This is a genomic window from Streptomyces sp. NPDC107528, assembly GCF_055639295.1.
The window spans coordinates 113,483-225,435 of sequence record NZ_JBVKAV010000004.1; the positions used below are offsets into that span (position 1 = coordinate 113,483).

The window sequence follows — 111,953 nt, forward strand, 5'->3', positions numbered from 1 at the left end:
CGACCCGGCGACGACGGGTTTGATGGCCGAACTCGCCGCCCTGCGCGCGGACCCCGAATACGGCCACCTCACCGACGAGATGCTCGCGACGGTCGGGGTGACGATGTTCGGCGCGGGCGTCATCTCCACCGCGGGCTTCCTGACCATGGCGCTGGTGTCGCTGATCCAGCACCCGGAGCTCCAGGCCGAGCTGATCGCGCACCCCGACAGGATCCCCGCGGCCGTGGACGAACTCCTGCGCATCAACCTGTCCATCGGCGACGGCCTGCCGAGGCTCGCGACCGAGGACGTACAGCTGGGGGATGTGCGGGTGAAGGCGGGCGAGCTGGTCCTCGTCCTCGTCGAGGGAGCCAACTTCGACCCGGCCGCCTTCCCCGACCCGTACACGGTCGACCTCGCCCGCGAGAACAGCACCGCGCACCTCTCGTTCGGCGGCGGCCGGCACTACTGCCCCGCCACCGCCCTCGGCCGCAGACATGCCGAGATCGCACTGGAGACCCTGCTGGAGCGGATGCCGGACCTGCGCCTGGCGGTGCCCATCGAGCAGTTGGTGTGGCGGACCGGCTTCATGAAGCGGATTCCGGAGCGGCTGCCGATCATGTGGTAACAGCGGTTTTGCCCGCATCTCGCCTGTTCACGGGCTCGGCGGCCGGACGTCTTTAAAGTTCAACCACTATGGTTCGCCCTGTGCGCGTACTCCTGGTGGAAGACGACGAGCCGGTCGCCGAGTCGCTCCGGCGCGGACTCCTGCGGTACGGCTTCGAGGTGGCCTGGGTCACCACGGGCAGCGCGGCGCTGAGTCACGACGACCCCTACGACGTCGTACTCCTCGATCTCGGCCTCCCCGACACCGACGGACTCGACGTCTGCAAGGCCCTGCGCCGGCGCGGCGACGTGCCCATCATCGTGATCAGCGCGCGCAGCGACGAGACGGACCGGGTGGTCGGGCTGGAACTCGGCGCGGACGACTACGTGTCCAAGCCGTTCGGGGTCCGCGAGGTCATCGCACGGATAAGGGCGGTGATGCGGCGCGCCCGGCCGCGTCCGTCCGCCGAGACCGGCCCGGACCGCTACGGGCCCCGCCTGACCGTCGACCGCAAGGCCGCCCGGGTCCGCCTGGACGGCACGGAGGTTGCCCTCGCGCCCAAGGAGTACGACCTGTTGGCCTTCCTCACCGAGGAGCCCGGGGCGCTGATGTCGCGCGAGCAGATCATGGAGGCGGTCTGGGACGCGAACTGGTTCGGCCCGACGAAGACGCTGGACGTGCATGTGGCGGCGCTGCGGCGGAAGCTGGCGGGGGCGATCACGATCGAGGCGGTGCGGGGGGTCGGGTTCCGGCTGGAGATCGTCAAGGGTGACGGGGGCGGGAGCGGCGGGGGCGACGGCGCGTCATGATCCGTCAGCTCGTCCGCAGTTACGTCCTGCTCGTCGCGGTCGCCATCGCCCTGTTCACCGTGCCGGTGGCGTTCACGCTCACCGACCAGCTCCGGGACGACACCAAGGCGTCCGTCCTGCGCGAGGCCGACGCCATGGCCCTGCTGCTCGGCAACGACGAGAGCGCGGCGTGCGAGGCCCTGGAGGAGGTGGCCAACGCCTACGAGGACGAGATCCAGGTGACCGCCACCGCGGGCTGCACCGCCGACCTGCCGCGGCCCACGGCGGACGCGGCACTGACCAGGGCCCTGCGATCGGGCGAGTCCTCGGTCGACTGGGGCTCCGACTTCATCTGGGGTGACCACCTGGTCGTCACCGTCCCGGCGCACGAGGGGGCCACGGCCGGCGACCACGACAAGGGCCCGGTCGTCGGCGCCGTACGCATCAAGTACTCGACCGGCGAGATGACCAGCCGCCTGTGGCAGATCTGGGGCTTTCGCGCGGTCCTCGCCGTGCTCGTCCTGGGTGTGGCCGCGGTGATCGGCGTCGTGGTGGCCCGCCGCCTCACCCGTCCCCTGCGCCAACTCAACGACATGGCGAGCAAGTTCAGCGACGGCGATCTCACGGCCCGCTCGCCCGTCACCGGCCCGCAGGAGACACAGACGCTGGCCCGCACCCTCAATCAGGGCGCGGAACGACTGGACACCCTGATCGCCTCGCAGCGCATCTTCGTCGCGGACGCCTCGCACCAACTCAGGACCCCTCTCACGGCGTTGCGGCTGTCGCTGGACAACATCGCGGACGGTGTGGACGACGAGTTCGTCAAGGAGGACGTGGAGCAGGCGACCGCGGAGGTCGTCCGGATGAGCCGCCTGGTGAACGGCCTGCTGGTCCTGGCGCGGGCGGAGGCGAAGGTCACCGCGGCGGAGCCGCTGGCCCTGTGGGACATCGTGCAGGAGAGGCTGGCGGTGTGGAGGCCGGCCGCCGACGAGCGCGGAGTCACGATCGCGCTCAGGGGGAGTGCCGACGGCCGGCTGCTTGTGCTGACCAGCCCCGGTCACATGGAGCAGGTGCTGGACAACGTGCTCTCGAACGCCCTGGAAGTGTCACCGGACGGCGGCACGATCACGGTCCGGGTGGAGCCGCGGGGCGACGAGGTGGTGCTGTCGGTGGACGACGAGGGCCCGGGCATGCCGGACACCGACAAGTCCCGTGCCTTCGACCGCTTCTGGCGTGGCAAGGGCCTGACCGGGCGCACGGGCTCGGGGCTCGGCCTCTCCGTCGTCAAGCAACTGGTGACCGACGACGGCGGGGCGGTGGCCCTGGACGATGCCCCCGGGGGCGGGCTGTCCGTGCGGATCAGCCTTCGGGCATCTTCGAGGAGTGGTGGTTGACGATGAGCCACTCACCGCCGCGCTTCTCGTACGCGTACGTGTAGCGGGCCTTGACGACGCTCGTCTCACCGGTCTCGGGGTCGGTGAGCGTGAACTGGTAGGTGCCGGCGTCGATCACGGAGTTGTTGTCGAGGACGTTGATGTGCGTCTCGATCTTCTTGCCGACGGGCTTGTTGGCGAGGAAGTGCTCGAAGTAGTCGACTATCGCGGCATGGTCGGCGCGGACCTGGTTGGACACGGTGGGCAGCAGGACCGCGTCGCTCGCATACAGGTCCGCGACCTTCTCCGGGTCGCCGGTCCGCAGCGTCCTGTTCCACTGGTCGAACAGGCCGGCTATCTGCTTCTTGCCGGGCTTCCCGTCGCCCCATCCGGGCCCGGCGACCGCGGCACCGGCGGCGACGGTGCCGACGGCTACGACCGCGGTGGCGGTGACAACGGCTACGTGCTGATGGAACGACGAGTCATCGCATCTCCAGGGTCTGGTGGAAGTGACTCCAGACTCGCCCGGCGCCGGTTAGGGCCCGTGCAGCGGACGTACAGGCCCGGGACAACACGTCTCCAACTCACGTTGCGCGCCCGCCCGATCACACAGCGGCGGTCGTCACGCCCTGCGTGCCGTCGACGACGAAGGGGGCTGCACCCCGTCCCGGAGTGCGCTCACACCCCGAACAGCTCCACCCGGCCGTGGTCCAGCTCCGCTCCCACCGTCTCCTCACCGGGCGGTATCACGGTGTAGGTGCGGGCGAGGAAGCGGTGCACGTCCGATGTGGCGAAACCGGAGCGCACGCTGGCGAGCCCGGCGGGGGCGCGCAGCCCTTCGCTCAGCAGCACGCGGGCGAACGTCCAGGTCGTGACCTCGCCGTCGAGGGTGACGTGCATGGCCGGGCTCCGATTCGGGGGCGGCTACGCCGGCCGGGGCGGCCGTTGCGCGTGCCTGTGAGACCGCCCGGGGGCCCGACGCATTACGCCGGTTCAGAAGCCGTGTCCCATAACCCGCGTCACACCCGCCGGAGTACCTACTTCGCCGGGCGCAGCCCCAGCGGCTCCACGATCTCCTGCTCCATCACCTTGCCGGCCTCGAACTCCAGGGTCTCGTCGCCCATGCCCTGGTCGGTGTCCAGGCCGTCCAGCTCCGCCAGGGGCTGGTCCAGGCGGACGTGGGCGAGGACCGAGTGCAGGGCGCGCAGGGTCGCCGAGGCCGTCGAGCCCCAGTTGGAGAAGTAGGAGAACTGCCACCACCACAGGGCCTCGGTGGTGCGGCCGGCGCGGTAGTGGGCCATGCCGTGGCGCAGGTCGGTGATGACGTCGGCCAGGTCGTCGGAGATCCGGGCCGGAACCGGGGCCCTGCGGGGCTCGTAGGGGTCGAAGACCTCCGAGTAGACGTCCACCGGGTCCAGCAGGCGGGCGAGGTTCTCGCGCAGTTCGTCGACGTCGGGCTCCGGGCCCAGGTCGGGCTCGTAGCGCTCCTCGGGGACGATGTCCTCGTGAGCGCCCAGCCGGCCGCCGGCCAGGAGGAGTTGGGAGACCTCCAGGAGCAGGAAGGGCACGGTCGAGCCCGGCTCGTCGCCCTTCGCCACTTCCGTGACGGCGACCAGGAAGCTCTCGATCTGGTCCGAGATCTGGACCGCGAAATCGTCCGGGTTCTGCTCGGTCGCGTGCAGCGTGGCGTCAGACATCTAGGAGTCGTCTCCCCTCGAAGGCGCGGCCGAGGGTGACCTCGTCCGCGTATTCCAGGTCGCCACCCACCGGGAGGCCGCTGGCCAGGCGGGTGACCTTCAGGCCCATGGGCTTGATCATGCGGGCGAGGTACGTGGCCGTGGCCTCGCCTTCCAGATTCGGGTCCGTGGCCAGGATCAGCTCCGTGACCGTCCCGTCGGCCAACCTCGCGAGAAGTTCTCGTATACGCAGGTCGTCCGGACCGACACCCTCGATCGGACTGATCGCGCCGCCGAGGACGTGGTAACGGCCGCGGAACTCGCGGGTCCGCTCGATCGCCACGACGTCCTTCGGCTCCTCGACCACGCAGATCACCGCCGGGTCGCGGCGCGTGTCCCGGCAGATGTTGCACAGCTCTTCCTGCGCGACGTTCCCGCACATCGCGCAGAAGCGGACCTTCGCCTTGACCTCCATCAGGGCCTGCGCGAGGCGCCGTACGTCCGTCGGTTCCGCCTGCAGGATGTGGAAGGCGATCCGCTGCGCGCTCTTGGGACCGACGCCGGGCAGCCGCCCCAGCTCGTCGATGAGGTCCTGGACCACGCCTTCGTACAACGGACTGCCGTCCTTCCTGGGTCCTGCGGTTCCTTACGGTACGTACGGTAGTTGGCGTCGGCCCGTCTTAGAAGGCAAGCCGGACAACACCCGCGGCGTCAGAAGGGCAGGCCGGGGATGCCGCTGCCGCCGCCCAGGCCCTGGGCCAGCGGGCCGAGCTTCTGCTGCTGGAGCGCCTGAGCGTTCTCGTTGGCCGCCTGTACGGCCGCGATGACCAGGTCGGCGAGGGTCTCGGTGTCCTCCGGGTCCACCGCCTTCGGGTCGATCTTGAGCGCCCGAAGTTCGCCGGAGCCCGTCACGGTGGCCTTCACCAGGCCGCCGCCCGCCTGGCCCTCGACCTCCGTCTGCGCCAGTTCCTCCTGCGCCCTCGCCAGGTCCTGCTGCATCTTCTGGGCCTGCTGGAGCAGCTGCTGCATGTTGGGCTGGCCACCACCGGGGATCACGATCAGCTCCTTGCTCTGTACGGCTTTCCCGTTCAGCACGAGCCTACGTGGTCCGGGCAGCCGTCGCCCCGGCACTCTTTCGAGTGAGAGGAACTGGAGTCCTATACCTGATCAAGACCCCCTTCCGGGCGGAAAAGAGGCGAAAGGCATCTCTTCGCCACCCATTGGGCGGTAGGAAGGGTCCGGCGCGTCAGCCTCAGGTGTTGCGTGACGTTCCGTGCGGCGCGGTGGTCGTACCCGGGTCGTACGTGCGGTCACACACCGTGATCAGTAGGGAGTGCCGGGTGGGTCAGCCGGAGATGCAGCCCGACAGGTCGCCACAGGACGGGCGGGGCGGCGAAGGGGCGGCCGGACTGCGGCCGGGCGATCTGACGGGTCGGGCCTTTCCGCTCGGGGACTGGGGAGAGCCGGCGGTGCGGCTGGACGAGCTGTACCGGTGGGTGGAGCGGGGGGCGCTGAACACGGCCGCGTGGTATCTGGCGGACCGGGTGTGGAAGCGGCGGGGGGCGCGGGCGTTGCGGGGCGGGGCGGCGTTCGGGGCGGTCGTGGGGGCCGCGTTGCCGTTGCTCGATCTGACGGAGACGGCGAGCGGGGCGGCTCCCTGGGGGTATCTGGCGCTGCTGCTCGCGGTGGCGTGCGTCGCGGCCGACCGGTTCTTCGGGTTGACGTCCGGGTGGATAAGGGACGTCGCCACGGCCCAGGCGGTGCAGCGGCGGCTGCAGGCGCTGCAGTTCGACTGGGCGACGGAGAGCGTGCGGGAGGTTCTGGGGCCGGCCGAGGGGACGGCGGGTGAGGCTGCCGAGCGGTGCCTGGGGGTGCTGCGGCGGTTCTGCGAGGACGTGACGGAGCTGGTCCGTGCGGAGACGTCCGACTGGATGGTGGAGTTCCGGACAGGGTCCGCGCCGCTGGGCATCCAGTCCGCGCTGGGCGGGGGAACCCGCCACGACACGGGCACGGCCTTGGGCCGGTTCCCCGCCGCCCCGGCGAACGGCACCCGCCCGAACATGCCCCGCCAACGTCCCCCGGAGATCCGGTGACGCGACCCCCACCGAGCAGCACAACGCCGCCGCGGGCACGCCGCCCGGCCGCCGGAGGTCACTCGCACAGACTCATCGCCTGTCGGCACGGCAGATGCCCCTTCTCGCGGATCGCCTGCCGGCTCGTCTCCTCGTCGAGGTAGGCGAGGAAGCCGGCGGCGAGGGTCCCGTTGCGAGGGGTGCCGTAGGTGTAGGCGTATTCGACGTCGCGATACGGATAGGTGCTGCCGTTGGTCTCGATCTCGTCGATGTCGGCCTGTTTGCCGTCCAGCGGGACCGTGGCCACGCCGTCCTTCTCGGCGGCCTCGGCGAGGGCGAGTTCGCTGTAGCCGATGGCGCCGCGCGCCGCCGCGACCTTCTTCAGCACCTCGCCGGTGGAGGCGAGTTCGCAGCGCACGACGACCGAGGGGTTCTCCCGGCAGTCCAGGGAGGTACTCGGCGCACTCTCCCACCGCCCGTCCAGCACCCGCTCCTGGAAGATCTGCCGGGTCCCGGAGTTGTCCCCCCGGCTGACCAGGACGATGGGCAGGTCGACGAGGTCGCGGTACTTCGTCTCCCGCTCCGCCTCGGACATCAGCTGTCCCCAGCGGGTGTACGTCCCCGCGTACAGCTCCCGCACCTGCCGCACCGACAACCCAGCCGCCGCGAACGCGTTCCCTTCGCCTGCGACCAGCGTGTAGGCCGACAGCGCGATCTTCTTCCCCCGCAGCCCCAGCCGCTCCCCCGACGGTCCGTCCGAGAAGGCGATCACAGAACGGGCGCTGTCCTTCGACCGGCGCGCCAGCGCGTCGAGTTCGACGACACCGAGCTCGCTGCCGCGCGCCTCGACCGTGATGTCGGCGCCCTGGCACTTGCCCTCGTAGTCCTTCGCGAGCGTCTCGATCACGGGCGCGAACGCGGTCGAGCCGGTCACCGTCAGCCCGCCCCGTTCGCACTCGATCGGATTGCCGTCCCGGAAGACGACGATCCCGGCGAGCACCAGCACGGACGCCGTGAGCAGGGCGGTGAACACCCGCGCCGGGAGGCTGAAGACGTTCTCCTTCTCGTCCGGGGTCGCACTGCGGTTGGGGTGCACCTCGCCTTCCCGGATCCCGCCGTACAGCCGTATCTCGCGTCCCACGTCACCGCCGGAGAGCAGCACGAGCAGCTTGAAGTAGTCGCCGCGGTTGAGCGGCACCCGCGGGATGCGCAGCCGGTTGCCGTCGTAGCCGAAGCCGCGGTCGGCGCTGAAGTGGTCCATGATGTGGTCGATGTCGGTCGGCTGCGTGACCGAGACACCGCGAATCGTGCGGTCGGTGAACACCGCGGTCAGCCCGTGCCGTTCGGGGCTCGTGTAGTCGTCGCGGTCGATGCTCTGCGAGCCGTCGTTCTCTATGCGCAGCAGGACCAGCGTGGCGTCGACCATGCCCGGCGCCTCGTCGAACAGGCCCAGGCGCCGGTTCTCCCGGCCCGAGCGCACGTCGTCGCCGATCGCGTTGTCCATCTGGACGCGATAGCCGATCCGCTTGCGGCGCGGCACCCGGCGCTCGTACCAGACCATGACACCGGACGCGACGACACCGATGACCGCCGTCCCGATGGCCACGACGTTCTCTGCGCTCAGCCACTCCACGTGGGTGCCCCCGCTACTCCCCGGAGTCGGATGGTGGGGTCACCGTACGCGCGCACAGGGGAACATACGACCGACTCCTGCGGGAGTTCGCGTTTTGTTCAACTACCGCACAGGAAAGGGGCGTTCACCGGAATCACGCCGCCGTTCCTCCTACTGCTTCCGGTACGTCAGTTTCTCGCCGCTGCTCGTGTTCACCCGCTCCAGCCGGCCGTCCGGCAGCAGCGTGATCTCGGTGGCGCCGCCCGGCGAACAGGAGGTGGCGGGCTCGCCGGTCGTCACGGTGGACGGGCCCATCGCCAACGGGCCGTTCCCGACCGGCGCCCGGGTCAGGCCCGCCTCGAACTCGCAGTGGTAGGTGCCGGTTCCGGCGGGACCGTCGGCGACGAGGGAGAGAACCGTGTCGCCGACCTCGCCCTGCCGGATGGTCAGCCGGCGGGTGTTCGCGCCGTCCGCGTTGTCGATCGAGGCCGTCCAGGTGCCCAGGAAGCCGGCCGGGATCACACCGTCCCCCGGCGCCGAGGTGGCCGGGCTCGGGGACGGGCCGGGGGCGGTCGGGTCGTCGCCCCCGGAGCCGGTCGTGTCGGTGGTGACGGTCGGGGAGACGGCCGGATCACCGCCGGTCCGGTCCCCACCGCCGCCGTTCATCAGCCCGTACACCGAACCACCGGCGGCGAGCGCGACGACCAGCGCGATGAGGACGAGGGCCACCGTGGAACGACCGCTGCGGCGGGGCTCCTCGGGGGCGCTGGGAAGGTACGGCAGCGGTACGTCGTACGGCGGGGTGGGGCCGTACGACGAGCCGGGACCGTACGGCGGGTTCGGGCCGTACGAGGGTGTGGCGCCGTACGACGGGGCCGGGCCGTAGGGCGAGTGCGGGCCGGGCTCCGGGTAGCCGTACGCCGGCTGCTGCGGGTGCTGCTGCGGAGAGCCGTAGGCCGGGGCGCCGCCGGGGGCGGCGGCGTCTCCGAAGGCGCCGCCGGGCGGGGCACCCGGCGCCGGCGGCGGGCCGATCCGGGTCGCGGCGGCGGTGGGGAGCTGGTCCGGCGGAGTCGCCCCGGCGGCCGGGGCGTGCTCGGGCGAGGCCGCGGGGGTCGGCTCCCCGGAGCCACCCTCCGCCGTGCCGGAACGCGCGGGCCCTGCCGGACCTCCGGGCCTCGCGGACCCCTCCGCTCCCCCGGCTCCGCCGGCTTCCCCCGGCCCGACCGGATCCTCCGCGTCCAGCAGCCGCACCGCATGCCGCCCCAGCTGCGCCACCAGCGCACTCGGCAGCCACGGATCCCGGGACCGCCCCCCGGAGACGGTGTCCTCGGCCCCCGTACGCTCCAGGATCCGGTCCAGTGTCGGCCGGGCGCCCGGGTCCTTGCGCAGGCAGTCCCGCACCAGCTCGGCGATCCCCTCGGGCACCCCCTCCAGGTCCGGTTCCTCCTGGGCGATGCGGAACATCAGGGCGTGCGCGCCGCTGTCGACGGAGCCGAAGGGCAGCCTGCCGGTCGCGGCGTACGAGAGCACCGAGCCCAGGCAGAACACGTCGCACGCGGGCGTGATCCGGTCCCCGCGCACCTGCTCGGGCGCCATGAAGCCCGGCGAGCCGACGAGCGCGCCGGTGCGGGTGAGCCCGCTCTCGCCGCCCACGGTCTCCAGCGCCCGGGCGATCCCGAAGTCGATCACGCGGGGCCCGTCGATGGTGACCAGCACATTGGACGGTTTCAGATCCCGGTGCACTATCCCCGCGGCATGGATGTCCTTGAGCGCGTGCGCCAGCCCGGCCGTCAGGATCCGCACCGAGCGCTCGGGCAGGGCCCCGTGGTCGCGCCCGACGACTCGCTGCAGGCTGGGCCCGGCGACATACCCGGTGGCGACCCAGGGCACGTCGGCCTCGGTGTCCGCGTCCAGCACCGGCGCGGTCCAGAACCCGCCGACCTGCCGCGCGGCCTGCACCTCCTGCCGGAACCGGGCCCGGAACTCCTCCTGGGCGGCCAGCTCCCGCCGGACGAGTTTCACGGCGACGGTACGGCCGCGGTCGGAGCGGGCGAGGTACACGTCCCCCATGCCGCCCGCTCCCAGCCGCGCCAGCAGCCGATAAGCCCCGATCCGCTGTGGATCACCCGACCCCAGCTTCTCCATCGCTCGCCCCCAACCCCACCCACGCAAGCCCCCGCCTACGCGACGGCCCCACGATAGTGCGGCATACCGGGAGGTGAGAGGGGCGGTGTCTACGGTTCGGTAACAGGAGCGTCGATCCCGTCGAGGACCTTCGACAACCGTTCCAGAACCCGTACGGCCTCGGCGAGCTCCGCGTCCCCGAAGGCGTCGGCCAGCCGGTCCGCGAGGGCGGCGTGCCCGGGGTTGATCCTGGAGATCGCCGCGTGCCCCTCCTCGGTCGGCGCGAGCAGCTTCGCCCGGCGGTGCGCGGGGTTCGGCCGGTATTCGGCCAGCCCCTTCTCCACCAGCAGGTCCGCGATGCGCTGCACGCTCTGCCGGGTGATGCCCATGGCGCGGGCGACGCCGGCGACGGGCAGGGGTTCGCCGAGCACCGCGCCCAGCACCTGCCACCAGGCCGCCGTCAGCCCCGCCGGCCGGGCCAGTTCCTCGGCGACCGCGAGGAACTGGCCATTGAGCCTGAAGACACCGAGCGCGCTGCGGCTCAGCAGATCCTGGCGTTCCTCGCTCACAGCACTCCGGCCTTCTCGAGTACGGCGTACGCCTCGGCGTCGGAGTCGTGGAAGAGGCGGTACCAGGCGTCGACGGCCTCGTCGTCGTACACCTTCAGCAGCCGCAGGATCTCCCGGGCGAAGGCGACGGGTTCGGTCGGGCCGGCGGTGACGAGCCCGCCGTCGGTGACGGCGTCGGACTCGACGTACCGCTCGCCGCCGCCGTAGCCGGTCGCGGCCAGGTAGAAGGAGATCGCGCTGGTGTGGTCCCGGTCGTCGAGCAGCCCCTCGCGCGCCATCCCGGCCGTCGCCCCGCAGATCGCGGCGACGGGCACACCCGCGTCCAGGAACTCCCGCGCCCTGCGGGCGAACGGGGCGAGCTCGTCGCCCGTGTCCCAGAGGTCGGCGCCCGGGAGGATCAGCAGGGCCGCGTCGGACGGCCGTACGTCGTCCAGGGCCAGGTCGGGCTGGATGCGCAGCCCGCCGACGGTCCTGACGGGTTCCAGGGTCGGGCCGACCGTACGGATCTCAAATCCGGCGCGGGCGAGCTGGGCGGTGGCGTGGCCCGGCTCCCAGTCGGCCAGCGTGTTGTAGACGGCGAGGTATACGGGCTTGCTCATGGCTCCTCCTGGAGACCTCGAAGATGACAACATCCTGCCACTTAGACAGCCTGCTGTCAATGACTGATGCCGTTCCATGAAGCGTCGACAACCTGTCGTGGAAACCGACCGACCGCAGACAGGACGCCGATATCGCGCCCGAAGGGCCCACCCGTACGCTCGGCCGCATGACCCCTCAGCCAAATCCCGAGGCCGGCGCCGCCGTGAAGGCCGCGGACCGTGCGCACGTCTTTCACTCCTGGTCCGCTCAGGAACTCATCGACCCGCTCGCCGTCGCCGGTGCGGAGGGGTCGTACTTCTGGGACTACGACGGCAACCGCTACCTCGACTTCACCAGCGGGCTCGTCTACACGAACATCGGCTACCAGCACCCGAAGGTCGTCGCCGCGATACAGGAGCAGGCCGCACACCTGACCACCTTCGCGCCCGCCTTCGCCGTCGAGGCCCGGTCCGAGGCGGCGCGGCTGATCGCCGAGCGGACGCCGGGCGACCTGGACAAGATCTTCTTCACCAACGGCGGCGCGGACGCCGTGGAGCACGCCGTACGGATGGCCCGGCTGCACACCGGGCGGCCGAAGGTGATGTCGGCGTACCGGTCGTACCACGGCGGTACGCAGCAGGCCGTGAACATCACCGGCGACCCGCGCCGTTGGGCCTCCGACAGCGCCGCGGCCGGTGTCGTGCGCTTCTGGGCGCCCTTCCTCTACCGCTCCCGGTTCTACGCCGAGACCGAGGAGCAGGAGTGCGCGCGGGCGCTGGAGCACCTGGAGACGACGATCGCCTTCGAGGGCCCGTCGACCGTCGCCGCGATCATCCTGGAGACGGTTCCCGGGACGGCCGGGATCATGATTCCGCCGGCCGGCTATCTGGCGGGCGTCCGCGAGATCTGCGACAAGTACGGGATCGTCTTCATCCTGGACGAGGTCATGGCGGGGTTCGGGCGGACCGGTGAGTGGTTCGCGGCGGACCTGTTCGACGTCACCCCCGACCTGATGACCTTCGCCAAGGGCGTGAACTCCGGGTACGTGCCGCTGGGCGGCGTGGCCATCTCCGGGGCCATCGCACAGACCTTCGCGAAGCGGCCGTACCCCGGTGGTCTGACCTACTCCGGGCACCCGCTGGCCTGCGCGGCCGCCGTCGCGACGATCAACGTCATGGCCGAGGAGGGCGTCGTCGAGAACGCCGCCCGGCTCGGCTCCGAAGTCGTCGGACCCGCACTGCGTGAGCTGGCCGAACGTCACCCTTCCGTCGGCGAGGTCCGCGGCGTCGGCATGTTCTGGGCGCTCGAACTGGTCAAGAACCGGGAGACCCGCGAGCCGCTGGTGCCCTACAACGCGACGGGTGAGGCCAACGCCCCCATGGCAGCGTTCGGCTCCGCCGCGAAGGCGGGCGGCATCTGGCCCTTCGTGAACATGAACCGCACCCACGTCGTCCCGCCCTGCAACGTGACGGAGGCGGAACTGAAGGAGGGCCTCGCGGCGCTGGACGCTGCGCTGGCTGTGGCGGACGGGTACGTGGAGTAGGCGTCCAAGGGGTTGCCGACCCGTAGGCGGCCTCGCCTCTCGACGCCGGCCCCGGCAGATCCAGCCCGTCCGGCGTTCGAGGACGAGGCCGTTCAGGCCGACGGCGGGGGTCTGGGGGCGGCAGCCCCCAGGGACGGGACGGGTAGGGGCGGCGGGGGCGAAAAGGTCCGGCCGTCACGGGAATCTCACCCGGAAGCCGAACGCGTAAGGTGGCGTGCTCGTAGACATACGTACGCACGCCACCTCATCGCGACGACGGGAGACGCCCTCACCATGCCCGGCACCGGCACCGGCGGCAACGGCTCCGTGACCCGCAGCACCCTGCGGCAGCAGATCGCGGACGCACTGCGCGACGAGGTACTGTCCGGGCGGCTCCAGGCAGGCCGGGAGTTCACGGTCAAGGAGATCGCCGACCAGTACGGCGTCTCCGCGACCCCGGTCCGAGAGGCACTCGTCGACCTCTCCGCGCAGGGCCTCCTGGAGGCCGACCAGCACCGCGGCTTCCGCGTGCACGAGTACTCCGTCGACGACTACCGCGGCATCATCGAGGCCCGCGGCCTGGTCACCGACGGCATGTTCCAGGTCCTGGCCACCGACCAGACGGGCCACCGGGACCCCGACGACCCGCGCGTCCTGGCCGCCGCCGTCGGGGTACGCCGCCGCGCCGAGGAGGCGCAGCGCGCCGCCACGGCAGGCGACCTCACCGTGCTCATCGGCTACGACCTGCGCTTCTGGCGCGAACTCGGCGCCCTCTTCGGGAACCCGTACCTCTCCGACTTCCTGCACCGGCTGCGCGTGCAGTCCTGGGTCTGCGCGGTCCAGCATCTGCGCCGCCTCGACGATCTGCGCGGCCACCTGTGGTCCCGGCACACCGAACTGGTCGACGCCCTGATGCGCCGCGACCTGCCCACGGCCCGCTCGATCATCGCCGACCACGACGCGAACGCTCTCGCCCTGATCGAGCGACTGGCGGCCGGGTGACCCACCAGCGGGAGCTGCGAAAGGCCCTCGACGTGCGTCTGGAGAAGCTGGTGGGCGGTCCGGTGAAGTGGGTGGACGGAGTGTGGGTATGGGACCTGCACGAGCGGGGACTTGCATGACAAGCCCCGGAAGAGCCCGGGGCCCTGAAGAGCCCCACGAAGACCGGCATGAGGGGGTCCGCCCCGGACCCGCACCGATTACCCTTCCCTGACCACCGTGCTACCCACTGTGCTACGCCTTTGCCACGCCGTGTGACCGCTGTGTGAGGAGCCCTCTTTTGGCCTGTGACCTGTGGCTGGTACCGCTCGTCGACGTGTTGTGCCACACCCCCGACAACCCGTTCGCCGAAGAACTCGCGCAATACAACAAGGTGCTGGCCGAGGCCGGGCTGCCGCCGGTGCCGGTGTACCAGTACATGCCGGGCCTGTCCGGCGACGTCGCCCCGGTCGCCGGTTTCGACTACGACGCCCTGCACTTCCTGCGCCGCGCGTATCTGCTCCAGGTCTGCGGCCTCCCGGTGACCCCGGTCGACGACCTGGGCGGCGACTACGAACAGCTCCTGGAGATGTTCGAGTCGACGGCCCAGCAGTCCCACCTGGTCTGGCACTACGACCACGCGGGCGCCTACGTCCCCGTCGACTTCCCGGACCCGCTCGCCAACGACGAACTCCTGGCGGGCGGCGGCCCCCTGGGCTCCTCCCAGGGGCTCCTGCGCGAGCTGGAGTTCGTGGCCCAGGTCATCGGCATCGACCCGGCCAACCCCCCGGCGCCGCCGCAACCCCCGCTCTCCCCCACGTCCTTGGAGGAGCCGGCGGTCGCTGCCCCCTACGACCCGAGCCCCTTCTCCCGCGAACGGCACGTGTGGCTGGGACTGCACGCGGCGGCGACGCGGAGTCTGGCGCAGGGGTCGATGATCGTCTTCAGCTGACCATCAGCTGATCTTCAGCTGGGCGAGACCCTTCTGGACGTCCTCGGCGTTCATCACCGGCGTGTAGTCCACCTTGGCGCCCAGTTCGAAGAACAGCGGATCGGCGATCACCGGCATCTGGGAGGGATCCTCCAGATCGAAGAAGAGGAACATCGTGCGCATCCCGTGCTCGGTGGTGAAGTAGGCGGCCTCCGGCTTGATCTTCTCCATGAGTTCCTGGATCACCTGGGGCAGCTTGCCGGCGCGGATCGCCTGGTTCCCCTTCTCCGTGTCCAGATTCGCCTTGAGCAGCACGCGCATGACACACCCTCGTTCCGGTCGTCGCTGAGTCGTACGACCTCACGCTATGGGCGCCCTGCGCGTCCCGCCCGTTCACTGGTCCATCAGGAGAAAGGGGCGCCCCCGGCGGGGCGCCCCTCTCGGCTCACAGGAACGAGTTGATCTCGATCGTCTCGTCCCGGCCCGGACCCACGCCGATCGCGGAGATCGGGGCGCCGGACATCTCCTCCAGTGCCTTGACGTAGGCCTGGGCGTTCTTCGGGAGGTCGGAGAACGACTTGGCCTTCGAGATGTCCTCGGACCAGCCGGGCAGCATCTCGTAGACCGGCTTGGCGTGGTGGAAGTCGGTCTGGGAGTACGGGAGCTCCTCGACGCGCTTGCCGTCGATCTCGTACGCCACGCAGACCGGGATCTGCTCCCAGCCGGTCAGGACGTCCAGCTTGGTGAGGAAGAAGTCCGTCAGACCGTTCACGCGGGTCGCGTACCGGGCGATCACCGCGTCGAACCAGCCGCAGCGGCGGTCACGGCCGGTCGTCACGCCCCGCTCGCCACCGATGCGGCGCAGCGCCTCGCCGTCCTCGTCGAAGAGCTCGGTCGGGAAGGGACCGGACCCGACGCGCGTCGTGTACGCCTTGAGAATGCCGATGACCCGGCTGATCTTCGTGGGGCCCACGCCGGCACCCGTGCACGCACCACCGGCGGTGGGGTTGGAGGACGTGACGAAGGGATAGGTCCCGTGGTCGATGTCGAGCAGCGTGCCCTGGCCGCCCTCGAAGAGGACCACCTTGTCCTGCTCCAGGGCCTGGTTGAGGACGAGGACCGTGTCGGCGACGTACGGCGCGAGCTTGTCGGCGTAGCCCAGCAGCTCCTCGACCACCTGGTCGACGGCGATCGCGCGCCGGTTGTAGAGCTTGGTGAGGACCTGGTTCTTGACGTCGAGGGCCGCCTCGACCTTCTGGGTCAGGATCGACTCGTCGTAGAGGTCCTGGACCCGGATGCCCACGCGGTTGATCTTGTCCGCGTAGGTCGGGCCGATGCCGCGGCCGGTCGTCCCGATCTTCCGCTTCCCGAGGAAGCGTTCCGTCACCTTGTCCACCGTCACGTTGTACGGCGTGATGATGTGAGCGTTACCGCTGATCAGGAGCTTCGACGTGTCCACGCCGCGCTCGTTCAGCCCGTTCAGCTCGGAGAACAGGACCGACGGGTCGACGACGACGCCGTTTCCGATGACCGGGGTGCACCCCGGGGACAGGATTCCGGAAGGGAGCAGGTGAAGGGCGTACTTCTGATCGCCCACGACTACCGTGTGGCCGGCGTTGTTGCCGCCCTGGTAGCGCACCACATAGTCGACGGAGCCGCCTAGCAGGTCCGTCGCCTTTCCCTTGCCTTCGTCACCCCACTGAGCACCGAGCAGCACAAGTGCGGGCACGCGCGTACACCCCTTCCGGGCGGGGCATGTCCAAGGTCAGGGGTGTACGCGGAGGTCTTCCACCGTGTACACCTCGACCGGACGCGACCGTCGTTGGCCGCGAACCGTCGGACCGGATAGCCCCGGAATAGACGAAGCCCCTGGCGCAATAGCGCAAGGGGCTCTTGCACAAAGATGCTACCCGAGGAAGCGAGGCATGGCCGAGGTGGCGACTTTCGCGACGTCCGATCAGCTGCTGGTGGTGATCGATCCGGTTGCTCGGAGGACGGACGGGGAGTCCGTCAGGATCGCGAAAGACGTGCTCAGCGCGGGTGCGGCCACGAAGGTCTGTCTGCCGGACGATTCCGACGAATTCGCCAGGGCGCTGACCCGACGGGGGTCTCGGCGGCCCGTGGTCGTGGGCGACGACCGGGCGCTGATGCGCGCGGTGACGGTGCTGCACCGGCAGCGGGAGCTGGCCGAATGTGTGCTGTCGGTGGTGCCGGTCGGCGGTGCGCTGGCCCTGGCCGGATCCCTCGGACTGCCCATAGGGGCGGTGGCGGCGGCCCGGGCGGTGCTGGACGGGGTGGAGCAGCGGCTGGACCTGCTCGTGGACGACAGCGACGGGGTGGTGCTGGGCGCGCTGCGGATCCCGCCGATACGGGACCCCGCCGCGCCGGCCGGGGCCACCGCGGTGGGGTCGATTGCGGGGCGGCCCTGGCTGCGGACGTGTCAGTCGCTCGTACGGACCCTGGTGCCGGCGCGCGGCCCCTCCCCTGCCGAGACGGGACCGTCGCGGCTGCGGGTCGAGGTCGACGGGACGACGCTGGTGGACCTCGACCAGCCTGTTGAGGCGGTGTCGGTGGCGCCGGGGCTCGCCGGGGTGGCCGAGGTGGAGGTGCGCCCCGCTTCGGTCGGCGCGGAGGCCACACCGCTGCGGGCCGAGGGCCGGACGGTGACCGTCTCGGGCGCCCACTTCCGCTACCGGGCCGACACGGCCGTCTCCGGGCCGGTACGCAGACGGACGTGGACCGTGGGCGAGGGCGGGCTGCGGCTGATGCTGCCGGGGCGGTGAGCCGCCCTGCGGGCCTGCGGGGCGCGGTCGCGGTCGCCGAGGGTGCGGAGAGCGGGGCGGGTCAGCCCTGGCCGAAGGTCTTCGCGCGGTGGGCTCGCCAGCGCTCCATCATCGCCGCGACCTCGGTGTCCACGAACTCGAAGAAGGCGAGCGTCTCGGCCAGCCGGCGTCCGGCCGGGGTGTCGGCGCCGAGGCTGGTGACGCCCTCGCGCAGGGCCACCTCCCACCGCTTGAGCACGGCCTCGCGGTTGGTCAGGGCCTCGTACCACTGGTCGCCGTGCACCCGGTAGCGCTCGCGGCGCGAGCCGGGCTCCCGCTCGCGCGTCACCATGTGCGTCTGGGACAGGTAGCGCACCGCCCCGGAGACGGCCGCGGGGCTGATACGGAGCTGTTCGCTCAGTTCGGCGGAGGTCAGCACGCCTTTGTCGGAGGAGAGCAGCGCGGCGAAGACGCGGGCGGCCATGCGCTGCATCCCGGCCTCGACGAGCTGCGCCGCGAAGGACTCCACGAACTTCGACACGGATTCCGCGTCCCGGCCTGCCGCCCCTGCGCCGACTGATTCCGTCATGCACCCATCCTATCGAGGGTTTCTACGCTTCCTTAACTTCACAAATTTCTGAAAGAAGCGTACGTTCTGAAGCATGACGAAGGCAATCACCGTCTCCGGACTGCACAAGTCGTTCGGCAAGACGCATGCACTCGACGGCCTCGACCTGGACGTCGAGACCGGCGAGGTCCACGGCTTCCTCGGCCCCAACGGCGCCGGCAAGTCGACGACCATCCGCGTCCTGCTCGGCCTGCTGCGCGCCGACTCGGGCGGCGCGCAGGTACTCGGCCGCGACCCCTGGGCGGACGCGGTGGAGGTGCACAGCCGGATCGCGTACGTGCCGGGTGATGTGACGCTGTGGCGGAACCTGTCCGGCGGTGAGGTCATCGACCTGTACGGCCGGCTGCGCGGGGGCCTCGACAAGCAGCGCCGCTCCGAGCTGGTCGAGCGGTTCGAGCTGGACCCGACGAAGAAGGGCCGCACGTACTCCAAGGGCAACCGCCAGAAGGTCGCCCTCGTCGCCGCGTTCGCCTCCGACGTCGACCTGCTGATCCTCGACGAGCCGACGTCCGGCCTGGACCCGCTGATGGAGGAGGTCTTCCAGCGCTGCGTCGAGGAGGAGCGCGAGCGCGGCCGTACGATCCTGCTCTCCTCGCACATCCTCAGCGAGGTCGAGGAACTCTGCGACCGGGTCAGCATCATCCGCAAGGGCCGTACGGTCGAGAGCGGCTCCCTGGCCGACCTGCGCCATCTGACGCGGACCAGCGTCACGGCCGAACTGGTCGGTCCGCCCAACGGGTTGGCGCAGCTGCCCGGAGTCCACGACCTCGCCCTTCAGTCAATGGAGAGGGGTCAGGGCCACCGCGTCCGCCTCCAGGTCGACACCGACAAGCTCGACGCCGTCCTCAGGTCGCTCAGCGAGTCCGGCGTACGGTCGCTGACCTCGACGCCGCCGACGCTGGAGGAGCTGTTCCTGCGGCACTACCAGGCCGACATCAGCGAGGTGACCCGATGACGACGGCGACCACGACGACCGGGGACTTCGCCGTACGGACCGGCCGCGGCACCCGCCAACTCGCCGGCACGGGCACGCTGTTGCGCTTCGCCCTGCGCCGCGACCGGGTGATGATCCCGGTCTGGGTGGCGGTGAACGCGCTGATGATCCTCTCCATGCCGAACACCCTGGAGAACCTGTACGCCACCCCGGCCGACCGGGCCGACCTGGTGCAGGACACCGCCACCAACGCCTCCTTCCGCGCCTTGATCGGCCCCGTCTTCGGCGACTCGATCGGCGCCCTGACGGCCTGGCGGGTCGGCGTGTACGCGGGCGCCCTCGCGGCCGTGCTGAGCATGCTCCTCGTCGTACGGCACACCCGTGACGAGGAGGAGAGCGGCCGTCAGGAGCTGGTGGCGTCCGGGATGGTGGGCCGGCGGGCCTCCCTGACGGCGGCCCTGCTGACGGCGGCGGTCGCGAATGCCGTACTGGCGGTGCTGGTGACCGCCGGTCTCGCGGGCCAGGGCGCGTCCGGCGCGCTGGCGTTCGGGCTCGGTCTCGCCGGGGTCGGCATGGTCTTCGCCACGCTCGCGGCGGTCGTCGCCCAGTTCACGGAGAGCGCCCGGCTGGCACGGGGGCTGACGGCGGGGCTGGTGGGCGCCGCGTTCGTGCTGCGCGCGGCGGGCGACTCGGCGTCGGACGACGGTTCGTCGGCGCTGACGTGGGTGTCACCGCTGGGCTGGCTGGAGAACCTGCGGCCGTTCGCGCACGAACGCTGGTGGGTCCTGCTGCTGTTCGCGGGGGCGACCGTCGTCCAGGGCGTGGTGGCCTACGAACTCGCCGGGCGCCGGGACGTCGGCATGAGCTTCCTGCCCGCCCGGCCCGGTCCGGCCGACGGCCGCCTCGGCACCGCGGGCGCGCTCGCGTGGCGACTCCAGCGCGGCAGCGTGCTCGGCTGGAGCATCGGCTTCTTCCTCGCCGGGGTCGTCTACGGCGGGCTCACCGACGGCGTGGCCGACCTGGTCGGCGACAACGACAACGCCCGCGAGATCTTCCAGCGGATGGGCGGCCAGTCCGGCATCACCGACGCCTTCCTCGCCTCGATGGTCGGCATGCTCGGCCTGATCGCCGCCCTGTACGTGGTGGCATCCGTCCTGCGGCTGCACGGCGAGGAGACGTCGATGCGTGCGGAACCGATCCTCGCGAACGCGGTGGGCCGCCTGCGCTGGGCGGCCGGCCACCTCGTGATCGCCTTCGCCGGCTCGGCCCTGATCATGCTCCTGGCCGGCCTCGGCTTCGCCGTCGGCTACGGCGAACAGCTCGGCCCGATCCTGGGCGCCTGCCTGGTCCAACTCCCCGCGGTCTGGGTCGTCGGCGGCCTGGCGGTCCTCCTGTACGGGGTGCTGCCGCGAGCGGCGATGGCGGCGTGGGGAGTGGCCGGCGCGGTGCTGCTGATCGGCTGGGTGGGCCCGGCGCTCGACGTTCCGCAGGCGGTCCTGGACCTGTCCCCGTTCGGGCATCTGCCGAAGCTGCCGGGCGGGGGGATGGAGTGGGGGCCGGTGCTGGTGCTTCTGGCACTGGCGGCGGGCCTGGTGGCCGCTGGGCTCGCGGGGTTGCGGCGGCGGGACATGACGACCTGACGGGGATCAGTCGACGTACTGCTTGAGTTCCTCGGTGTCGAGGTCGATGCCTACGGGGGCGGGGAGAGTGACCTTGCCCCCCAGCCGCACCGTGTGGATCTCGCGGTAACCGTCCTCCAGATCGGGGGTGGTGTGCACGAGGACTGAGAGATTGTCCCGGTCGATCAGCAGGAAGACGGGGATGCCTGCCTCGGCATATGCACGGGGCTTCTCGACACGGTCGCGGTTGTGTGTGTCCGAGTCGTACGACGTGATCTCGACGGCCATCAACACGCCGTCTGGCCTGGCCCAGTCGCCCTGGCCGTTGAAGTAACCCACCGGCGCGAGCAGAGCGTCGGGTCGGGCCCGGCCCCTGCGGTACGCCTCGACCTTCAGCCCCTGGTTCGTCGTATAGAGGGTGAGGTCAGGTCGTGCTTGCTTGCACTTGAAGACCAACCACATCGCGATCTCGCCGTGGCTGCCGTTCGTCACTTTCCTGACCCCGATCCGTCCGCCGATGAACTCGAAGCTGACGGTCTCGTCCTCGCGAGCGGCGAATTCCGCGATCCGCTCGAACATGTCCACCGACAACTGAGACGACGCACGCTCTGCCATAACCGTCATGGTGCCTCCCTTCGTAGGCAGGCACCAGCTTGACGAGCCGCCGACGACCCTCGATCGGGATTCGCTCAGCGATCAGCCGGTCGAGTGATCACCCCACCTCGACGCTCAACCCCTCCAGCCCCCGGATCACAAAATTCGGCTTGCGCTCCGGCTCCGCCGCCAGGCGAAGCGTCGGGGCCTGTTCCAGCAGGGCCCTCATCGAGGCGGCCAGTTCGATGCGGGCCAGCGGGGCGCCGATGCAGTAGTGGATGCCGGCGCTGAAGGAGATGTGCGGATTCTCCTTGCGGGTGAGGTCCAGCTCGGCCGGGGTCTCGAAGACCGTCGCGTCGTGGTTGGCGGAGCCGAACAGCATGGCGATCTCCGCGCCGCGCGGGATCGTCGTGCCGTCGATCTCGATGTCGTCCAGGACCCAGCGCTCGAAGAGCTGCAGCGGGGTGTCGTAACGCATCAGCTCCTCGATCGCCGAGGGGATCAGGGAGTGGTCGGCGCGCAGGGCGGCCAGCTGGTCGGGGTTGCGGAACAGCGCCCACCAGCCGTTGACCGTGGAGTTCACCGTGGCCTCGTGGCCGGCGTTCAGCAGGAGGACCGCCGTCGAGATCATCTCCTGCTCGGTGAGCCGGTCGCCCTCGTCGTACGCGGCGATCAGGCCCGAGATCAGGTCGTCGCCCGGCTCCTTGCGGCGGGCCGCGATCAGCTCCAGCAGGTACTCCGAGAACTCGACCGAGGCGCGGACCGCCTTGGTCGCCGTCTCCTCGGACGGGTTCAGCTCGTACATCCCGCAGATGTCCGCCGACCAGGGCCGCAGCTGCGCCCGGTCCGACTCGGGAATCCCCAGCATCTCGGCGATCACCGCGACCGGCAGGGGCTCCGCGACGTCCGTCAGCAGATCACCGCCACCCGCTTCGACCAGCCCCGACACCAGCTCACCCGCCAGCCCCTGCACATACGGCTTCAGCTGCTCCACCGTGCGCGGCGTGAACGCCTTCGACACCAGCCGGCGGATCCGGGTGTGGTCCGGCGGCTCCAGATCGAGCATCCCGTGGTCGTTCAGGACGTGGAACGGCTCGTGCTCCGGCGGCGGCGCCGTCCGCCCGAAGTCCTCGTGGGTGAAACGGTGCTGGTACGTCCGGCCGAGGCGACGGTCGCGCAGCAACGCCGAGACGTCCGCGTGATGCGGGACCAGCCACTGGTTCGTGGGCTCGAACCAGTGCACCCGGCCCCTGTCCCGCAGTTCTGCGTAGGCGGGGTACGGGTCGGCGAGGAACGCCGGGTCCCACGGGTCGAACGCGAGGGCGGAAGGAGCTGCCATGCCCGGACGTTAGCCCCACCTCCCCCTCCCTGACCAGGGGTGTCCGCTCAGCCCGGCGTGACCAGCCGCGCCTCGTAGGCGAACACCGCCGCCTGCGTACGGTCCCGCAGGCCCAGCTTCACCAGGATCCGGCTGACGTGGGTCTTGATCGTCGACTCGGCGACCACCAGCCGCTCGGCTATCTCCTGGTTCGACAGGCCCTGCGCGATCAGCACCAGCACCTCCGTCTCCCGCTCGGTCAGATCCCCGTACGCCGCGTGCGCGGACGACATCAGACGCGGGGAGTCGGACAGCTTCGAGAACTCCGTGATCAGCCGCCGTGTGATGGAGGGGGCGAGAAGGGCTTCGCCGGCCGCCACCACCCTCACCCCGTCGGCGAGTTGGCGAGCCGAGGCGTCCTTCAGCAGGAAGCCGGAGGCTCCCGCGCGCAGCGCCTGGTACACGTATTCATCGAGGTCGAAGGTGGTCAGCACCAGCACCTTCGCCGCGCCGTCGGCCGCGACGATCTCCCGGGTCGCCTCGATGCCGTTGAGCTCCGGCATGCGGATGTCCATCAGCACGACGTCCGGGGTGAGTTCGCGGACCCGGTCCACCGCTTCCCGTCCGTTGACCGCCTCGCCGACGACCTCGATGTCCGGCATCGCGTTCAGCAGGACCGAGAAGCCCTCGCGCACCATCATCTGGTCGTCCGCGATCAGCACACGGATGGTCATGAGCCGTCCTCTGTCGTCATGGCGACCGGCAGGAACACGGCCACCTCGTAGCCGCCGTCCTCCGTCCGGTCCGCCGTCATCTCACCGTTCAGCATGCTGACGCGCTCCCGCATCCCGGTGATGCCGTGCCCGGCACCCGGCGAGGGCTTCACGAGGGCCGGCGCGGGCGGCGGCCCGTTGACTATGCGCAGGCCGAGACCACCGAGAACGTATCCGACCTCCACCCGGGCGCTCGCGCCGGGCGCGTGCCGCAGGCTGTTGCTCAGCGCCTCCTGCACGATCCGGTACGCCGACAGCTCCACACCGGGCGGCAGCTCGCGGACCGCGCCGATCACCGTCTTGTCCACGCTCAGTCCCGCGTCCCGCACATTGGCCAGCAGCGCGTCCAGGTCGGCGAGCGTGGGCTGCGGGGCGTCCGGGGCCTCGTAGTCCTCGGCGCGGACGACGCCCAGGACGCGGCGCAGTTCGGTGAGGGCCGCCACCGCGTTCTCCCGGATGGTGACGAAGGCCCGCTCCAGCTCCGGCGGAGGGTTCTCCACCCGGTAGGGGGCGGCCTCCGCCTGGATGGCGACGACCGACATGTGGTGGGCCACCACGTCGTGCAGTTCCCGGGCGATGTTCGTGCGCTCCTCCAGCAGGGTGCGCCTGGAGCGCTCCTGCGCGGTCACGGTCTGCTGGGCGGTGACCTCCTGCCGGGCCTCCTTGCGCGTGTGCCAGACGGCGACGACGAGCAGCATCAGTGCGGAGAGGATCAGCATCGGGCCGGAGTTCGTGCCGTAGTAGCCGGGCGACCCGAACAGCACGTCCGCCGCGAAGGCGTACGCCGCGGTGACAACCCACATGTAGGCGGCCGTGCGGGGCCTGGTGCGTATGGCCACGACCGTCAGCACGGTCAGATGGCAGAGGAAGGTCGCGGGCAGCCACGGCCAGCCGTCCCACGAACTGCCGAAGACCTGGCTGACCGGGGTGGCCGCCATCGACAGCCAGAACGCTCCGACCGGCCGGACCATGGTCAGCAGGATCGGGATCAGGGCGAGCGGGCCGAGCAGCAGCGCGCCCCTGTCGTTGTCGGCGGCGGACATGAGGAGTGTGAGCAGGCCGATCGTGGCGATCACGGCGTGCGGTGTCCAGGTCGCGTACTCGCGCATGCGGCCGGGCAGCCGCCGGGTCACGGGGCCGTCGACCTTCATCCGGGCCAGCGGGCGGTAGGCGAAGGCGTCGTGGAACAGATCCTGGCGCAGCCCCTGCACGGCGTTCACGGCCAGCCGGAACTCGGGGCTGCGCGTCTTGGCCCCGTCCCCGGGCGGCGGGGTCGGCATCTGAGTCGTCTCGGTCACGTACAGAACGGTAGGCGCAGGGCCGTGTCGCGGTCGTCCCCAGTGAGAGGGGTTCCCACAGGTCCATCTCAGGTACTACGGGTATCGCTGCTGGTCGAGGCCGGATGCGGGTGGTCCGTGGGCCGCGGCCCGCTCAGTATCCTGCGGGCCGCACCAACCCCGATTCGTACGCGAACACCGCCGCCTGCGTACGGTCCCGCAGCCCCAGCTTCACCAGGATGCGGCCCACGTGGGTCTTCACGGTCTGCTCGGCCACGACGAGGCGCTCGGCGATCTCCGCGTTCGACAGCCCCTGCGCGATCAGCGCGAGGACCTCCGTCTCGCGTTCGGTCAGGTCGCCGACACGTTCCTTGAGTGGTGCGCGGGGCCGCTTGACCAGGCGGGAGAACTCGACGATCAGCCGCCGGGTGATGCCGGGCGCGAGGAGGGCATCACCGGCCGCCACGACCCGGACCGCCTCCGCCAGCTGGTCCGCGGAGGCGTCCTTGAGGAGGAAGCCCGAGGCGCCCGCGTGCAGTGCCTCGTACACGTACTCGTCGAGGTCGAACGTGGTCAGCACCAGCACCTTGATCTGCGGGGTCGCGGCGGTGATACGGCGGGTGGCCTCGATGCCTCCGAGTTCGGGCATGCGGATGTCCATCAGCACGACGTCGGGGAGCAGGTCGGCGACCTTCGTGACCGCGTCCAGGCCGTCGACCGCCTGGCCGATCACGTCGATGTCGGGCTTGGTGTTGAGCAGCACGGTGAAACCCTGCCGGACCATCTGCTGGTCGTCGGCGATGAGTACGCGGATGGGGCTGCTCGTCATGCGGTGCCGTCCTTGTCCGGGGCGGGGGCGTGATGCGGATCCTGGGGAACGTAGCCGAGGCCGTCGAGACGCGGGTACGCGGGCAGATAGGCGCTCACCAGGTAGCCGCCGTCCGGCGACGGGTGCGCCGACAGGGCGCCGCCGAGCATCGCGGCCCGCTCCCGCATGCCGAGCAGCCCGTGCCCCGCGCCCGGCGACGGCGGCGCCGGGCGCTCCGGCCGCGAGTTGGCGACCCACACGGTCAGGCCGCTGCGCTCGTGCACGACTTCGACGCGGGCGGTCGCGCCGGGGGCGTGGCGCAGTACGTTGCTCAGCGCCTCCTGCACGATCCGGTACGCCGACAGCTCCAGGCCGGGCTGCAGCGGGCGGCGCTCGCCGGTGACGTCGAGGGTCACGGTCAGGCCGGCGGCCCGGGTGTTCTCCACGAGCGCGTCGAGCCGGTCGAGGGTGGGTTGCGGGGCGTGCGGGGCGCTTGCCGATCCGGTGCCTGTGCCGGCCGCTGCCAGGTTGTCCGGGGCGTCGGGGTGTTCCGAGCGCAGGACTCCCAGGACGCGGCGGAGTTCGGTGAGCGCCTCCAGGGCGTTCTGCCGGATGCCGTCGAGGTTTTCCTTGAGCTCGTCGGACGGGTTCTCGACGAGGTGGGGGGCTACCTGGGCCTGGATGGAGATGACCGACATGTGGTGGGCGACCACGTCGTGCAGCTCACGGGCGATACGGCTGCGCTCCTCCAGCAGGGTGCGGTGGGCTCGTTCCTCCGCGGTGAGCGTCTCCTGCACGACGAGTTGGGTGCGGGCCTCCTTGCGGCCGCGCAGGGCGGTGCCGACGACGACGGCGATGGCGAAGACGGCGACCGCCGCGGCGCCCGTGCCGGAGTACTTCGTGCCGCCCAACTGGCCCTGGAGGGCGAAGGTGGCCAGGGCCGACACCGCGAGGGCCGCGACGGCTCTGCGGGTGGGGACGCGAAGGGCCAGGAGCAGGAGTACGCCGGCGTGGGCGATGACTTCTGGGGTGCTCCAGGGCCAGTTGGGGGCTGGGGCGGGGGCTGGGAGTTCGGTGAGGTGGGGGCGGGCGACCATGGCGGTGATGAATGTGGCCGTCAGGCTGAGAGCCCAGGCTCTGCCCGGGCGCCACAGGGCCAGGCACAGGGTGATGCCTTGGGCGAAGCCGGCGATCAGGCCGTCGGCCGTGCTCAGGTCGTAGCTCTCGCTGATTTCGTTGCCGCCGGCCAGGGAGACGCCGAGGGCGATCCAGGTGGTGAGGAGGATGGTCAGCCAGCGGAGCCAGGTTCTCCCGAAGGGTTTGCGGAGGTCGGTGGCGAGCGTTCGTTTCCTGGGTGCGGGTGTGGGTGCGGGTGCGGGTGTGGGTGTGGGTGCGGGTGCGGGTGCCGGGGTGGGGGTGGGAGTGGGCACGCGGCCTTCGGCCGCGTTTGTGCTCCCACCCGCACCGACCGTGCGGGCATCGTCGTCGGCTGCGGGAGGCCCCAGTGGGGCGATCTCGCCATCGGCGGCTGCGGGTGGCACGTGCGAGGCAACCCCCACGTCGGCCGCTGCGCGCGGCCCGTGCGAGGCGTGGCCGCCGTCAGGCGCTGCGGGTGCCACCGCCGAGGCACCCTCGCCGTCAGCCGTAGCGGCCGGCTCCTGCAAGGAGCCCCCACGGTCAGCCCCCACGGCCCCCGAAGCCGACCCCCGCGAACCCCGCTCCCCCTCGGCGGCCCTCGGCCTCTCCTCCTCGTTCACGGGGTCAACACTAGGCATGGTGACGGGCCTTCGGTTTCTCGTTCTGTGGGGTGGGGTTGGAGCGGATCACCCTGGAGGTGCGGCCCTTGGGGCGGCGCGGGCCCTGTTCGTACAGGCGGAATGTCGTCCAGCAGGCCGCCAGGACCAGGGTGAACACCGGGAGCCATGCCAGGCGGGCCGCCACCCAGGTGAGGTTGGCGGGGAGGGTGTGCAGGCCGGGGAGGTGGCCTGCCAGGAGGCCCGTGGCTGTGGTGGCCATCAGGGCCGTCTGGTGCCAGAGGAAGATCGTCATCGCGGAGAGGTTGAGCAGGGCCACCGCCGCCCAGGCCAGGGGGCGCCGCATCGTGCGGCGCAGTGGCTCGCGCAGGAGCAGCGCCAGGCCGCACTGGGCCAGGCCGAAGGTGACGGCGGCCAGGGTCGGTGGGTTGAGGTTGGAGATGCCGGCGCCGGGCACCCCGACCATGGACGCGGGGTAGCCCGCCCAGGCGACCAGCGCCGCCGTCGCCGCCGCGCCGGCCGTCAGCAGGATCCAGCCCGCGCGGCGACGCTCCAGCTCACCCCGGGTCCACGCCGAGCCCAGGCTGAACGGCACCAGCCAGCCGGCCGCCACGTTCACCCAGCCGAGCCACGCGGGGCCGCCCAGGCCGAAGCGCAGGAGGTCCACATGGAGGACGACGGCCAGGGGCCACAGGGGGTTCAGGCGCAGGAGGAGGGGCGTCACCGCCGTCAGCGCCGCGAAGACCAGCAGGAACCACAAGGGGGACAGGGCCAGTTTGACCAGGGTGCGGATGGTGTCGATGTCCGTGCCCGAGAGCAGCAGCAGGAGCGACGTCACCGTCCACAGGGTGAGGACGGCCGCCACCGGTTTGAACAGGCGGGACAGTCGGGACCTCAGCCACTGTCCGTACGTCGTGCCACGCGCTCGGGCGGAGGTGTAGCCGCGGGTCGCCACATGGCCGCCGACCAGGAAGAACACGGCGAGAGTCTGGAAGGCCCAGGAGATCGGGGCCAGCCAGGGCAGGTGCTGGAGCGGGCTCGCGGTGCGCAGGCCGGACCCGCCCTCCGCCACCAGTGCCGTCACCAGCCAGTGGCCGAGCACGACGCCGAGGATGGCGAAGGCGCGCAGGGCGTCGACCGCCCGGTCCCGTTCGACGGGGGTGACGGCGTCGACGCGAGCGGCGCCCCGCCGGATGCCCTCCGGTATGCCCCGCCAGGCGACGCGCGGACGCCCAGCGACAGTGGACTCAGCCATGGGTCACCTCCGAGGTCTCGCCCAGGACGATGCGGGTCAGGTTCGTCAGGGACGTCGTGCCGGGCCTGAAGTAGTCGCTGTGGCCGCCGTCGCCCGCCGCGAAGACCCGGGCACCGAAGGACGGCGACATCGGGTCGGTGCCGAAACCGACGGTCGTGCCGAGCAGGTCGAACCTGACGTGCGGGACCTCGGCCACCCAGTCGTCACCGCCGCGGGCCGCCCAGACGCGGGCCGCGGTGTGCAGGGCGCCCGCGGTGTCGACGCCGGTGCCTGGGCTGCCTATCAGGGCGATGTCGTCCACATCGAGGCCGGAGGCCGCACGGCCGCAGACCACCGAACCGTAGGAGTGGCAGAGGAGGGAGACGTGCGGCTTCTCTTCGGCCGACCCTTTCGACGCGCCGCTCATGCTCGACGCGCCGCCCGCGCTCGGCGTGCGGTCCGGGATGGCGCGCAGTTGCCGTACGAACTCCCGCAGCTTCGGCGCCGCCTCCTCGGCCCGTCCCGCCGTGGCGACCGTGGCGCTGATCGTGCCCGGCGTCTCGTAGCCGAGCCAGGCCACCACCGCGGTGCGCGTGCCCTGGGGGGCCTCCCGGGTGAGCCGTTCGTGCAGGGCGCGGGCGGCGTTGCGGAAACGGCCGTAGGTCTCGATGGACGTGTCGGAGCCGGGGACCAGGACGGCGATGCGGTCGGCGTGCGCCAGGTCGCCGAAGACCTCCGTCGCGAGGCCGGGGCCGCGGCCGTCGAAGGTGAGGAAGTGACGGGACGGGTCCGCCATCGCACGGTCCGCGGCGGCGCGTTCACGGCTGCCGTTGGCCGCGGCCATGCGGGACGCCTCGGCGGCGTTGGCGCGGTTGGCCGCATACGCCTCGTCCAGCGTCGCCGCCGTGACCGGCGCGAGGGCGGCCGGCTTCGGAGCGGGTATCTCGGGCCGTGCCGCACCGGCCAGCGGGGCGACCACGGCACCGGTGATCAGGGTGGCGAGCAGCGCCCGGCGCAGTCTGTGCGTGCGGCGAGCCTTCTTCGTCCCCCGAGACCCACTCGTCTCGGTCGGCTCGGTCGGCTCGGTCGGCCCGCTCGGCTCGGTCGGCGCACTCCGTTCGCCCGGCCCGCCCGAGTCGGCCGACTCGCTCGACTCGGCCCGCCCGCCCGGTTCACCCACCCTGCCCGACGAGCTCGCCCCCGCTGCCCCCGGCGTACGCCCCATGGTCGTCATCCCTTCCAGTCCGCCCGGCCATCGGGCCTGCCTGGAAGGGAAGTTACGGATCCGGACTTGTCGTCCGCGTCATGCCATGGAGCTCACCTGCGATGTAGCTCTCAGGTACTACGGGTATGAAGGGGCCCTCCATTCAGGGCCGCTCCGGGCGGGGCGCGTGCGGGTGACGGGACAGGTGCGGGTGACGGGATACGCGCAGGTGAGGGGGCACCTGCGAACTCACCACGCCAGCTGCGCGATCTCCTCCGCCACCACCGCGCAGGCATCCGCCGCAGGGTCGATCAGCGGGAAGTGGCCGACATCCTCCAGCAGCGTCAGACCGATCACTTCCCCCGCCTTCGCCGCCGCGTCCGCGTACGACTCGGCGACCGCCTGCGGGACCACGACGTCCGTCCGGCCCTGGACGAGCGTCGTCGCGATGCCCGTCGGGAGCAGGAGCGCGGGGTCGGCGTACGGCTGACGCTCGGCGAACTCCACTCCCCCGCCGAGGAGTTGTTGCGCCGCTCCGCCACAGACGTCCAGCTTGTCGGCGACCGCGAAGTCGGCGATCGGGGCCAGCGCGACGACACCCCGCAGGGGCGCGGGGCGGCCGGTGCGCCAGGGGGCGTCCGCGGGCAGGACATGGCGGGCCGCCACCCAGAGGGCGAGGTGACCGCCGGCCGAGTGGCCGGTGACCACGGTCCGGCGCGGGTCGGCCTGCGGGAGCATCTCCCGCAGGAGAGCGGGCATCGCGTCCAGCGCGGCGGCGACGTCGTCGAACGTGTCCGGCCAGCGTCCGGCGACCGGGGCACCCGTACCGGAATCCGCCGCCCCCCGCCGGTACTCCACATTGGCCACGGCGAACCCGCGCCGCGCCAGGAAGCCGGCGAACGGCGTGACGTGCCGCCGGTCGTACGGAGCCCGCCATGCCCCGCCGTGCAGTACGACGACCAGCGGAGCCAGGTCGCCCGGAACGGCCTCGCCGCGCGGCGCATAGAAGTCGATCACCTGGTCGGGGTGGTCGCCGTACGAGGCGATGGCGTCGGGGTCGACGGGCGGGTGGGAGAAGGCGGACTCCTCTTCGGCGGCGGCCCGGGCTGCTGCGACGTCGTCCGGCATGCTCAACCTCTCAGCGACGAAACGGATTTGGACGAAAGCGGAGTGGCGGACCACGTGGGAATTCGGCCGTTGGCGGGGACGGTATCAGGGAGGTGACGTGCGTGAACACGGGGATGTCACGCAGGGTGAAGGGTAAACGGTTCCATTGTTCCGTTACGCTGGTCGGACATCGTGGTCGCCGCTCGTACGCGCACCAAGGAGGCCCATATGTCCGCCGAGCCCGGCACCGTACGTCCCGGAGGGCGTACCGCGCGTGTCCGTGAGGCCGTGCTGCGGGCGGCCGGGGACGTCCTGGCGGAGCAGGGTTTCGACGGTCTCGACCTCGCCGACGTCGCCCGCCGGGCCGAGGTCGGCAAGACCACCGTGTACCGGCGCTGGGGCTCGGTGACCGGGCTGGTGGCCGACCTACTCGCCGACATGGCCGAGCAGTCGCTGCCGCGCGAGGACACCGGGTCGGTGCTGGGCGACCTGCTCGCCAACGCGGCGCTGGTGCAGCGGACGCTGGCCGATCCCCGGCAGGGCGCCCTGTTCCGTGCCGTCATCGCCGCGGCGACCTGCGACGAACGTACGGCGCATGCGCTCCGCCGGTTCTACGAGATGCGGGTGGCGGAGTGGGCGCCGTGCGTGGAACAGGGCGTCGCCAGGGGGGAGTTGCCCGCCGGTACGGACGCGACGGCAGTCGTACGGGCGGTGTCGGCGCCCCTTTACTACCAGTTGCTGACGACCGGGGTGATCCCCGACGCCCCCGCCGCGGAGCGCGCAGCGCGGGCCGCGCACGCGGCTGCCGTGGCGGGGGTGTACGCCGGGGAAGGTTGACATCCTCCCCTCCCTGACGAGGGAAACTCCTGGCTCAGACCCCCTCCGGGATCAGCGCTTCCGGTAGCGGCTGCGGCGGCCACGCCGTCGGGGGCGGACCGAATGCGCGACGAGCGGCCCTCACCGCCAGAGTGGCGAGGGCGGCATTGGCGCCACCACCGATCATGGCGCCGATGCCGAACGGCGCAACTCGGCCGAGAACGATGATTCCCTGCTTGGTCCCGTACTTCGTGACGAAGTTCTTCCCCAGGATCTTGTTGATCTGGCGCAACGTCTCGACCGGCACCTTGGCGACGACCTGGCGTCCCCAGTGTTGCCCCGTGCGCTCGGCGACCTTGGTGATGGTGGTGGAACCGCTCCCGCCCAGCATGATTCCCATCACGATCGTTCGGCGACGTTCGACCTCGTCGATGGGGACTCCGTGGACTTCGGCGACCGAAAGCGCGAAGAGGGCGCTCAGCTCGAGAGACGAGAGGGCCTCGCCTGCCGACAGTGCCAGCGCGAGGCCCGTGCCGACACCGGGCGCGGCCGCGGTTCCTCCCACCGCGGCACCCGTCCCGGCCAAAGCGCTGACATACATCCGCTCCAGGTTGCGGATCACCTGTGCCGGTGTCGCCTCCGGGTTCCGCTGGCGAGCTCGGGCGATGTTCTTGCGCACCAGTGGGGTCTGGAGGTCGATCGCCTTGTCCAGGAGGTCGAGGACTCGCTGCCCACGTACGTCTGCCGCCGGCTCCGGCCCGTCGGGGGCATCTGTCGCCATGCCTCGGACTCCTTAAGTCGCGATGTCCCAACTAAGTCTCACATTCCACCAGTTGACCGGACGTCGCGCTAGATGAACCCGGTCGGCGACAAAAGGAAGGGGCAGCATGGGCGGTCGGCCCGTGGGCCACCAAGGGCCGACCGCCGGCCGCTACGTCAGGCCTCAGTCCGCCGCCATGATGCCGACGCATTCCTCCAACGCGGCGTACAACGGAGGTACGAAGGCGGCGAGTTCGGTGTCCGACGCCTTACCCGCCTCCAGTACGGCACCCACGACCGTCAGCAGGACCGTGGCGGCCTTGAGGGCTTGCGCGTCGGCCAGCGCTTCGAGGAGACCGTCGGAGCGCGTGCTCGCCAAGGCCTCCTTGCCGGTGATCGGGTCGACGCCGAGGCTGCGGAGACGCGAGGTGCTCATACGGCGGCCTCCCACGGGAAGCAGTCCACGCCGAAGGCGGCGCGGGCCGCCGTCCGGCTGCGCGCCCGCCGAAGGCGTCGCCGCTCAAGGTCGTCGCGCTCGCGTTCCCACACGACGACGTACGACCGGACCAGGGGCAGACCGTCGGCATTGATGACGCCCTGGTGTGGCGGCCGGTGCGGGCGCGGAGGTGCGGGGCTGTGCACGGGAGCGGGCGGGCAGGAAGGGAGGGGCGGTGGCGGGGTGACGGCGCGGTGGGTTCCGCGGGCGGGCAGGAAGAGGTTCAGGATGGCGGCCAGTAGGCTGCGCACAGGTCGACTCCTATCAGTCGGCTCAGGCCCCGGTGAGGAAGTAGCCGCTTCCCGCCGGGGCTGTTGCATGTCGGTCTCACGATACCCGTAGATAACCGTAGATAACCACGGATGCATGGAAAGCCATGGTCATCCACGGTTATACGCATGGAGCTTGATCGCACACGTCCGCTCTGGCGGCAGATCGCAGCGGAGATCATCCGGCGCATCAAGGACGGCACCTATCCACCAGGCAGCCGCGTGCCGTCCACTTTGGAGATCGCCCAGGAGTTCGCCGTGGTGAACGCTACGGCGGCGAAGGCCATGCGACATGTGCGCGAAGAGGGCTGGACGCGAGGCGAAGTCGGGCTGGGGACGTTCGTGGTCGACCCCCTGCCGCCCTCCTCCGAAACCCTCGCGTCCTCCACATAACCGAAACCACCGCCCCCTCACCGAACCGCTACCCCGGCAGCAGCGCCCCCAGCACCCGAGCCGCCCGTTCCACCTCCGCGAACCCCACGTACAGCGGCGTGAATCCGAACCGCAGCACGTCGGGCTGCCGGAAGTCGCCCACGACCCCTCGCTCGATCAGCCGCCGCATGACCTCCCCGGCGTTCTCGCACCGCAGGGCCACCTGGCTGCCGCGTTCGTCATGGGCCACCGGGGTCAGCGACTCGACGCGCCCCTGCCCCACATACGCCCCGACGCACTCCAGGAAGAAGTCCGTCAGCGCCAGCGACTTGGCCCGCACCGCCTCCACCGTCACACCGTCCCAGACCTCCAGGGCCGCCTCCAGGGCGAGCATGGAGAGGATGTCCGGCGTGCCGACCCGGCCGCGCAGGGCGCCGGAGGCCGGCTCGTAGGCGGGACGCATCCCGAAGGGCTCGGCGTGCGAGTTCCAGCCGGGGAGCGGGGAGTCGAAGCGGTCCTGGAGATCGTGGCGTACGTACAGATACGCCGGTGAACCCGGGCCGCCGTTCAGGTACTTGTACGTGCAGCCCACCGCCAGGTCGACCCCGTGCTCGTCGAGTCCTACGGGCAGCGCGCCCGCGCTGTGGCACAGGTCCCACACGGCGATCGCGCCCGCCGCGTGCACGGCGGCGGTGAGGGCCGGCAGGTCGTGCAGCCGGCCCGTGCGGTAGTCGACGTGGTTGAGGAGGACCGCGGCGGTACGGCCGGACAGGGCCGCCGGCACCTCGGCGGGCGTCACCGGCCGTAGCGTACGGCCGGTCATCCGGGCCGCCGACTCGGCGATGTAGCCGTCCGTGGGGAAGGTCGTCGCGTCGACCAGGATCTCGTCCCGGCCGGGACCGGCGGACTCCGCCATCCGCACGGCGGCCACAAGTGCCTTGAAGACGTTGACACTTGTCGAGTCGCCGACCACGATCTGGCCCGGCGCCGCGCCGACCAGCGGGGCGATCCGGTCGCCGATCCGCTCCGGCGCGGTCCACCAGCCGCTCTCGTCCCAGGAACGGATGCGCATCCGCCCCCACTGCCGCAGTACGACGTCCTCGACCCGCCCCGGCACGTTCGACGGCAGGGCGCCCAGCGAGTTGCCGTCGAGGTAGACGACCTCGTCGAGCACGAACTCCGCCCGCTTTCCCGCGAGTTCGTCGGTCGCGTCGAGCTTCTCGGCCTTGACGGCGAGTTCGGCGAACTCAGACATGGGACCTCGCCGTCCACAGCTCCGGGAAGACGTTCTTCTGCGCCCGCTTCTCCAGCCAGGCCACGCCGGCCGAGCCGCCCGTGCCCGCCTTGGCGCCCATCGCGCGGCGGGTGGCGACCAGGTGGTCGTTGCGCCAGCGCCACACCAGTTCGGCGACGTCGGTCAGAGCCTCGCCCAGGCGGGCGAGCTCGGAGTTCTGGTCGCCGGCGTAGATCGCGGTCCAGGCCGCCTCGACCGCGGGGGAGGGCTCGTACTTCTGGGACACGTCACGCTTCAGGACGGCCTGCGGGATCGCGCAGCCGTGCCGGGCGAGGTAGCGCAGCACCTCGTCGTAGAGGCTCGGCTCGTGCAGCGCCTTCTCCAGTTCCGCGTGGACGCGGGGGGCGCCGCGGTGCGGGACCAGCATGGACGCGGACTTCTCGGCGAGCAGGAACTCCATCCGGCGGTACATCGCCGACTGGAAACCGGAGCCCTCGCCGAGGGCGCTGCGGTACGAGTTGAACTGGGCCGGCGTGAGCTGGCCGAGCGGCTTCCAGGAGGAGTTCAGGGCGTCCAGTTCCCGCACCGAACGCTTCAGGGCGTCGATCGCCACGGCCGGGCGGTCCTCGCGCAGGGCGCGCGCCGCGGTCTCCCACTCGTGGACGATGACGGTGAACCACAGCTCCATGACCTGGGTCGTGACCAGGAAGACCATCTCTCCGGGGTCGTCGGAGAGGGTGTGCTGGAGGTGGGTGAGCACGTCCGCCTTGACGTAGTCCTCGTACGGCGTCGTGCCTGCGAAGTCGAGATTCGGGGTCTCGGGCTCTTGAGTCTCCGGGGATGTCTCCGCGGACCGGTGAGCCTGCTGGGACATTGCTGTCTCCTGTGTAACTTCGGGTAGCGGTCCGCCCTGCCGTTATCGACAAAGGGGCCCCGGTCCCCACCCGGCATCCTCAGGGATGTCCCCCCGCATCGCAAGGCCCGCCCTCGTCACACCGGCGGGCCCCGCGACGGGGGGGCGCGGCGGCTAGCCCAGGGTCTGGGCCGCCGTCGGCGAGGAGTCCTTCAGGAACTGTGAGCAGCGCTCGTACTCCTCCTGCTCGCCGATCGTCCCAGCGGCGCGGGCGAGGGCGTGCAGGGCGCGCAGGAAGCCGCGGTTCGGCTCGTGCTCCCAGGGGACCGGGCCGTGGCCCTTCCAGCCGCTGCGGCGCAGGGCGTCCAGGCCGCGGTGATAGCCCGTACGGGCGTAGGCGTACGACTCCACGACGCTGCCGCGCTCGAAGGCCTCGTCGGCCAGCTGAGCCCAGGCCAGGGAGGAGGTGGGGTACTTCGCTGCGACGTCCGCGGGGGCGGTGCCACCGGCGAGGAGCTCGCGCGGCTCGGGGTCGTCGGGGAGGTGGGTCGGGGGCGGGCCCCCGAGAAGGTTTTCGTGAATGGCCATGGGTTCAAGTGTGGGCCATCGCCGGGCCCGGTGGGTGCCGTGTCTTGCGCCCCCGCCGCCCCTGCCCTCCCGTCCGCCAGGAGCTGCCGCCCTTCGCCCCCGTCCCTTCGCCCGCATCCGGGGGCCTGCGGCCCCCAGACCCCCGCTTCGGCCCTGAACGGGCGTCGTCCTCAAACGCCGGACAGGCTGAATCGCCTGGACCGGCGCCTAGCCGTCCCCTTCCCCCTCCCCCGCCAACCCGGACCTGCTCCGCACCCCCTCCAGCGGCGGCGAAGTGATCGAGCCGTGGTGGAGGCATTCCGGTTTGCGGCAGTCCGGGGGCAGGGTGCGTACCGTCGCGAAGGCGATGGCCGAGCCGACGACCAGGGTCCCGGCACACCACAGCATCGCCCGTCCGAACGCGCTGTCGAAGGCGTCCGGCGACCGGTACGCCTCCTCGCTCATGCCGGCGAGCAGTGGCAGTGCGGCCACCGCGATCAGGCCCGCCGCTCGGGCCGCCGCGTTGTTGATGCCGCTGGCCAGGCCCGCGCGGGCGACGTTCACGGAGGCGAGGACGGTGGCGGTCAGCGGCGCGACCAGGGTGACCAGGCCGAGGCCGAAGACGAAGACGGCGGGCAGTACGTCGGCGACGTACGAGGCGTCCGGGCCGACGCGCAGCATCAGCAGCAGGCCGGCCGCACTCACCAGTGGCCCGACGGTGAGCGGGATGCGCGGCCCGATCTTGTCGGCCAGGGCGCCGGACCGGGCGGAGAACAGCAGCATCAGCACGGTCGTCGGCAGCAGTGCCGTACCGGCCTGCAGGGCCGAGTAGCCGGAGACGACCTGGAGCTGGAGCGCGGCCAGGAAGAAGAAGCCGCCGAGGGCCGCGTACACGCACACGGTGACCAGGTTGACCGCGCTGAACTGGCGGGACGCGAAGATGTCGAGCGGCATCATCGGGTCGGGCCGCCGTTTCTCGACGTACAGGAAGGCGATCCCGGCGGCGACGCCCGCGACCGCTGTGACGGCGATGACCAGGGACCCGTCGCGGGCCTCGATCAACGAGTACGTCACCAGCGCGAGGGACAGCGCTCCGAGGGCCGCGCCGAGCACGTCGAAGCGGCCGTGCTTGGACTCGCCGCCGGACTCGGGGACGTGGCGCAGGGCGATGGGGACGCACAGCAGCGCCAGCGGGACATTGAGCAGGAAGACCCAGCGCCAGCCGGGGCCGTCGACCAGCCAGCCGCCCAGGAACGGGCCGATGGCCGCACCGATACCGCCGAAACCGGACCACAGGCCCACCGCCCGGGCCCGGTCGTCGGGGTGGAAGGACGCCTGGATCAGTGCGAGGGAGCCGGGGGTGAGAAGCGCGCCCCCGATGCCCTGAAAGGTCCGCGCGGCGATGAGGAAACCGGCGTTCGGGGCGAGCCCGCACAGCAGCGAGGCCGCGGCGAACCAGACGACACCGATGACGAAGATCTTGCGGCGGCCGTAGCGGTCGCCCAGGGAACCGCCGAGGAGGATCAGACCGGCGAGGGCGAGGGTGTACGCGTTGACCGTCCACTGGAGGGCGGACAGGTTCGCGTCCAGGTCCTCGCCGATCCGGGGGAGGGCGACGTTGACGACGGTCGAGTCCAGCATCGCCATGCTTGAGCCGAGGACCGTGGTGAGCAGGATCCACTTGCCTTGCGGGGAGGCCATCCGGACGTCGGGCATGACCCCAGGTATACAGCGAGCCCGGTGCCGTAGCACCGGGCTCGCTGCATGCGTACGGCTACTTGATCTTCGTGCCGGTGGAGCGCAGGTTCGAGCAGGCCTCCGTCACGCGCGCGGCCATGCTCGCCTCGGCCAGCTTGCCCCAGGTGCGCGGGTCGTAGGTCTTCTTGTTGCCGACCTCGCCGTCGACCTTCAGGACACCGTCGTAGTTCTGGAACATGTGGGCCGCCACCGGACGCGTGAAGGCGTACTGCGTGTCGGTGTCGATGTTCATCTTGACGACGCCGTTCTCCAGCGCGGTCGCGATCTCCTCGGCGGAGGAGCCGGAGCCGCCGTGGAAGACGAAGTCGAACGGGGACGCCTTGCCGTACTTGGCGGCGACGCCGTCGTTCAGCTCCTTCAGCAGCTCGGGGCGGAGCACGACGTTGCCCGGCTTGTACACACCGTGGACGTTGCCGAAGGAGGCGGCGAGCAGGTAGCGCCCCTTCTCGCCGAGGCCGAGCGCCTCGACCGTACGGAAGGCGTCGTCGACGGTCGTGTACAGCGAGTCGTTGATCTCGTGCGAGACGCCGTCCTCCTCGCCACCGGTCGGGGTGATCTCGACCTCGAGGATGATCTTCGCGGCGCGGGCGCGCTCCAGCAGCTCCTGCGCGATGGACAGGTTGTCGGCGAGGGTCTCGGCCGAACCGTCCCACATGTGCGACTGGAACAGCGGGTTCTCACCACGCGCGACACGCTCCTCGGACACGGCGAGCAGCGGGCGTACGTACCCGTCGAGCTTGTCCTTCGGGCAGTGGTCGGTGTGCAGGGCGACGGTGATGTCGTACTTCTTGGCGACGATGTGCGCGAACTCGGCCAGGGCGACGGCGCCGGTGACCATGTCCTTGCTGTGCTGGCCGCCGAGGAACTCCGCACCACCCGTGGAGATCTGGATGATGCCGTCGCTCTCCGCCTCCGCGAAGCCGCGCAGGGCCGCGTGCAGGGTCTGGGAGGAGGTCACATTGATGGCCGGGTAGGCGAACTTGCCTGCCTTCGCCCGGTCGAGCATCTCGTTGTAGACCTCGGGGGTTGCGATGGGCATCTGTCCGCTCCTTGAGTGTGCGGGTTGACGTGCTGCGTACTGCGTTCTTCTTTACGGCCCTGACCTAGACCTCGATTGCGACGTCATCGTCGGCATCGCCGGGGCCATCTTTCCATGACGAACCGGGATGCTCCGAGCGCCTGTCAGCAGCCGAGACGGACGTCCGCCGGGACGGACGTCAGTCGAGCCCCAACTCGTCCTTGGAGAACGCGAACAGGTACGGCACACCCGCACCCTCCTGGATCTTCTCGGCGGCACCGGTGGCCCGGTCGACGATCGTCGCGACGGCGACGACCTCGGCGCCCGCCGCGCGCACGGCCTCGACGGCGGTGAGCGGCGAGCCGCCGGTGGTGGAGGTGTCCTCGACGACGAGCACCCGCCGCCCCGCGATGTCCGGCCCCTCGACCTGCCGCTGCAGCCCGTGCGCCTTGGCGGCCTTCCGCACGACGAAGGCGTCCAGCCGCTTCCCGCGCGCGGCGGCGGCGTGCAGCATCGCGCCGGCGACGGGGTCGGCGCCCATGGTGAGCCCGCCCACCGCGTCGAACTGCAGCTCCGCGGTCAGGTCGAGCAGCACCTGCCCGACCAGCGGAGCGGCCTCCCCGTCGAGGGTGATGCGCCGAAGATCGACGTAGTAGTCGGCTTCCAGCCCCGAAGACAGGGTCACCTTGCCGTGCACCACGGCCTTGTCCTTGATCTGCTGCAACAGCGCGCCACGTACGTCAGTCATGCCGCCCAGCTTAGAGGCGCCGCCAGCTCCAGACGGTCGCAGCCTCCAGCGGCTCCAGGGGCGTGACCAGGCGGGGCAGGGTGTTCAGGCCGTTGGGCGGCCCGGTCTGCGGCTCGACACAGACGGCGGCCTCCTGCTCGTCGTACAGGACGACCCATTCCTCGCGACTGGCCACCTTCAGCTCCAGCTGCCCCGGCCAGGTGAGCGTGACGTCGACACCGCCGGGCATCCCGAAGCAGTCGTCCCAGGGGCCGGGCTGGGGGTCGATCCGATTCCCGGTCGGCAGATGATCGTCACCACGCTCTTCCTGCCAGGCGGGAGCGAATTCGAGTTGGGCGTCCTCTCCGCCGAGGTTCCGGTTGAACCAGGGGTGCCAGCCGATCTGGGCCGGAAAGGACGTCTCGTACGTCTCGACGGACATGGTGAGGCTGAGGCTGTCCGGGGTGAGCGCGATGACATGGGTGACCCGGCCGGAGTAGGGCCAGGGCTCGACCAGGTCGTACGTGATGACGGCCTCGTCACCGGCGACCCGGGCCACCTTCCAGGCACCGTCGCGGACCGTGCCGTGGATGGCGTGCGGCGGGGCGCTCAGCGGCATCTGCCGCAGGACGGCACCGTCCAGGAACCGCCCGTCACGGATCCGCCCGCACCAGGGAACCATCGGAAAACACCCGAACCGCTCCCCCTGCCGCAACAACTCCGTCCCCGCGACCCGAAGCCCCCCGACCCGCCCACCGTTCCCCGGCAGCACGTCCACCTCCGCGTCACCCGCGGTCAGCGTGATGTGTTCGTTACTCACGGGGACGACCCTACTGGGACGATCAACTCTCCTGGACCGGGAAGGTGGCTATCGCCTCTCGACGCCGGTCCAGGCAATTCTGTCCGTCCGGGGGTGCCCCCTCTGGGGGAGCTCGAGGACGAGGCCGTTCAGGCCGACAGCGGGGGTCTGGGGGCGGCAGCTCCCCCAGAAGGCGGGGTCGAGGGGGCGGCAGCCCCCGAAGGACGGGAAGGGCAGGGGCGGCGGAGGCGAAAGACACCCTTACCGGCGCCGCCGCAACGCCCGCCCCACCACAATCGCCGATGCCAACACCAACGCCGCCGCCGGAGCAGCCCACCGCAACGTAGAACCCGGCACGACAGTCTGCGGCGCGGGCACCGGCGCATACCGCCCCCGCGGCGGCGCGTGATCCACTTCCTCCGCGCTACGCCCGATCATCGTCCGCCGAGCATGAGCCGCCTCGGCCACGGGAGCCTCACCGTCCCCAGCCTCGGCGTCGGCCTCGGCCTCCGGTTCGAGCGCCGGCGGCGGAACCTCGGCGTCAAAGACGGACGCCTCCTCCTCACCGTCCCCGGCATCCGACCCCTGAGCCGACGAAGACGCAGGCGCAGGCTCAGGCGCCGCAGCATCATCCGCATCCGGCGTCGTCTCGAAGTCACTGGTCACCCGAGTCTCGAACTCCCCAGGAGCCAAGCCCTCCGGATCCTCGGAGGCACGCGCTTCCTCCCCCGCGACAACCCCCAACTGCTCACCAAGACGGTTCAGCAACCGACCCACAGCAGAGCCGACGGCCTCCGCCGAGAACTCGGCCACCCGCCCGTCCGCCGAAGCGGTCCCCGCGAACCTCACGGTGGCCCCACCCTCGGACTCGAGCACCGACACCGTCAGCGCGAGCTTCACCACCCCGCTGCCCCGCACCTCGGTCGCCTCGCCCTCGACGGCGAAGGCGGACGCACCGTCACCGGCACCGGCCCCGTCGCCGCCCTCCCGCGCAGACACCCGCACGGCGCCCCGATACGTGATCGTGTGACCACCGACGCGCACCTTCAGCCGCCCGGCAACGGGCTCGGCCCCGGCGTCCTGCTGGAGCCCGGGGACCGCCCGGGCAACCCGTACGGGATCGGCCAGCACCGCCCTGAGCCGCTCGGCCGCAACCGGAACGAACACCTCATGCTCCATGGGGACCGAGCCTACCCAGCATGGCGTGAACCGCACCCACACATCCGAGGATTCTCACCACGAGCCCTCCCGCCGGGCGTACCCTCCCCGCCCCGCCCCTCAGTACCGCGGATGCACCAACGTCGACGCCCCCAGCCCCCCGACCCGCGTCCCCTGGGCCGCCCGCGCATCCGCCGCCAGCCCCTCCCGCGTCAGCGTCCCGGGCCGCGGCACCCCTTCCCCCGCCCCGAGCCGCAGCGCCGGACGCTCGCCCCGGCCCGCCAGGATGAACCCCCAGTCGTGCGGCGCCCGCGTCGGGCCGGCCGAGCGGTCGGGGCCCGCCGCAAAACCGGAGCCGCGGCCTCGGACGCAGTACGGGGCTGTCCGCAGGCCCGCGGCGCGCAGTGTCGTGTCGACCGTCCAGAAGACGCGGGGCCGGGAGGAGACCGGGCCGGCATGGACGGCCAGGCGGCCGTGCGGGGTCAGGGCGCGCCGGGCGAGGCCGTAGAACTCCTGCGAGTACAGCTTCGTACTGGCGGTGATGCCGGGGTCGGGCAGGTCCGAGATGACGACGTCGTACGTCGCCGGCGGCGCCGCCCGCAGCCAGCGGAACGCGTCGCTCGTCATGACGTGGACGCGGCTGTCGTCGTAGGAGTGGTCATTGAGGCCGGACAGCGGAGGATCCCGGCGCGCCAGACTCACCAACTCGGCGTCGGCTTCGACGACGTCGACCCGGTCCACCCCGGGATGGCGCAGCACTTCGCGCGCCGCCAGCCCGTCCCCGCCACCGAGGATCAGCACGCGCGAGCGCTCGCCGCTCATCACGGGGTGGACCAGCGCCTCGTGGTAGCGGCGTTCGTCCTGGCCGCTGACCCGCAGGCGGCCGTCGAGGAAGAGATTCAGGGGGCGGCCGTGCGTGCCGCCGGTGATGACGACCTCCTGAAGGTCCGTATGGAGTGCCACGCGGACGTCCCGCCCGTACACCGCGTGCCGTGCCGCCCGTTCGAAGTCGTCGACGAGTACGGCGGCCGAGGCGAGCACGCCGAGGACGGCGACGTTGGCGATCACCAGCAGCCACCGGGCGCGGCGGCTGAGGTCCCCGCGGAACAGGCCGAGGACCAGCGCGCCGCCCACGACGGCGTTGACGGCGCCGGTGATCAGCGCGGAGGTCAACTGGCCCAGCAGGGGCAGCAGAAGGAAGGGGAACGCGAGGCCGCCGACGAGCGCGCCGACGTAGTCCGCGGCGAACAGGTCGGCCACCGCGCCGCCCGCGTCCTGGCGCCGGATGCGCTGGATCAGCTCCATCAGCAGCGGCACTTCGGCGCCGATCAGCAGGCCGATGGTGAGGGAGAAGGCGACGAGGAGACAGCGGGGGCCGTTGACCCACAGGCCGCCCCAGTCGCCGGTCCAGGCGAAGACGGCGTAGAGCGCGAACGCGCTGCACCCGCCGACGAGGGCGAGTAAGGCCTCGATGGCGCCGAAACCGGCCGCGGCGTACGGGCGCAGGCGTTTGGCGGCGAGGGAGCCGATGCCCATCGCGAAGACCATGACGGACAGTACGACGGAGGCCTGGGTGACCGAGTCGCCGATCAAGTAGGAGGCGAGGGCGACGAGTTCGAGTTCGTACACGAGTCCGCAGGCAGCACAGACGAAGACGCCCGCGAGGACGAGGAACCGCCCGGTCCCCGGCCGGACCGGAAGCCGTGCGGGGCCACCCCAGGGCGGTGTTGTGCCGGGCGGGGCGGGGGCGTGCGGCTCGATCACGTTGCCGACGGTACGTTACGCCTGCGGCACGCTACGTCACCCACACGTGTGTTGTTGAGGTGCGGGACGTTTGCGTCGCCGCCGCTGGGGGCTCAAGCGCCGGACGGGCTGGACTGCCGGTTGGACTGCCTGGACCGGGGTCTGAGCGTGACCGCCACCGCCCTCACCCCCACCCTCGTACGCGTCGCCACCAACTGCCCGTCCTGCGGGTACGCGTGCCAGGTCCGCCAGTGCACCTGACCCTCGTGGTGCTGGGCCAGCATCGCGGTGAAGGCGTGCGGACTGCCGGGGAAGACGCCGGCGAGGCCGTGCGGGTGGTCGGAGACCAGGGCCAGCAACTCCTGTGCACGGCCCGCGAACTGACCCGGGGACAGGACCTCCACCCGGGCCGCGAACTCGTACTCCCAGTCGCCCGCCCGCTTGGCCACGCCGAGCGGAAGGGGCGTACTGCTGCCGGGCATGCAGGCCACCGTCTCCGAGCAGATGCCCCGCTCCTCCTCCAGCAGTACCTGGTGGGACGCGCCGAGCAGTCGCAACTGGAGTTTCGTCCCGGTCAGTTCGAGGTCGAGTGTGGCCAGCGCGGGCAGCGGCTCCCGCCCCAGGGCCCAGGCGAGGTCGGTCGCGCGCGTGTCGGTGTAGGCGGTGTTCAGGGTCGTGAGCATGGGTCGGCTCCGCAAGCACGCAAAGAAAAAGGGGAGGTTTCGGTCGCCGGCGGCGCACCCCGGCCGACACCGGGTCGACCCGGTCAGCCCAGTCGGCCGGTCAGAAGGGGTGTCCGCGGGACGTCCGAGGGGCTGCGTTGGTGATTTTCAGGGAATCATGAAGTGTGGCGCCGCCACAGCGTTTTTACCCAAGTTCGTAGGGTTTCCATCCCTCAGAGGGCTTATCAGCTCAACTGTTCAACTCCGGCGCACGCCTCCGGGGGCGAGGCGCGCGCCGGTGCGCGGGCGTGGAACACGAAAGCGGGGCCGGTCCCAGGTACCGGCCCCGCTCCATACGGATGCGGTTCCCCCTGCTCGGGGAGCTCAGCTGCCCCGTGTCAGCTGCCTCCGCCACCGCATCCGCCGCCGCCCCCGCCCCCTCCACAGGACGACCTGCCTCCGCATGACGAGCCGCCCCCGCAGGACGAACCACCGCTGTCTCCTCCGCCGGCCCACCAGCTGCTGCTTCCGCTGTCGTGCGAGCTGCTCCTGCGACTGCGGCTGTGCGAGCGGTTGGCCGACCGTGAGCCGCCGCGCACGGCGGAGACGAAGATCAGGACGAAGACCACTGCGACCAGCGCCAGAACGAATCCTGTGATCATGGCGTCAGCCTCCTTCCGTTCCCCCGAAGCGGACCGTGGCGTCCCCCCGTTGGGCGCCTCCCGCTCGGTGCGTGGGAGGGAGATGCCCGGCCGCTTCACGGCCCAAAGCAGAGTTGAGGAACTTCAGAGCCTTCTCACCGGACAACGGCCCTGACCTGCACAGAAGCGCAGTTCAGGGGCCGTTCAGATGGTTCAAGCTCCGAGGTGTGCCCCGTCGCCGGCGCCGAGGAGGGGGATCGTGAGCCGGTGTTCGACGGCGGTGGGCAGGGACCACAGTTCGGTACGCCGCCTTCGGTCCTCCGAGCCCTGGCGGGCAGCGCGGCGGATACCGGGCACGGCCAGGGCCAGGGCGGCCAGGGACACGGCGAGCCCGGTCCCGAGGAGTACGCCGGCGAGTACGGCGCCGTCCGCCAGGGCGAACGGAAGCGCGAATCCGAGGCAGAGCGTGCCGAGGCCGCTGAGGATGCAGACCATCCACACAGTGGCGTGAGCGGGTGCTCGTTGCGCAGGTGGTTGACCAACTGTCGGTCGGTGGGACGCCGCCGCGGATGCTCTCCGGCGGCGATGAACAGCTCGGCCCGCCCGCTCAGCGCCCACACAGCGTGCACTCCCACCCACACGACGGGCAGCACGAACAGCGTCAGCAGCACCAACCCCGCTGGGATCGCCCGCGTCTCCCATCGATGGTCGCAGGTACTGTACGCAGCCCTCCGACGCGGACAAGCGCGGGCTGCTGCCGCACGTCAGCGCAGGCAAAACGGAGACCTTCCCCGACGAAGTTGAGGAACTCCGGAGGTTGGGCGGAGGATGTCGGGCATGACCTCCCGCTCCCGCCCCCTGCTCAACCGCCGGCTCGCCGAGTTCGGGACGACGATCTTCGCCGAGATGTCCGCGCTGGCCCTGCACACCGGGTCCATCAACCTGGGTCAGGGTTTCCCCGACACGGACGGCCCCGAGGAGGTCCGTGAGGCGGCCGTACGGGCCCTGCGCGACGGGCGCGGCAACCAGTACCCCCCGGGCCCCGGGGTCCCCGAGCTGCGCACCGCGATCGCCGCGCACCAGCAGCGGCGCTACGGGCTGCCGTACGACCCGGACACCGAGGTCCTGGTCACCGCCGGCGCCACCGAGGCCATCGCCGCCGCCCTGCTCGCGCTCGTCGAGCCCGGCGACGAGGTCATCGCCTTCGAGCCGTACTACGACTCCTACGCGGCCTGTATCGCCATGGCGGGCGGCACGCGCGTGCCGGTCACCCTGCGGCCGGGTGGGGGACGCTTCCGGCTCGACCTCGACGAGCTGCGCGCGGCGGTCACCGACCGCACCCGGCTGCTGCTGATCAACACCCCGCACAACCCGACGGGCACGGTCCTCACCCGCGAGGAGCTGGCCGCGATCGCCGAGCTGGCCGTGGAGCGGGACCTGCTGGTGGTGACCGACGAGGTGTACGAGCACCTGGTCTTCGACGACGCCGAGCACCTGCCGCTCGCCACGTTCCCGGGCATGCGGGAGCGGACGGTGTCCATCGGGTCGGCGGGCAAGACCTTCTCCTTCACCGGCTGGAAGGTCGGCTGGCTGACCTCGACGCCCGCCCTGGTCACGGCGGTGCGCTCGGCGAAGCAGTACCTGACGTACGTGGCGTCGGGGCCGTTCCAGTACGCGGTCGCCGAGGCGCTCGCCCTGCCCGACAGCTACTTCGCGGCCTTCCGTGACGACATGCTGGTCAAGCGGGACCTGCTGGCGGCGGGGCTGGCAGAGGCGGGCTTCGAGGTCTTCGAGCCCGCGGGCACGTACTTCATCACGACCGACATCCGCCCGCTCGGCGAGACGGACGGTTTCGCCTTCTGCCGTGCGCTGCCGGAGCGGGCCGGTGTGGTCGCCATTCCCAACGCGGTCTTCTACGACCACCGGGAGGCGGGGGCGCCGTTCGTCCGGTTCGCGTTCTGCAAGCGGACGGAGGTCCTTCAGGAGGCGGTGAAGCGGCTCAAGTCCCTGGCGGGCTGAGTACACGCGCCCGTCCACAGCCTGTGGACGCACAGCCAGTGGACGGGCGCGGACAGCACGAACCCGGCCCGGCACGCGACCGTGATGGCCGGTGCCCTGGCCGGGCTCTGCCGAATCCGGGTGCCGAGGACTACTCCTCGTCGTCCTCGGGCTTGTCCGCCTCGTTGATCTCCTGCTCCAGGCCGAGCTGCTCGACGAGCCACTTGTCGAACTCGATGGCGGCCCGCACCCAGCTGACCGTCGACGAGACGAAGTGCTCCAGGCTCACGCCGGTGCCGATCAGCATCTGTGCCTCGCCGATCAGGCGGACGGTGCCGTCGTCGTGCGTGTGGCTGTAGACCTTGGGCCACAGGGTCCGGCGGTTCCAGTCGTCGATCGACTCGAGAAGCAGGGGCTTCTCGTCGATCTTGTGGGGCCGGTCGTAGAACGTCCGCACCGAGAAGACCTGCTGGTCACCCTCGCCGCGGAACATGAAGTACGTACGGAACTGCTCCCACGGCGCCGCGAGGTCACCCTCGTCGTCGACGACGTACTTCAGCTCCATCTGGTCGAGGAGCTGCTTCACGAGGTCCTGATCCGGGACAACGGGTCCGGGCGGTGGCCCGGGCTCCGGCTGCTGGCCCCCGAAGTTCGGGATCGAGGACGGGTCGATGCTCACCGTGATTTTCCCTTCGTACGGATTCCGCCATCCTCCCCCATGCGGGGAGGGGGGTGGCAAGCCCGGACAGGGCCTGTCTGCCGTCGGCTGACATGATCTGGCCTGTCGCGACGGTCCGACGCGGAAGGCGGGGGTCATGTCCGGAACAGAGGGAGCCGCGGGAGGCACTCAGCCGCCTCGGGGTCGCACCAGATGGCCGGTGTTCGCCGCGATCGTGGCACTGCCGGGGCTGGTCATCGCGGGCCTCGTGGCCCTGGTGGTGATGTGGGTGGTGGCAGACGATCCGCCCCGCTCCGGTGCCGATACGGTCTCCTGCCCGGACGCCCTGCACTTCGGCGGGGCCGAGCTGCCGGACGGCGCCGAGGTCGTCGGGACGTGCAAGACGCAAGGGTTCCAGGACATCCATTACAGCGCGACCTTCCGCATGCCGCGCGCCGACGTCCCGGACTGGCTCGAGCGGACCTATCCGGACGCGCCGGCGCCCGGGACGAAGTTCTGCGGCGCCGTGGACGTGGACCTGTGTCTCGATGTGGACGCCCCGGGCGGCCATCCCGACGCGGGCGCCCACGCGGTGCAGGTGAGGGTGGAGTACGAGGACGCCGACACCGCACTCGTGCGCTTCGCCGCGTTCACCATGTGACCGCGCGACCAGGACGGCCCGCCCCGGGATGCGGGGCGGGCCGTCCCGCCGTTCCTTGCGGCTACAGCGTCTTCCCCGTGGCCGGCCCCACGATCAGGCCGTCCCCGAAGGCGTCCACCCGTACCGTGTCACCGTCCTTGACCTCGCCGGAGAGGATCTCCTTGGCGAGGCGGTCGCCGATGGCGGTCTGGACGAGGCGGCGCAGGGGCCGGGCACCGTAGGCCGGGTCGTTGCCCTCGTCGGCGAGCCAGGCCAGGGCCTCGTCGCTGACCTCCAGGGTGAGCCGCCGCTCGGCCAGCCGCTTGGCGAGCCGGTCGATCTGCAGCCGGGCGATCCGGCTCAGCTCGTCCTTCGACAGGGCCGAGAAGACCACCAGGTCGTCCAGGCGGTTGAGGAACTCCGGCTTGAAGGAAGCCCGGACCACCTCCAGGACCTGCTCCTTCTTCTCCGCCTCACTGGTGATCGGGTCGACCAGGAACTGGCTGCCCAAATTCGACGTCAGCACCAGGATCGCGTTGCGGAAATCGACCGTACGGCCCTGTCCGTCCGTCAACCGTCCGTCGTCCAGCACCTGAAGGAGGATGTCGAAGACCTCGGGGTGCGCCTTCTCGACCTCGTCGAGCAGCACGACGCTGTACGGCCGCCTGCGCACCGCCTCCGTGAGCTGGCCGCCCTCCTCGTAGCCGACGTACCCGGGGGGCGCGCCGACCAGCCGGGACACGCTGTGCTTCTCGCCGTACTCCGACATGTCGATGCGGACCATCGCCCGCTCGTCGTCGAAGAGGAAGTCGGCGAGGGCCTTGGCGAGTTCGGTCTTGCCGACGCCGGTCGGGCCGAGGAAGAGGAAGGAGCCGGTCGGACGGTCCGGGTCGGCGATGCCGGCGCGGGTGCGGCGTACCGCGTCCGACACGGCGCGCACGGCCTCACCCTGTCCGATGAGCCGCTTGCCCAACTCCTCTTCCATCCGCAGGAGTTTCTGCGTCTCGCCCTCCAGGAGGCGGCCGGCGGGGATGCCGGTCCAGGCGGCGACGGTGTCGGCGATGTCGTCGGAGCCGACCTCCTCCTTGACCATCGTGCTCTTGGCGGCCTCCTCCTCGGCCTGCGAGGCCTCCTCCAGGTCCCGCTCCAGGGCGGGGATCTCGCCGTAGAGCAGCTTGCTGGCGGAGTCGAAGTCACCGTCGCGCTGGGCGCGTTCGGCCTCCCCGCGCGCCTCGTCGAGCCGCTCCTTCAGCTCGCCGACGCGGTTGAGGGACTGCTTCTCCTTCTCCCAGCGGGCGGTCAGTCCCCGCAGCTCCTCCTCCTTGTCGGCGAGGTCACGGCGCAGCCGCTCCAGGCGTTCGAGGGAGGCCGCGTCGGTCTCCTTGCTGAGGGCCAGCTCCTCCATCTTCAGCCGGTCCACGGACCGCTGGAGCTCGTCGATCTCGACGGGGGACGAGTCGATCTCCATACGGAGCCGGGAGGCGGCCTCGTCGACGAGGTCGATGGCCTTGTCGGGCAGGAACCGGGAGGTGATGTACCGGTCCGACAGGGTGGCCGCGGCGACCAGCGCGCTGTCCGCGATCTGCACCTTGTGGTGGGCCTCGTAGCGCCCCTTGAGCCCGCGCAGGATCGCGATGGTGTCCTCGACGGTCGGCTCGGCGACCAGCACCTGCTGGAAGCGCCGCTCCAGGGCGGGGTCCTTCTCGATCCGCTCGCGGTACTCGTCGAGGGTGGTGGCGCCGACCATGCGCAGCTCACCGCGGGCGAGCATGGGCTTGAGCATGTTCCCGGCGTCCATGGCGGAGTCGCCGCCGGCACCGGCGCCCACGACGGTGTGCAGTTCGTCGATGAAGGTGATGATCTGCCCGTCGGAGTTCTTGATCTCCGCGAGCACGGTCTTCAGCCGCTCCTCGAACTCACCGCGGTACTTCGCCCCGGCGACCATGGCGCCCAGGTCGAGCGCGACGAGCCGCTTGTTCTTCAGCGACTCCGGCACGTCCCCCTTGACGATCCGCTGGGCGAGCCCCTCCACGACGGCGGTCTTGCCGACGCCGGGCTCGCCGATCAGGACGGGGTTGTTCTTGGTGCGGCGGGAGAGCACCTGCACGACCCGCCGGATCTCCTGGTCCCGCCCGATGACGGGGTCGAGCTTGCCCTCGCGGGCGGCGGCCGTGAAGTCGGTCCCGAACTTCTCCAGCGCCTTGTACTGCCCCTCGGGGTCGGCCGTGGTGACGCGGCGCCCGCCGCGAGCCTTCTGGAAGGCCTCCAGCAGCTTCTTCGCGGTGGCACCCTGCTGGGCGAGCACCTCACCGGCCTGGCCGCCCTTGGCGGCGGTGCCGATGAGCAGGTGCTCGGTGGAGAGGTACTCGTCCCCGAGCTCCTTGGCCCGCGCCTGGGCGTCCGCGATCACGGCGAGCAGCTCGCGGTTGGGCTGCGGGGGCGCGACCGTGGACCCGGTCACGCTGGGCAGCGCGGCGAGCGCCTTCTCGGCGCCGGCCCGCACGGAGGCCTGGTCGGCGTCGACGGCCGCCAGCAAGTCGATGATGTTCTCGTTCTCCTGCCCCTGGAGCAGAGCGAGGAGCAGATGGGCGGGCGTGAGGTCCGCATGCCCCTCGGTCAAGGCCCGGTTACTGGCCGCGTTGATCGCGTCCCGGCTCCTGTTGGTCAGCTCGGCTTCCACGTTGGCGTTCTCCTCCTGGCGTCAGCGGCTCCCAGTACTGACTGAGTCAGCGTACACAAAGTTGAGTCTATTCCACTCAAGGTAGCCCGGGGAGAGGCTTGGGGCGGCCAGGTCGGCTAGGTTCCGGGCCATGGCGGCATACCCCCAGGACCCTGGCGCGCCGGACGCGCCGTACCTCACCTTCTGGCAGGAGAGACACCTGTGCACCCTGACGACCCTGCGCCCGGACCTCACCCCGCATGTCGTACCCGTCGGAGTGACATACGACCCTGAGGCGCGGCTTGCTCGGGTGATCACGAACAAATCCAGCGCGAAGGTGGGCCATGTCCGGGCCGCAGACCCGGACGGCGCCCGGGTCGCGGTCTGTCAGGTGGACGGACGGCGCTGGGCGACCCTGGAGGGCCTGGCGCACGTCCGCGACGACCCCGAGCGGGTCGCGGAGGCGGTACGCCGGTACGCACAGCGGTACGGGCGTACGCCGCGGCCGAATCCCGACCGGGTGGTGATCGAGATCGAACTGACGCGGGCGATGGGGCAGGGGTGATCCCTGGGACGCGACTCAAGGGGGCCGGGTTCCCCGTGGCTGGATACCGGGCGACCGGTTTCGGCCACCGGCGGAACAGGCGAATACGGGGAAATGTCGCCCGGAAACTGCAGCGGGGTCACCGTGTTCAGGTCACGGTGACGCCGCTGCGGGGGGAAGCACCTGAGCGATCTGTTACGACGGGGGAATCGCGTCAGGCACTGCGGGGGGTGGCTGAGATGGTCCTTGGGGCCGGGGCCTCCGGCTCCACCAGGCGGTGGTCGCGCTGATCGAGATTGACGAAGATCATTCCGTACCGGATGGCACACCTGACGGGCTGCGGCGCCCCCCGAGGCCGTCGCAGACACCGGTAGGCCCGTACGTCCTCGTCGTCGTCCCGCGTGACGACCACCGGTTCTCCGAAGACGGTCACCATCAACGAGTCACCGGAGTGGGGGATCGCGGTGACCAGGTCGATGAAGTGCCAGCCGGAGCGGTAGGCGGTGGCCATTTCTCGGCGGAAGGAGCGGTCGTCGGGTGGGGTGGTCACATCCGCTCCCCCGAGTCACCGTTCACAGAGGTCGCCGACACATCCGCCCCGTCGGCACTCATGACGGTCGCCGGCCAGTGAGTGTCAGCGCTGACGACACTCCCCGCCTCGGACGGCCCGCTCAACGCTCCGAGGGTGACGACGGCGGAGAAGGCGGCGACAAGTACCGAGCGAAGCATTCTCTTGCGCATAGTCGGCTTCGTCCTCACTTGAAAGTCTCCTCTTCCCCCGTCGGATAAGACGATGGCTCATTCAGGCAGGTGCTGGCCACACAAACGATGCATCATGTTCCTGCATGTTCAGGACCCTGGGGGGTGGAGATTTCATGGCAAATCCGACTAAGGCGACGCATCCCCATGCGGTGACCGAACTGTGTGACGAGGGTGGCCGACTCTATGCGAGTGCCCTGCGCGCGGGACGTGTCTCACGTGAGGACGCGGAGTGCGCTCCCTGCCTGGTGGAGTTCGCCCTCCTGCACCCGGATCCTGACGACGCGAATTGGCTGCGCCCGGTTCCCCCGACGGTCGCTCTGGCCGAGCGACTGCACCCCATCGAGCGTGACATCGCGGAACGCCGACGGTTGTCCATCAAACTCGCTGACGCTTTCGAGCCGTTCCTCGCGCTCGCGCAGCAGTCCGGCACGACCGATCACTCGATCACCGTGCTGGAAGGCAGCGCCCGGATCAACGCGGCGCTCAATCTGGCCACGGCCCAGGTCCGGACCGACGTACTGACGGTCCAGCCCAGCGACGACCGCTACTCGGAGCGCAGCCTGCTCCAAGGACTGGAACGGGACAGGCCGCTGATCGAACGTGGTGTGCGCATCAGGACGCTCTACCAGCACACCGCCCGCTACAGCCCCGAGAAGCTTGCGTACGTCGCCCAGCTCGCGAAGGGCAAGGCGGAGTACCGGACGATCGACGAGCTTGTGGAGCGCCTCATCGTCTGCGACGAGACCGTCGCCTTCATCCCCACCCGCGACGACCAGCAGGTCGCTCTGGAACTTCGCCATCCGGGCCTCGTCCGGTACCTGATCAAGGTCTTCGAGTTCATGTGGGTGCGCTCCGTCCCGCTGAGCGCCGGCGCCCCGTACGAGGCGGCCGCGGGCGGCATCACGGACATCCAGCACTCCATCGCGAAACTCCTGGTCGAGGGGCACGTCGACGAGGCCATCGCCCGCCGGCTCGGGATGAACGTCCGTACCTGCCGGGCCCACATAGCCAAACTCGCAGCCACGCTCGGCAGCGGCAGCCGCGCCCAACTCGGCTACCTCATAGCCCAGTCGGGGATCCTGCAGCAGGACCCCTCGACGTCGGCGGGAGGCAGCCACACGTGACCGAGGCCCACACACACGGTGTGGAGGACCTGTGCCCGGCGGGCAGAAAGCTGTACGAACAGGCCCTGCGCGAGGGCCGTATGTCCACCGAGGACGCCGAACCCGCCCGCTGCCTCGTCGACCTCGGCCTGCTGCACCCTGCCCTCGACGACATCGACCGGCTGGAGCCGGTAGCGCCCACTGTCGTCCTGCACCGGCTGCTGCGCGCCTCCGAGGACCGCATCGCCGACGAGCGGCGACGTGAGGAGCGGCTGACGGAGGCGTTCCAGCCCCTGTTGCGGATCGACGGGCAGCGCCCGGAGCCGGACCGGCCCGCGGCGGTCAAAGTGCTCGGTGGCGGCGAGCAGATCAACCGGGCCATCACGGAAGCCATGGCCGAAGCGGACCGGGAACTGCTGACCATCCAGCCCAGCACTCACTCGGGCGAGAGGATGCAGGCGGCTCAGGCCGCCTCACTGGACCGCGACCAGGCCCTGCTCGACCGGGGTGCGCGCATCCGCACTCTCTACCAGCACACGCAGCGCCACGTGCCGTTCATCATCGCCCGCTACGAACAACTCAGGGGCGACGCGGAAGCCCGCACGCTGGACGAGGTCACCGACCGGCTCATCGTCGTCGACCGCGCCATCGCCTTCGTCCCCGCGAACAAGGACCGCACCTGGGCCCTGGAAGTCCGTCACCCCGCGCTGGTCGACTACTTCGCCACCACCTTCGAGCGGCTGTGGCGCCTGGCCACGCCCATGTACCCCGAAGCCGTCCGGCCGCCCACGCTGGGCGGCGTCACGCCCCGCCAACGCGCCATAGCCGCCCTCTTGGTCGAAGGCCACACCGACGCGGTCATTGCCGACCGCCTCGGCCTGAACATCCGCACCGCCCGCGTCCACATCGCCAAGCTCGCGGCCACGCTGGGCAGCGAGAGCCGGGCCCAACTCGGCTATCTCATAGGCCAGTCGGGGATTCTTGACCAGGCACGCCGGGCACCCCAGGCGCTCGGGACACCCCGGGCACCCCGGCCACACTGATCACCGCGGCCCCCGACGACGCCCGCGAGCGGTCCAGGCCCACCTGGGCGATACGGACGCCGAGTTGTGTGCGGCTTGCCGCGCCCAGAGTCTCCGACAGGCGCGCGATGTGCGCCCGGCACGTCCGTACGCTTATCCCCAGCCGCTCCGCGATCACCGCGTCCTGGTGGCCCTCGGCGAGCAGCGCCGCGATGGACTGTTCGCGGTGGGAGATGCCCTCGATGCCGGTGTCGGGCAGGGGCGCGGTCAGCGGGATCGCGAGGCGCCAGAGCCGCTCGAAGACGGTGACCAGGTAGTTCACCAGCGCCGGATGCCGCAGCTCCAGCGCCATGGTGCGATCCGCGTTCGCGGGGACGAAGGCCACCGTGCGGTCGAAGAGGATCAGCCGGTCGATCACCTCGTCCAGCGTGCGGGCCTCGACCGAATCTCCCATCAGTTCGAGGTAGTTGAGCAGGCCCTGACCGTGCCGCGCCACGTGCGTGTACAGGTCGCGCATCCGCACGCCCCGCCCCCGCAGCTCCATCGCCCGGTGCAGCCCCTCCGTCAGCTCGTGCTCGGGACGGATGCCGCCGGGCTGCACGGTCAGCACCTGGCTGGTGCACGCCTGCGTCGCCTCGTCCAGCGCGCCCTGGATGCGCGAGTCACCGTCCAGGACCCGGATCGCCGTGCCCTCGACGCCGGACGCCTGCGGCAGCTGTGGCCCGAGCCCGGCGTACCACTCGAACGCGGCCACCGCCGAGCCCACTCGCCGCTGGCTCGCGCTGACCTCGTCGTAGACCCCGCGCAGCAGCCGTGTCATGACCTCCTGCGGGGAGGTCGGCACCAGCCAGTCCATGTCGTCTGGGTCGGGATGCAGCAGCGCCAGCTCCAGCAGGCAGGGCACCGGCTCCGCGTCCTGGCGCTGCACCCGGCCGCGCCGTACGGCCCGGGAATACACGCGATCCCCTGCGTCGCACAGTCGGTCGGCACCGTGGGGATGCTCCTCGGTCCCGTGCCCGGCCATCGCCCCATCCACCCCCGGTTCTTGCCCTTCGCCGGCTCGCTCACCTCCGGAGCGCGGTGTCGACCTCTGCCGGGACACCCGGGCCGGGCGTGGCCCTGGTCGACAGGCCCACCGTGCTCGGCCCATCGGGCCTACGGTTCGCTCGCGCTTCCGCAGCGCAACTATGCGCGGACCGGCCGTGCTCCGCAACACGGCTCCTGCCGGGACGGCCGCCGTAAACCACCGGTACGCCCCGGTTTTTCCCGGCCTCCGTCCGTCGAGTTGCAACAAGCTGGGGGTGTCATACCGGCCTTTGCGCTGCGCGCTGCAAACCGCGTCGGCAAGGCGCGGGGCGGCCCGGCGGCCCGGGCCATGACCGACAGGAGGGTGCCGTACGCCTCCGAGGGCGGTCGGGGCCGGCGACGTCACACTCGCGAACGCCGAAGACGAGCCGCCGTCCTCGGCAGCCCGAGCAGCGCGATCAACCCGGGCGACCCGGTCAAGTCAGTCGCACGCACTCGCAAAGCAGACCCCTCACCGTCGACTGACCGTCGACGACGGCACCACGCACCGGACAACGAGACAGGGCCCGTCGGAAGACCGACGAGCCCTGCCCGGTGAGCCGTGTCCGCGCCCTACTTGGTGAGCCCGGCCTGTGCGCACGCGGACTTGTACTCGCCCGCGCAGATCTCCGACAGCTCGTAGATCCCGTCGGCGAGGACCGTCTGCTTGATGTTGTTCTTGGTCAGGGCGACCACCGGAACCAGCAGGGCCGGGATGTCCTTGGCGGTCGGGCTGTCGACCTGGTCCTGGGTGAGGGAGTCGAACTGGATGTCCTTGCCCTGGACCTTGGCCACGGCCATCTCCGCGGCGCTCTCGGCCTCCTGCGGGTACGACTTGTACACGCTCATGTACTGCTCGCCGCTCAGGATCCGCTGGACGGCGTCCAGTTCGGCGTCCTGTCCGGTGATCGGCGGCAGGTCGGTCACGCCCTCGGCCTGGAGGGCCTTGATGATGCCGCCGGCCATGCCGTCGTTGGCGGAGTAGACGCCCTTGATGTTGTTCGCGCCGATGGCCTTGATCGCCTCGGTCATGTTGGCCTGGGCGTTCTCCGGCTTCCAGTCCTTGGTGTCGTACCTCTTGGCGATGTCCACCGAGCCGTTGAGCTCGGAGAGGGCACCGGCCTTGAACTGCTTGGCGTTCGGGTCGGTGGGCGACCCGTTCATCATGACGATCTTGTCGGACGAGTCGACGTTCGGGCCCATGGCCTCCATGAGGGAGCGGCCCTGCACCTCGCCGACCAGTTCGTTGTCGAAGGAGACGTACGCGTCGATCGGCCCCTCGGCGAGGCGGTCGTAGGCGATGACCGGGATGCCGGCGTCCTTGGCCTTCTGCACGCCGTCGGCTATCGCGTGGGCGTCCACGGCGTCCAGCAGGATCACGTCGACCTGGTCGTTGATCATCTGCTGGAGCTGGTTCGCCTGCTTCTTCGCGTCGGCGTCCGCGTTGCGGTAGTCGACCTGGCCCTGCTTGTCGGTGAGCTCCGCGACCTTGTTCTTGATGATGGGGTAGTCGAACTTGTCGTAGCGCGTGTTCGCCGTCTCCGGCAGCAGCAGCCCCACGGTGACGTCGTCGCCCTTGGTCGGGCTCGCCTCACTGCTGTCCCCGGTGACGCCCAGTGCCCCGCACGCTGCCAGCGAGAGGGTCATCGTGGACGCGGCGGCCACGGCGGTGGCGGTGCGGCGCAGGGGGCGCAAGGGACGCATAGAGGAGCTCACTTCTGGTGCCTTCGGGACACGGGCGCGCCATTGCGCCCAGATGTCTGAAAAGACAACGCGTCGACCGCCCCCAGCGTCAAGCGGAATCACTTAACGAGTGCGCAACACCACGCTCCGCTGATCATGTAAAGACATGGCGAAACATATCGCAACGGCCGTTACACCCCCTCCACCGAACCTGGATCGCCCTTCACCGCCGCCACCCGGAACGGAATCCGCATCCACCTCGACGGCAGCCGCAAGGCCGACCTCCGGAAGAACGTCCCGACCCCGGCCTGCGAAGATCACCCGTATGAGCGTCATCACCGAAACCCTCGTCGAGGACGGCCAGTTCGGCACGCTGACCGTCCGGCTGGACACCGAGCGCGGCGAGGTCGTCGTCGAGGGCGCGGCCGTGCCGCGGATCGTGCTGAGCCGGTCCGCCGGTACCGAGGCCGAGGAGCACATCCCCGTCGGCACTCGGGCCGCTGACCGGCTCACGCTCACCGTGGACGGCGAGGAGGCTCAGGTGCGCCCGGCGAAGGGGCGGCTGACCCGGCGTTCGTACGCGGTCGACGTCCGGCACGCAGGCCACGTCTGGCGGCTGCTGCCCGACTCCGTGCCGGACAGCCGCCTCCTGCGCGACGGCCGGCGCCTCGGCGAACTCACCTCCCAGGGCAACGGCGAGGTCGCGGCAGAGTGGCACGAGGACGCGGCTCCGGAGGCCCTGGACGTGGGCCTCGGCCACGCCCTGGCAGCCGGATTCGGCACGGGCGCGCAGCCGATGTGGATGCTGGTCGTGGATGCGATCGGGGATCTGATTCCCTGACGAGGCGGTGGCATCGCCGCATCCCGGTACAACCAATTCCCGGTACAACCAATTGGCGTGCCGACCGGTCCTGTCCGGTGACGGTTGATCACTGCCGTCGCCGAACCGGACCGAAGGACCGCATGAACCCAGCCAGACGCACGACCGCGGCCACCGCGACCGCCATCGTGCTCGCCACCGCGGGCGGCCTGCTCACCACTCTCGCCGCCCCCGCGTCCGCCGCAGTGACCTGCACGTCACCGGTCTTCAAACGGCAGTTCTTCGCGAACACCGCCTTCACGGGCACGCCGAAGAGGACCGACTGCGACACGGCCGTGGACCAGAACTGGGGCACCGGCGCCCCCGCTTCCGGACTCCCCAAGGACAACTTCTCCGTCCGCTGGACCGTGACACGGGACTTCGGCTCCGGCGGGCCCTTCACCTTCACCGCCGCAACCCAGGACGGAATCCGCGTCCACCTCGACGGCAGCCGCAAGGTCGACCTGTGGAAGAACGTGTCCACGACCGCGAAGAAGACGGTCAACCTCACCGTCCCGGCCGGCAAGCACACCCTGCGTATCGACTACGTCAACTGGACCGGCAAGGCCAACGTCAAGTTCGGCTACACGCCCCGGACTTCGGCGACCGTCGACAAGGTCGAGCCGCTGACCCCGGCCGGGCCTTCGGTCGCGTACGACAGGACCACCGGCAAGACCAAGGTCACCTGGGCGAAGAACAAGGAGATGGACCTCGCCGGCTACCGCCTCTACCGGCGTCTCAAGGGCACGTCCTTCGGCGGCACGCCGCTCGCGACGACCACCTCCACCTCGTACACCGACACCACCCTCCCGGTGACCGGCGAGACGTACTACTACGAGGTCCGCGCCCACGACAAGGCGGGCAACTCCTCGTCCGGCACGGCGGACCAGGGCGTCACCACGGTCGACCGGACGGCCCCGGCGCGGGTCGAGACCGTGTCGGCGCTCGGGACGACCGCCGGCAACTCCCTCACGTGGAAGGCCTCGCCCTCGAAGGACGTGCACCACTACGAGGTGTGGGGCGCCGAGGGTGGCCAGTCGGACATGGACGGTCCGGCGATCGTCTTCGGCACGTCCTGGACGGACAGCGTGGCGCCCGCGGGGCTGCGCTACAGCTATGAGGTGGTGGCCGTCGACGCCGCCGGGAACCTCGCCCCGGTCTCCGACCCCGGGGTGGTCACCCGTCCCGTGGCGTCGGCAATGGCCGCCCCGACGGGTCTCACGAGCGCGCCCGCCGACGCGTCCACGAAGGTGACCTGGACCGCGTCCGACGACGCCGGGGTCACCGGGTACCGGGTCTTTCGCCGCACCGCCGCCACGGGAGCCTGGAGCCTCCTCGGTGCCACGTCCGGCACGTCCTACGACGACACCTCCGCTCCCCGAGGCAAGGCGTACTACTACGTGGCCGCCGTCGACGCCCAGGACGCCGACTCCCTGCCCTCCACTGAGACCGTCGTCGACCGCCTGACGCCGGCCACGGCGACCGGCCCGGCCGCGCCGAAGCTGAGCCTGGTCACCACAGGCGTGCCCGCGCGCAGTCCGGTCCAGGTGGCGGCAACGCCCGGCGCGGGCGACGAGGCACGGGTCCTCAAGGGCTACTCCTGGGAGATCGCGGGCGCCTGCGGCGCCAGCGGCACCCGGTTCTCCACCACGGGCACCCTCTCCTGGACGGCCCCCTACAACGGGCCCTGCATCGCCGAGGTGTACGCCGTGGACGCCTACGGCCGCCAGAGCGCACAGAGCACTTCACTGGAGTTCTTCGTCGGCCGCTGACGGCATGGGAAAGGGGCCCGGGAAAGTCTCCGGGCCCCTTCGCGTACGGCCGTGCCGCTCAGTCCTTGGCCTTCTTCGGCCGCCACACCACCAGCGCGCTGGTCTGCTGCACCTCCTGGTACGGCACCAGATCGCGGCGGTACGACGCGTGTACCGCCGCCTCGCGCTGCTGCATCGCCGCCGCGGCTCCTTCGACGGCGGCCTGGAGTTCGGCCACCCGGGACTGGAGCGCGGCGACCTGGTTCTCCAGTTCGATGATGCGCTTGATGCCGGCGAGGTTGATGCCCTCGTCCTGCGACAACTGCTGGACGGTGCGCAGCAGCTCGATGTCGCGGGCCGAGTAGCGGCGCCCCCGGCCCGCGGTGCGGTCCGGAGACACCAGGCCCAGGCGGTCGTACTGGCGCAGGGTCTGCGGGTGCAGGCCGGACAGCTGGGCCGCCACCGAAATGACGTAGACCGGGGTTTCCTCGGTCAGTTCATACGGGTTGCGTCGACGACCGTCCATCTGACTCATGCTCCCTTCGCGGCCTGGAACAGCTCCGCCCGCGGGTCCTCATCCGCGGTCGCCTCGCGATACGCCTCGAGTGCGTCACGAGCCTTCCCCGTCAGGTCCTTCGGAACACTCACCTCGACGGTGACCAGAAGGTCGCCGCGGGTGCCGTCCTTGCGGACCGCGCCCTTGCCCCGCGCCCGCATGGTGCGGCCGTTGGGCGTGCCGGGCGGCAGTTTCAGGGTGACCGGCGGTCCGCCCAGGGTGGGGACCCTGACCTCGCCGCCGAGGGCCGCCTCCGTGAAGGTCACGGGGACGGTCACCGTGAGGTTGTCCTCCTTGCGGCCGAACACCGGGTGCGCGTCGACGTGCACGGTGACGTACAGGTCGCCGGACGGGCCGCCGCGCTCACCGGGTGCGCCCTTGCCGCGCAGGCGGATGCGCTGGCCGTCCGACACCCCGGCCGGGATGCGGACCTGCATGGTCCTGGACGACTTCGCCCTGCCGCTGCCCTTGCAGTCCATGCAGGGGTGCTCTGCGATCAGCCCGCGCCCCTTGCAGTCCGGGCACGGGTCGGTGAGGGAGAAGCCGCCGCCCGAGCCCCGCGCCACCTGGCCGGTGCCGACGCAGGTCGGGCACACCCTCGGCGTGCCGTTCTTGTCGCCGGTACCGGCGCAGGCCTTGCACGGTGACTGCGAGGACATCCGCAGCGGGACCGTCGCACCCTCGATCGCCTCGGTGAAGCTGAGGTTGACCTCGGTGTCGATGTCCTGGCCGCGCCGGGGCTGGGTACGGGTCGTCCCCGTGCCGCCGCGGTTGAACAGGCCTCCGAAGACGTCCCCGAGTCCGCCGCCGAAGCCGCCGGCTCCGCCTTGGCCGCCGCCCTGGGCGCCGCCTCCGAAGAGGTCGCCCAGGTCGAAGTTGAAGTTGCCGCCGCCCGCGCCGCCCGGCCCCGGGCGGAAGCCGCCGTTGCCGAACAGGGCGCGAGCCTCGTCGTACTCCTTGCGCTTCTTGGGGTCACCGAGGACGTCGTTCGCCTCGGAGATCTCCTTGAAGCGGTCCTCCGCCTTGGCGTTGCCCTTGTTGGCGTCCGGGTGGTTCTCGCGGGCGAGCTTCCGGTACGCCTTCTTGATCTCGGCCTCGGTGGCGTCCTTGGGGACGCCGAGGACCTTGTAGTAGTCCTTCTCGATGAAGTCCTTGGTGCTCATCCTCGACGTACCCCCTTCCCGTAGTCCCTCGTCAGTTCAACGTCAGCCCTCGTCCGGGCCACCGCTCTCCTTGTCGTCGGCCGCCTCGGCAGACTCCTCCTTGACGGTCTGCGCGCCCGGCTGGGGCTCGGCGACGGCCACCCGCGCGGGGCGGATGGTGCGCTCGCCGATGCGATACCCGGGCTGCAGGATCGCCACGCAGGTCGTCTCGGTGACGTCCGGCGCGTAGGAGTGCATCAGAGCCTCGTGGATCGTCGGGTCGAAGGGCTCGCCCTCCTTGCCGAACGCCTGCAGTCCCATCTTCGCCGCGACGGTCTCCAGCGACTCCGCGACGGACTTGAATCCGCCGACGAGTTCGCCGTGTTCACGCGCGCGGCCGATGTCGTCGATCACGGGCAGGAGCTCGGTCAGGAGGTTCGCGATGGCGATCTCCTTGACCGTGATCCGGTCCCGCTCCACGCGGCGGCGGTAGTTCTGGTACTCGGCCTGGAGCCGCTGGAGGTCCGCCGTGCGCTCGCCGAGCGCCGTACGCACCTGGTCCAGCTGGGCCACCAGGCCCGGGTCTGCTGCTCCGTCCCCGGCCGGGGCCGCCCCCTCCTGAGGGGCGGCCTTCGACTCGGCGTCGTCAGGGGTCGCGCCGGAGGGGACGTCGGGCTTCTCCTCGAAGCCCGGGGTCTCCTCCGTCATTACGCGGCACCGTCCTTGCGCTCGTCGTCCACGATCTCGGCGTCGACGACGTCGTCGTCAGCGGCCTTGCCGCCCTGGGCAGCGCCCTCGGGGCCGTCGGCGGCGCCCTGCGCGGCCTGGGCGTCGGCGTACATGGCCTGGCCGACCTTCTGGGAGACCGCGGCGACCTTCTCGGTCGCGGTGCGGATCTCGGCGGTGTCCTCGCCCTTGAGCGCGGTCTTCAGCTCCTCGACGGCGGCCTCGACCTCGGTCTTGACCTCGCCGGGGACCTTGTCCTCGTTGTCCTTGAGGAACTTCTCCGTCTGGTAGACGAGCTGCTCGCCCTGGTTGCGGGACTCGGCGGCCTCGCGGCGGGCGTGGTCCTCCTCCGCGTACTTCTCGGCCTCTTCGCGCATCCGGTTGACCTCGTCCTTCGGCAGCGAGGAGCCACCGGTGACGGTCATCTTCTGCTCCTTGCCCGTGCCGAGGTCCTTCGCGGTCACGTGCATGATGCCGTTGGCGTCGATGTCGAAGGCGACCTCGATCTGCGGGACACCGCGCGGGGCCGGCGGCAGGCCCGTGAGCTCGAACATTCCGAGCTTCTTGTTGTACGCCGCGATCTCGCGCTCGCCCTGGTAGACCTGGATCTGCACGGACGGCTGGTTGTCCTCGGCCGTCGTGAAGATCTCGGACCGCTTGGTCGGGATCGTGGTGTTGCGCTCGATGAGCTTGGTCATGATGCCGCCCTTGGTCTCGATACCGAGGGACAGCGGGGTCACGTCGAGGAGCAGGACGTCCTTGACCTCACCCTTGAGGACGCCGGCCTGCAGGGCGGCGCCGATGGCGACGACCTCGTCCGGGTTGACGCCCTTGTTGGCGTCCTTGCCGCCGGTCAGCTCGCGCACGAGCTCGGCGACGGCGGGCATACGGGTGGAGCCACCGACGAGGACGACGTGGTCGATCTCGTTGATGGAGACGCCGGCGTCCTTCATGACGTTGAAGAACGGGGTCTTGCAGCGCTCCAGGAGGTCCGCGGTCAGCTGCTGGAACTGAGCCCGGGTGAGCTTCTCGTCCAGGTGCAGCGGGCCCTCGGCGGAGGCGGTGATGTAGGGCAGGTTGATCGAGGTCTCGGTGGACGAGGACAGCTCGATCTTGGCCTTCTCGGCAGCCTCACGCAGACGCTGGAGGGCCATCTTGTCCTTGGCGAGGTCCACGCCGTGACCGGACTTGAACTGCTGCACCAGGTAGTCGACGACGCGCTGGTCCCAGTCGTCGCCACCGAGGTGGTTGTCACCGTTGGTGGCCTTCACCTCGACGACGCCGTCGCCGATCTCCAGGAGGGACACGTCGAAGGTGCCGCCACCGAGGTCGAAGACGAGGATCGTCTGGTCGTCCTTGTCGAGGCCGTACGCCAGCGCGGCCGCGGTGGGCTCGTTGACGATGCGAAGGACGTTCAGACCGGCGATCTCGCCGGCCTCCTTGGTCGCCTGACGCTCGGAGTCGTTGAAGTACGCCGGGACGGTGATGACCGCGTCGGTCACCTTCTCGCCCAGGTAGGACTCGGCGTCCCGCTTCAGCTTCTGCAGGATGAAGGCGGACATCTGCTGCGGGTTGAAGGGCTTCCCGTCGAGCTCCGTCTTCCAGTCGGTGCCCATGTGGCGCTTCACGGACCTGATGGTCCGGTCCACGTTGGTGACCGCCTGACGCTTGGCGACCTCGCCGACCAGCACTTCGCCGTTCTTCGCGAAGGCGACGACGGACGGCGTGGTCCTGGCACCCTCGGCGTTGGTGATGACGGTGGGCTCGCCGCCCTCCAGAACGCTGACGACGGAGTTAGTCGTGCCCAGGTCGATGCCGACCGCACGTGCCATGGTTGATTCCTCCAGCTGACTTGAGTGGAACGGACTCAAGTGTGCACGACGGCTCGCAACCGGTCAACAGAGCTGAGTCGACCCCACTCAACTCTTATCCGTTCCTTACACGCAACTGGGCTCCGACCTGCGACGATGTCGCCTGCGCGGGCGGGCGAACCGCACCCCCTACGGGAAAATAGGGTTGACGCCGAGGCCCGTACGGCTTGATGTGCAGCATCGCGAAGACGGTGACGAGGGCACCCACGCCCACCCAGAACGCCGCGGACGACGCCATCCATCCCATGTGCACGAGGACGCCGACGAGTACCCCCGAGAAGCCCGCGACCCCCAGCAGGACGGTCCCACCCTGCGGGGTGAGGCCGACGCGGCGCAAACGATGGGCGAGATGGTCGGGCCCGCCCCGCAGCAGCGGCCGTCCGGCCAGCCGGCGGGACAGCGCCACGAGGAGCACGTCGGCGGTGGCGAGGGAGGTGAGCGAGTAGAGCACGGCCGCGCTCGACAAGGGATCGTGCCCGGCCCGGGTCATCACGGCCGACGCCGCCAGCACGAACCCGACGAACAGCGACCCGCACGCCCCGAGCCCGATCCGCGCGGGATGCCAGTTGTGCATGAGGAACCCGGTCAGCGCGGCGGCCAGCACGCTGAGCAGCACCGCGAGTTCGTCCATCACCTCGGCCGCCGCGCAGATCCCGACACCGAAGGCGGTGAGCACCCCGACGGTGCCGGCCAGGGCGTCCGCATGGTCGAGCGCCTTGAACCCGATGGCCACGAGAACGATCCAGCCCACGGCCACCAGCCCCAGCAGGATCCCGGTGTCGCCGTACGGCACCACGCAGGCCGCCGCCACCGCCGTACCGCCGATCAGGAACCGCGCCTTCACCCGCCGCACGTCGGCGACCAGCCCGAGCGCGGCGACGGCGCCCGCGGCGATCACCAGCCGCATGATCTCCGAGCCCAGCGGAGCGAACCGCGTCCACTCCCCGGCGGCTGCCACCAGGCAGGTCACGAGCGCGACGGCGACACCGCCGAGCAGGGGCGTCGGCCGCTGGCGCCGGCGGTCCAAGATGCCGAAGCGCAGGGCGGGCAGCCGGAGCAGCGCCGCGAGGAGGGCGGCGAGCAGCAGGGCAGTGGTGGCGGCGGCGATCCCGTAAAGCACGGGGATAGGTTAGTGCCGTATATACCATTTCGGGATGAATAACACGATCGGTTCTTAAGGCAACCCTCAGCGACTCACATCACTCCGCGCCTGGCTACAGTGCGGTTGAAGATGGGGGTAGTCTCAAACGGACTGCATAAGTTACCGCTTAGTAATGTCGAGGACCCCCTCGAACCACCCCCTCGCAGGCCCGAGGAGCCCCGAAATGCAACTCGCCGCGATCATCGTGTCGCTGGTTCTGATCGTGGTCGGCGTGGCCCTGTTCGCGCGCGCCATCCTTCAGATCTACAACTTCATGCGGCTCGGCCAGAACGTGCCCGCGGGCACCCGCACGGACGAGCCGGTGCAGCGCACCGTCACCGTGGCCAGGGAGTTCCTCGGCCACACCCGGATGAACCGCTGGGGCATCGTGGGTGTCGCGCACTGGTTCGTGGCGGTGGGCTTCTTCTCGCTGCTGCTGACGATCGTCAACGCCGTCGGCCAGCTGTTCAAGGCCGACTGGATCCTGCCGATCATCGGCGACTGGGCGCCGTACAACGTCTTCGTCGAGTTCCTCGGCACCATGACGGTTCTCGGCATCCTCACGCTGATCGTGATCCGCCAGCTGAGCCGGCCGGGCAAGGCGGGCCGCAAGTCCCGCTTCGCCGGGTCCAACACCGGCCAGGCGTACTTCGTCGAGAGCGTCATCCTCATCGTCGGCGTCTGCATCTTCATGCTGCACGCGCTTGAGGGCGCCCAGCACCACGTGGACGGCTACGAGGCCTCGTTCTTCATCTCGTACCCGGTGGTGTCGTGGTTCGAGGGCATGGACATCTCCACGCTCCAGAACCTCACCTACTTCTTCGCCGGCCTGAAGATCGCGACCTCGTTCATCTGGATGATCACGGTCGCCCTGAAGACCGACATGGGTGTGGCCTGGCACCGCTTCCTGGCGTTCCCGAACATCTGGTTCAAGCGCAACGCCGCCGGTGAGACCTCGCTGGGCGCGCTGCTGCCGATGACCTCCGGCGGCAAGCCGATCGACTTCACCGACCCCGGTGACGACGACGTCTTCGGTGTCTCCCAGGTGGAGCAGTTCTCCTGGAAGGGCCTGCTGGACTTCTCCACCTGCACCGAGTGCGGCCGCTGCCAGTCGCAGTGCCCTGCCTGGAACACGGGCAAGCCCCTCTCCCCCAAGCTGCTGATCATGTCGCTGCGCGACCACGCGCACGCCAAGGCGCCGTACCTGCTGGCCGGTGGCGGCAAGTCGATGGAGGGCGAGGAGAAGGCGTCCGAGGAGCAGCTCAAGGACGTCCCCGCGGCCGCCCTCGCGGAGGCCGAGCGCCCCCTCATCGGCACCGCCGAGGAGAACGGCGTCATCGACCCGGACGTCCTGTGGTCCTGCACCACCTGCGGCGCCTGCGTCGAGCAGTGCCCGGTGGACATCGAGCACATCGACCACATCGTCGACATGCGCCGCTACCAGGTGATGATCGAGAGCGCGTTCCCGTCCGAGGCGGGCACGATGCTCAAGAACCTGGAGAAGAAGGGCAACCCCTGGGGTCTGGCGAAGAAGCAGCGCCTGGAGTGGCTGAAGGAAGTCGACTTCGAGGTGCCGGTCGTCGGCAAGGACATCGAGGACCTCACCGAGGTCGAGTACCTGTACTGGGTCGGCTGCGCCGGCGCCCTGGAGGACCGCGCCAAGAAGACCACCAAGGCCTTCGCGGAGCTGCTGCACATGGCGGGCGTCAAGTTCGCGATCATGGGCGGCGACGAGAAGTGCACCGGTGACTCCGCCCGCCGCCTCGGCAACGAGCCCCTGTTCCAGGAGCTCGGCATGGAGAACGTCATGGCACTGAACATGGCGTTCGGCGAGGAGATGGACGACGACGGCAAGGTGACCGAGGAGTCCCGCAAGCCCAAGTCGGCCAAGAAGATCGTCGCCACCTGCCCGCACTGCCTCAACACGATCGGCAACGAGTACCCGCAGATCGGCGGCGACTACGAGGTCATCCACCACACCCAGCTGCTCCAGCACCTGGTGGACGAGGGCAAGCTGGTCCCGGTGACCCCGGTCGAGGGCATCATCACCTACCACGACCCCTGCTACCTGGGCCGGCACAACAAGATCTACACGCCCCCGCGCGAGATCATCGCCAGCGTCCCGGGCATCCGCAACGAGGAGATGCACCGCCACAAGGAGCGCGGCTTCTGCTGTGGCGCCGGTGGTGCGCGGATGTGGATGGAGGAGCGGATCGGCAAGCGCATCAACAACGAGCGCGTCGACGAAGCTCTCTCCGTGAACCCGGACATCGTCTCCACCGCCTGCCCGTTCTGCCTCGTCATGCTCACGGACTCCGTGAACGGCAAGAAGAACGACGGCACGGCCAAGGAGTCCATCCAGGTCGTCGACGTGGCCCAGCTGCTGCTGGAGTCGGTCAAGACCCCGGTCCCGGACGACGAGCCCCCGGCGGGCAGCGCCGAGGCGGAGAGCGAGCCGGAGCCCCAGCCGGTCGAGTAGCACCCGCTACGGCAGCCCTACGGCAGTCCGACGCCCCCACGCCCCGCAGGGCCTGGGGGCGTCGCCGTGCGCTCGACAGCTGTACTTTTGCGGCAGAACCCGCTCCGGAAGGACCACCTCGTGATCATCTTCGGCACCAAGGGCTACCTCTACCAACTGGCGATACTGACGCTGGTGTGCGGCCAGTGCGGCAACCCCTCCGCGCACACGCTGCGCAAGCGCGTCACCAAGTTCACGCTTTTCTTCGTGCCGCTGTTCCCCGTCTCGACCAAGTACGCGACGCAGTGCACCTTCTGCGGGGCGGAACAGAAGGTGACCGGCGAGCAGGCGGAGCAGCTGCAGGCGCAGGCCGCCGCCGGCGGACAGCACGGCGCCCACGGCGGTCAGCAGCCGTACGGGCAGCCGCAGCAGCCGTACCAGTCCTGATCGGTCTACGGCTTCGACCTACGGCTTCGGCTGCTTGGGTCCGTTCATCGCGTCGGCGGCATGCCGGGGGCCGGGCCGTGACGAGAACTGTCCGACGAGTTCGCGAAAGCAGACCAGGGCGGTGATCGGCGGAATTCCGACGACCACCATCGCCAGCAGGGAATGCGCCGACTGGCCGATGCACAACGCCACCGCGGTGCCGGAGGAGATCAGCATGACGGCCCAGGAACGCCGGGCCGTCCGACGCTGCACGGAAGCCCGCAGGATGGACAGACCCGCCAGCAGCCACGGTCCGTAGACCGTCAACGGCCACCAATGGGCCAGATTCGGCGACACCACGAGGAGCGCGATGGAGCGCAGCTGATCGTACGAATACGAAATGGACCAGGTGAGCATCGTGACCGCACACAGGGTGATGAGTGTGACCAGGACCCCGACGGTGAAGATCTTTGGGTTTCCGGCAAGGATGTGATTGCTGGGCTGAGGCCGCTTTCGATGGACCGGGCGGGGCGGGGGCCTGTCGCGGTTTGCCGGCGGCGGGGTCGGAGCAGGAGCGGGAACAGGAGCGGCGGAAAGATCGATGCCCTGCGTGGTGTTCAGCATCTGGGCCAGCTCTTCGTCCAGGTCCCAGCCGCCCGGCGACGAGATCGTCGCATCGGGGACATGCCAGAGGTTCTGCATGTCGAGCTGCTGAGTGTAAAGAGGCTGTTCGTCTACCGCGTCATAGTCGGCCCTCATTGCTAGAACTTTTCCCCTTCCATCGTGGCCCGGAGATATTCGCTCTCCATCCGGCTGATGGTTCTCAGAAAGTCCTCAAGCAGATCCGAGCAGTGCGTGATGCCTTCCGCAGTGGTCTGATCAGCTGCCTGAAGCGAGCGGAGCGGACGAGCCTCAGCTGCATGTTTTTCATGCCAAGTCACGCCCACCTAACGAGCACCGGACAGGGCAGGACATCTGGCATTCGGGGGAATATGCGTCAACGGTGATTATCTAAAATATCCAACGACAATTTATGACGCGGTGTTATCGAGGGACTTACGATTACCGTTTGCATTGGTCCGTGCAGGTCACAGCGGTTCGCCCACCTGGAGGTACCCGTGGTGGCCGCGCGAGACGGCGATCACGACCGGGGCGCGGACCCATAGGTCCCGTACCGCGGAAGTCCCGCCGCCTCGAAGACGTGCACGGAGAGTCCGCCGGCTGTCGTTCGCTGGCTGACGAGCCGTAGGCCCGCTGGGGCGCCGCCGTCCGGGAACAGGCGTCGGCCCTGCCCGACCACGACCGGGGCGATCGCGAGCCGCAGCGTGTCGATCAGCCCGGCGGCCAGCAGGGACTGCGCGAGGCGCGCGCTGCCGTGGATCTGCAGTTCCCTGCCCGGCCGCTGCTTCAACTCGGCCACCTGGGCGTGCACATCGCCGGACAGGATCGTGGTGGGGTCCCAGTCGGCCCTGGTCAGGGTGTGGGTGGCCACGTACTTCGGGAGGCCGTTCAGCGGCCCGGCGTTCGGGTGGTCGGTCATCCTCGGCCAGTCCCTGGCGAAGTTCTCGTACGTACGCCGCCCGAACAGGAACCCGTCCGCCTCCCCGAGCCAGGTGCCGACGAGCCGCTCGAACTCCTCGTCCGCATACGGCACGAACCAGCCACCCTGCGTGAACCCGTCGCTGGGGTCCTCCTCCGGGGACCCGGGCCCCTGGGAGACACCGTCCAGCGACAGAAACTCCTGCACCGTCACCTTCATCGCACACACCATTTCCGCTCGGGGCCCTGGATGTCCTGTCCGGGGCACGTTGGACGTCTGTACCCCCTTTGACCTCATGCGGTGCGGGAACTCATCGGTTGGAGGTCTTGCGGCAGGCGGCGGGGGCGTCGAGGGCGGGGGCAGGGGCGGCTGGACACCTGGCGGCGAGGAGGGCGGCGGGATGTCAGCCGCCGGGGACGAAGGTGACCGTCTCGTCGAGTGGGGCCCGGCCCGTGCGGGGGTCCCGGACGGCGACGTCCTCGAATCCGATCGACATGCCGCAGAAGAGGATGAGCTCGGTCGGCGGCGCCAGCACCTGCGCGACGGTCTTGCGGTACTTCGCCCACGCCATCTGCGCGCAGCTGTGCAGCCCCTCGGCGCGCAGCAGCAGCATGACGGTCTGCAGATACATGCCGACGTCGGACCACTGCGCCGGGCCCATGTCACGGTCGAGGTAGCAGAACAGGGCGGCCGGCGCGCCGAAGCAGTCCCAGTTCGCGGCAGCGGCCCGCTGGCGCGCCTCCAAGTCCTCGCGTGCGATGCCGAGTCCGCCGTAGCGCTGCTCGCCGAACGCGAACCGGCGCTCGCGGTAAGGGGACTTCAGATCGGGCGGGTACTGCTCGTACTCCGGCTCGTCCCAGGGGTCGCCCGAAACCACGCGTTCGCCGGCGCGCTTCTTGAGCTCGGCCAGCGGCGCGCCGGTCAGCACATAGGCGTGCCACGGCTGGACGTTCGACGCCGACGGGGTCCAGGCCGCGGCGGTCAGCACGCGGGCCAGCACCTCCCTCGGGACCTGCCGATCGGTGAACCCGCGCACGGCCCGTCGGCTCGTGACCGCCTCGTAGACGTCCAAGGTCGCCTGCCTCCTCTTTGCTCGGTGCGTCCGTCTCCGTTGCAGTCGCGACGGTATCATTCGATACTGTCTCGTGTTTAACTATGTTCGATCTCAAGCCATGCCCGTCAGCCCCGGCGACCCCCGCCTCGGGCGCCCCCTTTGGAGAAAGCCCATGGCCACGCTGCTGCACATCGACTCGTCCGTGCTCCCCGGTGAGGCGTCCTCGTCCCGTTCGGTCGCGGCCGCCTTCCGCACCGCCTGGGAGGAGCAGCACCCCGAGGGCGCGGTGATCTACCGCGACCTCGCCGCCGATCCCGTTCCGCACATCACGGCCACCGCCTGGTCCGCCGGCTACGCCGCCCCGTCGGAGCGCACCACGGAGCAGTCCGCCGCGTTCGCCGAGCGGGTGAAGCTCATCGAGGAACTGGAGGCGGCGGACGCCGTCCTGATCGGCGCCCCGATGCACAACTTCTCGATCCCGTCGACCCTCAAGGCATGGCTGGACAACGTGCTCCTGCTCGGCCGCACCGCGGGCGAGAGCCCCTCCGCCCAGGGCACCCCGGTCACTGTCATCGCCAGCCGCGGCGGCTCGTACGCACCGGGCACCCCGCGCGAAGGCTTCGAGTTCGTGCAGAACTACCTGGAAGTCGTCCTGAAGCGCACGCTCGGCCTGGACCTCGACTTCATCGTCCCGGAACTCACCATGGCCCCCCGGAACCCGGCCATGTCCGAACTGGTCCCCCTCTACGAGGCCTCCCGCACACGTGCCTTCGCGGACGCGGCCGCCAAGGCCAAGGAACTCGCGGAGCGCCTCGCCGCGTGACGCCTTCGTCAGGGACGCCGGCCGGCGTGCTCGCCGACGGGCGCGCTGCGATGCGCCGAGCGGCGGGTACGCCGGTCAGCGCGTACACCGGTCGGCGCGTACACCGGTCGGCGAGTGCGAAGGTACGCTCAGGCCTCGCCGTCCGCCGGATAGGCGAACCTGGTCAGCAGATCCCTCAACTGCTCGGCCTCGCCCGGCCGCAGTCCGCCGACCAGACGCTCGGCCCGCGGCTGAGCCGCCACGTGGGCCGCGTCGAAGAGCTCGATGCCCTGAGGCGTGATCTCCACCGCCCGCACCCGCCGGTCTCCGTGAACGGCCTTGCGTACGGCCAGCCCCTTGCGCTCCAGGTCGTCCACGACCCGCATGATTCCGGCCTTGTCCGTCCCGGTGGCCGCCGCCAGGTCCCGCTGCACCGTGGGCCCGCGGTCCACGAGCACGATCAGCACGGCGAAATGCCGCAACTCGATGCCGAGCGGCCGCAGTGCCTCCGTCATCACCGTCTGCGCGCGCCAGTGCGCCCGGCGCAGCAGCAGACCGAGAGCGAACGGCGACCCGTCACCGGGGCGGTCGGTCGCACGCGAGGCGGCGGGCACAGCGGGAACGTCGGCGGGCATGAGGCCACACTACAGCCGCCGATTCACTCGAAACGGTATCAATTGAAACGAATGCCGCTACGGCTCCGCACTCGGCTACGACTCTGAAGTCGGCTGCGGCTCCTGCCGCTGACCCCCGCTGCCACGGCCCGTCGCCGATCCGAACCCCAGCCACGTGTGGCGGTTGCCCCACCAGCACCAGCCGACCTTCGGGGCATTGCGCCGCTCGCGGCCGTCGCGTCCCGTGCCGTTGCTGATCCAGATCGCCGGAGTCCGGGCGTCCAGGGTGCCGTTCGGCTTGCGCAGGCGGGAGCCAATGGTCATGAAGCAACGGTTGCGCTCAAGGATCGGCGGCTGCTGGAGCACCCAGTGGAGGCCCTCGTGGAGCAGCAGCGGACTGCGCCCCTCCGCGGTCAGGGCCGGCAGCGCCTCCTCCGGGCTCCAGTTGGCCATGCGGTCGCCGCGGTCGAGGCCGGTGACGACGTAGAGCGGAGTGTCGGGCAGCTCGACGGTGTCAGGGACGAAGTCATCGACGTCGGGCATGTCGACGACGACGAAGCCGGGCTTGCCATCCCGGCGGAGCAGCGGGGCGAGGGCGGACGCGGGGACGCGGTCGGGGTGGACGGCGAGGAGCACATCGCCGTCGGTGCCCCCGGCGTTCTCCGCGAAGGTACGCAGTTCGTCGGCCGGTATCCCCGCGAGCTCATGCACCCCGAGCTCGATCAGGCGTGCCGCCTGTGCGGCGAGCGGCGGGAGGGCGGTCACAGTGGCGTCGGACGAGATATCGGGCATGGTCCCCCTACGTTCCTGGTTAGGCGCAGCAGCAGTCCTGAGGTCAACGCCAAGTCCCGCCGCAAACGTTCCCTGTGTCCGCATCCCGCCCTGCGTTCCCTCCCCGCCCTGCGTTCCCTCCCCGCCCTGCGTTCCCTCCCGCCCTGCGTTCCCTCCCGCCCTGCGTTCCCTCCCGCCCTGCGTTCCCTCCCGCCCTGCGTTCCCTCCCGCCCTGCGGACACTTTCAGCCAGACCGCACATCCCCCGCACCCCATCCCCGCACAGGTCTGTCGCCCCATCTCGAACGCGTGCATCATTACCCAGTTGTTGCCCCAGGTGCTGACGAGGTGAGCGGTGCGCGCGCGAAGAACCGGGAAGTGCAGAGCGGCCGGGACCGGCACGATCGCCGCCCTCTGCGCCCTCGCCCTCCCCCTCACCGCCTGCGGCCCCACCCCGCACGACGGCGCCGAGCCGGCCCGCCACACCCCCGTCCACATAGCCGACGCCCCCGCCCGGCTCCCCATCCCGCACGGCAAGGGCAGCAAGACGCCCGCCGACTTCAACGGCGACGGCCACCGCGACCTGGTCCTCAACGACCTGGTCAAGGCGCAGGCCCACGCCGACGACGCGGGCATCGGCATCGTCTACGGCGGCGAGCGCGGACTGGTCCCGGGCGCACGGCAGTTGCTCAGTCCGCGCCGCCAGGCGGCCCCGACCAAGGGCCAGCTCCCGGCGGCTTTCGACGCGGAGGCGACCTGCGACCTGGACGGCGACGGCTTCACCGACCTGGTCGTCTCCACCGACCCGCCCTACGACGGCCAGGGGCAGCCCCCGGTGCCGTTGCAGATCCTCTACGGCTCCCCGAACGGCCTCACCGGCAAAGCGGTCAAGCTCGTGATCCCGGCCCGCGCCCGCGCCGGCAAGGACTGGCCCGACCAGCCCGTGTGCGGCGACTTCGACGGCGACGACGCTCAGGACCTCGTCGTCCATGCCTCCGGCGGCCAACTGAGCTTCCTGCGAGGCCCGTTCACCCGCAAGGGCGCCCCACGCGCGGCGGGTGCCCCCGTCGAGGCCCCCGGGAACGCCCCCTCGGGCCCGGCGGCCGACGTGAACGACGACGGATACGACGACCTGGTGGTCCGTACGACGGAGGGCGCGGGCGCATCATCGCTCGTCCTCGGCGGCCCGACCGGACCGACCCGGACCGGCGCGACCCTCCCGACCGGCATCGACGTGGCTCTCGGCACCTTCGGCAAGGGCAAGGCGGCCCTCGACGCGGCGATCGGCACGATGGACGGAACGTCCCTGCGCTACGACCTCCCGGCAACCACCGCCCGCGGCACCCTCGCCACCCCCGGCTCGGTACTCGACGCCGCCGACTTCGACGGCGACGGGCTGAGCGAACTGCTCTCCAGCGGGAGCGAGTTGCGGATCCTCCGCGGCCGTACGGCAGGACTCACGGCGGCGGGCATGGTGACGGTGAAGCCGCCTGCCCGGGGCACCACGCGCGTCGTGACGGCCGCCGACTTCGACGGGGACGGGCGGGCGGACCTGGTGGTGCGGACCTATGTCGGCGAGACGAAGGACACGGTGGCGGTGTATCCGGGCGCGAAGAAGGGGCTCGTGGCGGCGAAGCCGTCGGTGCGGTTCTCCAGCTCGGAGTTCCTGGCCCGATAGCCGAGCCGACGTCCGCCCTCGTCAGTCGGCCACCCCGGCCAGTCGGCCAACCGTCAGTCGGCCACCCGGGCGCCGATGGCGCGGGCGCGGCGGCGGGCTCCGGGGCTGAGGCCCTTGCGGCGGGGGGACGTGCGGTGGTTGTAGGCGGTGGGCTGGGCAAGGTAGCCGAGCCCACGCAAGCCGGGCCCCGCCACCACGCTGGCGAAGCGCGGGTGACCCGTGGCCGACCGGGCCGCGACCGCGCGGGCCAGGCCACTGCTGGTACTCATTCGCTCACCTGGTCATCCGAAATCGGCCGTGATGGTGGTGTTGATGCCGTCGCGGTCCGCGTTCCGTCGCCCTGCACGGTCCGCTCGATGTCCGGCAGCGGGTCGTGGAAGGCCACGGTGTGCGCGATGGCCTCCATCCACTCCGGATTCGGGGGGGCGCCGGCGCCGCACCGGGGACCTCAGAAGTTTCTCGAACTCACGTACAACCCTCACACCCCACCGCGAGTCTCCTGATCGCCGACCACCCCGTGAACCCGAGGTCACCTCCCGGAGAACACGAGCGGTCGCACCCCATCAACTGCGGATGTCCGCCAGGCATCCCCCGCATGCAGCAGGAGAACCCGCATGCACAAGCACCACCTGAGACTCGCCCTCGCGACGGCCACCGCGGCCGCGCTGACGGGCGGGCTGCTCACGCTCGCGACGGCCACGTCGGCGACCGCTGCCGACTCCACGCACGTACCGGCCGCCGACTTCAACGGTGACGGCCGGGGCGACATCGTGGCCTCCGCGCACGGCGCCTACGTCAGTGGCCGTGCGGGCGCCGGACAGGTCGTCGTGCTCTACGGCACCGCCACCGGCGTATCGTCCGCGAAGCGCACGACGATCAGCCAGAACACCGCCGGCTCCCCCGGCACCGCCGAGGCGGGCGACGGCTTCGGCGCCGAGTCCGCGTACGCCGACTTCAACGGCGACGGCTACGACGACCTCGCGGTCTCCGCCCCGTGGGAGAAGGTCGGCACCGACACCAACGGCGGCGGCGTCGCCGTCCTGTGGGGCTCCGCGAGCGGCCTCACCGGCAAGGGCGTCACCGTCACGGACCCGGCGCCCTCGTCGCACGACTTCTGGGGCAAGGACCTGGCCGCGGGCGACTTCGACGGCGACGGCAAGGCCGACCTGGCCGTCGGCAACTCGTCCAGCACGATCCACGTCTTCAAGGGCGGCTTCAACGCCACCGGCACCCCCGGCGGCCGCTACACCATCAAGCCGCCCATCCACACCGGCACCAACGACTTCCCCTACGGCCCGCTGAGCCTCACCGCCGGCGACGTCAACGGCGACAAGCGCACCGACCTCATCGTCGACGGGTACGAGACCGAGACCGACTACGGCTGGAACCAGAACTACTTCGTGCCCGGCACCGCGAGCGGCCTGAGCGTCGCCTCCGCCGAGGTCCTCAAGCCCGGCATCATCACCGCCATCGGCGACATCAACGGCGACGGCTACGGCGACATCGTCAGCGGCGCCGGCTGGGACAGCACCTCCACCAACGGCACCCCCATCCCGGACGCCTCCAACGGCGGCAAGGTCAACATCACCTACGGCGCCGCCTCGGGGCCCGCCGGCACCTCCGGCATCACCCAGAACTCCGGCAACGTCCCCGGCACCTCGGAGAAGGGCGACGGCTTCGGCTGGGACCTGGACCTCGGTGACGTCAACGGCGACGGCTACCAGGACCTGGTCGTCGCCTCCCCGAACGAGGACATCGCCGGCGTCGCCAACACCGGCCAGGTCACCGTCCTGTACGGCTCCGCGAGCGGCATCGACACCGTCTCCGGCGTCCAGGGCCTCGCCCAGAGCACCGCGGGCGTCCCCGGCAACGACGAGAAGAACGACCTGTTCGGCGCCGACGTCAAGCTCGACGACGTCACCGGCGACGGCAAGGCGGACCTCGTCCTCGGCTCGTACGAGAACGAGGGCAACGGCGGCCTGACCTACCTGCCCTCCAACGGCACGAAGATCACCACGACCGGCTCGCGCACCGTCGCCCCGAGCAGCTCGGGCCTCTCGACGACCGGCACCCCGCAGTTCGGCGCGGTCTTCGCGGACTGAGTCCGGCAGGCAGGCCGTGCAGTCGTCCGGCCTGCATCCCCGTACGGCGGCACCCGGCCGTCGTACCCGTGAACGGCCGGGCCCGTCCCCCGCGGGCCCGGCCCTCCTCCCAGGAGCACCCACTTGCGCAAGCGCCCCCTCCTCCTCGCCGCCACCCTCACCACGGGCCTGCTCACCGCGCTGCCCGCCGCCACCGCCTCCGCCGCCCCGTCGGGCCTGGCCGGCGACTTCAACGGTGACGGCTACCGCGACGTGGCCGTCAGCGCCGTGTGCACCCATGTCGGCTCCGCGTCGTGCGCCGGTGCCGTCGTCGTGCTGTACGGCTCGTCGTCGGGCGTCTCGGCGACCAAGAAGGCCGTCATCACCCAGAACTCCACCGGCGTACCCGGCACCGCCGAGTCGGGCGACCTGTTCGGGTCCTCCCTCGCCTCCGGCGACCTGGACCGCGACGGCTACTCCGACCTCGTCGTCGGCTCCTCCGGCGAGAGCATCGGCGACCGGGACGGCGTCGGCTCCGGCACCGTGCTGTGGGGCTCCAAGTCGGGTCTGTCCGGTGGCAAGGGGCTGCCCCAGCCGTCCACGATCGCCGAGTGGGGCGGTTTCTCACGTGGCATCGCCACCGGAGACTTCGACGGTGACGGCGACACGGACGTGACGCTCACCGGCCAGAACCACACCCGTCTCTACCTGGGCCCGTTCACCCGCACCGGCGGTCCGCTGAGCCACTACGGCGTCGGCGAGCTCGGCACGACGTTCGACGTGATCGCCGGCGACCTGAGCGGCGACGGCGCCGCCGAGCGCGTCTACCCGTTCAGCGTGGACGGCGACTCCGGCGGCGAGATCCTCTACTACCGCCACACCGGCACGGGCTACAAGCTTGCCGAGCTGCCGAACGCGGACGGCTTCGCGGGCTCCGTCGCCGACATCGACGGCGACGGCTACGGGGACCTCGTCCTCGGCGACTCCTCGGACCCCAACGCCGACAAGCCGGGCGGTCACAAGGGCGGCCAGATCACCGTCTGGTACGGCGGTCCGAACGGCCCCGCTCCCACGCAGCAGCCGACCGTCGTCCACCAGGACTCCACCGGCGTCCCCGGCTCGGGCGAGACCGACGACGCGTTCGGCTCGGCCCTGAGCGCCGGCGACATCAACGGCGACGGGTTCGCGGACGTCGTGGTCGGCGCCTGGGGCGAGGACATCGGCTCGGCGAAGGAAGCGGGCTCGGTGACCGTGCTGTTCGGCACGGCCTCCGGCCTGACCACCAAGGGCGCGAAGTCCTACACCCAGAACACGGCCGGCGTCCCCGGCGACGCCGAGACCTGGGACCGCTTCGGCTCCGCCGTCGACCTGACCGATGTGACCAAGGACGGCAAGGCCGACCTCACGATCGGCGTGGACGGCGAGAACGGCTCCGGCGGCGTCTGGACCCTGCGCGGCACGTCCACCGGCCTGACCACCTCGGGCGCCAAGGGCCTCACCGTCGCCGGCCTCGCTCTCAACGCCGGCAACAACCTCGGCTCGGTGATCACCCAGTGAGACACCGTCAACTCCCGGGTACGGCAGGCCGTCCCCTGCGCAACCGCATGGCCGCCGCCCTCGTCGCGGCGGCCCTGACCCCGCTCGCGCTCACCCTCTCCGCCCCGGCCGCCCACGCCGCCCCGGCCGCCGAGCCGTACGACTTCAACGGCGACGGCCGTGCCGACCTCGCGATCGGCGCGCCGGGCGCCACGGTGGGCGGCAAGGCCAGGGCGGGCGCGGTCTCCGTCGTCTACGGCAGCTCCACCGGGCTGAAGACCTCCACGCGCACCCTGATCACCCAGAACACCGCCGGCGTGCCCGGCGCCGCGGAGACCGACGACGCCTTCGGATCCGCCGTCGCCTCCGCCGACCTCAACACCGACGGGTACGCGGACCTGCTGATCGGCACGCCCGGCGAGGACGTGAACGGCGACACCAACGACGGCACGGTCGTCGTCGTCTGGGGCGCCGAGTCGGGCCTGTCGGGGGCGCGTACGGTGCCCAACTCCAACGACAGGGACGTGGACCGCTACGGGCAGACGGTGGCGGTGGGCGACGTCGACGCCGACGGCGACCTGGACATCCTGGTCGGCGCCAACGGCCTGTTCACCCTCGCCTTCGTCAACGGCCCCTTCACCCGGACCAGTTCCTTCCAGGGCGGTTCCGGTTCCGGCTTCCCCCACTCGTACGCGTCCTCGTACGGCATCACGTCCCTGGCCGTCGGCCCGGTCACCGCCTCCTGGCACACCAACCTGGTCGTCCACGGCCGCAGGGCCGGTACCGACGACGCGATCACCCACCTGGTGACGGACCCGTCCATCGGCAACTACACCGACTGGATGCAGGAGCTGCCGTCCGGCTACGTCTCCGCGATCGGCGACATCGACAACGACGGGTACGCGGACATCGCCATCGGCAACGAGCGCGAGACCTCCGCCGACCCGGCCGGCGCCAAGGGCGGCAAGGTCACGGTGGTCCACGGCGGCCCCGGCGGCACGGACACCTCCCGCGCCCCGCTCGTCCTCACCCAGGACACCGCCGGCGTGCCCGGCGCCTCGGAGTCCGGCGACCGCTTCGGCAGCCATGTCTCCCTCGGCGACGTCAACGGCGACGGCTACGCCGACCTGGCCGTCGGCGCGTCCGGCGAGAACTCCGGTGCGGGCGCGGTGACCGTCCTGTACGGCTCGGCCTCCGGGCTCCGGACGACCGGCGCGCAGTCCCTCACGCAGAACACCGCGGGCGTACCCGGCACGTCCGAGTCGAACGACCGTTTCGGCGCCCGCGTCCTGCTCGCCGACCACTCCGGCGACCGCCGCGCCGAGCTCACCGTCGCCGCGACCGGCGAGAACGGTGACGGAGCCGTCTGGTCCCTGCGCGGCGGGACGGCCGGCGTGACGACCGGCGGCGCGACGAGCTTCGGCCCGGGCACGACGGGTGTGTCCACGGCGGGCAGCCCCGACTACGGCACGGCCCTCAACTCCTGAGCCCTGAAAAGGACGACACCATGCGCAAGCGCACTCTTCTGCTCGCGGCAACGCTCACGACGGGCCTGCTGACCGCCCTGCCGGCGACCAGTGCCTCCGCCGCCCCGTCGGGCCTGTCCGGCGACTTCAACGGCGACGGCTACCGCGACGTCGCCATCGCCGCCCCCATCGCCAAGGTCGCCGGGAAGACCGGCGCGGGCTATGTCGCCGTGGTCTACGGCACCGCGAGCGGTCTGAACACCGGCCGGCGGCAGATCATCAGCCAGGACACCGCGGGCGTCCCGGGCGTCCCGGAGTCGGGCGACTACTTCGGTGACCGCCTCACCACCGGCGACCTGGACGGTGACGGCTACACGGACATCGTCGTCGGCGTGCACGGCGAGCGCATCGGCTCGACCGACGACTCCGGCGTGCTCACGGTGCTGTGGGGCGGCGCGAGCGGGATCAAGTCCGGCACCGACATCGCCTCGCCGCTCCCCGAGAACCGCAACGAGCTGGGCTGGTCCGTCGCCGCCGGCGACTTCGACGGCGACGGCGACACCGACCTGGCGGCCGCGAACATCGCCTACCCGGAGCTGACCGTCTTCAACGGCCCCGTCTCCCGTACCGGCAAGGCGAGTTACGCCCAGTCCATCGCCACCTCCGCCGACACCGGCATCAACGCCGACAAGCTCGTCGCGGGTCACGTCAACGGGGACGGCGCCACCGACCTCCTCGTCATGGGCCAGGAGGACAACGGCTCCGGCGAGTACCGCACCCGGAGCGTCCTCTACATCGGCGGCGCCGACGGCCTCCAGCACCGTGCCAAACTCGCGGGCGGCTACGACGCGGTGATCGCCGACGTGAACAAGGACGGCTACGGCGACATCGTCACCGGCAACTTCATGGAGAAGTCGACGACCGAGCCCAACGGCGGCCTCGGCGGCGCGGTCACGGTGACGTACGGCGCGGGCAACGGCCTGTCCACCCGCACCCCGGTCCGTATCACCCAGGACACCGCGGGCGTGCCCGGCTCCGCCGAGAAGGGCGACGCCTTCGGCTGGAGCCTCTCCGCGGGCGACACGAACGGCGACGGATACCCGGACATCGCGGTCGGCATCGAGAACGAGGCCGTCGGCTCGGTGTACAAGGCGGGCTCGGTCGCGGTCCTGCGCGGTTCGGCGTCCGGTCTGACGGGCACCGGCGCCAAGGTCTTCAGCCAGGACTCGGCGAGCGTCCCCGGCACGGCCGAGCGGCTGGACAACTTCGGCGGCGCCGTCCACCTGACCGACGTCGACGGCAACGGCCGCGCGGAGCTCGTCGCGAGCGCCGCCCACGAGAACACCGGCGACGGTTCCGTCTGGCTCTTCAAGTCCGGCACGTCCGGCATCACCGCCACCGGCTCCAGGTCCTTCGGCGCCGCGACGGTCGGCGGCCCGACGGGCGACGCGTACTTCGGAGACGTACTGGCGGGCTGACGCCCCGCAGACGGGCGTTCCCGCACGTCAGCGTCCCCGTGCGGGACCGCCCCGCCCCCCTCGACCACCCACCCCACCGCAGGAGGCCCCACATGCTCCGGCACCACCGCAGCAGCCGACTCCATGCCCTGGCCCTCGCCACGGCCACCGTCGCCGCCGCGCTGACGGCCGCCCCGCTGCTCACCGCCGCCCCGGCCGCGGCAGCCCCCGCCAAGTACGCCGACGACTTCAACGGCGACGGCTACCGCGACCTCGCCACCGCCGCGCCGTACACCCCGGTCGGCGGCAAGACCGACGCGGGCGCCGTCGTCGTCAACTACGGCTCCGCGAACGGCATCAGCGCGTCCCGGCGCACGATCATCACCCAGAACACGGCCGGCATCCCCGGCACCGCCGAGCAGGGCGACGAGTTCGGCCAGGCCCTCGCCTCCGGCGACCTGAACCGGGACGGATACGCCGACCTCGTGATCGCCGGCACGGGCGAGAACGCCGAGTCCGGCGCCGTCGTGATCGTCTGGGGCGCCAAGAGCGGCCTCTCCGGCGGCCAGGTCGTCCCCGACCCCGCCCCCGCGGACCACAACGAGTACGGCATGTCCCTGGCCGTCGGCGACTTCAGCGGGGACGGCAGAGCCGACCTCGCCGTCGGCAGCACCGGCAGCGACATCTGGATCCACCAGGGCGGCTTCACCAAGGCCACGGGCGCCGCGTCCCGCCACGAACTCGCCACCGAGCTGTACAGCACGGGCAGCAGCATCTACGGCGCCCAGAGCCTGGCCTCCGGCGACCTGAACGGCGACGGCACCGCAGACCTGGTCGTCAGCGGCAGCCAGGCGGAGACGTACGACGACGGCGCCTTCGTCTACCTGGGCTCCGCCTCCGGCCTCACCCGCCAGACGTTCCTGCGCAACGGCGCCCACGAGCTGGCGGCCGTCGGCGACCTCAACGGCGACGGCTACGCGGACGTGGTCACGGCGACGTACGGAGACGAGGGCCGCACGAGCCTCGGCGGCTCCGTCAGCGCCTACCTAGGCAGCGCGACCGGCGTCCGCACCCAGCCCCAGACCACGATCACCCAGGACACCCCCGGCGTCCCCGGCTCGGACGAGGAAGGCGACTGGTTCGGCAACGCGCTCTCTGTGGCCGACGTCACCGGCGACGGCAGGGCCGAGGTGGCCGTCGGCACGATCCACGAGACCATCGGCGCGGCCAAGATCGCCGGCAGCGTGACGGTGCTGCGCGGCTCGGCCTCCGGCCTGACCGCGACCGGCGCCCAGTCCTTCACCCAGAACACCGCCGGCGTCCCCGGCACCGCCGAGTCCGCCGACCGCTTCGGCGCGTCCGTACGCCTCCGCGACCTCACCGGCGACGGCAAGGCCGACCTGTCCGTCGGCGCCGACGGCGAGAACCACCCCGCGGGCTCCCTCTACAACCTGCGCGGCGCGGCCTCGGGCGTGACCACCAGCAAGGCGATCAGCTTCGGCCCGGGTTCGCTGGGCCTGCCGTCCGGCTACCTGAGGCTGGGCCAGGTGATGCTGCGCTAGGGACGCAGGGACGTAGGAGGGACGTAGGGGCGTGGGAGGGCAGGAACGGCAGGGACGCAGGAGGGCAGGAACGCAGGGATCTCACGTACGGCATGTCCCTGAGCCGCCGCTCGGCACCCCCTAGGGGATGTCACAGCTCAGCAGCAAAGCCGGGCCCGAACCGCAGGGCCCGGCACGCGAATCTCCGGGACCAGGTACGTTCGAAGACGTGGCTGGATTCAGGATCGGACGCGGAAGCCGGAACAACGGCAGCCCGCAAACGCGCCCCCAACAACCTCCGTACGGGCAGCAGGCGCCCCAGGGACAGTCGTACGGCTATCCCCCGCCGCCGCAGCAGCCGTACGGCGGCCCGGGCGGCGGCGCAGGCGGCTGGCCGCAGGCGAACGGCGGTGGCGGCTACGGCGGTTACGGCTCCGGTGGTCAGGGCGGCCACGGCGAGCCGGAGTACTTCGGCGACGGCGGCTACCCGCACGGGCCGGGCGGCGGCGCCCCTGACCCGTACGCGGCGAACAACCCGGGCCACACCCAGGCGTTCTCGGTCGACGAGGACCCCTACAACCAGGGCGGCACCTACCGCGCGGGCGCGGCCCCGGCCGCCCCGGCCGGCCCCCGCCTGCACTGGAAGCAGCTGCTGCGCGGCATCGTCCTGTCCCCTTCGCAGACGTTCCTGCAGATGCGGGACTACTCGATGTGGGGCACCGCCCTCATCGTGAGCTTCCTCTACGGCCTGCTGGCCGTCTTCGGCTTCGACGGCGCGCGGGCGGACGCGATCAACGCGACCCTCTCGAACGCGGTCCCCATCGTCCTGACGACCGCCGTCGCGATGGTCCTGTCGGCCTTCGTCCTGGGCGTGGTCACCCACACCCTGGCCCGCCAGCTCGGCGGCGACGGCGCCTGGCAGCCCACGGTCGGCCTCTCCATGCTGATCACGTCCCTCACGGACGCCCCCCGCCTGGTCTTCGCCATGTTCGCGGGCGGCGACGCCACCTTCGTCCAGGCCCTCGGCTGGGCCACCTGGATCGCAGCCGGCGCCCTCCTCACCCTGATGGTCTCCAAGTCCCACGACCTCCCCTGGCCGAAGGCCCTGGGCGCGAGCGCGATCCAACTGGTCGCGCTGCTGTCGATCGTGAAGCTGGGCACGTTCTAGGACGCGCGGCTCGGCCGAGCACGTAACGAGCGCTCGTACGAGAAAGGGCCCCCGGCATGTCGAACGCCGGGGGCCCTTCTCATCGTCTGTCCCTCGTCGTCCAGTCCTGCCCGTCTGGTCCTGCCCGTCTCGTCGCGCCTCTCAGGCGTCGAGCGCCTGCCCGGCCCGGCGGACGACGGGCGGTTCGACGCTCCGGGGTTCGTTGACCTTATGAGGGACGTCACCCACGGTGAACAAAGCAGGTCAGCGCCTGCTGAGTCGATCAGACCAGAATCCGGGCCGGCGCAACCGAAAGAGCAAGGACAACCTGACCGAAGGACAACCTGTATGACGGCACGCTCTTCCACCGGGTCATCAGCGGATTCATGATCCAGGGAGGTGACCCTCTGGGCAACGGCACCGGCGGGCCGGGCCACGAGTTCGAGGACGAGTTCCACCCCGACGTGGCCTTCAACAAGCCGTACTTGCTCGCTTCGGCCAACGCCGGGCCCCACACGAACGGATCCCAGTTCTTCATCACCGTGTCGCCCACCACGTGGCTTACTCGTAAGGGGTCACAGACTGCCCGTCCACACGACCGCCCCGTGAAGGACATCGTCATCGAGACGGTAGTTATCGTGACTCGCGAGGGCTGACTACCCCAGCGGCGTGATCACACAGCGCTTCCAGGACGCGAGTCTGGCGAAGCCCCCGGAAGCAAGGCAAGCCGCGTCGGCTCGAAGACCGTGCCCCGGGCGTGCCCGATACCGGGCAAGCAACAGGGACCAGCGGGGAACATCGGTAAGCAGCCCGAGAACGCGCAGGTCAGCCTCTCGCCGGGTCGGCACCCATCCGCATACGCGATCTTCCAAACTGGTGCTCCAGTGGCGTGGTGCCGCTTGCCTGGGTCATTGTGACTCCTCCGACCGCGCGGGCACGCTCCCCGTGTCTTCGACCCACAGGGCTATGATCGCCAGAGTGGATGACACCGCGATACCCCGAGCTCTGACCAGTGAGGCGCAACTCCGAGAGCTGTACGCGGACCCCGGAGAGCGGGCGGTGCGCAAGGAACTCGACCACATCGACGAGATGTCGCGCCGCCTCATCGCGGTCTCGCCCGTGGTGTTCGTCGCCACCAGCGATGCCGATGGGCGCTGTGACGTGGCCCCTCGGGGCGGCGAACCCGGTTTCGTCGCAGTCCTCGACGAGCGTCATGTAGTGATTCCGGACGCGACGGGGAACAACCGGCTGGACAGCTATCGCAATATCCTGGCCAACGGGCACGCCGGGCTCAACTTCGTCATCCCTGGCCGGGACACGACGCTTCGGGTCAACGGCGCAGCCTGGATCACGGCCGATGAGGACCTGCTGGCGCGGCTGACCCCGGTCGGCAAGCCGCCGAAAACTGCGCTGGTCGTGCGGGCCGACGAAGTGTACGTCCACTGCGCTAAGGCGTTCGTCCGGTCGAAGTTCTGGCGCCCCCAGGCATGGCCGCTCAAGGAGGAGCAGCCGACGCCGGCCGAGGTCGCTCTTGCTCATCAGCGTGACCCCAACTTGACGCTCGCCGAGGTCGAGCAGGATCAGCGTGACTCCCTCCTGCATCGGCTGGCCTGATACCGGTCTGCCGCGGCGATACGCATCAGGTGCCGAGCCCTGGTTGCCGGGCCGCCCCTGGGTCGCCCGAGGCGAACCGACGTTGACAAACGATGACAGTCGGCGACCATGTCGGCGCACGTCAGAGCTATACCCCCTGGCAGAACCGAGGCGGGAGACTTGGGGCATCACCTCCCGAGGAACTGACAATAGATATGCCGAGAGGGAGTCGGTCGGCTGACACCAACAGGTGCGGACAGCGCCGAACACCTCCGAATGGCAACGGACGATCAGCCAAGGACACCAGCCGGTTGGCCGACGTTGCCGACTCCCCGTGATCGACCTGATAGGGATGAGGCCACAGCTTCGAATCCTGTTAGCCCCACCTGCATTGCAGACCCCCTGTCCCGGCGGACCGGGGGTCTTCGACATTCCTCCGCTCAGCGCCGTTGCGCGCGACCTGAGCCCGGGTACTTGCAAGCCACCGACATCAGATGTCGGAGCCGATGGCCACGGCGGAAAGAGCCCGACCTGTCAGGCGGTGCGGTCGCCGTGGGCGTCGCAGGGGAGTTCGGTGGCGGGGTGGTTGGTGACGAAGTCCCGGGTGGCCTGCCGTTCGGCCTCGGTGATCGCGGTCGGTGACACGTTGATGATGCCGCCGAACGGCCGGTCGACGTCCCGGATGATGACCAGTGTCGTCGTGAGCAGTGCCGTGATAATGGTGAGAGTGATCAGCTGCCCCCGGTTGTTCCTGCGGGGCAGGCATACACCGAGCGCCACGACCGTGATGGCCAGGGTCGCGAGCAGGAACCAGAAGATGGTGCTCGGGATACTCGCGGTCGCCTGGGTGAGGCGTTCCTCGCGTTCGTTGGAGCGAGTGTTGTCGATGGCGACCAGCATCCCGAAGGCCGCATCGCCCTTCATCGCCGTGAAGGCCTGCCGGAAGTCGGTCGACCACACGCTGGGGGCGGCCGAGCCGCTGCCGTCCGCCATGGTGATCCACTCCTGGTGGCGTACGGCGCGGGCGTAGCAGACGGCGCCGGCCTGGATCCGGGCCCGCTGCACTTCGGGTCCGTATTCCGAGGCCTCGACGAGCTGGTCCAGTGCCCGGGCCTCGGCGCGGGAGGCGATCTCGGCCTTCCCGTACGAGCCGGAGGCGGTGACCAGGACGAACGCGAGCAGCAGCACTGTCAGTGTCAGCAGCGGCCCCACGAGGTCCTTGACCGCCATGCCCTCATCGTCGTCGGCGGTGATCAGCCTCGGTCGCAGGAAACGGTTCGCGGCGAGCCCCGCGAGCAGGGCGAGTACGACGACGATGACGAGGACCACGGGCGGCCACCTCCGGGGCTGGTGCGGGCCCCGGGGGGTGGGGCGCCGTGATCATGTCCCTCCGTCGGGCGCGGCCCGAACAGGAGAAACGTTCGATCGCCCTCCATCGGGGGACATCCTTGCGCCGTAAAGCCCCCTGTCGATGCTCGCCTTTGCTGTTGCGGTCGGCGCCCCAGACGCTGGTGCGGGATCCGACGCTGATGGCCGTGAGGCTACGGACGGTTAGAACTGGGCGTACCAGCCGCGCAAGTGGCGTCTGCCCTGATCGAGGGGAGCGGGGCCGGGCGGGGCTGCGCGGCCACATGCGCGCGGATCTGCGAGCTGAGCGAGTTGCTCTCCTCTCCCGCTCAGTCGTGATCGCGTTCCGCCGACTCCGTCTCGGAATCAACCTCATCCCTCCCTGGAGTCAGCCTGCTGTTTGCCGCAGCTGTGCTGAGCTTGATCCTTTAGGGCCGCGACGGAAGACGAAACGCCGTGCCAGACTCGTGCCAGGTCGTGCGGGGAACCGCGGGGAATAGCGGGGACCATGCTGCTGACTGGTCCGACCCGCTAGGAGCTCTGGGCGGGGTGCCACCTTAACGGTGCCCCTGTGCAGAAGGACGTAGCCCTGGAGGTCGGGGCGACGGATCGTAATCGTCTCGCGGCCCGGCACCCGGGAGTCGCCGTCCAGGGCAATGTGTGGCGGCGCGAAGGGCGATCCGAGCTGGCGGTAGTAGACGACCTGATCTGACTTGTTCGGGCGCTTGCCCGGCAGAGTGACAAGGCCTCCAGGGACATAGAGGGCGTACAGGTCGAGGTCGGCGCCAGCTTGTCTTCGAGCTGCGCTTCCGCCGTTCCATTCGAGCGTGGCCGTCACGACGAGGCTTGGGTCGTCCTTGCTCATCTCAACAGTCGCCTGGCCGGCCTTGGTGAGAGCCACTTTGCCCAGCGGGACGAGAGGGCGAGTCGGTGTCGCCGTCAGCGGGACTGGTGCACCCCCCCCGGTGACACGTTCGATGGGGAGGTGGGTCATGGCGGCGCAGCAGCCGCGTGCCGGGCCTGTGCGGCAGTCGCCGCAGACGAAGATTGCGCCGTGGACGGGCCAGGGTCACCTGCAACGATGCCGAAGTCCGAGGCCAGACCGCCAGACCCGTGTCCCACCCCTGGCCTACTGCCCTTGCCTTCCAATCGCCTGCCCGTCTATAGAGCGCAATCACCGCTGTCTCCCGCTGCGTGAGCGGCGGCGGCGCAAACGGAATCCGTGCGCTCCCGCACTCGATGACCGCGTGAGGAGTGTTGCTCGCGTCGAAGTGAGTAGCCGGCAGCTCAGCCTGCAGAGCTACGGATCAAAAGGTCGTCAGCGTCCCTGAACAACACAAGAGCTTCTCGATGGCCTATCGAGAGGCTCTCCTTTTGATCTACGGAGTACTCGCAGGTCAGAGCGCTTCCGTGTTCGACTTGGCCGCTTCCCCAGACTTATGTACTGGAGGCAACACACTCCACGGGAAGTTGATCCACTCATCGGTGCGCTTCCACACGTACTCGCACTTCACGAGGGAGTGGGACTTCTCGTAGATGACCGCGGACCGCACCTCGGCGACATGTTCGACGCAGAAGTCGTGCACGAGCTTCAGCGTCTTGCCGGTGTCGGCGACGTCGTCGGCGATCAGGACCCTCTTGTCGGTGAAGTCGATCGCGTTGGGGACGGGCGCCAGCATGACGGGCATCTCGAGCGTGGTCCCCACCCCCGTGTAGAACTCCACATTCACCAGGTGGAGGTTCTTGCAGTCGAGGGCGTAGGCGAGCCCACCGGCGACGAAGACCCCGCCGCGGGCGATGCTCAGCACGATGTCCGGCTCGTACCCGTCATCGGCGATGGTCTGCGCGAGCTCGCGGACGGCGGTGCCGAACCGCTCGTAGGTGAGGTTCTCGCGTACCTGCTCTTCGCTCATCCCGCCGCTCACACCTGAGTCCGATGGAAGTTCTGGAAGGACCGGGAGGCGGTCGGACCGCGCTGCCCCTGGTACCGGGACCCGTACCGCTCGCTCCCGTACGGGAACTCGGCGGGCGAGCTGAGCCGGAACATGCACAGCTGCCCGATCTTCATGCCCGGCCAGAGCTTGATGGGGAGCGTGGCGAGGTTGGACAGCTCAAGGGTGACGTGCCCGCTGAACCCGGGGTCGATGAACCCGGCGGTGGAGTGGGTGACGAGCCCGAGCCGCCCGAGCGAGCTCTTCCCCTCGAGCCGCGACGCAAGATCGTCGGGCAGCGAGATGACCTCGTACGTCGAGGCGAGCACGAACTCCCCGGGATGCAGGATGAACGGCTCGTCCCCCTCCGGCTCCACGAGCCGCGTGAGATCCGCCTGCTCGACGGAGGGGTCGATGTGCGGGTACCGGTGGTTCTCGAACACCCGGAAGTACCGGTCCAGCCGTACGTCGATGCTGGACGGCTGCACCATGGTCTGGTCGTAGGGATCGATGCGTACCCGCCCGGCGTCGATCTCGGCCCGGATGTCCTTGTCTGAGAGAAGCACGCCCCGAGGATACGCAAGGCGCGCGGAACGGCCACAATCGCGCCGCCGCGCGCCCAGCGCTACACCTGCCGGTGACTGCTGATACTCCTGTTACGGCTACTTCTACTTCTTACTGCTCGCCTACCGCTGCTTACCCTGCTCCGCTACCGCTTCTCCAGCGTCACCGGCACCACACTCCGAAGCCGGGCACACCGGGGACACCGGAGGAGCCGGCCGGGGCCGAGGCGATCGGCCTGCTGCATCGGGAACGAAGCGGTGCTGAACACGTGCCCATCGGCACAACGGACGACGGTGCGCTCCATCAAGTCCAAGAGTCCCTTCCCCAAGAGCCGCGTCTGGCTGCTGCCTGCCTGACGACGAGACGCCACATTACGGGATCAAAGGGACGGCTCTCCAGGCGGCACTCCGACCCCGCCCGGGCCCTCTCCCACCCCTCCACAGTACGCCCCAACTCCGGCCCCCTGCACCCGGATCCCACCCCCTGAAACCCACTCAGGCCCCACGGCGTCAGCACCGGGGGCCTGCGATGAGGTACAGTGACCAGGCGATCGGACACCGCCTCCGGATCCTCTCGGATCTTCCCGGCGGGCGTCTTACGCGGGTGTAGTTTAATGGTAGAACATCAGCTTCCCAAGCTGAGAGCGCGAGTTCGATTCTCGTCACCCGCTCCATGTGAAACCCCCAGGTCAGAGGCCCGGGGGTTCTTTGTTGTCTAGACCGGTGGGCGGGTGGCGCACCACAACCGCACCACTGCGGCCGACCGCACCACATCTCTAGGTCACTGGAGGCAGGACCGGAGCCAGCCCGAACTCCCTCGCGACCGAGCGCAGGAACTGCTTGCGCGGCTTACCGTTGATCATGTCGTCGAAGGCTCGGCCAGCCCATATCAGGCACATGGCGAGAGTAACCTCCACCAAGGAGACGGCACTCCCCTTGGGCTGAGTCCGAAGGCTAGGCGGCTCAGTCGTCCACTCGACGAACTCAGAGGCGCTGGTTGCACTGGGGTGCGCGTAGCCACAGAGATAGCGGTACACGGAGTACAGCTCCCTCTTGGGGGCGATCTCATCGCACTGCGCCTGGAACTTGCGGAAGATCTCACTCTCGTCGGTCTTCTCGGCTGGCGCACCCTTGATCAAGTCGATGAGATCCTGCGGCACGTCGAACCCCTTCTGCATGTCCTCAGCAGCAGCTCGGTTCAAGCGGGTCCCCTCGGAAAACACCCCGAGCGCACCAGCGTCACCTTTCTGCGAGAGCCAGTGCAGACTGATGGTGGTCTCGAACATAGTGCGGAGCAGAATCAGTGCCTCATGTCCGTGTCCGGCGTCGACAAGATGCAGGGACGCCTCCGCAAGGCGGTGCACCTCATTGCACCAACCATGACCGATGAGGACCGACCGGTACTTTCGCTGCTTCGTCTCGATCGGTCCGGCCGCCCGATAGTCGGCGATCATCTTCTCGACGGCCTCACGGTACTGCTGCGGAGTGACGCTGCTCATGTGCCTTCCCGTCTCGAATGGGAGGGTAAGGCTACTTGAGTACGAACAGACTGGTTCACGAATTTCCTCCAGCCGCTTCACGCCACTACCGTCCGCCAACTGGCATGCGTGGGGGAAGGTTTGGAACCTCCCCCACGCATGATGCGAGACCTGGACCCTCGTTCTCGTCTCCGCAGGCACCCCTTGGACCACACCACCAGGAGGAACCAGTGTCATACCCGCAACCGCTCACCCCCGAGGAGAAACTCGCCGACGCTAAGGAGCAGTTGAGCCTCCCGCGTATCGTCGTGATCTGCGGCTCCACCCGTTTCATGACCGAGATGACCGAGGCCGATCTGCGGGAGACCAAAGCCGGAAAGATTGTCGTCAAGCCGGGTTGCGACATGAAGTCGCCGCACGAACTTTGGTCCGATCCTGTCGAGGCCGAGGCGCTGAAGGTTCGACTCGACGATCTGCACCGATCGAAGATCCGGCTCGCTGATGAGGTGCTCGTAGTCGGCGACTACATCGGAGACAGCACCCGAGCCGAAATCGCCTACGCCCGGTCGCTGGGCAAGCCCGTGCGGTTCACGCACCCCAAAGTCGACCCCGACGCCTGACCGCCCACCTCCACACCCTCCTCAGGCACCCCTTGGAATTGATTATCTAGTCTCCTAGGTCAGGGCGTTGGTCCTGCTTCGCACGCTCTGTGCGGACCATGTCGTCGAACGAGTCTCCCTCGTCGATGAAGACGACACCGACGGTCATCAGCGCCTCACCGCTCACGGCGTCCTTGGCGATCTCGCCGGTCTGCCGGTCGCGCACCTTCGGCGCCGGCGCTTCGGTGAGCAGGATCGTGGCGGTCGCGGCGTCAACGCGGATTACATGCACAGAGAGTTCTCCTTCTGGGGTCGATCAACCTGTCGCCTGACAGGTTGACTTAGCAAGTTCGAAGTTAAGGTTGCCAAGTTGACTTGTCAAGTGAGAGTTGAGCTCAACCGGCTTGGCAATGAGCTCAGTTCAAGCGATACGTATCTTCGAGTTCCTGCCCATCGGCAGGAAGTAGCACGTCAGAGACCTGCAAGGCCTGGCCGGACGCGTCATAGGCGATGACGAGGACGCTGAGAACGGGCACACCATCAGGCAGGCCGAGAAGCTCGGCCTCACCGACATCGGGCATGCGGGCCGATACCCGCTCCGTCACATGATCGAAGCGGACCTTTTTCCGGCTCTCAAGGTGCTCTCGAACGCCGACACCCAGCGGTTCGGAGCTCCCCAACTCGGTGCCCTCAGCGAGGCCGGCGGCGAAGTACGACGAAACGAGCTCAACCGCCTCCCCGTCCACTTCGACCAGGAACCGGCGCATCAGAACTTTGGCTCGCTTGGGCAGCCCGAGCATCGAGGCGACGCGCGCGGGAACCGCCACTTGGTCGACTACAACCAGACGCCCCGGAGACTGCGACTCGTCACGCTCCAACGCTTCGCGTCCGCGGCGGTCCTTCTGCTCAACACCAGCGGGCCGACCACGCACGATCGTGCCGTAGCCCTGCCGGGACTCCAGCCAACCATCCCGCTTCAACAGCTCAAGGGCGCGCACGACGGTCGGACGAGACATCCCGAATGCTTGGACCAGCTGATTCTCGCTGGGGACCCGTGTACCCGGCGGGTACGTGCCATCCTCGATGCGGCGTTGGATCGTCTGGGCGAGGCGTACGTACTTGGGCGCTTCCACTTCATACGCCATGAGCGCCGCCCATCGAGATTGGCCAAGTCAACTGGTCAACCAGACTAGCGGCAGCGCGCATGGAAGAGAACCCGGGTGCCCCTTCAGGCCGGCCAGGCACCAGCTACCACGAAGCAGACCACCGTCCCGCCGAGTCGACTGGGCCCGGAATGCCACGAGTCGGCGATGGAGTCGACCAAAAGCAGCCCGCGCCCGTGCGCGTCGGCGGCACGGGGGTGCCGCAGGCGGACGTTCGCCGGGAACCCTGGATTGTGCACCTCGACCCGGAGTGAGGTCTCCTCGCGGAACCACTCCACCCGGACCAGCCATGGGTCGTCCGACCGGCCATAGGCGATGGCGTTGGTCACGAGTTCCGAGATCATCAGCGCACAGTCGTCGATCGAGCAAGCCGGGTTGTACGGGGCGATGAACTTCCGGAACCAGCGCCGGGCCCGAGGCACGGACTCCGCTACGGGGTGCAAGGTCATCGCACCGAGTCGCGGTGAGTCCTCGGAGGGAAAGCGGTCGATCGTGTAGGTCATCCGTGCTCACTCCTTGCCGCTGCCGTCACAGTCGGGGCAGCGCCGTTTCGATGCGGCACGGGCACGGTCGTTGACGGTGGAGAGCGCCAGGACCGTGCGCGAGCTGACGCGTTTCCAGCCCCGCCCACGGCATCCCCGGCAAGCTAAGCGCGCGCCACGTTCCGGCCGCTGACCCGTCACGCCGTACCCCCTTTCGTAAGTGGCCTTAGCCACTTACTGGATAGTGGCATTAGCCACTCGCGGCATGCAAGCGGTTCGCCGAAATGACGAACCATCAGGTAAGCGGGTACCCCTGCTCGAACGCCCAGCGGTGCGGCGGGTACGTGGCTTCGGCGAACTCCAACGGCCGGTCCTGGAGGTCGAACACGACGTGGTGCACGATCAAGACCGCGGACTCAGACCCAAGTTGGAGGTCCGACGCCTCCTCTACAGTCGCCTGTCGGGCGCACATGCGGTCTTCGGCGTAACTCCCCTGCCGCCCCGTCATGTTCTCGACGTACATCAAGGTGCCCTCTTGGATTCGATCCGGCTCCAGGAGCTTGGGTGCCCGTTGCCCAACGTCAGGCGCGAACCACGAGGTGGACAGCGTGATGGGCCCGTCCTGGTTATTGGTCACGCGCCGGCGGTGCACCGCCCGACGATCCTTCACCAAGCCCAGCGCCTCGGCCACGTGGTCCGGCGCGTCCAGCCAACCGGCCGAGGTGATCACCGCGTACTCACCAGGGGTGTAGATCTTCCCGGTCTGGCGCGCCCGCCCATACAACTCCCGTGCCCGCCGGTTGACTTCAAGGCTGCGCACGTACGTGCCCGAACCCTGCCGCTTCTCGACGAGCCCTTGGTGGCTCAGAGCCTCCAACGACCGTGCGGCCGTCGGCCTGGACACCTTCCAATTCGCCGCCAACTGCCGTTCCGAAGGGACCTCATCCCCCGGCCGCAGGTCGCCCCGAAGGATCTGATCGCGGATGTGGTGAGCGATCTGGAGATACTTCGGCTGCGCCTCTTCGATCTGAGGCATGTCTCCTCCTCGTCCAAGTGGCTATGGCCTCTAGCCACTATAGGGTGAGTGGCCAGAGGCCGAACCCGTAATGTTGGGCACATGACGCGGTTGATCGTCGCAGCAGGAGGAGGGGGCGACGCAGTCGCCGCCTCAATGCTTGACGTCGCCCTCTATGGCGACGAGGACCAGGCGGTGATCCTCACGTATGCGTGGGACCGCTTGTTGGTCGACCCCGTCCCAGGCCCCCGCGGCCCATCCGACTTCACGGGACTCGAACCGCTCACCACGTCTGTCTGGTCAGTGCCTGCCGAGGCCCGCCCGATCGCTCCGGCAGGATCCACCCTCCCCCGGCTTGCGGCAGAGCTCCCACACACCCTCGCTCTGATCGACCCGCATCACGGCGCCGAGGGCATTGTGCGCCAACTCGAAGAGCTGGTAAGTCACTTGGAGCCGACGTCAATCGACCTCTTGGACGTGGGCGGTGACATCCTCGCGCGAGGCGATGAGCCGACACTCAAGAGCCCACTTGCCGACGCCCTCACGCTGGCCGCGTGTTGCCAGGTGAACGCACCCGTGAGGCTCTTGGTCGCCGGTCCGGGCCTGGACGGTGAACTTCCTGTCGACGAGGTGCGTAGCCTACTTGGCCCTCTCGTGCACACATTCACCTCCGCGGACGCGGAGTCGGTCAGCTCGGTTCTGGAGTGGCACCCCTCCGAGGCAACCGGGATGCTCGCGGCAACAGCACGAGGGATACGAGGTGTCTGCGAGGTACGTGACGCCGGACTCCCCATTGCGCTCACGGAAGAGGGCTCGACAGTCCACGAGGTCGACATGGACGAAGCGCTGAGCCGTAACGAGCTAGCCCGCGCCATTCTGTCGACCGCCACCCTGGACGAGGTCGAGACACACAGCCGCGAAGTCTGCGGCTACTCGGAAATCGACTACGAGCGCAACAAGGCCGCATGGCTCAAGGACCAGCCGGCGGTGAAGCTCGATCCCCCCGCCGTGCTATCCCGGCTCGACGAGTTCGAGAACGAGGCCCGGAGTCGCGGAGTCAGTCACACGACGTTTCGCCACATCACGGAGGTCCTGAACCTCAGTGGCTCACAACGCGATGACCTGCGCCAACTCCTCATTGCCAGCCGACCGGAGCGCTACACGGCACCACTCTGGCACATCCCAGCCGAAGCCTGAGTAACAACCTTCTCTACGGGTTCAAGCCCCGGCTGCGCTGCCGCTCCGCCGGGCGCGCTTCCCGGCTCTGGCTGCGCCCGCGCTCCTGCCTCCGGCCCGCTCGGCGCTGCCGCCGCCGACGCGCGCCCACATGTGGATAGGGCCGAAGGGCCATGAGTTGAGCACCGACCTGCGCGGGCCACGGTCAAGACGATGCCTCCGGCGGGGATCGGCCGGCACCGGGATGGAGGGGGCACCGTTCCCGACCGCGGGCCCGTGAATGGCGTGCGTTGAGGGCTACCATCCCGTCCACCATCGACCCAGGCAGAGCCGAGCAGACGCGGCCCATGGCGTCCAGGTCGTTCGTACAGTGGCGCGCTCCACCTGGACGCCATGAACCACGCCCGCTCCACGGTGTGTGGGTCGACGGCAGACGGGATGGGAGCGGGGGTGAGTGGTGGTTGATGCGCTAGGTAAATGGGCTGCTAGGGCCCGAGTTCAAGTCATACGGAGAGGCGAGCGTGCATGCATCACCCCCCTTGATCGTGTTCTTCGCGCGTGCCTGACCCTGGCATTCATTGTTCTCTTTCTTGTTGGTCCTGTGCCAGGCTCCGGCTCGTTGCTTGAGGTGCTCTGCTGCTTGTCGCCCGAGGCCTCTTCGCTGGCTTACTTGGGAACTTGTCTCCCCATGGAGGACATGACAAAATTAACGAACCAGTGTTCGATATTTTGAGAATGGATGTGCCCGTGAAGAAGCGCTCCTTACTGCTGGCCGGTGCGGCCCTGGCCGCCACCCTTCCCTTCGCCTCCGTGCAACCAGCTTCCGCCGCGACGGTGTGCGCCCAAGGCAAGGTGTGCACCTGGGTGAAGCGGAACTTCGAGGGGACCCGCCTGGACCGCAAGCTCGCGCCGGGCTGCTACTCGGTGCAGAGCGGCGGTGTCCGCACGGTGTCGAACCAGTCTGGCAGGAACGTCACCGTCTACGACGAGGGCGCATGTCGCGGAGACAAGCTAGATCTCAAGGACGGGACCTTCTCCAGCGCCACTCCCTTTGTGGGCGAGAGCATTGCCGTGCACTGAAGGGCTCGACCGATGTCTCGGTCGTGCGCTTCAGTGTTGCGGTCCGCGCGGTCAAGCTCTCCTCATGGCGTGTAATCGGGCCCGCCCGCCCGAGCCTTAGGTGTCAAGCGCTCACTGATGTCTGACATCAACGCCTGACACCAACAGCCGCGTACGGGGCCGGACCGAGCCGAACCACGGCGACCTGTGCCAGGCTGCTGAGCAGTCGAGAGCCAAGCCCATTGGTGCGCCATGATCGACCTGATAAGGATGAGGCCAGACCTCAAAACCTTGGCATCCACGGGCGCTGACCACACCATCGGTCGGCGCCCGCTGCCTTGACTCGGTCATTGAGACTCCACCGACCTCCTCGTGGCGCAGCTCAGACCCTATTTGGATTGTCGACGCCTTGGTGCCGGAGGCAGAGCTTGGACGCCAGTTCTCCTGGGATTCGCAGGCTGCCTCGAACTCTTTCTTTGATCCAAGTGACGCAGCTCATCGTCAGGCGTCCATGAAGTTTCTTCAACCGCCTTGAAGAGGATTTGCGAAGCCAAGCGGGATAGTTCGGCGCGACCCTGATTATCTCGCAGATAATCAAACCTGGGCCGAGAGTTTAGCTCAACAGACAACCATTCCCTGGCACCGCGATCTCCCAATGCATCCGCCAACGCCGCTACGAATGCATGGGCTTCAAATAGGTTGAGTGTTGTAGCTTCGTAGGGTTGGACTCCGTTCACCCAGTTGTAGTAGGAGCGCCTATACCCGCCCACGACATCAGCAGCCTTGGCTTCCGTCACCCCGAGCCATTTCGCCAGGTCGGCCACGGCACTTAGCGCACGCTCGGCCCGGCTCGCTTGCTGCGGCCTTTCGAGGTTCAGGTCACTGATTGAGCGCAACAGTTCCCGATGCAGCATCGCATCACATTCCAAAGTGGCCCGGGTCCACAGCTCCATATGCGGAACTTCCCCTTGCCAATTGAGTCGTGACGCTGCGGTAAATGGGCCTCTGAGGACGTCCAGCAGCGAAGCGTTCCCCGGGTCCTGGACAGCCGGAATGGCCTCAAGAACCTTGGCCAGGTTCTCGCGAACGGTAGCCACAGCAGCTATTGCGGGCGCCAAGGCCGCACTTCGAAAGCCTGAGGTAGTTACAGTAGATGGGGTTTGCTGAATATCCCAGTCGCGTGCATAACTTTCCAGGATTTCTGATACGTTACCCACTTATCCCCCTTAAGCGTAGTAATCGCGCAGAGCAGCAGTAGTTCCCATCTCAAAGGCTCGAAGGTCATGCAGATGCAATGCATCTACCGTTTCCAAGATAGACTGCGCCTCAAAGGTACGTGATCCCTGACGCGCGGAGTCGTTATCCAGGACGTAAGTGAGCACGTCACCTTGCCCCAATTGCAAACCATGCCGAATAATCATGCTATGGCCGGCCGACGGGGTCGCTTCAATGACTTGCATTGCCGCACGGAAGCCATCATCCAGGCTTTCGTAGAGCTTTTCCTGAAAAAGTTCTGCGCTGATAAAGGAGCGCCAATCGACAGGGCGCCGCACCTCCGGGTGTGTGATTTGATTCACATACCTCAAGCCGATTCTGTGTTCCACTGCTGGCGCAATGTGTTCACCCACGGCGGCGGCCAACTGACTCAGCCGATTACGAAACTCAGTCCAGCCACCGTACTGGGTGGTTTCAATCGAGAAATGATCCGGCTGTAGCGAAATGGTCCAGGCGCCGTCGGGAGTCTTAAGCTGCCAGCTTCTGACGGGAGGAGCTTGCGAGGCCGCCAGGCCTGTAAATTGCCCGACAGCAAGATTGAAGCCTTGTACCAGGTTTTCCGAAAGCTCAGTAGGCCAGTCGAGGGCGGACTGAATCTTCAGGGCCCGAGAGGCGTCACTGGCCGCGTACTCCGTCTCATGCCGGATCTGGCAGACGACAAGAACGACAGGCGGTCGGCTGAGCCGACGATCCTCCGGTTCGCGCGTGAGCCAGCCAGTCACGGGGGTCACCCCTGCACCTCGCATTGCTCCTCCACCCGGCCCCCCAAGTCAACTTTCACAAACCTGCACACCTCGACTGTCCCGTTCAGGGTGCCACCTGTCAACCGATGGCACTGCGGTTCATAGTTACTTAACGCAAAACAGACGTCACTCGTTGCTAAACTTCTGATGCGGTTTGGCTAGAGCGGTGAGCCGTCGATAGTCACTCACGGAGATCTGATCGAGGCGTTCGAACCGTGGTCCCAAGATCGCGAGCGCGTCACCAGCCTCATCTCTCAGGCGGTCGACTGTGCTGCGCCACCACGCTTGCGTCTCTTCACCTGGGTCGATCCCGTCCGAGAGTAGAACGATCTCCACTCGCCTAGGTTCCAGTCGACTATCGACCGCAACGGCCCATTCTGAGATCTCCTGGTCCAGGCGATCCGCGGCAGCGCGATTGGATGCACGAAGCTCGCCCAGCAAGGTACGTACCGGCCGGGCCACGAGCTTGACGAAATCGCCTCCCATGGCCGGTCGCTCACGCAGCCAGGCGACCGCCCGTCCCACTACCTCCTGATCGCGCTCGCTTTCGAAGCCCTTCAGTCGCTCTTGCGACGCCAGCCAGCCCTTCTCGACCGGATACTCGTATCGCAGATCGGTCACCCAGAAGCCTGGAGCATAGGTCGACAGAAGCGGAACGTGCAGGAGATAGTTGATCTTGCCTTGGCGTATAAGTTTCCGCTTCCCTCCATCCAGGTCCGCCATGTCCACGATGGGCGAAACCTGGACGAAGGGCTTGAGAGGAAGCTCGGCATCGGCCTCCGCTAGGTCGCACGTTCCAGACGTGATCAGAGCCCAACGCGGTGCGTCATCAGCGTGAACCTGCATGGGCATATCGTCCTCATACTCAAGGGCGTAGTCCTGGCTGGTCTGCGTAAGTGGGCAGCTCGGACTGCCATGGAAGACAAGTTGGGGACAGGCAACCACGTCGCCCTGGGTGAACTCCTCCAGCGAGCTCAGCACGCCCTGCGGCCAGCCCTCGCGCGCTGCTGGCAACCCGTCATCGACGAAGCTAGCCATCTAGCCCCCCGGCCTATCAGGCAACTCCGGGACGGAGTTGACGCATCGCCACTTGGTCACTCAAGTGGCACAGAACGTTACGATACTGGACCCGCTCGCACGTACGTCTCTCCCGAATCGCATTGGCGTCGGCGGCACGGACGCCGTGCGTCAGCCTGTCCTCGACCTGCGCGGGGGATGGTCGCCGCCGCCGAGACTGCAATTCAACCGTTCGCCCAGCTCAGCGGCCCAATCAACCGCAAATGATCGCAGCTTCCCAAGCCCACGGCACGGGCGCGGGCTTCTACAAGCAACTCTCTCAACGTCCCCGTGTCAGACCCCAATGGCACGGTAGGCGGACAACCACGTGGAGGGGACGGGACATGACGATGATTCCGAGTGGACGGCGGGTGGAGCAGGCGGCAGTGAACGCTCTGCGTACTCTCCTGCAGAGTCACGATCACGTGGTTGAGGAGATCTCTGGGCAGAACGACTACGGCGAGGACCTATATGTCACCTTTGCCGACGCCGGACGGGTGACCAACGACGTCATTAAGGTTCAGGTGAAGGGTGGCGTCTCATGGAGACGGTCGTACGGCTACGCAGTACCAGTGCGTCAGCACTCCGAGACTTGGGCAAACGGCAACGTACCCGTATTCTGCGTCGTCTTCGATCCGGGAACAGAGAAGTTGTACTGGGCGAACGCTACGAAGCAACTCCGTGTCGGATGCCAGAAGGGCCGCCGGCCCCGCACCATCAGACTGTCTGGGACATCGGTGCTGGACGCCAACACCGTGGCGCGCTTCGTGAATGAAGCCCGTGCGTACGTGGGTGGGTATCGGGGGCGGAATGCTGTCCTGAGCCACCTCGGTGAGATGGCAGGCGTCGTCTTCGATCGCTCAGACCACGTCCTGCACTGGGTCAATGAGTTCGATGAGCAGTTGATCTTCTGGCAGCGCCCTGGGGAGCCTTATGCCACGCTTCTGCACAGTGACCTCGACTGGGATCCGATCCCGATCGTGCCTAGCGGGTTGCTCCTGCCCGGCGCATGGGCTCAGGGACTCGATTTCGGCGGAGACTTCCCCGAAGGGTTGAGGCGGAGTTCGCCAATCTCGGTCATCAGCGGCGTGATCCTGAACATGCCGGAGGCCTTGTGGCTCGCCTCCTGCTTCTCTACGACGGAGCGATTCCGGCGTGGTGTTGAGGTGCCCAGATGAGGGAGCTGCGAACCGCGCAGGCGCTCGGCTGACGGGCTGCCGGCAGCGGTGTCACTGCTCGCACAGCCACCGCAGGGCGACGCGGGCTAGGCACGCTGGGTGTACTGCGTGACAACCGCGACGCACAACCGCGAACAGCCACAGACGTCCGCGGACCATCTTTGCAGGTGATCGAAACGGCAGCCCAAGGACGGCGACTATCCCAAGTTGCTTCGGGACGAAGGAGTCTGTGGGTAGTCGCGTCGACCTAGCTCGGCGCTCACGAACCGGTAGTCGGGCGGCAACGTCTCTGTGTCGGGGGACGGAGGCTTCATGACACAGGGATTGAACAGCGGCGCGGACCATTCGTCCGACAACCTAAATGACGCGCTCAGGACACTGACCAGCGAACTCGCACGGGCTGACGCCAAGGCAAGCATCGTGTTGGCGATGACTAGCGTGGCCTTAGGCTTCGTTGCAGCACAGGGGTCCAAGCATCAGGGAGCGACCGTACTGTCCGTCGGCGCGGCCGGCTCGATGTGCCTCGTGATCGCCATCGTGGTTCTGCTCATCACCGTCCGACCAGTCCACATCGACACTGTGACCGCGGAAGGCTGGTCGCACTGGGCGACGCTGGAACCAGAGGCGCTACGCGACCACATGCGCGCGGATCTGCGCGCCGAGCGGGTTGCATTCCTCTCCCGAGCAGTCGTGATCAAGTTCCGCAGACTCCGTCTCGGAATCAACCTCATCCTGGCTGGCGTCTGCCTGCTATGTGCTGCAGCTGTGCTGAGCTTGGTCCTGTAGATCCACGACCGAGGACGAAGTACCGTGCCAGACTCGTGCCAGGTCGTGCGGGGAACCACGGGGAATGGCGGGGAGCACGCCGCCGACTGGTCCGACCCCGCTAACAGCTTCTGCGCTGGTCAGCCCACGGATCACCCGTCAAAGACCCGAGCTTCCTAAGCTCAGGGCGCGGTGCCGTCTGCGCTGACGCGCAGGTCTTCTCGCATGCGCGCTCGAAGCACAGCAAGCGCATCGTCATAGGTTCGGCGCCCCTCCAGGTACACGGGATCAGTGACCAAGACTCCCTCCATCACCCGATCGCGGAGGTCGCGCAGACGGCGGAAAGCATCCTCCGAAGCCTCTACAACGTGGCCGGGTGCACTGATGGTCATCTGGTACCTCAGTCCGATGCACGGCCCAAACGCTTCGCGAGCCGTGGTGCGCCGCGTCGGGGGTTCCATGTCCGGGTCCCGTGCCAAATTGCCACAGGCGTGACGGGCCTCGGAGAGGCTGGCGAGGTAATCGCCATACAGGGTGCGACGCGCTTGCGTCTCGCGATCCGAGCGTTCCCGCTTCCACCGTTGACGGTCGAGAAGCATGGCGGATCCTGTGGCGATCGCCGCGCCAACTATGGTGCTGATCAGGGTGATCCACTGCATGGACCGACCGTAGCCACTGCCACGACGCCCGCCGGCTCCGCACCACAAGCGCACCAGATCGAGCGGGGAACAGCGGGGAACCACGGTGAAAGCAACCGTGCCCAACGAGACTGGCCATCAGCCGTTCGCCCAGCACAGCGCCCGAACCACCCCCAAATGCTCGCAGCTTCCCAAGCTGAGAGCGCGAGTTCGATTCTCGTCACCCGCTCCACGACTAAGGCCCAGGTCAGAGACCCCGGGCCTTTTTGCTGTCGCGATCAGCTTCGCTTGCCAGATTCGCGCCGGATGGCTTGTCGGGCCCCTTCTGCGCACGGACAGCATCCCGAGCCTTGCCGAATGTCGCGCCCAGCCCGGCGGCGACCCTCCCCCGGCCGCGCAACGTCGGAATACTGGCAGGTCAGCGCCGCCTTCTCCGAGACTGGCCGGCGCGGACCATCGTGTCCTTGATCCGAGTGACGGGTGCAGGCCGTCCCAACAGACCGGTCAGGGACTCGGCTTGTCAGTCGCGGCGGATTCCTTACCGTACTCGGCAGGTTGCTGCGTGAAGACCACAAGGTGCCAGGTGCCCTTCTCCCGCGTCACGGTGAAGGTGTCCTGCAGGGGTTCGCCTGCCTTGTCCTCGGCCATGAGGCGGGCCGAGCCGGCGTCCGGGCCCATGTCGTGCTCGATTTGCACGTCCTTGATCTTCCACCCCCGTCCGCCCCTTTCCCGGAGGATCTGCCCCGCCTCGTGCCTGGACCACTTCTCGTCCTTCACGCCCCCGACCTCGATCAGACCGGCGGTGTTACGGGAGTTGAGGGCCTTCACGTATGCCACGACAGCCTCGCGGGCCCCGTCGGACGTTGCCGAGGCCGACGGGGGCGAGGGACTAGAGGACTTGCCCTCGTCATCATCGGACGAGCAGCCGACCGCGAAGGCCAGAACGGCCAGAGCGGCCGGCGCGGCCAGAAGATGTCGACGCTCCACAGCGCACTCCTAGATGGTTCCTGTGAGGGGGATCAGCAGCCTGTCAGGTGCGATGCGCGTACCACCAGGCACGCGGATGGTCGGACAGGAGCTTCTTCAGGCTTTTGTTGTGGGTGTCGCTGGTGTGGTACGTCAGGTATGGCGTGCCCCGATGCTTCTTCGTAACGATCATCGTGTGGTCGATGTTGTTGTCGCGACCCCAGTCGGCCTGGAGCACATCTGCCTTGGCCAGTTTCCACACGTTGTTGAGGATCTTGGTTCGCTTCGAGTGCTTTTTCGCGAACCAGTACTCCGGGCCGTCGTGGGCATGAACTCAAGCCTCGCAGCAGCCCACCGCTGAGGACGGCCATGCACGCAGCGCGCCCGGCCGTAGGAGGCCGGGCGCGCTGGCTTGCTGGTGGGTGGGGGATGCGTTCAGTTCACGCGTGTGGGGTGGGGGTCAGCGGTGGTGGTGGCCGTGGTGGCCGTGGTGGCCGTGGTGGCGGTCGTAGCCCCAGGACTGACTGTCGATGAAGCGGCCGCGGTCGTTGCGGAGGGTGGCGGTGTCGGAGCGGTTGTCCCAGACGTAGTGGCGGCGGTCCTGGTACAGGTCGCTGTCGGTGTCGCGGCCGATGCCGGTGTGGACGCGGACCGTGGCGCGGCCTTCCAGGCGGTAGTGATCGAAGGTGTAGGTGCGGCCGTCCTCGTCCTCGAGGGTCCAGCCGTCGAGGTTGACGGTGCGACGGGTGGTGTTGGTGATTTCGACCCACTCCCGGTTCAGGGAGCGGGTGGAGCGGTCGTCACGGCCCGGGGAGTCGTACTGGACGTCCGAGATCTTCACCTTCGGCCGCTCGTGACGGTCGTGGTCGGAGGCGGATGCCGGCAGCGTGACCACCGAGACCAGGGCGCCGGCGGCGAGCGCGGTGGCGGCGAGACGACGGGCGGTGACTGAAGCGGAAGCGGACAAGAGGTCTCCCGTGGTGCGGGCACCCTCCCCGAGCGGCCGCTACGGGCTGCTCGGAGAGTCGATGCGGTGCGGTGTGTTGGCGGCCGGCTGGCCGCGACCACACTTTGTCCACGCCGTGGAGAAGTTTAGGAGAAGGCGTCACCTCTGTTACTTGTTGTCCATATTTCCATTACTCTCGGATGTAACCTCCAGTTATGTCGGCGCGGCTCATTGTTGACACACAGACAGGGGCGGGTCGCCTTACGGGCGTTGGGGTTTGGCCTCTCCCCGCCGCGTGCGCCAGGTCGCAAACGGCCGGGTCATCACGCGAAGCTGTGTAACAGCAGGGGTCGACGAAGGGCGACGACTGGTCGGGCCCTGGCGTGAAGAACCCCGCCTCTGAGCAGTCGAGGCGGGGTAGGCGGGGAGTGGGGGGCGAGGCCCCAGTTCTACGGCGCGGGCTCGTAGGTCACGGTCGTGCCGGGGCACGCCTCCGCGTGCTGAGTGAGTGCTTCGAGTTCGGCGGCGTCGGCGGTCAGTCCCCAGCGCAGCTTGGTCGCGATCCACTCCGCGGTGTACCGGCACGTGATCTCGACGGCCGGCGGCAGCCATTCGGCCGGGTCCTTGTCGGCCTTGCTGCGGTTCGAGGCGGCTGAGACGCCGACGAGGGAGGGGTGGACGGCGAGGTCGTTGGCGTATGCCTCACGCCGCTCGGCAGTCCACTGCGACGCTCCGGAGTCCCAGGCTTCAGCGAGCGGCACCATGTGGTCGACGTCCAGAGCGGACGCCGAGGTGAGCCACCTGGCGTCGTAGTACGACCACCAGCGCCCGCCCGAGAGTTTGCAGCCGGGGAGGACCTGAGGCTGCTCGACCGCCTCCGCGAGCAGCACTTCGGCTCGCGTGTTGCAGCCGTCGGTGGGGTTCTGGCCGGCGTTCCAGTGCTTGAAGCTCGTGCGCTGGTAGCCGTCCCGCACCTCTGCGGCGAGCGGGAGGAGGTGGACCGAGGCCGCCATGGGGAGCGTGTACGTCTCGGCGGGGCGATGCTGGGCATGGGCCGGGGTGGGTGTCACGAGGGGCGCGAGAAGAAGTGCGGTCGCGAGCGCGGCTCGCCTGAGGTTCTTGATCACGCATCGCAGAATTGACCGCGAGTACCTCGTTCGAGGGGTTCGACTCGAACGAATGAGCCAAGTGGAGGCCTCAGTTCACCGTACAGATGTGCTGTCGAGCACCCGTTGGGGGAATGCCTTCGACGGAGAGTCCGCCGCCTCGACTCGCCACCGCTCGGACATCGGCCGGATGATGGCGGGCATGCGCATCCGCATCGACGCCGTCGACCTGCCCGGCCTTACCTGCCCGGCCCCTGTCGACGGCAATGTCCCTGAGTACGGCAACCTCCACGTCGCCGTGCAACGCCGCGACCGGCCGGCCGAACTCCTAGCGCCGCAGCCCGGTGACGCACCGTCCGCGACCTGGACCCTGGAGTGCACCACGAGCGACTCGCCGACCGGCACCGAGGTCAAAGGCCCCTATGTACAGAACCGTCTGGGCCGGCGCTTCATCTACCTCTCGTGGGGCACGGTCGACGAGTCGGGCACCTTCACGATGTTCCGCCGCGCCAAGCTGATGCTCGACGTCATTCCCGCCGACGTGCTCGCCGCCGCACGCGACGGGCTGCTGGTCGGACGCCTCGGCCTGACCGACGCGCAGGGCGGGCCTCTCTGCGCACGGGTCGAGCCCCCACAGATCACCTGGACCGCCGAGAGCCCCGAGAGCCCCGACTAGGCGAGTTGAGGCCTATCCAGACTAAGAGTTGAGGCCTGGTCAGGACCAAGCAGGATGGACCAGGCCGAACACCCCATCGCGCACCTCAGAGGCACCCGCACCGCCGATCCGTGACAGCCGCCACTCAGCCTCCGCGACGGCAGGCCCTACGCTGATCCCCGTGAGGTAGGGCAGCCACGGGGAAGGATGATCGGCGATGACGCCCCTGAGCACCGGGGACCCGGAGTCCATAGGCGGGTACACCCTGCTCGGTCGGCTCGGGGCAGGCGGCATGGGGGTCGTCTACCTGGGCGTCTCCGCGTCGGGGCGGCAGGTCGCGGTCAAGCTCGTGCACGGGTCGTATGCCGAGGAGGAGGAGTTCCGAACCCGCTTCCGGCAGGAGATCGCGGCGGCGCGCAGAGTGAGCGGCGCCTTCACCGCTCCTGTGGTGGACGCCGACCCGGACGCCGACCGGCCGTGGATGGCGACGCTCTACGTGCCCGGGCTCAACCTTGCCGAAGTCGTGAAGAAGGACGGCCCGCTGAGCCAGCGGGAACTGCGGGCGCTGGGGCTGGGGCTCACCGAGGCGCTGCGCGACATCCACCGGGCGGGCCTGGTGCACCGGGACCTCAAACCGGCCAACGTGCTGATGACCGAGGACGGGCCGCGCGTCATCGACTTCGGTATATCGCGCGCCGCCGACAACCAGAGCCTCACGGTGACCGGGCGGGTGATCGGCACGCCGCCCTTCATGTCGCCGGAACAGCTCGCCTCGCCCCGGGACGTCACCTCGGCCTCGGACGTGTTCTCGCTGGGGTCGCTGATGGTGTTCGCGGCCGTCGGCACCGGGCCGTTCGACGCCGACAGCCCTTACATGACCGGCTATCAGGTGATGCACGAGGCCCCGGACCTCGAAGGGGTGCCCGAGGCACTCCTGCACATCGTCGAGCGCTGTCTCGACAAGGACCCGGCCGCGCGGCCCGAACTGACGGATCTGCATCGGATGCTCCAGGCGCTGCCGGAATCCGACGCCACCGCGCCCATGAAGGCCAGGGAATCCAGGGAGGCCAGGGAGTCCGCCGGTCCCCGCCCCCGCTCCCGGCCCCGGCCCCGGCCTGCTCCGTGGGGCGCGGCCACCACCTCTGTGGGAACCGGCGCCGGCAAGGGGCGCCGGGCCCGGATGCTGATCACCGGCCTCGTCGCGGCACTGGCCGTCATGGGGCTGAGTATCGGAGCAGGTGTCTTCCTGTCGGGCCAGGACACGTCCACCGCCTCCGACGCCACCGACACGACCACCGTCCCTGCCGCGTCACTGCCCGACGGCTGGCGGCCGTGGCGTACCGCACTGCGGGACGACGTGAAGGGTGTCCCCCTCGACTACCAGACCCTCGGGTGCGTGGCGAACGGGAGCACCCTGTTCTGCGGCGGTACGGGCTTCACGGTCGCCAGGATCGACCCGGCCTCCGGCCGCACCCTGTGGCGGAGCGGCACCCGTCCTCAGGGGGTGCGGCCGATCGGCGTTCGGGACGGGCTGGTCTATGTGTACGAGGATCCGGACGATACGACCAGGCGCGTGGTGGCCCTCGACGCCGGCACCGGACAGCGACGGTGGCAGCGCGACATCGACAAGGCCGCGGACCCGGTCCTGTACGACGGCGGACTGCTGACCCTGTCTCCCGATTCCTCATCGTTCGTCGCATACGGCCGTTCCGGCAAGGAACTGTGGCGGGCCGCTTCGCTGGACGAGTACTGCGCTCCGGCGGCGCTGGGAGGCGTCCCTTACGCCCTGTGCTCGGCCGGCACCGAGCCCGGCCAGGCGCCGGTCGACCTGATGAGGGTCGAACCCGGCAGCCTGACCGAAGCCGCCGTACTGCCCCGCAAGGCGGAAGCGCTCGGTGCTGTCGGCGGGCAGCCCCTGTTCCTCGCCCCCCAGACCGCGAAGGACGTGTACGAATCCGGGTACGAACGGCCGTACAACGCCCTGCTGCGCGTGGTCCCGGAAACCGGGCGGGTCAAACGGATACCGCTGGCACGTCCGCTGACCGGCGCGGCCACCCTGGTGGACGGCGTCGTCTACTTCGTCCGGGCCAACGGGTGGGTCACCGCGGTGTCGGCGAACAGCGGCAAGCAGCTCTGGCAGAAGGCGACGGACATGGAGAGCCTGTCCGCGCCCGTGGTGTCGGCGACGTACAAGCGGGTCTATTTCTCGAACCGCTTCGGCCGCCTGCTGGCCCTCGACAGCCGCACCGGAGCGGAGGTATGGCGCACCTCCGCACTGAACGACCCCGGGGACAAGGCGCAGGGCACCCCGCCGCGCGTGCTGCTCGTCAAGGACGCGATCGTGGCAACGGCCGGCGACACGGCCTTCTCCCGAAGTCCGGACGGGCCCAACTGACGTGCCGCCGGGCCGAAGGAAACCGAGGATCGTGGTCATGCGGCGTCGGGCGCCCTGGCCCCTTCTGGTCCCTGGCCTGCGAGGCGCGGCTGGGGCGGTCGGCTGACGGGCACCTGGGTGAGCCGTGAGCGCTGGGGATCGATGTGCAGGCGGGCAGTGTTGATGAAGTGGAGCCGCGCGGCTTCCATGCGGTCGCGCGCCTCTCCCCAGGCCTGCTCATCAGGTGCGACCTGCCGGATGAACTGATCGCTGCAGTCCCAGAACACTTCGTCGACCCGTGCTGCGGCATCGACGACCGCGGGGCTGCCGACCAGCCAGATCGTTCCCAAGGCCACGTTCCAAGGCACCCAGTCCACGGGGTCACCGTGCTTCCAGGCACGCCGCAGAGCGAGTTGGATCCGGGTGGACTCGGCGACGATCGCGGAGCAGGCGGCGATCTGCATGTCACGTGCCCAATGCGTGCGCTCGCTGCGGTTGGTGAGCAGTGAGCCGGCCACCACACCGATCAAGGCGGCGGCAACCCCGCCCACGGTGGTGATGGTTGTTGCCCAGTCCAGTGACATCCAGCTTCCCCCCAACGGCTGGTGTATTGGACGACTCTGCCCGCCGGCCTCGTGCTGGTATGCACACGAGCCTTCGCAAGGGCGGCATTTCGGCCACCGTGCCGGGCCGACCGATGCCGGGCCGGCCGATGCCGGGACCACCGCGGGTGAGCCGACCGGCCGGCGCCCCGTCCCGCCCCCGCCGGCCCGTCGGCCCGCCGCCAGGCCCTCGCGTCAGCCGATGGGTGCCGGCATGGGCCGGACGTCGTAGTCGAGGCGGATCGTGTCTCCGGTGGTGGGGTCGGCCAGTTCGACGCTCCAGGCGTCGGCGAACTGGTCGACGCCGGGGGTCATGGGGATCGTGCCGGATATCAGGACGGTGCCGGGCGTGAGCGCGTCGCGTGCGCGCAGGACGTCGATCCAGTAGGCGGGGGCGAGGAGCTCGGCGAGGGTGCCGTGCTGGATCTGCGTCGAGGTGTCGCCGTGGGTGACCCAGGCGCGCAGGGTGAGGCCGTCGAGGCGGGACTCGACGTCGGCCAGGCGCCACGCGCGGCGGGCGAGTACGTCGGGGCCGGCGTTCTTGCTCCAGGCCACGCCGTGCACCTCCAGGTCGCGGTCGGTGTGGTCACAGGCCGCCGTCAGCAGCAGCTCCCCGCCGTCCGCCACGACGAGCGCCCACTCCGCCTCGCCGGAGGTGTGCCCGTGCTGCGCGTGGACCCGGTCGGTCTGCTGGGCGAGGTAGGGGGAGACGGGATAGAGGGCAGGCGTCACGGACGGGCCGGGCACGCCCAGCTCGGCGAGCTCCGCGACGTGCGCGGCGACGTCCTCCTGGCTGCGTCCGGCGTACCCGGCGTTGAGGACCTGGACGACGTCGACCTCGCGCGTCGATCCGTCGGGCAGGTCGAAGGTCAGTACGGCCATGAGGGCACTCCCAGGGGTCGGGGTCGGGGATCCGGGGACGAAGTTCTCGTCGCGCAGGGCTTGCGCATACGACCTGTATACAAGAAGTATGCCGGAAGGTCGATGCCCCCCGGCGTCCCCGAGCGTCGATGTCCCCCGACGTCCCCGAACAAGGATGGGAACCATGCCCGACACCCCACAGGACGACACGAAGGACGACACAAAGGCGTCCGACCGTCACTCCGGCGTCCGCCGGGCCTTCGTCGCGAGCCTGACCGGCACGGCGCTGGAGTGGTACGACTTCGCCGTCTACTCCGCCGCGGCCGCCCTGGTCTTCGGCGACCTGTTCTTCCCCTCGGAGGACCCGCTCACCGGCACGCTCCTGGCGTTCTCCACCTACGCGGTCGGCTATGTGTCACGCCCGCTGGGCGGGTTCGTCTTCGGCCGCCTCGGCGATGTGATCGGCCGCAAGAAGGTGCTGATCGCCACGCTGGTCCTCATCGGCGCGGCGACGTTCCTGATCGGCGTCCTGCCCGCGTACTCGACGGCCGGCGTGGCCGCCCCGATCGCCCTGGTCGTGCTGCGCTTCGCGCAGGGCGTCGGCGTCGGCGGCGAGTGGGGCGGTGCCGTACTGCTCTCCAGCGAGTTCGGGGACCCGCGTCGCCGCGGCTTCTACGCCTCCGCCGCCCAGGTCGGCCCGCCCGCCGGAAACCTGCTGGCCAACGGCGTCCTCGCCGCCCTCGGCGCGCTGCTGACCGAGGCGCAGTTCGAGTCGTGGGGCTGGCGTGTGGCGTTCCTGTTCTCCGGCGTCCTCGTCGGGTTCGGGCTGTGGATCCGGGCGAAGCTGGAGGAGACCCCGGTCTTCAAGGCGATGGAGGCCGAGCACTCCCGCCCGGAGGCACCGATCCGCGAGGTGTTCACCACCCAGCCCCGCGCCCTGCTCGCCGCGATCCTGTGCCGCGTCGGCCCCGACGTGCTGTACGCCATGTTCACCGTCTTCGTCCTGACGTACGCCACCCAGGAACTCGGCATGTCACGCGGTTCCGCCCTCGCGGCCGTGCTCATCGGCTCCTCGATCCAGGTCTTCCTCATGCCGCTGGCCGGCGCCCTCTCCGACCGGGTCAACCGCCGCCTGCTGTACGGCGGTGCCGCGGTGGCCGCCGGTGTGTGGCCCTTCGTGTTCTTCCCGATGATCGGCGGCGGCACCTGGCTGCCCCTCGCGACGGGGGTCGTCGTGGGCCTGGTGATCCACTGTTGTCTGTACGGCCCGCAGGCCGCGTTCATCACCGAGCAGTTCGAGCCCCGGCTGCGCTCCACCGGCTCGTCCCTGGCCTACACCCTGGCCGGGATCATCGGCGGCGCCGTCGCCCCGCTGCTGTTCACCACCCTGCTGAGCGCCTACGGCACCTGGGCGCCGCTGGCCGTGTACATCGCGCTGGCCTCGGCCGTCTCCCTCGTCGGCGTCTGGCTGGGGCGCGACCCCGAAGCCGCCCTCGACGAGGACGCCGCCCTCGCCGCGCCGAAGACGCCGCACCCGGTGAAGGCCACCCACTCCCACTGACCCCGGACCTCACTGACCCCGGACGAAGGAGGACCGCACCATGCGGATCGCCCTGAGCCAGCTCACCACCGGCCCCGACCCCGAGAAGAACCTCCTGCTCATCGAGGAGTGGACACGGCGCGCGGCGGACGCCGGGGCCCGCGTCGTCGTCTTCCCGGAGGCGTCGATGGCCTGCTTCGGCACCCCGCCGGCGCCGCTCGCCGAGCCCCTGGACGGACCGTGGGCCGACGGCGTGCGGCGGATCGCCCGCGCCACCGGCACGGTCGTCGTGGCCGGCATGTTCACCCCGGCCACGGGGGGCCGGGTGGCCAACACCCTGCTCGCCACCGGGCCCGGGGTCGAGGCGTCGTACGACAAGATCCATCTCTACGACGCCTTCGGCTTCCGTGAGTCCGACACCGTCGCCGCGGGCTCGGCCACGACGGTCATCGACGTGGACGGCGTACGGCTGGGCCTGGCCACCTGCTACGACGTCCGGTTCCCGGAGCTGTTCCGGGCGCACGCCGACGCCGGAGCCGTCGCCACGCTGCTGGCCGCGTCCTGGGGCGCCGGGCCGGGCAAGCGCGAGCAGTGGGAGCTGCTGGTGCGGGCCCGCGCGCTGGACGCCACCGTGTGGCTCGCCGCCGTCGGCCAGGCCGACCCCGGCGCGGGCGCCCGCCCGGGTTCCGCCCCGACGGGGATCGGGCACAGCCTCGTCGTCGGACCCGACGGGACCGTACGGCACGCTCTGGGCGCCGAGCCCGAGCTGCTGACGGCCGACCTGGATGTCGACGAGGTCGCCGCGGTCCGGCAGCGGACCTCCGTGCTGGCCAACAGGCGCCCGGAGATGTGGCGATGAGCAAGCCCGAGCTGGAGTTCCACCTTCCCGAAGGACCGTGGCGAACCCCGGCCGGCGGCGGCCCGGGCGTCGAGGAGCGCGTCCTGGCCGACGATCCCGAGCGCGGATCCCGTACGGCGCTCGTCCGCTGGGCGCCGGGCACCGACACGTCGTCGGACGGCGTGACCCGGCACGACTTCTGGGAGGAGGTCTACCTGGTCGAGGGAGCGCTGCACGACCTGACGCTCGGCCGGACCTTCACGGCCGGCATGTACGCCTGCCGCCCGCCGGGGATGCCCCACGGCCCCTGGACCTCCCGGGACGGCGTCACCATGCTGGTGATCACCTACCCCACGTCCTAACCCGCGAGCAGCACCTTGAGCGTCGACTCCAGATGGTGGTCGATGGCGGCCCACGCGGCCTGCGCGTCACCGGCTTCCAGGGCGTCCAGGATGGCTTCGTGTTCCTCCAGCACGGCTTCCTGGCGCCCCTGCTGGTTGAAGAGGGCGACCACTCCGGTACGGACCTGGCGGCTGCGCAGGCCCTCGTAGTGCCGGTCG

The 111,953-nt window shown here is 69.7% G+C and carries 109 protein-coding genes, 1 tRNA gene and 4 pseudogenes (2 of these 114 running past the window's edge); 43 read left to right on the top strand and 71 right to left on the bottom strand.

Going from position 1 to position 111,953, the window contains the following annotated elements; translation table 11 throughout:
- The 3 genes from ACZ7L5_RS14100 to ACZ7L5_RS14110 all read left to right on the top strand — a co-directional run.
- Positions 1-607 carry the 3' portion of a cytochrome P450 gene (locus ACZ7L5_RS14100; RefSeq protein WP_471516838.1) on the top strand. It extends 587 nt beyond the left edge of the window, so the window shows 607 of its 1,194 coding nt (coding positions 588-1,194); its start codon lies beyond the left edge, outside the window; the stop codon is at positions 605-607.
- A gap of 80 nt (positions 608-687) precedes the next feature.
- Positions 688-1,395, top strand: coding sequence for a response regulator transcription factor (locus ACZ7L5_RS14105; protein WP_471516839.1), 708 nt, complete (start codon positions 688-690; stop codon positions 1,393-1,395).
- Complete coding sequence (locus tag ACZ7L5_RS14110; protein ID WP_471516840.1) at positions 1,392-2,768, top strand: sensor histidine kinase; 1,377 nt, start codon at positions 1,392-1,394, stop codon at positions 2,766-2,768. Before ACZ7L5_RS14105 ends, ACZ7L5_RS14110 begins: the two co-directional genes overlap by 4 nt.
- Here ACZ7L5_RS14110 and ACZ7L5_RS14115 read toward each other — a convergent pair.
- The 5 genes and pseudogenes from ACZ7L5_RS14115 to ACZ7L5_RS14135 all read right to left on the bottom strand — a co-directional run.
- Positions 2,734-3,207: pseudogene (locus tag ACZ7L5_RS14115) on the bottom strand (SgcJ/EcaC family oxidoreductase); the annotation flags it as partial. The gene ACZ7L5_RS14110 and the pseudogene ACZ7L5_RS14115 sit on opposite strands and share 35 nt — an antisense overlap.
- Before the next feature lie 218 nt (positions 3,208-3,425).
- Positions 3,426-3,647 carry a hypothetical protein gene (locus ACZ7L5_RS14120; protein WP_471516841.1) on the bottom strand — a complete coding sequence of 74 codons (222 nt, stop codon included), beginning with the start codon at positions 3,645-3,647 and terminating at the stop codon, positions 3,426-3,428.
- Between the two features lie 137 nt (positions 3,648-3,784).
- Positions 3,785-4,444 carry a DUF5063 domain-containing protein gene (locus ACZ7L5_RS14125; protein WP_328880267.1) on the bottom strand — a complete coding sequence of 220 codons (660 nt, stop codon included), beginning with the start codon at positions 4,442-4,444 and terminating at the stop codon, positions 3,785-3,787.
- Positions 4,437-5,036: a recombination mediator RecR gene (recR, locus tag ACZ7L5_RS14130; protein WP_107904689.1), complete on the bottom strand. Its 600-nt coding sequence runs from the start codon at positions 5,034-5,036 to the stop codon at positions 4,437-4,439. Before recR ends, ACZ7L5_RS14125 begins: the two co-directional genes overlap by 8 nt.
- 98 nt (positions 5,037-5,134) lie before the next feature.
- Positions 5,135-5,479 (bottom strand): YbaB/EbfC family nucleoid-associated protein, encoded by a 345-nt coding sequence (locus ACZ7L5_RS14135; protein ID WP_328425310.1) that lies wholly within the window; start codon positions 5,477-5,479, stop codon positions 5,135-5,137.
- A 284-nt stretch (positions 5,480-5,763) separates the two neighbouring features.
- On the opposite strand from ACZ7L5_RS14135, the gene ACZ7L5_RS14140 reads away from it, so the two are divergent.
- On the top strand, positions 5,764-6,516 hold the full coding sequence (locus ACZ7L5_RS14140; RefSeq protein ID WP_471516842.1) for an SLATT domain-containing protein: 753 nt from the start codon (positions 5,764-5,766) through the stop codon (positions 6,514-6,516).
- 58 nt (positions 6,517-6,574) lie between these two features.
- On the opposite strand, the gene ACZ7L5_RS14145 is transcribed toward ACZ7L5_RS14140, so the two are convergent.
- The 4 genes from ACZ7L5_RS14145 to ACZ7L5_RS14160 form a co-directional block, all read right to left on the bottom strand.
- Positions 6,575-8,128: a PstS family phosphate ABC transporter substrate-binding protein gene (locus ACZ7L5_RS14145; RefSeq protein WP_471516843.1), complete on the bottom strand. Its 1,554-nt coding sequence runs from the start codon at positions 8,126-8,128 to the stop codon at positions 6,575-6,577.
- A 150-nt stretch (positions 8,129-8,278) separates the two neighbouring features.
- Positions 8,279-10,252, bottom strand: coding sequence for a serine/threonine-protein kinase (locus ACZ7L5_RS14150; RefSeq protein ID WP_471516844.1), 1,974 nt, complete (start codon positions 10,250-10,252; stop codon positions 8,279-8,281).
- A gap of 89 nt (positions 10,253-10,341) precedes the next feature.
- The gene (locus ACZ7L5_RS14155; RefSeq protein ID WP_471516845.1) at positions 10,342-10,800 is read right to left on the bottom strand and encodes a MarR family winged helix-turn-helix transcriptional regulator; all 459 of its coding nucleotides are present in this window, start codon (positions 10,798-10,800) and stop codon (positions 10,342-10,344) included.
- Positions 10,797-11,399, bottom strand: a complete 603-nt coding sequence (locus ACZ7L5_RS14160; RefSeq protein ID WP_471516846.1) for a type 1 glutamine amidotransferase family protein — start codon at positions 11,397-11,399, stop codon at positions 10,797-10,799. Before ACZ7L5_RS14160 ends, ACZ7L5_RS14155 begins: the two co-directional genes overlap by 4 nt.
- 167 nt (positions 11,400-11,566) lie before the next feature.
- Here ACZ7L5_RS14160 and ACZ7L5_RS14165 point away from each other — a divergent pair, with 167 nt between their 5' ends.
- The 3 genes from ACZ7L5_RS14165 (at position 11,567) to ACZ7L5_RS14175 (ending at position 14,831) form a co-directional block, all read left to right on the top strand.
- The gene (locus tag ACZ7L5_RS14165; RefSeq protein ID WP_471516847.1) at positions 11,567-12,922 is read left to right on the top strand and encodes an aminotransferase class III-fold pyridoxal phosphate-dependent enzyme; all 1,356 of its coding nucleotides are present in this window, start codon (positions 11,567-11,569) and stop codon (positions 12,920-12,922) included.
- A 273-nt stretch (positions 12,923-13,195) separates the two neighbouring features.
- Entirely contained in the window at positions 13,196-13,903 is a 708-nt protein-coding gene (locus tag ACZ7L5_RS14170) for a GntR family transcriptional regulator (RefSeq protein ID WP_365056120.1), read from the top strand.
- Positions 13,904-14,180: 277 nt separating this feature from the next.
- Positions 14,181-14,831: a hypothetical protein gene (locus ACZ7L5_RS14175; RefSeq protein ID WP_471516848.1), complete on the top strand. Its 651-nt coding sequence runs from the start codon at positions 14,181-14,183 to the stop codon at positions 14,829-14,831.
- Between the two features lie 3 nt (positions 14,832-14,834).
- Here the strand turns inward: ACZ7L5_RS14175 and ACZ7L5_RS14180 are convergent, their stop codons facing one another.
- Positions 14,835-15,131: a hypothetical protein gene (locus tag ACZ7L5_RS14180; RefSeq protein ID WP_471516849.1), complete on the bottom strand. Its 297-nt coding sequence runs from the start codon at positions 15,129-15,131 to the stop codon at positions 14,835-14,837.
- A 124-nt stretch (positions 15,132-15,255) separates the two neighbouring features.
- Positions 15,256-16,539 (bottom strand): adenylosuccinate synthase, encoded by a 1,284-nt coding sequence (locus ACZ7L5_RS14185; RefSeq protein WP_328880277.1) that lies wholly within the window; start codon positions 16,537-16,539, stop codon positions 15,256-15,258.
- Positions 16,540-16,735: 196 nt separating this feature from the next.
- On the opposite strand from ACZ7L5_RS14185, the gene ACZ7L5_RS14190 reads away from it, so the two are divergent.
- Positions 16,736-17,593: a diacylglycerol kinase family protein gene (locus tag ACZ7L5_RS14190; RefSeq protein ID WP_471516850.1), complete on the top strand. Its 858-nt coding sequence runs from the start codon at positions 16,736-16,738 to the stop codon at positions 17,591-17,593.
- Positions 17,594-17,654: 61 nt separating this feature from the next.
- Here the strand turns inward: ACZ7L5_RS14190 and ACZ7L5_RS14195 are convergent, their stop codons facing one another.
- Positions 17,655-18,161, bottom strand: a complete 507-nt coding sequence (locus ACZ7L5_RS14195) for a GbsR/MarR family transcriptional regulator (RefSeq protein WP_471516851.1) — start codon at positions 18,159-18,161, stop codon at positions 17,655-17,657.
- A 73-nt stretch (positions 18,162-18,234) separates the two neighbouring features.
- Here ACZ7L5_RS14195 and ACZ7L5_RS14200 point away from each other — a divergent pair, with 73 nt between their 5' ends.
- Together ACZ7L5_RS14200 and ACZ7L5_RS14205 are read left to right on the top strand one after the other, a co-directional pair.
- Entirely contained in the window at positions 18,235-19,155 is a 921-nt protein-coding gene (locus tag ACZ7L5_RS14200) for an ABC transporter ATP-binding protein (RefSeq protein ID WP_471516852.1), read from the top strand.
- Positions 19,152-20,774 carry an ABC transporter permease gene (locus tag ACZ7L5_RS14205; protein ID WP_471516853.1) on the top strand — a complete coding sequence of 541 codons (1,623 nt, stop codon included), beginning with the start codon at positions 19,152-19,154 and terminating at the stop codon, positions 20,772-20,774. The genes ACZ7L5_RS14200 and ACZ7L5_RS14205 overlap by 4 nt, the downstream gene beginning before the upstream one ends.
- A gap of 6 nt (positions 20,775-20,780) precedes the next feature.
- Here ACZ7L5_RS14205 and ACZ7L5_RS14210 read toward each other — a convergent pair whose 3' ends face one another.
- From ACZ7L5_RS14210 to ACZ7L5_RS14250, 9 genes are all read right to left on the bottom strand, one after another.
- Complete coding sequence (locus ACZ7L5_RS14210; RefSeq protein WP_471516854.1) at positions 20,781-21,377, bottom strand: Uma2 family endonuclease; 597 nt, start codon at positions 21,375-21,377, stop codon at positions 20,781-20,783.
- An 88-nt stretch (positions 21,378-21,465) separates the two neighbouring features.
- Complete coding sequence (locus ACZ7L5_RS14215) at positions 21,466-22,686, bottom strand: cytochrome P450 (RefSeq protein WP_471516855.1); 1,221 nt, start codon at positions 22,684-22,686, stop codon at positions 21,466-21,468.
- A 47-nt stretch (positions 22,687-22,733) separates the two neighbouring features.
- The gene (locus ACZ7L5_RS14220) at positions 22,734-23,399 is read right to left on the bottom strand and encodes a response regulator transcription factor (protein WP_363033824.1); all 666 of its coding nucleotides are present in this window, start codon (positions 23,397-23,399) and stop codon (positions 22,734-22,736) included.
- Positions 23,396-24,736, bottom strand: coding sequence for a sensor histidine kinase (locus ACZ7L5_RS14225; protein ID WP_471516856.1), 1,341 nt, complete (start codon positions 24,734-24,736; stop codon positions 23,396-23,398). The genes ACZ7L5_RS14220 and ACZ7L5_RS14225 overlap by 4 nt, the downstream gene beginning before the upstream one ends.
- A gap of 133 nt (positions 24,737-24,869) precedes the next feature.
- On the bottom strand, positions 24,870-25,544 hold the full coding sequence (locus ACZ7L5_RS14230; protein ID WP_363033828.1) for a response regulator transcription factor: 675 nt from the start codon (positions 25,542-25,544) through the stop codon (positions 24,870-24,872).
- Complete coding sequence (locus tag ACZ7L5_RS14235; RefSeq protein WP_471516857.1) at positions 25,541-26,953, bottom strand: sensor histidine kinase; 1,413 nt, start codon at positions 26,951-26,953, stop codon at positions 25,541-25,543. Before ACZ7L5_RS14235 ends, ACZ7L5_RS14230 begins: the two co-directional genes overlap by 4 nt.
- Before the next feature lie 337 nt (positions 26,954-27,290).
- The gene (locus ACZ7L5_RS14240) at positions 27,291-28,532 is read right to left on the bottom strand and encodes an acyltransferase family protein (protein WP_471516858.1); all 1,242 of its coding nucleotides are present in this window, start codon (positions 28,530-28,532) and stop codon (positions 27,291-27,293) included.
- Positions 28,525-29,736 carry an alpha/beta hydrolase gene (locus tag ACZ7L5_RS14245; RefSeq protein ID WP_471516859.1) on the bottom strand — a complete coding sequence of 404 codons (1,212 nt, stop codon included), beginning with the start codon at positions 29,734-29,736 and terminating at the stop codon, positions 28,525-28,527. The genes ACZ7L5_RS14240 and ACZ7L5_RS14245 overlap by 8 nt, the downstream gene beginning before the upstream one ends.
- Before the next feature lie 228 nt (positions 29,737-29,964).
- On the bottom strand, positions 29,965-30,843 hold the full coding sequence (locus tag ACZ7L5_RS14250) for an alpha/beta hydrolase (protein ID WP_471516860.1): 879 nt from the start codon (positions 30,841-30,843) through the stop codon (positions 29,965-29,967).
- Between the two features lie 207 nt (positions 30,844-31,050).
- On the opposite strand from ACZ7L5_RS14250, the gene ACZ7L5_RS14255 reads away from it, so the two are divergent.
- Positions 31,051-31,659 (top strand): TetR/AcrR family transcriptional regulator, encoded by a 609-nt coding sequence (locus tag ACZ7L5_RS14255; protein ID WP_471516861.1) that lies wholly within the window; start codon positions 31,051-31,053, stop codon positions 31,657-31,659.
- 34 nt (positions 31,660-31,693) lie between these two features.
- On the opposite strand, the gene ACZ7L5_RS14260 is transcribed toward ACZ7L5_RS14255, so the two are convergent.
- The 3 genes from ACZ7L5_RS14260 to ACZ7L5_RS14270 all read right to left on the bottom strand — a co-directional run bounded on the left by ACZ7L5_RS14260 (position 31,694) and on the right by ACZ7L5_RS14270 (position 33,144).
- Positions 31,694-32,317, bottom strand: a complete 624-nt coding sequence (locus ACZ7L5_RS14260; RefSeq protein ID WP_471516862.1) for a hypothetical protein — start codon at positions 32,315-32,317, stop codon at positions 31,694-31,696.
- A 264-nt stretch (positions 32,318-32,581) separates the two neighbouring features.
- Positions 32,582-32,833: a hypothetical protein gene (locus ACZ7L5_RS14265; protein WP_471516863.1), complete on the bottom strand. Its 252-nt coding sequence runs from the start codon at positions 32,831-32,833 to the stop codon at positions 32,582-32,584.
- Positions 32,830-33,144 (bottom strand): hypothetical protein, encoded by a 315-nt coding sequence (locus tag ACZ7L5_RS14270; protein ID WP_471516864.1) that lies wholly within the window; start codon positions 33,142-33,144, stop codon positions 32,830-32,832. The genes ACZ7L5_RS14265 and ACZ7L5_RS14270 overlap by 4 nt, the downstream gene beginning before the upstream one ends.
- Before the next feature lie 147 nt (positions 33,145-33,291).
- Here ACZ7L5_RS14270 and ACZ7L5_RS14275 point away from each other — a divergent pair, with 147 nt between their 5' ends.
- Positions 33,292-33,555: a GntR family transcriptional regulator gene (locus ACZ7L5_RS14275; RefSeq protein ID WP_471516865.1), complete on the top strand. Its 264-nt coding sequence runs from the start codon at positions 33,292-33,294 to the stop codon at positions 33,553-33,555.
- A gap of 28 nt (positions 33,556-33,583) precedes the next feature.
- Here ACZ7L5_RS14275 and kynU read toward each other — a convergent pair whose 3' ends face one another.
- The 11 genes from kynU to ACZ7L5_RS14330 form a co-directional block, all read right to left on the bottom strand.
- A complete protein-coding gene (gene kynU, locus ACZ7L5_RS14280) occupies positions 33,584-34,789 on the bottom strand; it encodes a kynureninase (RefSeq protein ID WP_471516866.1) in 1,206 nt (401 codons plus the stop codon).
- Positions 34,782-35,642, bottom strand: coding sequence for a tryptophan 2,3-dioxygenase family protein (locus tag ACZ7L5_RS14285; RefSeq protein ID WP_365056087.1), 861 nt, complete (start codon positions 35,640-35,642; stop codon positions 34,782-34,784). The genes kynU and ACZ7L5_RS14285 overlap by 8 nt, the downstream gene beginning before the upstream one ends.
- 153 nt (positions 35,643-35,795) lie before the next feature.
- Positions 35,796-36,209 carry a DUF3151 domain-containing protein gene (locus tag ACZ7L5_RS14290; RefSeq protein WP_328425366.1) on the bottom strand — a complete coding sequence of 138 codons (414 nt, stop codon included), beginning with the start codon at positions 36,207-36,209 and terminating at the stop codon, positions 35,796-35,798.
- 207 nt (positions 36,210-36,416) lie between these two features.
- Positions 36,417-37,904, bottom strand: a complete 1,488-nt coding sequence (locus tag ACZ7L5_RS14295; RefSeq protein WP_471516867.1) for an MFS transporter — start codon at positions 37,902-37,904, stop codon at positions 36,417-36,419.
- 58 nt (positions 37,905-37,962) lie between these two features.
- Positions 37,963-38,985 carry a class II fructose-bisphosphate aldolase gene (gene fbaA, locus ACZ7L5_RS14300; RefSeq protein WP_471516868.1) on the bottom strand — a complete coding sequence of 341 codons (1,023 nt, stop codon included), beginning with the start codon at positions 38,983-38,985 and terminating at the stop codon, positions 37,963-37,965.
- A gap of 178 nt (positions 38,986-39,163) precedes the next feature.
- A complete protein-coding gene (gene pyrE / locus ACZ7L5_RS14305; RefSeq protein WP_471516869.1) occupies positions 39,164-39,712 on the bottom strand; it encodes an orotate phosphoribosyltransferase in 549 nt (182 codons plus the stop codon).
- Between the two features lie 10 nt (positions 39,713-39,722).
- On the bottom strand, positions 39,723-40,511 hold the full coding sequence (locus ACZ7L5_RS14310; protein WP_471516870.1) for an aldose epimerase family protein: 789 nt from the start codon (positions 40,509-40,511) through the stop codon (positions 39,723-39,725).
- A gap of 240 nt (positions 40,512-40,751) precedes the next feature.
- Positions 40,752-41,669 carry an SRPBCC family protein gene (locus ACZ7L5_RS14315; protein WP_471516871.1) on the bottom strand — a complete coding sequence of 306 codons (918 nt, stop codon included), beginning with the start codon at positions 41,667-41,669 and terminating at the stop codon, positions 40,752-40,754.
- Positions 41,670-41,768: 99 nt separating this feature from the next.
- Entirely contained in the window at positions 41,769-43,412 is a 1,644-nt protein-coding gene (locus ACZ7L5_RS14320) for a polyamine aminopropyltransferase (RefSeq protein WP_471516872.1), read from the bottom strand.
- 92 nt (positions 43,413-43,504) lie between these two features.
- Positions 43,505-44,074, bottom strand: coding sequence for a DUF2617 family protein (locus ACZ7L5_RS14325; RefSeq protein WP_328880299.1), 570 nt, complete (start codon positions 44,072-44,074; stop codon positions 43,505-43,507).
- Positions 44,075-44,907: 833 nt separating this feature from the next.
- Positions 44,908-45,189 (bottom strand): hypothetical protein, encoded by a 282-nt coding sequence (locus ACZ7L5_RS14330; RefSeq protein WP_471516873.1) that lies wholly within the window; start codon positions 45,187-45,189, stop codon positions 44,908-44,910.
- 333 nt (positions 45,190-45,522) lie between these two features.
- On the opposite strand from ACZ7L5_RS14330, the gene ACZ7L5_RS14335 reads away from it, so the two are divergent.
- The gene (locus ACZ7L5_RS14335; protein WP_471516874.1) at positions 45,523-46,713 is read left to right on the top strand and encodes a pyridoxal phosphate-dependent aminotransferase; all 1,191 of its coding nucleotides are present in this window, start codon (positions 45,523-45,525) and stop codon (positions 46,711-46,713) included.
- Between the two features lie 130 nt (positions 46,714-46,843).
- Here ACZ7L5_RS14335 and ACZ7L5_RS14340 read toward each other — a convergent pair whose 3' ends face one another.
- Positions 46,844-47,371, bottom strand: a complete 528-nt coding sequence (locus tag ACZ7L5_RS14340; RefSeq protein WP_328425384.1) for a YbjN domain-containing protein — start codon at positions 47,369-47,371, stop codon at positions 46,844-46,846.
- Positions 47,372-47,507: 136 nt separating this feature from the next.
- Between ACZ7L5_RS14340 and ACZ7L5_RS14345 the strand changes: the two genes are divergently transcribed.
- Positions 47,508-48,011 (top strand): hypothetical protein, encoded by a 504-nt coding sequence (locus ACZ7L5_RS14345; RefSeq protein WP_471516875.1) that lies wholly within the window; start codon positions 47,508-47,510, stop codon positions 48,009-48,011.
- Positions 48,012-48,072: 61 nt separating this feature from the next.
- On the opposite strand, the gene clpB is transcribed toward ACZ7L5_RS14345, so the two are convergent.
- A complete protein-coding gene (gene clpB / locus ACZ7L5_RS14350; protein WP_471516876.1) occupies positions 48,073-50,670 on the bottom strand; it encodes an ATP-dependent chaperone ClpB in 2,598 nt (865 codons plus the stop codon).
- Between the two features lie 130 nt (positions 50,671-50,800).
- Between clpB and ACZ7L5_RS14355 the strand changes: the two genes are divergently transcribed.
- Positions 50,801-51,214: a pyridoxamine 5'-phosphate oxidase family protein gene (locus tag ACZ7L5_RS14355; RefSeq protein ID WP_471516877.1), complete on the top strand. Its 414-nt coding sequence runs from the start codon at positions 50,801-50,803 to the stop codon at positions 51,212-51,214.
- A gap of 193 nt (positions 51,215-51,407) precedes the next feature.
- Here the strand turns inward: ACZ7L5_RS14355 and ACZ7L5_RS14360 are convergent, their stop codons facing one another.
- Entirely contained in the window at positions 51,408-51,743 is a 336-nt protein-coding gene (locus ACZ7L5_RS14360) for a Rieske (2Fe-2S) protein (protein WP_147994775.1), read from the bottom strand.
- A 325-nt stretch (positions 51,744-52,068) separates the two neighbouring features.
- Here ACZ7L5_RS14360 and ACZ7L5_RS14365 point away from each other — a divergent pair, with 325 nt between their 5' ends.
- Together ACZ7L5_RS14365 and ACZ7L5_RS14370 are read left to right on the top strand one after the other, a co-directional pair.
- On the top strand, positions 52,069-53,079 hold the full coding sequence (locus ACZ7L5_RS14365) for a helix-turn-helix transcriptional regulator (protein WP_362383741.1): 1,011 nt from the start codon (positions 52,069-52,071) through the stop codon (positions 53,077-53,079).
- On the top strand, positions 53,076-54,101 hold the full coding sequence (locus tag ACZ7L5_RS14370) for a helix-turn-helix transcriptional regulator (RefSeq protein WP_471516878.1): 1,026 nt from the start codon (positions 53,076-53,078) through the stop codon (positions 54,099-54,101). The genes ACZ7L5_RS14365 and ACZ7L5_RS14370 overlap by 4 nt, the downstream gene beginning before the upstream one ends.
- On the opposite strand, the gene ACZ7L5_RS14375 is transcribed toward ACZ7L5_RS14370, so the two are convergent.
- The gene (locus tag ACZ7L5_RS14375) at positions 54,019-55,104 is read right to left on the bottom strand and encodes a helix-turn-helix transcriptional regulator (protein WP_363033873.1); all 1,086 of its coding nucleotides are present in this window, start codon (positions 55,102-55,104) and stop codon (positions 54,019-54,021) included. The genes ACZ7L5_RS14370 and ACZ7L5_RS14375 overlap by 83 nt on opposite strands.
- Before the next feature lie 614 nt (positions 55,105-55,718).
- Positions 55,719-56,849 carry a sugar ABC transporter substrate-binding protein gene (locus tag ACZ7L5_RS14380; RefSeq protein WP_471516879.1) on the bottom strand — a complete coding sequence of 377 codons (1,131 nt, stop codon included), beginning with the start codon at positions 56,847-56,849 and terminating at the stop codon, positions 55,719-55,721.
- 304 nt (positions 56,850-57,153) lie between these two features.
- Here ACZ7L5_RS14380 and ACZ7L5_RS14385 point away from each other — a divergent pair, with 304 nt between their 5' ends.
- Both ACZ7L5_RS14385 and ACZ7L5_RS14390 read left to right on the top strand, forming a co-directional pair.
- The gene (locus tag ACZ7L5_RS14385) at positions 57,154-57,669 is read left to right on the top strand and encodes a hypothetical protein (RefSeq protein WP_471516880.1); all 516 of its coding nucleotides are present in this window, start codon (positions 57,154-57,156) and stop codon (positions 57,667-57,669) included.
- A 122-nt stretch (positions 57,670-57,791) separates the two neighbouring features.
- The gene (locus tag ACZ7L5_RS14390) at positions 57,792-59,459 is read left to right on the top strand and encodes a fibronectin type III domain-containing protein (RefSeq protein WP_471516881.1); all 1,668 of its coding nucleotides are present in this window, start codon (positions 57,792-57,794) and stop codon (positions 59,457-59,459) included.
- A gap of 58 nt (positions 59,460-59,517) precedes the next feature.
- Here ACZ7L5_RS14390 and ACZ7L5_RS14395 read toward each other — a convergent pair whose 3' ends face one another.
- The 5 genes from ACZ7L5_RS14395 to ACZ7L5_RS14415 form a co-directional block, all read right to left on the bottom strand.
- Complete coding sequence (locus ACZ7L5_RS14395) at positions 59,518-59,964, bottom strand: heat shock protein transcriptional repressor HspR (RefSeq protein ID WP_037706704.1); 447 nt, start codon at positions 59,962-59,964, stop codon at positions 59,518-59,520.
- A 5-nt stretch (positions 59,965-59,969) separates the two neighbouring features.
- Positions 59,970-61,157, bottom strand: a complete 1,188-nt coding sequence (dnaJ, locus tag ACZ7L5_RS14400) for a molecular chaperone DnaJ (protein WP_365056040.1) — start codon at positions 61,155-61,157, stop codon at positions 59,970-59,972.
- Positions 61,158-61,199: 42 nt separating this feature from the next.
- Complete coding sequence (grpE, locus tag ACZ7L5_RS14405) at positions 61,200-61,844, bottom strand: nucleotide exchange factor GrpE (RefSeq protein WP_328425405.1); 645 nt, start codon at positions 61,842-61,844, stop codon at positions 61,200-61,202.
- The gene (dnaK, locus tag ACZ7L5_RS14410) at positions 61,844-63,694 is read right to left on the bottom strand and encodes a molecular chaperone DnaK (RefSeq protein WP_471516882.1); all 1,851 of its coding nucleotides are present in this window, start codon (positions 63,692-63,694) and stop codon (positions 61,844-61,846) included. The genes grpE and dnaK overlap by 1 nt, the downstream gene beginning before the upstream one ends.
- Positions 63,695-63,788: 94 nt before the next feature.
- Entirely contained in the window at positions 63,789-64,853 is a 1,065-nt protein-coding gene (locus ACZ7L5_RS14415) for an MraY family glycosyltransferase (RefSeq protein WP_471516883.1), read from the bottom strand.
- A 205-nt stretch (positions 64,854-65,058) separates the two neighbouring features.
- Between ACZ7L5_RS14415 and ACZ7L5_RS14420 the strand changes: the two genes are divergently transcribed.
- Positions 65,059-67,353: a (Fe-S)-binding protein gene (locus ACZ7L5_RS14420; RefSeq protein WP_471516884.1), complete on the top strand. Its 2,295-nt coding sequence runs from the start codon at positions 65,059-65,061 to the stop codon at positions 67,351-67,353.
- A 120-nt stretch (positions 67,354-67,473) separates the two neighbouring features.
- On the top strand, positions 67,474-67,779 hold the full coding sequence (locus tag ACZ7L5_RS14425; protein WP_471516885.1) for a zinc-ribbon domain-containing protein: 306 nt from the start codon (positions 67,474-67,476) through the stop codon (positions 67,777-67,779).
- An 18-nt stretch (positions 67,780-67,797) separates the two neighbouring features.
- Here ACZ7L5_RS14425 and ACZ7L5_RS14430 read toward each other — a convergent pair whose 3' ends face one another.
- The 3 genes from ACZ7L5_RS14430 to ACZ7L5_RS14440 form a co-directional block, all read right to left on the bottom strand.
- Positions 67,798-68,460 carry a DUF2637 domain-containing protein gene (locus ACZ7L5_RS14430; protein WP_471516886.1) on the bottom strand — a complete coding sequence of 221 codons (663 nt, stop codon included), beginning with the start codon at positions 68,458-68,460 and terminating at the stop codon, positions 67,798-67,800.
- A 439-nt stretch (positions 68,461-68,899) separates the two neighbouring features.
- A complete protein-coding gene (locus tag ACZ7L5_RS14435) occupies positions 68,900-69,517 on the bottom strand; it encodes a dihydrofolate reductase family protein (RefSeq protein WP_471516887.1) in 618 nt (205 codons plus the stop codon).
- A 184-nt stretch (positions 69,518-69,701) separates the two neighbouring features.
- Positions 69,702-70,370, bottom strand: a complete 669-nt coding sequence (locus tag ACZ7L5_RS14440; protein ID WP_471516888.1) for a nitroreductase — start codon at positions 70,368-70,370, stop codon at positions 69,702-69,704.
- Positions 70,371-70,524: 154 nt separating this feature from the next.
- On the opposite strand from ACZ7L5_RS14440, the gene ACZ7L5_RS14445 reads away from it, so the two are divergent.
- On the top strand, positions 70,525-71,175 hold the full coding sequence (locus ACZ7L5_RS14445; protein ID WP_471516889.1) for an FMN-dependent NADH-azoreductase: 651 nt from the start codon (positions 70,525-70,527) through the stop codon (positions 71,173-71,175).
- 128 nt (positions 71,176-71,303) lie between these two features.
- Here the strand turns inward: ACZ7L5_RS14445 and ACZ7L5_RS14450 are convergent, their stop codons facing one another.
- Both ACZ7L5_RS14450 and ACZ7L5_RS14455 read right to left on the bottom strand, forming a co-directional pair.
- A complete protein-coding gene (locus ACZ7L5_RS14450) occupies positions 71,304-71,789 on the bottom strand; it encodes a MarR family winged helix-turn-helix transcriptional regulator (protein ID WP_328880323.1) in 486 nt (161 codons plus the stop codon).
- A 75-nt stretch (positions 71,790-71,864) separates the two neighbouring features.
- Complete coding sequence (locus tag ACZ7L5_RS14455; protein WP_471516890.1) at positions 71,865-72,560, bottom strand: DUF5701 family protein; 696 nt, start codon at positions 72,558-72,560, stop codon at positions 71,865-71,867.
- Between the two features lie 333 nt (positions 72,561-72,893).
- On the opposite strand from ACZ7L5_RS14455, the gene ACZ7L5_RS14460 reads away from it, so the two are divergent.
- Positions 72,894-74,216 carry an FG-GAP repeat domain-containing protein gene (locus ACZ7L5_RS14460; RefSeq protein WP_471516891.1) on the top strand — a complete coding sequence of 441 codons (1,323 nt, stop codon included), beginning with the start codon at positions 72,894-72,896 and terminating at the stop codon, positions 74,214-74,216.
- A gap of 53 nt (positions 74,217-74,269) precedes the next feature.
- Here ACZ7L5_RS14460 and ACZ7L5_RS14465 read toward each other — a convergent pair whose 3' ends face one another.
- Positions 74,270-74,485, bottom strand: coding sequence for a hypothetical protein (locus ACZ7L5_RS14465; protein ID WP_471516892.1), 216 nt, complete (start codon positions 74,483-74,485; stop codon positions 74,270-74,272).
- Entirely contained in the window at positions 74,482-74,622 is a 141-nt protein-coding gene (locus ACZ7L5_RS14470) for a hypothetical protein (RefSeq protein WP_471516893.1), read from the bottom strand. Before ACZ7L5_RS14470 ends, ACZ7L5_RS14465 begins: the two co-directional genes overlap by 4 nt.
- Positions 74,623-74,830: 208 nt before the next feature.
- Here ACZ7L5_RS14470 and ACZ7L5_RS14475 point away from each other — a divergent pair, with 208 nt between their 5' ends.
- The 8 genes and pseudogenes from ACZ7L5_RS14475 to ACZ7L5_RS14510 all read left to right on the top strand — a co-directional run bounded on the left by ACZ7L5_RS14475 (position 74,831) and on the right by ACZ7L5_RS14510 (position 85,058).
- Entirely contained in the window at positions 74,831-76,318 is a 1,488-nt protein-coding gene (locus ACZ7L5_RS14475) for an FG-GAP and VCBS repeat-containing protein (protein ID WP_471516894.1), read from the top strand.
- A gap of 123 nt (positions 76,319-76,441) precedes the next feature.
- Complete coding sequence (locus ACZ7L5_RS14480) at positions 76,442-77,854, top strand: FG-GAP-like repeat-containing protein (RefSeq protein WP_471516895.1); 1,413 nt, start codon at positions 76,442-76,444, stop codon at positions 77,852-77,854.
- Entirely contained in the window at positions 77,851-79,320 is a 1,470-nt protein-coding gene (locus ACZ7L5_RS14485; protein ID WP_471516896.1) for a hypothetical protein, read from the top strand. Before ACZ7L5_RS14480 ends, ACZ7L5_RS14485 begins: the two co-directional genes overlap by 4 nt.
- Before the next feature lie 20 nt (positions 79,321-79,340).
- The gene (locus ACZ7L5_RS14490; protein WP_471516897.1) at positions 79,341-80,777 is read left to right on the top strand and encodes an FG-GAP and VCBS repeat-containing protein; all 1,437 of its coding nucleotides are present in this window, start codon (positions 79,341-79,343) and stop codon (positions 80,775-80,777) included.
- Between the two features lie 92 nt (positions 80,778-80,869).
- Entirely contained in the window at positions 80,870-82,318 is a 1,449-nt protein-coding gene (locus tag ACZ7L5_RS14495; RefSeq protein ID WP_471516898.1) for an FG-GAP repeat domain-containing protein, read from the top strand.
- A 127-nt stretch (positions 82,319-82,445) separates the two neighbouring features.
- Complete coding sequence (locus tag ACZ7L5_RS14500; RefSeq protein ID WP_471516899.1) at positions 82,446-83,465, top strand: Yip1 family protein; 1,020 nt, start codon at positions 82,446-82,448, stop codon at positions 83,463-83,465.
- A 317-nt stretch (positions 83,466-83,782) separates the two neighbouring features.
- Positions 83,783-84,100 (top strand): annotated as a pseudogene (locus ACZ7L5_RS14505) (peptidylprolyl isomerase); the annotation flags it as partial.
- Positions 84,101-84,422: 322 nt separating this feature from the next.
- A complete protein-coding gene (locus ACZ7L5_RS14510) occupies positions 84,423-85,058 on the top strand; it encodes an MSMEG_1061 family FMN-dependent PPOX-type flavoprotein (protein WP_471516900.1) in 636 nt (211 codons plus the stop codon).
- A gap of 513 nt (positions 85,059-85,571) precedes the next feature.
- Here the strand turns inward: ACZ7L5_RS14510 and ACZ7L5_RS14515 are convergent.
- Positions 85,572-86,366, bottom strand: a complete 795-nt coding sequence (locus ACZ7L5_RS14515) for a bestrophin-like domain (protein ID WP_471516901.1) — start codon at positions 86,364-86,366, stop codon at positions 85,572-85,574.
- Between the two features lie 589 nt (positions 86,367-86,955).
- Here ACZ7L5_RS14515 and ACZ7L5_RS14520 point away from each other — a divergent pair.
- Entirely contained in the window at positions 86,956-87,096 is a 141-nt protein-coding gene (locus tag ACZ7L5_RS14520; protein WP_471516902.1) for a hypothetical protein, read from the top strand.
- 685 nt (positions 87,097-87,781) lie between these two features.
- Here the strand turns inward: ACZ7L5_RS14520 and ACZ7L5_RS14525 are convergent.
- Together ACZ7L5_RS14525 and dcd are read right to left on the bottom strand one after the other, a co-directional pair.
- Positions 87,782-88,297, bottom strand: a complete 516-nt coding sequence (locus tag ACZ7L5_RS14525) for a phosphoribosyltransferase (RefSeq protein WP_471516903.1) — start codon at positions 88,295-88,297, stop codon at positions 87,782-87,784.
- 8 nt (positions 88,298-88,305) lie between these two features.
- Complete coding sequence (gene dcd / locus ACZ7L5_RS14530; protein ID WP_147994749.1) at positions 88,306-88,881, bottom strand: dCTP deaminase; 576 nt, start codon at positions 88,879-88,881, stop codon at positions 88,306-88,308.
- Between the two features lie 597 nt (positions 88,882-89,478).
- Between dcd and ACZ7L5_RS14535 the strand changes: the two genes are divergently transcribed.
- Positions 89,479-89,552: transfer RNA gene (locus ACZ7L5_RS14535), tRNA-Gly, on the top strand.
- 102 nt (positions 89,553-89,654) lie between these two features.
- On the opposite strand, the gene ACZ7L5_RS14540 is transcribed toward ACZ7L5_RS14535, so the two are convergent.
- Complete coding sequence (locus ACZ7L5_RS14540; protein ID WP_471516904.1) at positions 89,655-90,458, bottom strand: DUF5677 domain-containing protein; 804 nt, start codon at positions 90,456-90,458, stop codon at positions 89,655-89,657.
- 128 nt (positions 90,459-90,586) lie between these two features.
- Here ACZ7L5_RS14540 and ACZ7L5_RS14545 point away from each other — a divergent pair, with 128 nt between their 5' ends.
- Positions 90,587-90,976 carry a hypothetical protein gene (locus ACZ7L5_RS14545; RefSeq protein ID WP_471516905.1) on the top strand — a complete coding sequence of 130 codons (390 nt, stop codon included), beginning with the start codon at positions 90,587-90,589 and terminating at the stop codon, positions 90,974-90,976.
- Between the two features lie 109 nt (positions 90,977-91,085).
- Here the strand turns inward: ACZ7L5_RS14545 and ACZ7L5_RS14550 are convergent.
- The 4 genes and pseudogenes from ACZ7L5_RS14550 to ACZ7L5_RS14565 all read right to left on the bottom strand — a co-directional run.
- Positions 91,086-91,247: pseudogene (locus tag ACZ7L5_RS14550) on the bottom strand (SCO3933 family regulatory protein); the annotation flags it as partial.
- A 124-nt stretch (positions 91,248-91,371) separates the two neighbouring features.
- Positions 91,372-92,100 carry a GntR family transcriptional regulator gene (locus ACZ7L5_RS14555; protein WP_471516906.1) on the bottom strand — a complete coding sequence of 243 codons (729 nt, stop codon included), beginning with the start codon at positions 92,098-92,100 and terminating at the stop codon, positions 91,372-91,374.
- An 83-nt stretch (positions 92,101-92,183) separates the two neighbouring features.
- The gene (locus ACZ7L5_RS14560; RefSeq protein WP_471516907.1) at positions 92,184-92,621 is read right to left on the bottom strand and encodes an ATP-binding protein; all 438 of its coding nucleotides are present in this window, start codon (positions 92,619-92,621) and stop codon (positions 92,184-92,186) included.
- A gap of 274 nt (positions 92,622-92,895) precedes the next feature.
- Positions 92,896-93,636 carry a GntR family transcriptional regulator gene (locus ACZ7L5_RS14565; RefSeq protein ID WP_471516908.1) on the bottom strand — a complete coding sequence of 247 codons (741 nt, stop codon included), beginning with the start codon at positions 93,634-93,636 and terminating at the stop codon, positions 92,896-92,898.
- An 81-nt stretch (positions 93,637-93,717) separates the two neighbouring features.
- Between ACZ7L5_RS14565 and ACZ7L5_RS14570 the strand changes: the two genes are divergently transcribed.
- Both ACZ7L5_RS14570 and ACZ7L5_RS14575 read left to right on the top strand, forming a co-directional pair.
- A complete protein-coding gene (locus ACZ7L5_RS14570; protein ID WP_471516909.1) occupies positions 93,718-94,812 on the top strand; it encodes a DUF1152 domain-containing protein in 1,095 nt (364 codons plus the stop codon).
- Positions 94,813-95,538: 726 nt separating this feature from the next.
- A complete protein-coding gene (locus tag ACZ7L5_RS14575) occupies positions 95,539-95,871 on the top strand; it encodes a peptidase inhibitor family I36 protein (protein ID WP_471516910.1) in 333 nt (110 codons plus the stop codon).
- Positions 95,872-96,239: 368 nt separating this feature from the next.
- Here the strand turns inward: ACZ7L5_RS14575 and ACZ7L5_RS14580 are convergent, their stop codons facing one another.
- From ACZ7L5_RS14580 to ACZ7L5_RS14590, 3 genes are all read right to left on the bottom strand, one after another.
- On the bottom strand, positions 96,240-97,067 hold the full coding sequence (locus tag ACZ7L5_RS14580; RefSeq protein WP_471516911.1) for a hypothetical protein: 828 nt from the start codon (positions 97,065-97,067) through the stop codon (positions 96,240-96,242).
- A gap of 9 nt (positions 97,068-97,076) precedes the next feature.
- Positions 97,077-97,847 (bottom strand): TIGR04255 family protein, encoded by a 771-nt coding sequence (locus ACZ7L5_RS14585; RefSeq protein WP_471516912.1) that lies wholly within the window; start codon positions 97,845-97,847, stop codon positions 97,077-97,079.
- Between the two features lie 147 nt (positions 97,848-97,994).
- Positions 97,995-98,906, bottom strand: a complete 912-nt coding sequence (locus tag ACZ7L5_RS14590; protein ID WP_471516913.1) for a hypothetical protein — start codon at positions 98,904-98,906, stop codon at positions 97,995-97,997.
- A 362-nt stretch (positions 98,907-99,268) separates the two neighbouring features.
- Here ACZ7L5_RS14590 and ACZ7L5_RS14595 point away from each other — a divergent pair, with 362 nt between their 5' ends.
- The gene (locus tag ACZ7L5_RS14595) at positions 99,269-100,102 is read left to right on the top strand and encodes a DUF4365 domain-containing protein (protein WP_471516914.1); all 834 of its coding nucleotides are present in this window, start codon (positions 99,269-99,271) and stop codon (positions 100,100-100,102) included.
- Between the two features lie 312 nt (positions 100,103-100,414).
- Positions 100,415-100,888, top strand: coding sequence for a Pycsar system effector family protein (locus tag ACZ7L5_RS14600; RefSeq protein ID WP_471516915.1), 474 nt, complete (start codon positions 100,415-100,417; stop codon positions 100,886-100,888).
- A 161-nt stretch (positions 100,889-101,049) separates the two neighbouring features.
- On the opposite strand, the gene ACZ7L5_RS14605 is transcribed toward ACZ7L5_RS14600, so the two are convergent.
- From ACZ7L5_RS14605 to ACZ7L5_RS14625, 5 genes and pseudogenes are all read right to left on the bottom strand, one after another.
- Entirely contained in the window at positions 101,050-101,526 is a 477-nt protein-coding gene (locus tag ACZ7L5_RS14605) for a hypothetical protein (RefSeq protein WP_471516916.1), read from the bottom strand.
- Positions 101,527-102,009: 483 nt separating this feature from the next.
- Complete coding sequence (locus ACZ7L5_RS14610; protein ID WP_471516917.1) at positions 102,010-102,492, bottom strand: hypothetical protein; 483 nt, start codon at positions 102,490-102,492, stop codon at positions 102,010-102,012.
- A 43-nt stretch (positions 102,493-102,535) separates the two neighbouring features.
- A pseudogene (locus tag ACZ7L5_RS14615) lies at positions 102,536-102,754 on the bottom strand (amidase domain-containing protein); the annotation flags it as partial.
- 177 nt (positions 102,755-102,931) lie between these two features.
- Positions 102,932-103,438: a lamin tail domain-containing protein gene (locus tag ACZ7L5_RS14620; protein ID WP_471516918.1), complete on the bottom strand. Its 507-nt coding sequence runs from the start codon at positions 103,436-103,438 to the stop codon at positions 102,932-102,934.
- A gap of 428 nt (positions 103,439-103,866) precedes the next feature.
- The gene (locus tag ACZ7L5_RS14625) at positions 103,867-104,544 is read right to left on the bottom strand and encodes an HNH endonuclease family protein (protein ID WP_471516919.1); all 678 of its coding nucleotides are present in this window, start codon (positions 104,542-104,544) and stop codon (positions 103,867-103,869) included.
- A gap of 169 nt (positions 104,545-104,713) precedes the next feature.
- On the opposite strand from ACZ7L5_RS14625, the gene ACZ7L5_RS14630 reads away from it, so the two are divergent.
- On the top strand, positions 104,714-105,199 hold the full coding sequence (locus ACZ7L5_RS14630; RefSeq protein WP_471517338.1) for a DUF5990 family protein: 486 nt from the start codon (positions 104,714-104,716) through the stop codon (positions 105,197-105,199).
- Positions 105,200-105,395: 196 nt separating this feature from the next.
- A complete protein-coding gene (locus ACZ7L5_RS14635; RefSeq protein ID WP_471516920.1) occupies positions 105,396-107,573 on the top strand; it encodes a protein kinase domain-containing protein in 2,178 nt (725 codons plus the stop codon).
- 35 nt (positions 107,574-107,608) lie between these two features.
- Here ACZ7L5_RS14635 and ACZ7L5_RS14640 read toward each other — a convergent pair whose 3' ends face one another.
- Together ACZ7L5_RS14640 and ACZ7L5_RS14645 are read right to left on the bottom strand one after the other, a co-directional pair.
- Entirely contained in the window at positions 107,609-108,136 is a 528-nt protein-coding gene (locus tag ACZ7L5_RS14640; RefSeq protein WP_471516921.1) for a hypothetical protein, read from the bottom strand.
- A 213-nt stretch (positions 108,137-108,349) separates the two neighbouring features.
- A complete protein-coding gene (locus tag ACZ7L5_RS14645; protein WP_471516922.1) occupies positions 108,350-109,036 on the bottom strand; it encodes a DUF2848 domain-containing protein in 687 nt (228 codons plus the stop codon).
- A gap of 163 nt (positions 109,037-109,199) precedes the next feature.
- Here ACZ7L5_RS14645 and ACZ7L5_RS14650 point away from each other — a divergent pair, with 163 nt between their 5' ends.
- From ACZ7L5_RS14650 to ACZ7L5_RS14660, 3 genes are read left to right on the top strand one after another with little or no spacing between them, the layout of a single operon-like run.
- Positions 109,200-110,576: an MFS transporter gene (locus ACZ7L5_RS14650; protein ID WP_471516923.1), complete on the top strand. Its 1,377-nt coding sequence runs from the start codon at positions 109,200-109,202 to the stop codon at positions 110,574-110,576.
- 40 nt (positions 110,577-110,616) lie between these two features.
- The gene (locus ACZ7L5_RS14655; protein ID WP_471516924.1) at positions 110,617-111,414 is read left to right on the top strand and encodes a carbon-nitrogen hydrolase family protein; all 798 of its coding nucleotides are present in this window, start codon (positions 110,617-110,619) and stop codon (positions 111,412-111,414) included.
- Complete coding sequence (locus ACZ7L5_RS14660; RefSeq protein WP_471516925.1) at positions 111,411-111,755, top strand: cupin domain-containing protein; 345 nt, start codon at positions 111,411-111,413, stop codon at positions 111,753-111,755. The genes ACZ7L5_RS14655 and ACZ7L5_RS14660 overlap by 4 nt, the downstream gene beginning before the upstream one ends.
- Here the strand turns inward: ACZ7L5_RS14660 and ACZ7L5_RS14665 are convergent.
- Positions 111,752-111,953, bottom strand: the final stretch of a protein-coding gene (locus ACZ7L5_RS14665; RefSeq protein WP_328880353.1) for a GntR family transcriptional regulator. 425 nt of this gene lie beyond the right edge of the window; only the last 202 of its 627 coding nucleotides appear in the window; the start codon falls outside the window, past its right edge — the gene reads right to left on this strand; it ends in the stop codon at positions 111,752-111,754. The genes ACZ7L5_RS14660 and ACZ7L5_RS14665 overlap by 4 nt on opposite strands.

Coding starts and splice junctions, on each gene's coding strand:
- grpE (WP_328425405.1), bottom strand. CDS start 61,844: ATGACGGAGGAGACCCCGGGCTTCGAGGAGAAGCCCGACGTCCCCTCC.
- ACZ7L5_RS14205 (WP_471516853.1), top strand. CDS start 19,152: ATGACGACGGCGACCACGACGACCGGGGACTTCGCCGTACGGACCGGC.
- ACZ7L5_RS14600 (WP_471516915.1), top strand. CDS start 100,415: ATGACACAGGGATTGAACAGCGGCGCGGACCATTCGTCCGACAACCTA.
- ACZ7L5_RS14385 (WP_471516880.1), top strand. CDS start 57,154: ATGAGCGTCATCACCGAAACCCTCGTCGAGGACGGCCAGTTCGGCACG.
- pyrE (WP_471516869.1), bottom strand. CDS start 39,712: ATGACTGACGTACGTGGCGCGCTGTTGCAGCAGATCAAGGACAAGGCC.
- ACZ7L5_RS14475 (WP_471516894.1), top strand. CDS start 74,831: ATGCACAAGCACCACCTGAGACTCGCCCTCGCGACGGCCACCGCGGCC.
- kynU (WP_471516866.1), bottom strand. CDS start 34,789: ATGTCTGAGTTCGCCGAACTCGCCGTCAAGGCCGAGAAGCTCGACGCG.
- ACZ7L5_RS14150 (WP_471516844.1), bottom strand. CDS start 10,252: ATGGAGAAGCTGGGGTCGGGTGATCCACAGCGGATCGGGGCTTATCGG.
- ACZ7L5_RS14565 (WP_471516908.1), bottom strand. CDS start 93,636: ATGCCTCAGATCGAAGAGGCGCAGCCGAAGTATCTCCAGATCGCTCAC.
- ACZ7L5_RS14250 (WP_471516860.1), bottom strand. CDS start 30,843: ATGCCGGACGACGTCGCAGCAGCCCGGGCCGCCGCCGAAGAGGAGTCC.
- ACZ7L5_RS14325 (WP_328880299.1), bottom strand. CDS start 44,074: ATGCTCACGACCCTGAACACCGCCTACACCGACACGCGCGCGACCGAC.
- ACZ7L5_RS14375 (WP_363033873.1), bottom strand. CDS start 55,104: ATGGCCGGGCACGGGACCGAGGAGCATCCCCACGGTGCCGACCGACTG.
- ACZ7L5_RS14435 (WP_471516887.1), bottom strand. CDS start 69,517: ATGAAGGTGACGGTGCAGGAGTTTCTGTCGCTGGACGGTGTCTCCCAG.
- ACZ7L5_RS14445 (WP_471516889.1), top strand. CDS start 70,525: ATGGCCACGCTGCTGCACATCGACTCGTCCGTGCTCCCCGGTGAGGCG.
- ACZ7L5_RS14355 (WP_471516877.1), top strand. CDS start 50,801: ATGGCGGCATACCCCCAGGACCCTGGCGCGCCGGACGCGCCGTACCTC.
- ACZ7L5_RS14655 (WP_471516924.1), top strand. CDS start 110,617: ATGCGGATCGCCCTGAGCCAGCTCACCACCGGCCCCGACCCCGAGAAG.
- ACZ7L5_RS14640 (WP_471516921.1), bottom strand. CDS start 108,136: ATGTCACTGGACTGGGCAACAACCATCACCACCGTGGGCGGGGTTGCC.
- ACZ7L5_RS14215 (WP_471516855.1), bottom strand. CDS start 22,686: ATGGCAGCTCCTTCCGCCCTCGCGTTCGACCCGTGGGACCCGGCGTTC.
- ACZ7L5_RS14230 (WP_363033828.1), bottom strand. CDS start 25,544: ATGACGAGCAGCCCCATCCGCGTACTCATCGCCGACGACCAGCAGATG.
- ACZ7L5_RS14605 (WP_471516916.1), bottom strand. CDS start 101,526: ATGCAGTGGATCACCCTGATCAGCACCATAGTTGGCGCGGCGATCGCC.
- ACZ7L5_RS14450 (WP_328880323.1), bottom strand. CDS start 71,789: ATGCCCGCCGACGTTCCCGCTGTGCCCGCCGCCTCGCGTGCGACCGAC.
- ACZ7L5_RS14170 (WP_365056120.1), top strand. CDS start 13,196: ATGCCCGGCACCGGCACCGGCGGCAACGGCTCCGTGACCCGCAGCACC.
- ACZ7L5_RS14500 (WP_471516899.1), top strand. CDS start 82,446: ATGTCACAGCTCAGCAGCAAAGCCGGGCCCGAACCGCAGGGCCCGGCA.
- ACZ7L5_RS14210 (WP_471516854.1), bottom strand. CDS start 21,377: ATGACGGTTATGGCAGAGCGTGCGTCGTCTCAGTTGTCGGTGGACATG.
- ACZ7L5_RS14195 (WP_471516851.1), bottom strand. CDS start 18,161: ATGACGGAATCAGTCGGCGCAGGGGCGGCAGGCCGGGACGCGGAATCC.
- ACZ7L5_RS14590 (WP_471516913.1), bottom strand. CDS start 98,906: ATGGCTAGCTTCGTCGATGACGGGTTGCCAGCAGCGCGCGAGGGCTGG.
- ACZ7L5_RS14160 (WP_471516846.1), bottom strand. CDS start 11,399: ATGAGCAAGCCCGTATACCTCGCCGTCTACAACACGCTGGCCGACTGG.
- ACZ7L5_RS14645 (WP_471516922.1), bottom strand. CDS start 109,036: ATGGCCGTACTGACCTTCGACCTGCCCGACGGATCGACGCGCGAGGTC.
- ACZ7L5_RS14200 (WP_471516852.1), top strand. CDS start 18,235: ATGACGAAGGCAATCACCGTCTCCGGACTGCACAAGTCGTTCGGCAAG.
- ACZ7L5_RS14330 (WP_471516873.1), bottom strand. CDS start 45,189: ATGGTCTGCATCCTCAGCGGCCTCGGCACGCTCTGCCTCGGATTCGCG.
- ACZ7L5_RS14595 (WP_471516914.1), top strand. CDS start 99,269: ATGACGATGATTCCGAGTGGACGGCGGGTGGAGCAGGCGGCAGTGAAC.
- ACZ7L5_RS14285 (WP_365056087.1), bottom strand. CDS start 35,642: ATGTCCCAGCAGGCTCACCGGTCCGCGGAGACATCCCCGGAGACTCAA.
- ACZ7L5_RS14395 (WP_037706704.1), bottom strand. CDS start 59,964: ATGGACGGTCGTCGACGCAACCCGTATGAACTGACCGAGGAAACCCCG.
- ACZ7L5_RS14570 (WP_471516909.1), top strand. CDS start 93,718: ATGACGCGGTTGATCGTCGCAGCAGGAGGAGGGGGCGACGCAGTCGCC.
- ACZ7L5_RS14365 (WP_362383741.1), top strand. CDS start 52,069: ATGGCAAATCCGACTAAGGCGACGCATCCCCATGCGGTGACCGAACTG.
- ACZ7L5_RS14255 (WP_471516861.1), top strand. CDS start 31,051: ATGTCCGCCGAGCCCGGCACCGTACGTCCCGGAGGGCGTACCGCGCGT.
- ACZ7L5_RS14335 (WP_471516874.1), top strand. CDS start 45,523: ATGTCGGGCATGACCTCCCGCTCCCGCCCCCTGCTCAACCGCCGGCTC.
- fbaA (WP_471516868.1), bottom strand. CDS start 38,985: ATGCCCATCGCAACCCCCGAGGTCTACAACGAGATGCTCGACCGGGCG.
- ACZ7L5_RS14240 (WP_471516858.1), bottom strand. CDS start 28,532: ATGGCTGAGTCCACTGTCGCTGGGCGTCCGCGCGTCGCCTGGCGGGGC.
- ACZ7L5_RS14490 (WP_471516897.1), top strand. CDS start 79,341: ATGCGCAAGCGCACTCTTCTGCTCGCGGCAACGCTCACGACGGGCCTG.
- ACZ7L5_RS14125 (WP_328880267.1), bottom strand. CDS start 4,444: ATGTCTGACGCCACGCTGCACGCGACCGAGCAGAACCCGGACGATTTC.
- ACZ7L5_RS14345 (WP_471516875.1), top strand. CDS start 47,508: ATGTCCGGAACAGAGGGAGCCGCGGGAGGCACTCAGCCGCCTCGGGGT.
- ACZ7L5_RS14220 (WP_363033824.1), bottom strand. CDS start 23,399: ATGACCATCCGTGTGCTGATCGCGGACGACCAGATGATGGTGCGCGAG.
- ACZ7L5_RS14190 (WP_471516850.1), top strand. CDS start 16,736: ATGGCCGAGGTGGCGACTTTCGCGACGTCCGATCAGCTGCTGGTGGTG.
- ACZ7L5_RS14110 (WP_471516840.1), top strand. CDS start 1,392: ATGATCCGTCAGCTCGTCCGCAGTTACGTCCTGCTCGTCGCGGTCGCC.
- ACZ7L5_RS14455 (WP_471516890.1), bottom strand. CDS start 72,560: ATGCCCGATATCTCGTCCGACGCCACTGTGACCGCCCTCCCGCCGCTC.
- ACZ7L5_RS14630 (WP_471517338.1), top strand. CDS start 104,714: ATGATGGCGGGCATGCGCATCCGCATCGACGCCGTCGACCTGCCCGGC.
- ACZ7L5_RS14430 (WP_471516886.1), bottom strand. CDS start 68,460: ATGCAGAACCTCTGGCATGTCCCCGATGCGACGATCTCGTCGCCGGGC.
- ACZ7L5_RS14290 (WP_328425366.1), bottom strand. CDS start 36,209: ATGGCCATTCACGAAAACCTTCTCGGGGGCCCGCCCCCGACCCACCTC.
- ACZ7L5_RS14660 (WP_471516925.1), top strand. CDS start 111,411: ATGAGCAAGCCCGAGCTGGAGTTCCACCTTCCCGAAGGACCGTGGCGA.
- ACZ7L5_RS14635 (WP_471516920.1), top strand. CDS start 105,396: ATGACGCCCCTGAGCACCGGGGACCCGGAGTCCATAGGCGGGTACACC.
- ACZ7L5_RS14315 (WP_471516871.1), bottom strand. CDS start 41,669: ATGGAGCATGAGGTGTTCGTTCCGGTTGCGGCCGAGCGGCTCAGGGCG.
- dnaJ (WP_365056040.1), bottom strand. CDS start 61,157: ATGAGCACCAAGGACTTCATCGAGAAGGACTACTACAAGGTCCTCGGC.
- ACZ7L5_RS14525 (WP_471516903.1), bottom strand. CDS start 88,297: ATGAGCGAAGAGCAGGTACGCGAGAACCTCACCTACGAGCGGTTCGGC.
- ACZ7L5_RS14560 (WP_471516907.1), bottom strand. CDS start 92,621: ATGACCTACACGATCGACCGCTTTCCCTCCGAGGACTCACCGCGACTC.
- ACZ7L5_RS14465 (WP_471516892.1), bottom strand. CDS start 74,485: ATGAGTACCAGCAGTGGCCTGGCCCGCGCGGTCGCGGCCCGGTCGGCC.
- ACZ7L5_RS14495 (WP_471516898.1), top strand. CDS start 80,870: ATGCTCCGGCACCACCGCAGCAGCCGACTCCATGCCCTGGCCCTCGCC.
- ACZ7L5_RS14555 (WP_471516906.1), bottom strand. CDS start 92,100: ATGGCGTATGAAGTGGAAGCGCCCAAGTACGTACGCCTCGCCCAGACG.
- ACZ7L5_RS14165 (WP_471516847.1), top strand. CDS start 11,567: ATGACCCCTCAGCCAAATCCCGAGGCCGGCGCCGCCGTGAAGGCCGCG.
- ACZ7L5_RS14245 (WP_471516859.1), bottom strand. CDS start 29,736: ATGGGGCGTACGCCGGGGGCAGCGGGGGCGAGCTCGTCGGGCAGGGTG.
- ACZ7L5_RS14390 (WP_471516881.1), top strand. CDS start 57,792: ATGAACCCAGCCAGACGCACGACCGCGGCCACCGCGACCGCCATCGTG.
- dnaK (WP_471516882.1), bottom strand. CDS start 63,694: ATGGCACGTGCGGTCGGCATCGACCTGGGCACGACTAACTCCGTCGTC.
- ACZ7L5_RS14180 (WP_471516849.1), bottom strand. CDS start 15,131: ATGCGCGTGCTGCTCAAGGCGAATCTGGACACGGAGAAGGGGAACCAG.
- ACZ7L5_RS14275 (WP_471516865.1), top strand. CDS start 33,292: ATGGAGCTTGATCGCACACGTCCGCTCTGGCGGCAGATCGCAGCGGAG.
- ACZ7L5_RS14265 (WP_471516863.1), bottom strand. CDS start 32,833: ATGAGCACCTCGCGTCTCCGCAGCCTCGGCGTCGACCCGATCACCGGC.
- ACZ7L5_RS14120 (WP_471516841.1), bottom strand. CDS start 3,647: ATGCACGTCACCCTCGACGGCGAGGTCACGACCTGGACGTTCGCCCGC.
- ACZ7L5_RS14470 (WP_471516893.1), bottom strand. CDS start 74,622: ATGGAGGCCATCGCGCACACCGTGGCCTTCCACGACCCGCTGCCGGAC.
- ACZ7L5_RS14380 (WP_471516879.1), bottom strand. CDS start 56,849: ATGCGTCCCTTGCGCCCCCTGCGCCGCACCGCCACCGCCGTGGCCGCC.
- ACZ7L5_RS14420 (WP_471516884.1), top strand. CDS start 65,059: ATGCAACTCGCCGCGATCATCGTGTCGCTGGTTCTGATCGTGGTCGGC.
- ACZ7L5_RS14650 (WP_471516923.1), top strand. CDS start 109,200: ATGCCCGACACCCCACAGGACGACACGAAGGACGACACAAAGGCGTCC.
- ACZ7L5_RS14295 (WP_471516867.1), bottom strand. CDS start 37,904: ATGCCCGACGTCCGGATGGCCTCCCCGCAAGGCAAGTGGATCCTGCTC.